General features: G+C 60.3%; 116 protein-coding genes, 1 tRNA gene and 1 other RNA gene. 64 read left to right on the top strand and 54 right to left on the bottom strand.

The window, feature by feature from the left end:
- Positions 1-27: 27 nt before the first annotated feature.
- Complete coding sequence (locus FHT84_RS24970) at positions 28-825, bottom strand: N-formylglutamate amidohydrolase (protein WP_145644498.1); 798 nt, start codon at positions 823-825, stop codon at positions 28-30.
- Positions 826-1,029: 204 nt separating this feature from the next.
- Here FHT84_RS24970 and FHT84_RS24965 point away from each other — a divergent pair, with 204 nt between their 5' ends.
- The 4 genes from FHT84_RS24965 to FHT84_RS24950 all read left to right on the top strand — a co-directional run bounded on the left by FHT84_RS24965 (position 1,030) and on the right by FHT84_RS24950 (position 5,152).
- A complete protein-coding gene (locus FHT84_RS24965; RefSeq protein ID WP_112343349.1) occupies positions 1,030-1,518 on the top strand; it encodes a DUF1036 domain-containing protein in 489 nt (162 codons plus the stop codon).
- The gene (gene pyk / locus FHT84_RS24960; protein ID WP_112343350.1) at positions 1,518-2,957 is read left to right on the top strand and encodes a pyruvate kinase; all 1,440 of its coding nucleotides are present in this window, start codon (positions 1,518-1,520) and stop codon (positions 2,955-2,957) included. Before FHT84_RS24965 ends, pyk begins: the two co-directional genes overlap by 1 nt.
- Positions 2,958-3,081: 124 nt before the next feature.
- On the top strand, positions 3,082-3,963 hold the full coding sequence (locus tag FHT84_RS24955) for an NAD(P)-dependent oxidoreductase (protein WP_145644499.1): 882 nt from the start codon (positions 3,082-3,084) through the stop codon (positions 3,961-3,963).
- A 553-nt stretch (positions 3,964-4,516) separates the two neighbouring features.
- On the top strand, positions 4,517-5,152 hold the full coding sequence (locus tag FHT84_RS24950; protein ID WP_145644500.1) for a LysE family translocator: 636 nt from the start codon (positions 4,517-4,519) through the stop codon (positions 5,150-5,152).
- A gap of 2 nt (positions 5,153-5,154) precedes the next feature.
- Here the strand turns inward: FHT84_RS24950 and FHT84_RS24945 are convergent, their stop codons facing one another.
- The 4 genes from FHT84_RS24945 to FHT84_RS24930 form a co-directional block, all read right to left on the bottom strand.
- Positions 5,155-6,126 carry a threonine/serine dehydratase gene (locus tag FHT84_RS24945; protein WP_145644501.1) on the bottom strand — a complete coding sequence of 324 codons (972 nt, stop codon included), beginning with the start codon at positions 6,124-6,126 and terminating at the stop codon, positions 5,155-5,157.
- An 88-nt stretch (positions 6,127-6,214) separates the two neighbouring features.
- The gene (locus FHT84_RS24940) at positions 6,215-6,787 is read right to left on the bottom strand and encodes a DUF4865 family protein (RefSeq protein ID WP_145644502.1); all 573 of its coding nucleotides are present in this window, start codon (positions 6,785-6,787) and stop codon (positions 6,215-6,217) included.
- A gap of 3 nt (positions 6,788-6,790) precedes the next feature.
- Complete coding sequence (locus FHT84_RS24935; RefSeq protein ID WP_145644503.1) at positions 6,791-7,186, bottom strand: cupin domain-containing protein; 396 nt, start codon at positions 7,184-7,186, stop codon at positions 6,791-6,793.
- A gap of 5 nt (positions 7,187-7,191) precedes the next feature.
- The gene (locus tag FHT84_RS24930; protein ID WP_145644504.1) at positions 7,192-7,584 is read right to left on the bottom strand and encodes a tautomerase family protein; all 393 of its coding nucleotides are present in this window, start codon (positions 7,582-7,584) and stop codon (positions 7,192-7,194) included.
- Positions 7,585-7,694: 110 nt separating this feature from the next.
- On the opposite strand from FHT84_RS24930, the gene FHT84_RS24925 reads away from it, so the two are divergent.
- Complete coding sequence (locus FHT84_RS24925; protein ID WP_113249980.1) at positions 7,695-8,636, top strand: LysR substrate-binding domain-containing protein; 942 nt, start codon at positions 7,695-7,697, stop codon at positions 8,634-8,636.
- On the opposite strand, the gene FHT84_RS24920 is transcribed toward FHT84_RS24925, so the two are convergent.
- The 6 genes from FHT84_RS24920 to FHT84_RS24895 form a co-directional block, all read right to left on the bottom strand.
- Positions 8,615-9,664, bottom strand: a complete 1,050-nt coding sequence (locus FHT84_RS24920; protein ID WP_183764858.1) for an alpha/beta hydrolase — start codon at positions 9,662-9,664, stop codon at positions 8,615-8,617. The genes FHT84_RS24925 and FHT84_RS24920 overlap by 22 nt on opposite strands.
- A gap of 100 nt (positions 9,665-9,764) precedes the next feature.
- A complete protein-coding gene (locus FHT84_RS24915) occupies positions 9,765-10,394 on the bottom strand; it encodes a hypothetical protein (RefSeq protein ID WP_113249978.1) in 630 nt (209 codons plus the stop codon).
- A 92-nt stretch (positions 10,395-10,486) separates the two neighbouring features.
- On the bottom strand, positions 10,487-10,612 hold the full coding sequence (ykgO, locus tag FHT84_RS24910; protein WP_003582204.1) for a type B 50S ribosomal protein L36: 126 nt from the start codon (positions 10,610-10,612) through the stop codon (positions 10,487-10,489).
- 153 nt (positions 10,613-10,765) lie between these two features.
- A complete protein-coding gene (locus FHT84_RS24905; protein ID WP_169645311.1) occupies positions 10,766-11,824 on the bottom strand; it encodes a 5-(carboxyamino)imidazole ribonucleotide synthase in 1,059 nt (352 codons plus the stop codon).
- Positions 11,821-12,315, bottom strand: coding sequence for a 5-(carboxyamino)imidazole ribonucleotide mutase (gene purE / locus FHT84_RS24900; RefSeq protein ID WP_069613329.1), 495 nt, complete (start codon positions 12,313-12,315; stop codon positions 11,821-11,823). The genes FHT84_RS24905 and purE overlap by 4 nt, the downstream gene beginning before the upstream one ends.
- A gap of 19 nt (positions 12,316-12,334) precedes the next feature.
- Positions 12,335-12,538 (bottom strand): DUF465 domain-containing protein, encoded by a 204-nt coding sequence (locus tag FHT84_RS24895; RefSeq protein WP_075851912.1) that lies wholly within the window; start codon positions 12,536-12,538, stop codon positions 12,335-12,337.
- Positions 12,539-12,769: 231 nt separating this feature from the next.
- Between FHT84_RS24895 and FHT84_RS24890 the strand changes: the two genes are divergently transcribed.
- Positions 12,770-12,943: a DUF465 domain-containing protein gene (locus FHT84_RS24890; RefSeq protein ID WP_069613224.1), complete on the top strand. Its 174-nt coding sequence runs from the start codon at positions 12,770-12,772 to the stop codon at positions 12,941-12,943.
- 174 nt (positions 12,944-13,117) lie between these two features.
- Here the strand turns inward: FHT84_RS24890 and FHT84_RS24885 are convergent, their stop codons facing one another.
- Positions 13,118-13,378 (bottom strand): metalloregulator ArsR/SmtB family transcription factor, encoded by a 261-nt coding sequence (locus tag FHT84_RS24885; protein WP_034476040.1) that lies wholly within the window; start codon positions 13,376-13,378, stop codon positions 13,118-13,120.
- 222 nt (positions 13,379-13,600) lie between these two features.
- On the opposite strand from FHT84_RS24885, the gene FHT84_RS24880 reads away from it, so the two are divergent.
- The 5 genes from FHT84_RS24880 to FHT84_RS24860 all read left to right on the top strand — a co-directional run bounded on the left by FHT84_RS24880 (position 13,601) and on the right by FHT84_RS24860 (position 18,693).
- Entirely contained in the window at positions 13,601-14,254 is a 654-nt protein-coding gene (locus tag FHT84_RS24880) for a thiamine phosphate synthase (RefSeq protein WP_169645312.1), read from the top strand.
- A 9-nt stretch (positions 14,255-14,263) separates the two neighbouring features.
- Positions 14,264-15,484 carry a tetratricopeptide repeat protein gene (locus tag FHT84_RS24875; protein ID WP_169645313.1) on the top strand — a complete coding sequence of 407 codons (1,221 nt, stop codon included), beginning with the start codon at positions 14,264-14,266 and terminating at the stop codon, positions 15,482-15,484.
- Positions 15,485-15,678: 194 nt separating this feature from the next.
- A complete protein-coding gene (locus FHT84_RS24870; protein WP_113249974.1) occupies positions 15,679-16,479 on the top strand; it encodes an inositol monophosphatase family protein in 801 nt (266 codons plus the stop codon).
- A 135-nt stretch (positions 16,480-16,614) separates the two neighbouring features.
- Positions 16,615-17,658: a MotA/TolQ/ExbB proton channel family protein gene (locus FHT84_RS24865; protein WP_169645314.1), complete on the top strand. Its 1,044-nt coding sequence runs from the start codon at positions 16,615-16,617 to the stop codon at positions 17,656-17,658.
- 3 nt (positions 17,659-17,661) lie between these two features.
- Positions 17,662-18,693, top strand: coding sequence for a peptidoglycan -binding protein (locus FHT84_RS24860; RefSeq protein ID WP_112343364.1), 1,032 nt, complete (start codon positions 17,662-17,664; stop codon positions 18,691-18,693).
- 4 nt (positions 18,694-18,697) lie between these two features.
- Here the strand turns inward: FHT84_RS24860 and FHT84_RS24855 are convergent, their stop codons facing one another.
- The 4 genes from FHT84_RS24855 to FHT84_RS24840 form a co-directional block, all read right to left on the bottom strand.
- Positions 18,698-19,945, bottom strand: coding sequence for a DUF6596 domain-containing protein (locus FHT84_RS24855; protein ID WP_169645315.1), 1,248 nt, complete (start codon positions 19,943-19,945; stop codon positions 18,698-18,700).
- A gap of 5 nt (positions 19,946-19,950) precedes the next feature.
- Positions 19,951-20,289 (bottom strand): YciI family protein, encoded by a 339-nt coding sequence (locus FHT84_RS24850; RefSeq protein WP_145644511.1) that lies wholly within the window; start codon positions 20,287-20,289, stop codon positions 19,951-19,953.
- A gap of 246 nt (positions 20,290-20,535) precedes the next feature.
- The gene (locus FHT84_RS24845; protein WP_015341032.1) at positions 20,536-20,724 is read right to left on the bottom strand and encodes a YegP family protein; all 189 of its coding nucleotides are present in this window, start codon (positions 20,722-20,724) and stop codon (positions 20,536-20,538) included.
- 109 nt (positions 20,725-20,833) lie between these two features.
- A complete protein-coding gene (locus tag FHT84_RS24840; RefSeq protein ID WP_145644512.1) occupies positions 20,834-22,654 on the bottom strand; it encodes an ABC transporter transmembrane domain-containing protein in 1,821 nt (606 codons plus the stop codon).
- A gap of 174 nt (positions 22,655-22,828) precedes the next feature.
- On the opposite strand from FHT84_RS24840, the gene rpmE reads away from it, so the two are divergent.
- Positions 22,829-23,050 carry a 50S ribosomal protein L31 gene (gene rpmE, locus FHT84_RS24835; RefSeq protein WP_034503571.1) on the top strand — a complete coding sequence of 74 codons (222 nt, stop codon included), beginning with the start codon at positions 22,829-22,831 and terminating at the stop codon, positions 23,048-23,050.
- A 75-nt stretch (positions 23,051-23,125) separates the two neighbouring features.
- Here rpmE and FHT84_RS24830 read toward each other — a convergent pair whose 3' ends face one another.
- The 4 genes from FHT84_RS24830 to FHT84_RS24815 all read right to left on the bottom strand — a co-directional run bounded on the left by FHT84_RS24830 (position 23,126) and on the right by FHT84_RS24815 (position 27,737).
- Entirely contained in the window at positions 23,126-25,063 is a 1,938-nt protein-coding gene (locus tag FHT84_RS24830; RefSeq protein ID WP_145644513.1) for a TetM/TetW/TetO/TetS family tetracycline resistance ribosomal protection protein, read from the bottom strand.
- A gap of 279 nt (positions 25,064-25,342) precedes the next feature.
- Positions 25,343-25,858, bottom strand: a complete 516-nt coding sequence (locus FHT84_RS24825; RefSeq protein ID WP_112343370.1) for a DUF1465 family protein — start codon at positions 25,856-25,858, stop codon at positions 25,343-25,345.
- 384 nt (positions 25,859-26,242) lie between these two features.
- Positions 26,243-26,434 carry a DUF1192 domain-containing protein gene (locus FHT84_RS24820; protein WP_112343371.1) on the bottom strand — a complete coding sequence of 64 codons (192 nt, stop codon included), beginning with the start codon at positions 26,432-26,434 and terminating at the stop codon, positions 26,243-26,245.
- Between the two features lie 28 nt (positions 26,435-26,462).
- Entirely contained in the window at positions 26,463-27,737 is a 1,275-nt protein-coding gene (locus FHT84_RS24815) for an MFS transporter (protein ID WP_112343372.1), read from the bottom strand.
- Positions 27,738-27,891: 154 nt separating this feature from the next.
- On the opposite strand from FHT84_RS24815, the gene FHT84_RS24810 reads away from it, so the two are divergent.
- The gene (locus tag FHT84_RS24810) at positions 27,892-28,125 is read left to right on the top strand and encodes a hypothetical protein (protein WP_112343373.1); all 234 of its coding nucleotides are present in this window, start codon (positions 27,892-27,894) and stop codon (positions 28,123-28,125) included.
- A gap of 48 nt (positions 28,126-28,173) precedes the next feature.
- Here FHT84_RS24810 and FHT84_RS24805 read toward each other — a convergent pair whose 3' ends face one another.
- The 8 genes from FHT84_RS24805 to tkt all read right to left on the bottom strand — a co-directional run bounded on the left by FHT84_RS24805 (position 28,174) and on the right by tkt (position 39,488).
- A complete protein-coding gene (locus FHT84_RS24805) occupies positions 28,174-29,091 on the bottom strand; it encodes a PhzF family phenazine biosynthesis protein (RefSeq protein WP_113250486.1) in 918 nt (305 codons plus the stop codon).
- 154 nt (positions 29,092-29,245) lie between these two features.
- Positions 29,246-30,508, bottom strand: coding sequence for a serine hydrolase (locus FHT84_RS24800; RefSeq protein ID WP_145644514.1), 1,263 nt, complete (start codon positions 30,506-30,508; stop codon positions 29,246-29,248).
- Between the two features lie 330 nt (positions 30,509-30,838).
- Entirely contained in the window at positions 30,839-31,864 is a 1,026-nt protein-coding gene (locus FHT84_RS24795) for a class I fructose-bisphosphate aldolase (RefSeq protein ID WP_112343376.1), read from the bottom strand.
- A 213-nt stretch (positions 31,865-32,077) separates the two neighbouring features.
- Positions 32,078-33,280, bottom strand: a complete 1,203-nt coding sequence (locus FHT84_RS24790) for a phosphoglycerate kinase (RefSeq protein ID WP_113250488.1) — start codon at positions 33,278-33,280, stop codon at positions 32,078-32,080.
- 72 nt (positions 33,281-33,352) lie between these two features.
- Positions 33,353-35,203, bottom strand: a complete 1,851-nt coding sequence (locus FHT84_RS24785; RefSeq protein ID WP_113250489.1) for a potassium/proton antiporter — start codon at positions 35,201-35,203, stop codon at positions 33,353-33,355.
- A 640-nt stretch (positions 35,204-35,843) separates the two neighbouring features.
- Positions 35,844-36,428: a putative glycolipid-binding domain-containing protein gene (locus FHT84_RS24780; RefSeq protein ID WP_113250490.1), complete on the bottom strand. Its 585-nt coding sequence runs from the start codon at positions 36,426-36,428 to the stop codon at positions 35,844-35,846.
- A 2-nt stretch (positions 36,429-36,430) separates the two neighbouring features.
- A complete protein-coding gene (gene gap, locus FHT84_RS24775) occupies positions 36,431-37,441 on the bottom strand; it encodes a type I glyceraldehyde-3-phosphate dehydrogenase (protein ID WP_112343380.1) in 1,011 nt (336 codons plus the stop codon).
- 64 nt (positions 37,442-37,505) lie between these two features.
- Positions 37,506-39,488 (bottom strand): transketolase, encoded by a 1,983-nt coding sequence (gene tkt / locus FHT84_RS24770; protein WP_113250491.1) that lies wholly within the window; start codon positions 39,486-39,488, stop codon positions 37,506-37,508.
- Between the two features lie 399 nt (positions 39,489-39,887).
- Between tkt and FHT84_RS24765 the strand changes: the two genes are divergently transcribed.
- From FHT84_RS24765 to ssrS, 3 genes are all read left to right on the top strand, one after another.
- The gene (locus FHT84_RS24765; protein ID WP_015341018.1) at positions 39,888-40,163 is read left to right on the top strand and encodes a DUF4164 domain-containing protein; all 276 of its coding nucleotides are present in this window, start codon (positions 39,888-39,890) and stop codon (positions 40,161-40,163) included.
- Between the two features lie 48 nt (positions 40,164-40,211).
- A complete protein-coding gene (locus FHT84_RS24760) occupies positions 40,212-40,589 on the top strand; it encodes a cell division protein ZapA (RefSeq protein ID WP_112343382.1) in 378 nt (125 codons plus the stop codon).
- Between the two features lie 66 nt (positions 40,590-40,655).
- A non-coding RNA gene (gene ssrS, locus FHT84_RS24755) (6S RNA) lies at positions 40,656-40,814 on the top strand.
- 94 nt (positions 40,815-40,908) lie between these two features.
- On the opposite strand, the gene FHT84_RS24750 is transcribed toward ssrS, so the two are convergent.
- Positions 40,909-42,708: a chloride channel protein gene (locus FHT84_RS24750; protein ID WP_113250492.1), complete on the bottom strand. Its 1,800-nt coding sequence runs from the start codon at positions 42,706-42,708 to the stop codon at positions 40,909-40,911.
- 291 nt (positions 42,709-42,999) lie between these two features.
- Between FHT84_RS24750 and FHT84_RS24745 the strand changes: the two genes are divergently transcribed.
- Positions 43,000-43,437: a helix-turn-helix domain-containing protein gene (locus FHT84_RS24745; protein WP_113250493.1), complete on the top strand. Its 438-nt coding sequence runs from the start codon at positions 43,000-43,002 to the stop codon at positions 43,435-43,437.
- A 40-nt stretch (positions 43,438-43,477) separates the two neighbouring features.
- Here FHT84_RS24745 and FHT84_RS24740 read toward each other — a convergent pair whose 3' ends face one another.
- Together FHT84_RS24740 and FHT84_RS24735 are read right to left on the bottom strand one after the other, a co-directional pair.
- Positions 43,478-44,194, bottom strand: a complete 717-nt coding sequence (locus tag FHT84_RS24740) for an SDR family oxidoreductase (RefSeq protein WP_113250494.1) — start codon at positions 44,192-44,194, stop codon at positions 43,478-43,480.
- Positions 44,195-44,237: 43 nt separating this feature from the next.
- Positions 44,238-45,056 carry an SDR family NAD(P)-dependent oxidoreductase gene (locus FHT84_RS24735; RefSeq protein ID WP_113250495.1) on the bottom strand — a complete coding sequence of 273 codons (819 nt, stop codon included), beginning with the start codon at positions 45,054-45,056 and terminating at the stop codon, positions 44,238-44,240.
- Between the two features lie 101 nt (positions 45,057-45,157).
- Here FHT84_RS24735 and FHT84_RS24730 point away from each other — a divergent pair, with 101 nt between their 5' ends.
- Positions 45,158-46,021 carry a helix-turn-helix transcriptional regulator gene (locus tag FHT84_RS24730; RefSeq protein WP_113250496.1) on the top strand — a complete coding sequence of 288 codons (864 nt, stop codon included), beginning with the start codon at positions 45,158-45,160 and terminating at the stop codon, positions 46,019-46,021.
- Between the two features lie 39 nt (positions 46,022-46,060).
- Here the strand turns inward: FHT84_RS24730 and FHT84_RS24725 are convergent, their stop codons facing one another.
- On the bottom strand, positions 46,061-46,384 hold the full coding sequence (locus FHT84_RS24725) for a helix-turn-helix domain-containing protein (protein ID WP_113250553.1): 324 nt from the start codon (positions 46,382-46,384) through the stop codon (positions 46,061-46,063).
- A gap of 419 nt (positions 46,385-46,803) precedes the next feature.
- Between FHT84_RS24725 and mprF the strand changes: the two genes are divergently transcribed.
- The 8 genes from mprF to FHT84_RS24685 all read left to right on the top strand — a co-directional run bounded on the left by mprF (position 46,804) and on the right by FHT84_RS24685 (position 55,711).
- Positions 46,804-49,413 (top strand): bifunctional lysylphosphatidylglycerol flippase/synthetase MprF, encoded by a 2,610-nt coding sequence (gene mprF, locus FHT84_RS24720; RefSeq protein ID WP_113250497.1) that lies wholly within the window; start codon positions 46,804-46,806, stop codon positions 49,411-49,413.
- A 35-nt stretch (positions 49,414-49,448) separates the two neighbouring features.
- Positions 49,449-50,807 (top strand): AcvB/VirJ family lysyl-phosphatidylglycerol hydrolase, encoded by a 1,359-nt coding sequence (locus FHT84_RS24715; RefSeq protein WP_246698632.1) that lies wholly within the window; start codon positions 49,449-49,451, stop codon positions 50,805-50,807.
- A gap of 195 nt (positions 50,808-51,002) precedes the next feature.
- On the top strand, positions 51,003-51,677 hold the full coding sequence (locus FHT84_RS24710) for an HAD family hydrolase (RefSeq protein WP_145644518.1): 675 nt from the start codon (positions 51,003-51,005) through the stop codon (positions 51,675-51,677).
- Positions 51,678-51,782: 105 nt separating this feature from the next.
- Positions 51,783-52,370: a 5-formyltetrahydrofolate cyclo-ligase gene (locus tag FHT84_RS24705; RefSeq protein ID WP_113250500.1), complete on the top strand. Its 588-nt coding sequence runs from the start codon at positions 51,783-51,785 to the stop codon at positions 52,368-52,370.
- 3 nt (positions 52,371-52,373) lie between these two features.
- Complete coding sequence (locus tag FHT84_RS24700; RefSeq protein ID WP_113250501.1) at positions 52,374-53,198, top strand: YmdB family metallophosphoesterase; 825 nt, start codon at positions 52,374-52,376, stop codon at positions 53,196-53,198.
- Positions 53,199-53,372: 174 nt separating this feature from the next.
- Complete coding sequence (locus FHT84_RS24695) at positions 53,373-54,215, top strand: MBL fold metallo-hydrolase (protein WP_113250502.1); 843 nt, start codon at positions 53,373-53,375, stop codon at positions 54,213-54,215.
- Between the two features lie 85 nt (positions 54,216-54,300).
- Positions 54,301-54,852 (top strand): hypothetical protein, encoded by a 552-nt coding sequence (locus FHT84_RS24690; RefSeq protein WP_145644519.1) that lies wholly within the window; start codon positions 54,301-54,303, stop codon positions 54,850-54,852.
- Positions 54,853-54,964: 112 nt separating this feature from the next.
- Complete coding sequence (locus FHT84_RS24685; protein WP_095435726.1) at positions 54,965-55,711, top strand: YebC/PmpR family DNA-binding transcriptional regulator; 747 nt, start codon at positions 54,965-54,967, stop codon at positions 55,709-55,711.
- Positions 55,712-55,766: 55 nt separating this feature from the next.
- On the opposite strand, the gene FHT84_RS24680 is transcribed toward FHT84_RS24685, so the two are convergent.
- Positions 55,767-56,564: an anti-sigma factor gene (locus FHT84_RS24680; protein WP_113250503.1), complete on the bottom strand. Its 798-nt coding sequence runs from the start codon at positions 56,562-56,564 to the stop codon at positions 55,767-55,769.
- Positions 56,561-57,334, bottom strand: a complete 774-nt coding sequence (locus FHT84_RS24675; RefSeq protein ID WP_246698627.1) for a sigma-70 family RNA polymerase sigma factor — start codon at positions 57,332-57,334, stop codon at positions 56,561-56,563. Before FHT84_RS24675 ends, FHT84_RS24680 begins: the two co-directional genes overlap by 4 nt.
- A 326-nt stretch (positions 57,335-57,660) precedes the next feature.
- On the opposite strand from FHT84_RS24675, the gene FHT84_RS24670 reads away from it, so the two are divergent.
- The 3 genes from FHT84_RS24670 to FHT84_RS24660 all read left to right on the top strand — a co-directional run bounded on the left by FHT84_RS24670 (position 57,661) and on the right by FHT84_RS24660 (position 59,661).
- On the top strand, positions 57,661-58,635 hold the full coding sequence (locus tag FHT84_RS24670; RefSeq protein ID WP_113250505.1) for an MBL fold metallo-hydrolase: 975 nt from the start codon (positions 57,661-57,663) through the stop codon (positions 58,633-58,635).
- A 25-nt stretch (positions 58,636-58,660) separates the two neighbouring features.
- The gene (locus FHT84_RS24665; protein ID WP_113250506.1) at positions 58,661-59,122 is read left to right on the top strand and encodes a tetratricopeptide repeat protein; all 462 of its coding nucleotides are present in this window, start codon (positions 58,661-58,663) and stop codon (positions 59,120-59,122) included.
- Between the two features lie 101 nt (positions 59,123-59,223).
- Complete coding sequence (locus tag FHT84_RS24660) at positions 59,224-59,661, top strand: DoxX family protein (protein ID WP_113250507.1); 438 nt, start codon at positions 59,224-59,226, stop codon at positions 59,659-59,661.
- A gap of 67 nt (positions 59,662-59,728) precedes the next feature.
- Here FHT84_RS24660 and FHT84_RS24655 read toward each other — a convergent pair whose 3' ends face one another.
- The gene (locus FHT84_RS24655) at positions 59,729-60,727 is read right to left on the bottom strand and encodes an LLM class flavin-dependent oxidoreductase (RefSeq protein ID WP_113250554.1); all 999 of its coding nucleotides are present in this window, start codon (positions 60,725-60,727) and stop codon (positions 59,729-59,731) included.
- 192 nt (positions 60,728-60,919) lie between these two features.
- On the opposite strand from FHT84_RS24655, the gene ruvC reads away from it, so the two are divergent.
- The 8 genes from ruvC to FHT84_RS24615 all read left to right on the top strand — a co-directional run bounded on the left by ruvC (position 60,920) and on the right by FHT84_RS24615 (position 65,976).
- On the top strand, positions 60,920-61,432 hold the full coding sequence (gene ruvC / locus FHT84_RS24650) for a crossover junction endodeoxyribonuclease RuvC (RefSeq protein ID WP_095435719.1): 513 nt from the start codon (positions 60,920-60,922) through the stop codon (positions 61,430-61,432).
- 60 nt (positions 61,433-61,492) lie between these two features.
- On the top strand, positions 61,493-61,744 hold the full coding sequence (locus tag FHT84_RS24645) for an AbrB/MazE/SpoVT family DNA-binding domain-containing protein (RefSeq protein ID WP_069611835.1): 252 nt from the start codon (positions 61,493-61,495) through the stop codon (positions 61,742-61,744).
- Positions 61,745-61,746: 2 nt separating this feature from the next.
- Positions 61,747-62,160 (top strand): type II toxin-antitoxin system VapC family toxin, encoded by a 414-nt coding sequence (locus tag FHT84_RS24640; protein WP_112343399.1) that lies wholly within the window; start codon positions 61,747-61,749, stop codon positions 62,158-62,160.
- 12 nt (positions 62,161-62,172) lie between these two features.
- Entirely contained in the window at positions 62,173-62,787 is a 615-nt protein-coding gene (gene ruvA, locus FHT84_RS24635; protein ID WP_113250508.1) for a Holliday junction branch migration protein RuvA, read from the top strand.
- 154 nt (positions 62,788-62,941) lie between these two features.
- On the top strand, positions 62,942-63,982 hold the full coding sequence (gene ruvB, locus FHT84_RS24630; protein WP_113250509.1) for a Holliday junction branch migration DNA helicase RuvB: 1,041 nt from the start codon (positions 62,942-62,944) through the stop codon (positions 63,980-63,982).
- The gene (locus tag FHT84_RS24625) at positions 63,983-64,885 is read left to right on the top strand and encodes a metallophosphoesterase (RefSeq protein WP_145644520.1); all 903 of its coding nucleotides are present in this window, start codon (positions 63,983-63,985) and stop codon (positions 64,883-64,885) included.
- A gap of 6 nt (positions 64,886-64,891) precedes the next feature.
- The gene (locus tag FHT84_RS24620; protein ID WP_183764855.1) at positions 64,892-65,401 is read left to right on the top strand and encodes an NUDIX hydrolase; all 510 of its coding nucleotides are present in this window, start codon (positions 64,892-64,894) and stop codon (positions 65,399-65,401) included.
- Positions 65,402-65,412: 11 nt separating this feature from the next.
- A complete protein-coding gene (locus FHT84_RS24615; RefSeq protein ID WP_113250511.1) occupies positions 65,413-65,976 on the top strand; it encodes a DinB family protein in 564 nt (187 codons plus the stop codon).
- Here the strand turns inward: FHT84_RS24615 and FHT84_RS24610 are convergent.
- From FHT84_RS24610 to FHT84_RS24600, 3 genes are read right to left on the bottom strand one after another with little or no spacing between them, the layout of a single operon-like run.
- Positions 65,921-66,871, bottom strand: a complete 951-nt coding sequence (locus FHT84_RS24610; RefSeq protein WP_113250512.1) for an NAD(P)-dependent oxidoreductase — start codon at positions 66,869-66,871, stop codon at positions 65,921-65,923. The two genes, FHT84_RS24615 and FHT84_RS24610, sit on opposite strands and share 56 nt — an antisense overlap.
- Positions 66,868-67,731: a glycosyltransferase gene (locus FHT84_RS24605; protein ID WP_246698633.1), complete on the bottom strand. Its 864-nt coding sequence runs from the start codon at positions 67,729-67,731 to the stop codon at positions 66,868-66,870. Before FHT84_RS24605 ends, FHT84_RS24610 begins: the two co-directional genes overlap by 4 nt.
- A complete protein-coding gene (locus tag FHT84_RS24600) occupies positions 67,731-68,951 on the bottom strand; it encodes an NAD-dependent epimerase/dehydratase family protein (RefSeq protein ID WP_113250513.1) in 1,221 nt (406 codons plus the stop codon). The genes FHT84_RS24605 and FHT84_RS24600 overlap by 1 nt, the downstream gene beginning before the upstream one ends.
- Positions 68,952-69,087: 136 nt before the next feature.
- Here FHT84_RS24600 and ybgC point away from each other — a divergent pair, with 136 nt between their 5' ends.
- The 10 genes from ybgC to glmM all read left to right on the top strand — a co-directional run bounded on the left by ybgC (position 69,088) and on the right by glmM (position 81,462).
- Entirely contained in the window at positions 69,088-69,543 is a 456-nt protein-coding gene (gene ybgC / locus FHT84_RS24595; protein ID WP_112343431.1) for a tol-pal system-associated acyl-CoA thioesterase, read from the top strand.
- A 427-nt stretch (positions 69,544-69,970) separates the two neighbouring features.
- The gene (tolQ, locus tag FHT84_RS24590) at positions 69,971-70,693 is read left to right on the top strand and encodes a protein TolQ (RefSeq protein ID WP_112343405.1); all 723 of its coding nucleotides are present in this window, start codon (positions 69,971-69,973) and stop codon (positions 70,691-70,693) included.
- A gap of 27 nt (positions 70,694-70,720) precedes the next feature.
- Complete coding sequence (tolR, locus tag FHT84_RS24585; protein WP_069611827.1) at positions 70,721-71,179, top strand: protein TolR; 459 nt, start codon at positions 70,721-70,723, stop codon at positions 71,177-71,179.
- 9 nt (positions 71,180-71,188) lie between these two features.
- Entirely contained in the window at positions 71,189-72,418 is a 1,230-nt protein-coding gene (locus FHT84_RS24580; protein WP_113250514.1) for a hypothetical protein, read from the top strand.
- A 322-nt stretch (positions 72,419-72,740) separates the two neighbouring features.
- On the top strand, positions 72,741-74,045 hold the full coding sequence (gene tolB, locus FHT84_RS24575) for a Tol-Pal system beta propeller repeat protein TolB (protein WP_112343432.1): 1,305 nt from the start codon (positions 72,741-72,743) through the stop codon (positions 74,043-74,045).
- A 152-nt stretch (positions 74,046-74,197) separates the two neighbouring features.
- Positions 74,198-74,731, top strand: coding sequence for a peptidoglycan-associated lipoprotein Pal (gene pal, locus FHT84_RS24570; protein WP_112343408.1), 534 nt, complete (start codon positions 74,198-74,200; stop codon positions 74,729-74,731).
- 159 nt (positions 74,732-74,890) lie between these two features.
- A complete protein-coding gene (gene ybgF, locus FHT84_RS24565; protein ID WP_112343409.1) occupies positions 74,891-75,904 on the top strand; it encodes a tol-pal system protein YbgF in 1,014 nt (337 codons plus the stop codon).
- Between the two features lie 5 nt (positions 75,905-75,909).
- Positions 75,910-77,241 carry a tRNA lysidine(34) synthetase TilS gene (gene tilS / locus FHT84_RS24560; RefSeq protein ID WP_145644522.1) on the top strand — a complete coding sequence of 444 codons (1,332 nt, stop codon included), beginning with the start codon at positions 75,910-75,912 and terminating at the stop codon, positions 77,239-77,241.
- 116 nt (positions 77,242-77,357) lie between these two features.
- Positions 77,358-79,301, top strand: coding sequence for an ATP-dependent zinc metalloprotease FtsH (gene ftsH / locus FHT84_RS24555; RefSeq protein WP_112343411.1), 1,944 nt, complete (start codon positions 77,358-77,360; stop codon positions 79,299-79,301).
- Between the two features lie 808 nt (positions 79,302-80,109).
- The gene (gene glmM, locus FHT84_RS24550; protein WP_112343412.1) at positions 80,110-81,462 is read left to right on the top strand and encodes a phosphoglucosamine mutase; all 1,353 of its coding nucleotides are present in this window, start codon (positions 80,110-80,112) and stop codon (positions 81,460-81,462) included.
- A gap of 81 nt (positions 81,463-81,543) precedes the next feature.
- Here the strand turns inward: glmM and FHT84_RS24545 are convergent, their stop codons facing one another.
- Positions 81,544-82,098, bottom strand: coding sequence for an SH3 domain-containing protein (locus FHT84_RS24545; protein WP_145644523.1), 555 nt, complete (start codon positions 82,096-82,098; stop codon positions 81,544-81,546).
- Positions 82,099-82,418: 320 nt separating this feature from the next.
- On the opposite strand from FHT84_RS24545, the gene FHT84_RS24540 reads away from it, so the two are divergent.
- Both FHT84_RS24540 and FHT84_RS24535 read left to right on the top strand, forming a co-directional pair.
- On the top strand, positions 82,419-83,267 hold the full coding sequence (locus FHT84_RS24540) for an outer membrane protein (RefSeq protein WP_112340560.1): 849 nt from the start codon (positions 82,419-82,421) through the stop codon (positions 83,265-83,267).
- Positions 83,268-83,510: 243 nt separating this feature from the next.
- Positions 83,511-84,356, top strand: a complete 846-nt coding sequence (locus tag FHT84_RS24535) for an outer membrane beta-barrel protein (RefSeq protein ID WP_113250517.1) — start codon at positions 83,511-83,513, stop codon at positions 84,354-84,356.
- Between the two features lie 102 nt (positions 84,357-84,458).
- On the opposite strand, the gene FHT84_RS24530 is transcribed toward FHT84_RS24535, so the two are convergent.
- Positions 84,459-85,244, bottom strand: coding sequence for a glycosyltransferase family 25 protein (locus tag FHT84_RS24530; RefSeq protein WP_246698628.1), 786 nt, complete (start codon positions 85,242-85,244; stop codon positions 84,459-84,461).
- Between the two features lie 264 nt (positions 85,245-85,508).
- Between FHT84_RS24530 and FHT84_RS24525 the strand changes: the two genes are divergently transcribed.
- From FHT84_RS24525 to FHT84_RS24490, 8 genes are all read left to right on the top strand, one after another.
- Positions 85,509-86,687: a phosphoserine transaminase gene (locus FHT84_RS24525; RefSeq protein ID WP_015340971.1), complete on the top strand. Its 1,179-nt coding sequence runs from the start codon at positions 85,509-85,511 to the stop codon at positions 86,685-86,687.
- Positions 86,688-86,826: 139 nt separating this feature from the next.
- A complete protein-coding gene (gene serA, locus FHT84_RS24520) occupies positions 86,827-88,422 on the top strand; it encodes a phosphoglycerate dehydrogenase (protein ID WP_113250518.1) in 1,596 nt (531 codons plus the stop codon).
- A gap of 208 nt (positions 88,423-88,630) precedes the next feature.
- Complete coding sequence (locus FHT84_RS24515) at positions 88,631-89,284, top strand: lysophospholipid acyltransferase family protein (RefSeq protein ID WP_113250558.1); 654 nt, start codon at positions 88,631-88,633, stop codon at positions 89,282-89,284.
- Positions 89,281-90,231: a phosphatidate cytidylyltransferase gene (locus tag FHT84_RS24510; RefSeq protein WP_183764851.1), complete on the top strand. Its 951-nt coding sequence runs from the start codon at positions 89,281-89,283 to the stop codon at positions 90,229-90,231. The genes FHT84_RS24515 and FHT84_RS24510 overlap by 4 nt, the downstream gene beginning before the upstream one ends.
- A complete protein-coding gene (locus tag FHT84_RS24505) occupies positions 90,228-90,629 on the top strand; it encodes a hypothetical protein (protein WP_112340556.1) in 402 nt (133 codons plus the stop codon). The genes FHT84_RS24510 and FHT84_RS24505 overlap by 4 nt, the downstream gene beginning before the upstream one ends.
- A gap of 6 nt (positions 90,630-90,635) precedes the next feature.
- A complete protein-coding gene (locus FHT84_RS24500; protein WP_113250520.1) occupies positions 90,636-91,289 on the top strand; it encodes a CDP-alcohol phosphatidyltransferase family protein in 654 nt (217 codons plus the stop codon).
- 273 nt (positions 91,290-91,562) lie between these two features.
- The gene (mnmA, locus tag FHT84_RS24495; RefSeq protein WP_113250521.1) at positions 91,563-92,762 is read left to right on the top strand and encodes a tRNA 2-thiouridine(34) synthase MnmA; all 1,200 of its coding nucleotides are present in this window, start codon (positions 91,563-91,565) and stop codon (positions 92,760-92,762) included.
- A 161-nt stretch (positions 92,763-92,923) separates the two neighbouring features.
- Positions 92,924-93,000: transfer RNA gene (locus tag FHT84_RS24490), tRNA-Met, on the top strand.
- Between the two features lie 71 nt (positions 93,001-93,071).
- Here the strand turns inward: FHT84_RS24490 and FHT84_RS24485 are convergent.
- Both FHT84_RS24485 and FHT84_RS31545 read right to left on the bottom strand, forming a co-directional pair.
- On the bottom strand, positions 93,072-93,275 hold the full coding sequence (locus FHT84_RS24485; protein WP_113250522.1) for a hypothetical protein: 204 nt from the start codon (positions 93,273-93,275) through the stop codon (positions 93,072-93,074).
- 569 nt (positions 93,276-93,844) lie between these two features.
- On the bottom strand, positions 93,845-94,507 hold the full coding sequence (locus FHT84_RS31545; RefSeq protein ID WP_246698629.1) for a PilZ domain-containing protein: 663 nt from the start codon (positions 94,505-94,507) through the stop codon (positions 93,845-93,847).
- On the opposite strand from FHT84_RS31545, the gene FHT84_RS24475 reads away from it, so the two are divergent.
- Positions 94,497-94,727, top strand: a complete 231-nt coding sequence (locus tag FHT84_RS24475; protein WP_246721544.1) for a hypothetical protein — start codon at positions 94,497-94,499, stop codon at positions 94,725-94,727. The genes FHT84_RS31545 and FHT84_RS24475 overlap by 11 nt on opposite strands.
- A 103-nt stretch (positions 94,728-94,830) precedes the next feature.
- Here FHT84_RS24475 and FHT84_RS24470 read toward each other — a convergent pair whose 3' ends face one another.
- The 4 genes from FHT84_RS24470 to FHT84_RS24455 form a co-directional block, all read right to left on the bottom strand.
- Positions 94,831-95,082: a DUF6074 family protein gene (locus FHT84_RS24470; RefSeq protein ID WP_112340550.1), complete on the bottom strand. Its 252-nt coding sequence runs from the start codon at positions 95,080-95,082 to the stop codon at positions 94,831-94,833.
- 120 nt (positions 95,083-95,202) lie between these two features.
- The gene (locus tag FHT84_RS24465) at positions 95,203-95,460 is read right to left on the bottom strand and encodes a DUF982 domain-containing protein (RefSeq protein WP_245430250.1); all 258 of its coding nucleotides are present in this window, start codon (positions 95,458-95,460) and stop codon (positions 95,203-95,205) included.
- A gap of 318 nt (positions 95,461-95,778) precedes the next feature.
- The gene (locus tag FHT84_RS24460; protein WP_112340548.1) at positions 95,779-96,036 is read right to left on the bottom strand and encodes a DUF982 domain-containing protein; all 258 of its coding nucleotides are present in this window, start codon (positions 96,034-96,036) and stop codon (positions 95,779-95,781) included.
- 220 nt (positions 96,037-96,256) lie between these two features.
- Positions 96,257-96,517 (bottom strand): DUF982 domain-containing protein, encoded by a 261-nt coding sequence (locus tag FHT84_RS24455; protein WP_112340547.1) that lies wholly within the window; start codon positions 96,515-96,517, stop codon positions 96,257-96,259.
- A gap of 258 nt (positions 96,518-96,775) precedes the next feature.
- Between FHT84_RS24455 and FHT84_RS24450 the strand changes: the two genes are divergently transcribed.
- Both FHT84_RS24450 and FHT84_RS24445 read left to right on the top strand, forming a co-directional pair.
- Entirely contained in the window at positions 96,776-97,471 is a 696-nt protein-coding gene (locus FHT84_RS24450; protein WP_183764848.1) for a DNA-3-methyladenine glycosylase I, read from the top strand.
- Between the two features lie 55 nt (positions 97,472-97,526).
- A complete protein-coding gene (locus FHT84_RS24445) occupies positions 97,527-98,558 on the top strand; it encodes a hydroxyacid dehydrogenase (RefSeq protein WP_113250525.1) in 1,032 nt (343 codons plus the stop codon).
- A gap of 61 nt (positions 98,559-98,619) precedes the next feature.
- Here FHT84_RS24445 and FHT84_RS24440 read toward each other — a convergent pair whose 3' ends face one another.
- From FHT84_RS24440 to FHT84_RS24425, 4 genes are all read right to left on the bottom strand, one after another.
- The gene (locus tag FHT84_RS24440) at positions 98,620-99,276 is read right to left on the bottom strand and encodes a methionine ABC transporter permease (protein WP_113250526.1); all 657 of its coding nucleotides are present in this window, start codon (positions 99,274-99,276) and stop codon (positions 98,620-98,622) included.
- Entirely contained in the window at positions 99,266-100,351 is a 1,086-nt protein-coding gene (locus FHT84_RS24435; protein ID WP_113250527.1) for a methionine ABC transporter ATP-binding protein, read from the bottom strand. Before FHT84_RS24435 ends, FHT84_RS24440 begins: the two co-directional genes overlap by 11 nt.
- Before the next feature lie 128 nt (positions 100,352-100,479).
- Positions 100,480-101,328: a MetQ/NlpA family lipoprotein gene (locus FHT84_RS24430; RefSeq protein WP_183764845.1), complete on the bottom strand. Its 849-nt coding sequence runs from the start codon at positions 101,326-101,328 to the stop codon at positions 100,480-100,482.
- Between the two features lie 213 nt (positions 101,329-101,541).
- The gene (locus FHT84_RS24425) at positions 101,542-102,045 is read right to left on the bottom strand and encodes a cupin domain-containing protein (RefSeq protein WP_112340541.1); all 504 of its coding nucleotides are present in this window, start codon (positions 102,043-102,045) and stop codon (positions 101,542-101,544) included.
- Positions 102,046-102,375: 330 nt separating this feature from the next.
- Here FHT84_RS24425 and FHT84_RS24420 point away from each other — a divergent pair, with 330 nt between their 5' ends.
- The gene (locus FHT84_RS24420) at positions 102,376-102,765 is read left to right on the top strand and encodes a hypothetical protein (protein ID WP_112340539.1); all 390 of its coding nucleotides are present in this window, start codon (positions 102,376-102,378) and stop codon (positions 102,763-102,765) included.
- 56 nt (positions 102,766-102,821) lie between these two features.
- On the opposite strand, the gene FHT84_RS24415 is transcribed toward FHT84_RS24420, so the two are convergent.
- A complete protein-coding gene (locus FHT84_RS24415; protein ID WP_112340538.1) occupies positions 102,822-103,235 on the bottom strand; it encodes a carboxymuconolactone decarboxylase family protein in 414 nt (137 codons plus the stop codon).
- A 230-nt stretch (positions 103,236-103,465) separates the two neighbouring features.
- Here FHT84_RS24415 and FHT84_RS24410 point away from each other — a divergent pair, with 230 nt between their 5' ends.
- Both FHT84_RS24410 and FHT84_RS24405 read left to right on the top strand, forming a co-directional pair.
- Positions 103,466-104,626: a CaiB/BaiF CoA-transferase family protein gene (locus FHT84_RS24410; protein WP_112340537.1), complete on the top strand. Its 1,161-nt coding sequence runs from the start codon at positions 103,466-103,468 to the stop codon at positions 104,624-104,626.
- 40 nt (positions 104,627-104,666) lie between these two features.
- Positions 104,667-105,944, top strand: coding sequence for an L-fuconate dehydratase (locus FHT84_RS24405; RefSeq protein ID WP_113250529.1), 1,278 nt, complete (start codon positions 104,667-104,669; stop codon positions 105,942-105,944).
- Positions 105,945-105,997: 53 nt separating this feature from the next.
- Here the strand turns inward: FHT84_RS24405 and FHT84_RS24400 are convergent, their stop codons facing one another.
- Both FHT84_RS24400 and FHT84_RS24395 read right to left on the bottom strand, forming a co-directional pair.
- Entirely contained in the window at positions 105,998-107,551 is a 1,554-nt protein-coding gene (locus tag FHT84_RS24400) for a VOC family protein (protein ID WP_113250530.1), read from the bottom strand.
- A 130-nt stretch (positions 107,552-107,681) separates the two neighbouring features.
- Positions 107,682-107,921, bottom strand: a complete 240-nt coding sequence (locus tag FHT84_RS24395) for a hypothetical protein (protein ID WP_113250559.1) — start codon at positions 107,919-107,921, stop codon at positions 107,682-107,684.
- A 434-nt stretch (positions 107,922-108,355) separates the two neighbouring features.
- On the opposite strand from FHT84_RS24395, the gene FHT84_RS24390 reads away from it, so the two are divergent.
- The gene (locus FHT84_RS24390; RefSeq protein ID WP_034503699.1) at positions 108,356-108,565 is read left to right on the top strand and encodes a cold-shock protein; all 210 of its coding nucleotides are present in this window, start codon (positions 108,356-108,358) and stop codon (positions 108,563-108,565) included.
- Positions 108,566-108,812: 247 nt separating this feature from the next.
- On the opposite strand, the gene FHT84_RS24385 is transcribed toward FHT84_RS24390, so the two are convergent.
- Positions 108,813-110,267, bottom strand: coding sequence for an MFS transporter (locus FHT84_RS24385; RefSeq protein ID WP_113250531.1), 1,455 nt, complete (start codon positions 110,265-110,267; stop codon positions 108,813-108,815).
- Between the last annotated feature and the right edge of the window lie 408 nt (positions 110,268-110,675).

The raw sequence follows: 110,675 nt of genomic DNA, 5'->3' as shown, positions 1-110,675 counted from the left end.
CTGTTACTCCTCTGTTCGCTTGCCGGCCTAGTAGATCTCGTAAGGACCGGTGCGCGAAGGATATTGCTTATATTCATGGAGCGCCGGATCGGCGTTTATCTCCGCGAAAATCGGTGCCAGGCGATCGGCCCATTCGGCAATGCCGGCCTCGTCGCCGATCAGATCCTGCCGGACTTCCAACAGTGCATGCGGAATGCCCTTCATCATGCAATGGCGGAACATCGTGTCGTTGCGCAACGCACCGTCATACGGCTCATTGTCACCAATGACGAGATTGGTATCGGCGCCGAGCTTTGCAAGGAGCGGCGCGACGGCGCGATCGTCGTTATCCCAGAGCACGCTTGCATGCCAGGGCCGAGGAACACCCTTCCACGCCGGCGTGAAGGAGTGCAGCGACAGGATCAGAGGTGCCTTGCCCGTCGTTGTGGCCACCGCTGAAATCGTCTCGTCGACGGCTTGATGGTAGGGCCGGTGGAAGGCTTGGATGCGGTAATTCCACTCTTCATTCGTGATCGGGTGATTGCCTGGGATGATCGCCCCGTCCGAGATCTTCATGATCAGGGTCGGATCGTCCTCGCCGCGGTTCGGATCGATCAGCAGGCGGGAAAAGCCGCCGAGGACGCCAGGCACACCCAACCTCTCGCAGAGATGACGGCACAGGCTTTCGATACCGATGTCGTAGGCAATGTGGCGGGAGAAGGCGGCTTCCGGCAGGCCGAGGCTGCCATAGCGCTCAGGTAGATGCCGCATGGCGTGATCGCCAAGAATGACCATGCCTTTGTCACGATTGCCGGATATGATTTCGAATGGTCTGAAGTCGGTCATGCAGATTGTCGGTTATCGAAATTTTCAACTCTTTGTTTGATTGCATGTGCGGATGGAAGGTGCAAGGTTTGCAGCTTCGACCGGATGAGGAACGGCGCGGGGCGCCGTCACCATCCCGCGAAGAAAATATAATCGATTAGAGTTGCGTTGACATTCATGGGATGGCGGCGCAAGAAGACGCAACAACGAATAACCGGGAGCCAATTGGAAGCCGTGTCCAGCCAAGTCGCGCCACGTTTCGTTAAGCGGTCAGGTCCGCTCGCCCGAATCGCCTTCCTCATTCTCGCCGCGGCAGCGCCGTTCTTCTTCATGCCAAATGCGGCTCATGCCGACTTCCGCGTTTGCAACGGCACGCAGAATCTCGTCGGTGTCGCGATCGGCTACCGTGCGAAGGATGGCTGGGTGACGGAGGGATGGTGGCAGGTTCCGGCGACCACCTGTGCCACGCTGATCGAGGGGCCGCTTCAATCCCGCTATTATTATCTCTACGCAGAAGATGCGGCTCGCGGCGGCCGCTGGACGGGCGACGTCGAAATGTGCGTGGCGGAAAATGAATTCAAAATCCCAGGTGTGAAAGACTGCTACGCTCGTGGCTACCAAAAGATGGGATTCAAGGAATACGACACGGGGCGTCAGGCAAGCTGGATGGTTCAGCTCTCCGATACCTCGGGCAGCCAGGAAAGCCAGAATTGATGAGACGAAACCGCAAAGTCAAAATCCTCGCAACGCTCGGTCCGGCATCCTCTTCGGAGGAAATGATCCAGAAGCTCCATGAGGCCGGGGCAGATCTGTTCCGCATCAACATGAGCCATGCCAGCCATGACCTGATGCGCACGCTGATCCAGCGCATTCGCGCCGTCGAAGCCCGCTGTGGCCGCCCGATCGGAATTCTCGCCGATTTGCAGGGTCCCAAGCTGCGTGTCGGCAAGTTTGCCGAAGGCAAGGTCGATCTCAAGCCCGGCCAGACGTTTACGCTCGACAATCAGGATACGCCCGGCGACAACACGCGCGTGTTCCTGCCGCATCCGGAAATCCTGGAATCGGTTCAGCCCGGCCATCGCCTGCTGATCGATGACGGCAAGCTGGCGCTGCGTGCCGAGAAGTGCGACGGCAAGAGCATCGTCACCACGGTCATTTCGGGCACGAAGATTTCCGACCGCAAGGGCGTCAGCCTGCCCGACACGCTGCTTGGCGTCGGCGCGCTGACCGACAAGGATCGCACCGATCTCGATGCCGTTCTCGCCACCAACGAAGTCGACTGGGTGGCGCTTTCCTTCATCCAGCGTCCGGAAGACCTGACGGAAGTCCGCAAGATCTCCCATGGCCGCGTCGGCCTGATGTCGAAGATCGAGAAGCCGCAGGCCGTCGAGCGCATCGAGGAAATCATCGAGCTTTCCGACGCGCTGATGGTGGCCCGTGGCGACCTCGGCGTGGAAATGCCGCTGGAAGCCGTTCCCGGCATTCAGAAGCAGCTGATCCGCGCCTGCCGCCGCTCCGGCAAGCCGGTGGTCGTTGCCACGCAGATGCTGGAATCGATGATCTCCGCGCCGGTCCCGACCCGCGCTGAAGTGTCCGACGTCGCGACCGCCGTCTTCGAAGGCGCCGATGCCGTCATGCTGTCGGCAGAATCCGCCTCCGGCGACTATCCGGTCGAAGCCGTTTCCATGATGGCTTCGATCGCCGGCACGATCGAGCGCGAGCCGCATTATCCGGGCATCATCTATGCACAGCGTGCGCTTCCGGAAGCGACCGGCGCCGATGCGATCTCGCTCGCCGCCCGTCAGATCGCCGAGACTCTGAAGCTCGCCGCCATCGTCTGCTACACCTCGTCGGGCACGACCGGCCTGCGCGCCTCGCGCGAGCGTCCGCAGGTTCCGATCCTGGCGCTGTCGCCGATCATCCAGACGGCGCGTCGCCTGTCCGTCGTCTGGGGCATGCATTGCGTTGTTACCCACGATGCGACCGACCTCGACGACATGGTCAACAATGCCTGCCGTATCGTTGCCGAGGAAGGCTTCGGCAAGCCGGGTGACCGCATCATCATTTCGGCCGGCGTGCCGCTCGGTACGCCCGGTGCCACCAACATGCTGCGCATTGCCTATATCGGTTCGGACGGTCAGTCCGGCGTGTGATTGCCGACATCTGATTGCGGCAGCGCCTCAAACATCCGAAACCCGCTGTCGAAAGACGGCGGGTTTTTTCTTGAGCCGAAGCGCCTGCAATCCCAGGTAGGCGGATGAAGAAGGAGATATGCCAATGAAAGTCGGATTTATCGGATTGGGCCAGATGGGCAGTGCCATGGCCGTCAATCTTATCAAGGCCGGGCATGAGGTGACCGTCTACAATCGTTCGCGCGACAAGGCCGAGGCTCTGGCCGGCGAGGGCGCCAAGGTTGCGGCGACCGTGGCGGAAGCGTGCGCCGGCGAGGCAGTCTTCACCATGCTCGCACATGACGATGCGCTATCGGCCGTCGTCCATGGCGATGGCGGCGTTCTGGCAAGCCTTGGTAAGGGTGCAGTCCATATCTCTGCAAGCACAATCAGCGTGGCGATGTCCGAGCGGCTCACCAAAGAGCACACCGCGGTGGGCCAGCGCTTCGTTGCCGCGCCCGTCTTCGGCCGTCCGGACGCTGCTGCTGCGGCGAAGCTTTTCGTTGCCGCCGCGGGTGCGCCAGACGCCATCCAGTCGGTTACGCCGCTCTTCGACGCGATCGGTCAGCGGACTTTCGTCCTCGGCGAGGAGCCGAAGGCAGCCAATCTCGTCAAGGTCAGCGGCAATTTCCTCATCGCTTCGGTCATCGAGTCGCTGGGCGAGGCTATGGCGCTGGTCGAGAAGGGCGGTGTCGACCGGCATGCCTATCTCGATCTCTTGACCTCGACGCTCTTCAACGCGCCTGTCTACAAGACCTATGGCGGGCTGATCGCGGATCGCAAGTTCCAACCAGCCGGTTTCGCCGCACCGCTCGGCCAGAAGGATATCCGGCTGGCGCTCGCTGCCGGCGAGGCGCTGAACGTGCCGCTGCCATTGGCGAGCCTGCTGCGTGACCGGTTCCTCAACCTGCTGGCGCATGGCGGCGAGGAGCTGGACTGGTCGGCGATTGGCGCGCTGGCGGCGAAAGATGCGGGGTTGGTGGGGTAGTTCGGCAGCTGGGAGATTTATCCATAGCTGATCGAGTTTGCGGAGGTGCATACCCCCTCTGTCACTGCGTGACATCTCCCCCACAAGGGTAGGGGTATCGCATATGAGCGGAGATCGCCGCTGTCCCCCTTCTCCCCAGCGGGGAGAAGGTGCCGCCAGGCGGATGAGGGGGGTGCCCGCCAAGACCACTAAAATTCATGAATTCAAATAGATAACCCCCTCATCCGACCCTTCGGGCCACCTTCTCCCCGAGGGGAGAGGAGCTTATGGTGCTCGTCCGCCTCCATATGCGATAGCCCTGCCACAAGAGGGGAGATCGTTTGGAGTTTGCAGGCGCCTTTAACGATACAACGCGCTTCAGTCTCTGCGGATACAAAGTTGGTTGGAGGCGTGTCGATGCCGCGGGTCACCAATCTCCCCCCTTGTGGGGGAGATGTCGCGATAGCGACAGAGGGGGTATCATAGGTGCGGTAGACTGAAAGCCTCCGCCAAGCCCCCTTGCTAACCACCTTCCCACATGCAACCCTTGCTCATTCCAAAAGGAGGGGACTCCATGCATCTCACCACGCTGCTTGCCTTCGCCGCCGTTTCCTTCATCGGTATCGCGACGCCGGGGCCGACTGTGCTGCTGGCGCTGACCAATGGTTCGCGTTTCGGCGTCAGGCGCGCCTTGCCGGGCATGATCGGGGCCGTCCTTTCCGATGCCGTTCTGATCAGCGCCGTCGCTATCGGCCTCGGTGCCCTGCTTGCGGCTTCGGAATTCTGGTTCTCGGCGCTGAAGTGCGTGGGTGCGGCTTATCTCGCCTTTCTCGGCATCATGATGCTGCGGTCGAAGGGAAGTATCGAGGGTGCGTTGCAGGCGAGCGCGAGCCAGGCGAAGGGTACGGCCTTTGCCATCGGCCTGAAGAGTTTCATGGTCGCCGTGACCAATCCGAAGGGCTATCTCTTCTTCTCGGCCTTCCTGCCGCAGTTCATAGACCCTTCTGGGCCGCAGCTGCAGCAATATGTCGTGCTGGGCGCCGTCTTCGCCGCACTCGATTTTATGATCATGTTCGGCTACGCGGTCTTCGGTTCGCAGGCGGTCCGCGTCCTGAAGTCGGAAGGGGCTAAATGGCTGGAGCGCGCCTGTGGCGGCGCGCTGCTGGCTCTTGCCGGGTCGCTGGCGCTGTATCGTCGCGCCGTGAATTGAGGTTATTGACGGCTCAATGCCGCCTCAAAAACTTCCCTGTCGACATTGCCGCCCGACGTGACTGCGATCACCGTATCGCCGTCGATGTGCCTGCCGTGGAAGAGCGCTGCCGCGAGTGCGACGGCGCCGCCCGGTTCAACGACGATCTTCAAACGGGTGAAGGCGAGCGCCATGGCTTTCTGCGCTTCCTCGTCCGTGACGACTAGGCCGGGGCCGCAGAGGCGCTTCATGATCGGAAAAGTGATATCGCCCGGCTGGGGGCTGATGATGGCATCGCAGATCGAGCCTTGCAGCGCGGCATTGCGCTCGATCTTACCCGAAACCAGCGAACGGGCGGTGTCGTCGAAATTTTCCGGTTCGCACGGGCGTACCTTGAAACCCGGCGCGCGGGATTCGAGCGCGAGTGCGATACCCGAGGTCAACCCGCCACCGCCACAAGGAACCAGGACGCTGGCTGTCTCGATGCCTTCCTCTGCCGCTTGTTCGGCGATTTCCAGCCCGGTCGTTCCCTGGCCGGCAATCACCTGCGGTTCGTCGAAGGGCTTGATGAGAGTCAGGCCTCGCTCCTTGGAAATACGGGCGCCGATCTCGTCGCGATCTTCCTTCACGCGATCATAGAGCACGACTTCGGCGCCGAAGGCGCGGGTATTGGCGATCTTCAGCTTCGGCGCATCCGCCGGCATGATGATGACAGAGGGAATGCCGTGCAGCTTGGCGGCCAACGCCACGCCCTGGGCATGATTGCCGGAGGAGAAGGCGATGACGCCTCTCGAACGCACGGCCGGCTCCAGCGCCGAAACAGCCGACCAGCCGCCGCGAAACTTGAAGGAGCCGGAGTGCTGCAGGCATTCGGCTTTCACGAACAGGCGGCGCCCGGCGATCTCATCGAGAAAAGGCGAGGAGAGAAGTGGTGTGCGCCGCGCCCGACCGCCGAGGCGAGTGCGAGCGGCTTCGATCATTGCGATATCGACCATGGACGGATCACTCTTCTGATTAGAAAGGCTTTCCCTCCATAAAGCGCGCCGCTTCCCTTTGAAACAAGGAGATTGTCTCCGTGACACTTCAGGCGAGGTTGGGCAGCGAGAGATGCCCGACGTCGTAGATCTGCAGACCAGACCTGGCCGGATCTTTCGGCGGCTCGGCCAGCAGGCGGAAGCGCACCAACGTCCAGTGGGTCGGCTCGAAGGCGGCGACCGAGGCCAGTGCTTCGCTGTTCGAGAGGGCTTGCGCTGCCGCCTCAGTTTCGCTCGCGCGGAGCTCGGCGAGCGAGGTTCCGGCATCGATCGTGACCACCTCGCGTGTCGCGAATTTGGCGCGGCGGATACCCGCAGATATCTCGGCGTGCCAGGCGATCCAGGTGTTGACCTGGGGGCGGCCGAAATTCTCGGTCAGGGCGAGGAAGCCGGGGCCGCAGACGAAGTCGCTCAGGCCTTCTCCCTCCTGCCACACGTAGAAGGGGGAATAGAAATTCTGCTGGCTTCCCGTGACGGCATCGCCCTTTCTCGCCGTCAGGTAGGCCTTGAATTTCAAGCCCGGAAGGTTGTCGAGCAGGGGACCTTTGTCGCGGATACGGCGATCGATGATCGTCATGTCGTAATCCGCGGGGAGGGGGAAGTTATATTGCATGGCGATCATCGGTCATTCCTCCAGCCAGGTCACGGCGCTGCCATCCTGCGCCGCCTGGATGCTGATATAGGAGAAGGCATTCTCCGGCGCCGCACCGTGCCGATGGCGCTCGTTGGGCGCGAAGCTGATACAGTCGCCGGCGCGCAGTTCCTCCGCCGGGCCGCCGAAACGTTCGGCAAGCCCGACGCCGGACAGGACATAGAGGATCTGTCCGTGCGGATGCGTATGCCAGCGTGTCATGACGCCGGGTTCGAGTTCGCAGCGCATGGCTGTGAGGCCGCCGTTCTCGCCATTCTCCACCAGCGACTCCACCAGGAAGGAGGCCGTGGCGATGCCCTCGGGCGATGGCCGCATATTCGTGCCGGCGCGATGGATGGCGGGCGACGGGGTAGATGTGGTCTGAGGCATGGCTCTCAAGCCTGTTCGATCATTTGCGCGATGCCGTCCGAAAAGGACCAATCCTCGCGTGTCGCCGTCGTGATGGTGATCATGATGTCCTCGGGACGGATACCGGGCGAATCGGCAAGAAGTTCGGCGACCCGGCGATAGAAGGTCTTCTTGACCTCGGTACTGCGGGGCTTGCCGATGGTGACGTCGAAGAAGATGTAGTTGTCCGAACGCGGCTTGCTGGCGAAATAGGTCCGATCGAAGATGAGCTCATGTGGCTCCAGCTGATGAATGGACTGGAAGCGATCTGTCGGCGGCACGTCGAAGGCTTCGACCAGAGCGCGGTGGAAATTATCCGAAAGCGCCTTGAGATATTCCGGCGACTTGCCGCGCAGAAGGGTGATGCGGGTGAATGGCATGGGGTGCTCCTGTTTCCGTTTCACTTGACGAGCACTGAATGCCAGCGGATAATCATCCTGAAAATCAGATAATTCTGGATTTATAGTCCCAAAAATATGGATGATTCTCCATGCGAAAAGTCATCTTCGATCTCGATGTACTGCGCAGTTTCGTCACCGGCATGGATCTCGGCAGCTATGCCAAGGCGGCCGACAGGCTCGGGCGTTCGACCTCCGCCATCAGCGCCCAGCTGAAGAAGCTGGAGGAGCAGGCGGGTACGCCAATCTTCCGCAAGGCGGGGCGTGGGCTGGCGCTGACGGAGGCCGGCGAGACGATGCTTGGCTATGCCCGGCGGCTGCTGGATCTGAACGACGAGGCGGCCACGGCGCTGCATGGGACCGAGCTTGAGGGCTGGGTGCGCCTGGGTCTGCAGGAGGATTTCGGGGAAACCCTATTGCCCGAAGTGCTTGGCCGTTTTGCCCGCGCCCATCCAAAGGTGCGCATCGAGGCGCGGGTCGTACGCAATGCGGAACTGATTGAGCGGGTGACCTCAGGCAAGCTCGACTTGGCGCTTGCCTGGAGCGACGGTTTCCGCACTGCTTATACGGACCGTATAGCCGAAGTACCGCTCTGCTGGGTCGGTCCGGCCAATGGCACGATTCAGTGGCGTGCCGATAGCGGTGAGGTCATGCCATTGGCGTCGCTGGAAGCGCCATGCCTGTTGCGTAATATCGCCACGAAGACGCTCGATCGGGCTGGTATCGGCTGGCGGATATCCTTCGTCAGCCCAAGCCTCGGCGGCCTTTGGGCTGCGACGGCAGCGGGCCTCGGTCTGACACTGCGCACGCCGCTCGGCCTGCCGCAGAAGGTGCGGCAATTAACGCCTAATGAAGCGGGTCTGCCGGCTTTGCCGAAGCTTGATCTCGTGCTGCATCGTGCCGAGGCGGAGGCTAGCCCGGCGACGGAACGGCTGGCGTCGATCATGCTGCAGGCGGTGCGGCAGACCATCGAGACCGTGCCGAAGAGCCGGATATTGGAGGATGCGCCGGCTCATGATGTCATCACCGCCTGAGATCCGGCGCTGGATTTGGAAGGTTCTTTCGACAGGTTGGCTATACGGATTTCGGCCTCGGCTGCCAGTATTTCCAGATCGCGCGGCTGGCCCCCCAGATGTTCGATGGCCGCGATCGCAACATCCGTCGTCACATAATCCGGCTTGTGGCCGAGATTGCGGATGGTGATGAGTTTGGCACCGGCGATATCCTGCGCAAGCCCGCGCGAATGCAATTCCTCCAGCACGATATCATCGCTGTCGCCGGTAATGATGACAGTAGGTGCCTTGATCTCGCTGTAGCGCGGCGCATGGGTAGAGACATAGGCAAAGAGATTGACGACATCGATTGCGTTGTTGCGGAAGGTCCGCGGCCGCAATACGAGTTCCGGCGCTGTCTTCATGACGTAGTCCGCCGGCCGGGCATTCGGATGGAAGATGTTGAGCGTGCCGGTATCGACCCGGCGCAGGCCGATCGGGATGACGAAGAGCTGGGTAAAGAGCCAGCCCAGGACGGGCATGGCGGCGAGCGTGTAGTACCAGTCGACGCCGCCGGACCAGGGATGTGTTGCCGGGGCGAGGAAGAGCAATCCCGCCGTTTTTTCGGGATGGCGCATGCCGAAGGCGGCGGCGATGGCGCCGCCGAAGGAGTGACCGATGATGATGGCGCTCTTGATGCCGCGCCCATCCATCAGCCTTGCGATAGCATCGGCCTGGCCGGAGGGAAGGGCATTTTCAGCAGTCCCGCGTTCGGAATAGCCGTGGCCCGGCCGATCGACGAACAGCATCTCGGCCCGGCCGCGCAAAGGTGCCGCAAAGGCTTCGAACTGATCGCGCAGATTGCCGCTGGCGCCATGGATGAAGACCAGAGCCGGCAGGTCCGCCGTCGCCGGGCGCGGCAGATGCACGGCGTTGAGGCGATAGCCGCCGATGTCGGTGAGCTCGCCGATATTCGGATAGGTCTGCTCGATGGCGCGCGTCTTGTAGGCGGAGAAGCCCGCGGCAATGGCAAGAAGCAGGACAATGGCGGCGAGAAGAGAATCGAACATTGCGGCACAGATCAAATATCGTAAGACACTAATCTAGCGCATTCCTGCGGTTTTTCATCCCTTCCAATCAGCCAAGGGATGAGCGTTCGCGGCCACGGTATCAGGTGCGGCTGCCGGCAACCTTTTCCGAGAGCTTGCCGGCTTCTTCCTGCGCTGACCGATTCGCCGGATACACTTCCAGAAAGCGCTCCCAGGCCCTGAGGGCGAGCGCATCATTATCACGTTCGGTCAGGATCGCCGCCATGCCGGCCAGTGCGCCGAAATGGCGCGGCTCTATGCGTAGGACCTGATTGATGTCTTCCATCGACTTGCGATAGTCGCCGATCGCGAAATTCAGAGTCGCGCGGCGATTCCAGCCTTCAACATAGTCTGGTTTCAGCGAGATCACCTGATCCAGATAGTCCATGGCGGCGGCATTGCGCTTCTCTTGGATGGCCTTGTCGGCCCATTGCATCAGGAGATTGATCGTGGCGCTGCCGGAATCGCTGAGTTCGGCATTGATCTGATCTGCGATCAGGCTGGCCTGATCGGGATCGCGCTGGCGCTTCAGCGCCGTAAAGAGATTATCGAGCCGTTGCTTCGGCGACAGGCTGCCGGAGGGATCATCGGGACCCTTCTTCTCCATTATGTTCGGTTCGTCCGCGAACGCCGGATGGGGAGCGGAGGCCGTCAGAGCAAGCAGAATCGGCAGGGCTAGATATGACAAAGCAAAAACGCGCATGGCGGGCATAGTAGCCCGCCAATGTCGAAGATCAAAACCAAATTTGATGCGATCAACTAAAACTGAGCGTCGGATCCATAGGATCCGAGCCGCGCGCTATATCAGCCCTGACGAGCCTTGTAGCGCGGGTTCAGCTTGTTGATGATGTAGATACGGCCCTTGCGGCGAACCAGACGGTTGTCACGGTGACGCGCCTTGAGCGACTTGAGCGAATTCTTGATCTTCATTTTTCTGATCCGCGATCTCTGAGGGGGAATGTCACATTCGCCCGGGTCTTTTAACAATCAAAAGCGCGCTCGGGGCGCGCTCTTTAGGGTGGGGAGCAAATACCCTGTCATACCGGGCCTGTCAACCATGTCAGGGGCTTTTTCCCACGGCTCTCAGCGCAGAAGCTGTGTGACATGCCCCATCTTGCGGCCTGGCCGTGCTTCGGTCTTGCCGTAGAGATGCACCAGCGTGTCGTCAAGGCGCAGCCATTCCGGCAATGCCTTGATGTCATCGCCGATCAGATTGGTCATGACACAGTCCGAATGACGCTGAGGATTTCCGAGCGGCAGGCCGGCGACGGAACGGATATGCTGCTCGAACTGCGAGATGACGCAGGCGGCTTCCGTCCAATGGCCGGAATTATGGACGCGCGGCGCCATTTCATTTGCGATCAGGCTGCCATCGGCCAGCACGAAGAACTCGATGCCGATGACGCCGACATAGCCGAGCGCCGTCAATATCTTTTCCGCAGCTTCGCGCGCGGTGTTCGCCGTCTCCTGCGAAATGCTCGCCGGCAGCGTGGAGGTGTGGAGAATGCCATTGCGATGGACGTTCTCGGCCGGATCGTAGCAGGCAACCTTCCCGTCACTGCCGCGAGCAGCGATGATCGAGATTTCGCGCTCGAAAGAGACGAAACTCTCCAGAATCAGCGGCACGCTGCCCAAGGCCGCATAGCCGCCCTCGGCGCTGTCGGCGGTGGAGCGATAGACGCGCTGGCCCTTGCCGTCGTAACCGAGGCGGCGCGTCTTGAGCACGCCCTGACCGCCGAAATCGGCGAGCGCCTTTTCCAGGTCTTCCTGGCTGTCGACGGCATGGAAGCGGGCCGTCGGAATGCCGCAGCCATTGATGAAGCGCTTCTCGATCAGCCGGTCCTGTGCCATTTCAAGCGCCTTCGGCGGCGGATAGACCGTTACCTGCAAGGCAAGATCCTCGGCGGCGGTCACCGGCACGTTTTCGAACTCATAGGTCACGACATCGCAGCGCTTCGCCAGTTCGGCAAGCGCGGCCGCATCGTCGTAGGCGGCGGCGATCTGCTCATTGGCAACATGGGCTGCCGGACAATCGGCCTGGGGCTCGAGGATGACAGTGCGGAAGTTCAGGCGTGCGGCCGCCATGGCCAGCATGCGGCCAAGCTGGCCGCCGCCGATGATGCCGATCGTCTTCGCGTTCATAGGTCGTCCATCGGATATTCGGCGACCGCGGCACTCTGGCGGGCGCGCCATTCGTCGAGCCGATCGGCGATCTCTTCATCGCCAAGCGCCAGCACGGCGGCTGCAAGCAGGGCGGCGTTGACCGCGCCGGCCTTGCCGATCGCCAGCGTACCTACGGGAATGCCGGCCGGCATCTGCACGATCGAAAGAAGACTGTCCTGCCCGGAGAGCGCACGGGATTGCACCGGCACACCGAAGACTGGGAGCGGCGTCATGGAAGCCGCCATACCCGGCAGATGCGCCGCGCCGCCGGCGCCGGCGATGATGACCTTGAAGCCTTCATCCTTCGCCCCCTTGGCAAAATTCACCAGCCGGTCGGGCGTACGATGAGCCGAGATGATGCGCGCATCATAGGTGATTTCAAGCGCTTCCAAAGTATCCGCGGCATTCTTCATGGTTTCCCAGTCGGACTGGCTTCCCATGATGATGGCGACAGGCGGTCTTTCGGTCATCATCGTTGCTTTGCACTCCTCAGGCTATGATATCGGGGATGATTTGGTCTTCCAGCTTGGTCAGCTTGTCCTTGATGACGAGCTTCTTCTTCTTCATGCGCTGGATTCGAAGGGCATCGCAGCCCGTCTGGATCATGGCATTGATTGCGGCGTCATAATCCTCGTGCTCCTGGCGCAGCCGCGCCACGATCAGCCTGATTTCCGCCTGTTCCTGATCGGCCATGTTCATTTCCCCAGCATATAGCGGAATCGTATTCGTTCCGTCTCGTGAATCCCGCAAGCTCCTATCACCAAATGACGGTAACTGGAAGTTATCCTTCATCACGAATTTGCCGTCTATAGGCCACGTTTTCGCCTTCGACAAAGGCTTGATATTATGGCACAGTGGGAGGGTTGACACCTAGAGCCTTGGCGAATGGATGGTCAGGGCTCTTAAAGAGGAAGGAAGGGTCATATGACTGTTCAAGCTCATCTTGAATCGCTCGAAAAGAAACATGTCGCGCTCGAGGAGGCGCTGCATGCGGCAATGTCATCTCCCTCTAGCAATGATACGGAAATAGCCGACATCAAACGCAGGAAGCTGCGCGTCAAGGACGAAATCCAACGTCTGCGTTCGTCAGTTCACTGACATAACGCCCTAAAGTTCAAGAAGCCATCGATCTTGGGGGCAAGGGAGGCAGATCGAAATTTTTCCAGCCAGGATCGATGAGCATTTCCGCCAAAAAAACGGATGCGCCAACATCATAGTGTCAAGGGTAGAGGTTGGCGCAATTTTCTTGAAGTCGCGAAAGCGAAGATAATTTCAGGACCAGAACTGATCCAGCCATAAATTCAGCTTGTCGAAACCGCGGCTGTTGACGGCGTATATGCGCTTCGTGCCTTCATTGGTGACGGAAACGAGATTGCTGTCGAGGAGCGCCTTCAAGTGCTGCGACACCGCCGGGCGGCTGATCGGCAGGCCCTGCGCCAATTCGTTGACCGTCTTGGGTGCGCGGCGCAATTCCTCCAGCAAATAGCGCCGGTTCGGATCCGCGATGGCTGCGAAAGGGTCCATGGTCGACATGGCCGAAAGCTACGTCAAACACCAAGGGGCGGCAAGTTAATTGTGCGCTGCATGATATATTGCGCGACGGGCTTATCGGCTGCGCCGAGAATGTCCCGGATTTACGCCACAGATCGCCGTTTCAGCCGCTGCCCCTTGTCAGAGAGAGCTAACGGATTTACTCACGACTATCGAACCGGTGCGCCATCGCTGACGATGGAAGCCGAAACCATGGAAGCTCGCATGACCGTGCCCGAAGATCGTTGCCGCCTCGTTCTCATCGTTCCCGACATTGCCGATATCGAGCAGCAGGTAAAGGTCGTGGCCGATGCGCTGAGGGGCGGGGATGTCGCCTCGGTGATCATTCCCCAATACGGGCTGGATGACGGCACGTTTCAGAAACATGCGGAAAGGCTGGTGCCGGTGGTGCAGGCGGCGGGTGCGGCGGCGCTCGTTGCCGGGGACAGCCGCGTAGCCGGCCGGGCCAAAGCCGACGGGCTGCACATTGCCGGCAATATTGCCGAACTTACCGAAGCCGTCGAAAAATTCGTGCCGAAGCTGATCGTTGGCGGCGGCAACGCGGCCGACAGGCATAACGCGCTGGAGATTGGTGAGCTCAGACCGGACTACATCTTCTTCGGCAAGCTGGACGGCGACATCAAGCCGGAGGCGCATCCGAAAAACCTGGCGCTCGGCGAATGGTGGGCCTCCATGATCGAGATTCCCTGCATCGTCATGGGCGGCACCGATCCGAAGTCGGCGCTGGACGTAGCCCTGACGGGTGCCGAGTTCGTCGCACTGCATAAGGCGGTTTTTGCCGATCCTGCGGCGGCTCCGTCCATCGTTGCCGAAGTGAACGCGCTTCTGGACGAAAAAGCGCCACGGTTTGAGGATTGATAGCGGTTCATGTCGTCAAAGCCTCGATTCCGCCATAGACCTTTTCTTGTCGCGCTCACGGCCGGGCTGACGATATTTCCACTGCTGGCTGCAGCGCAATCGGATAGTGGCGCCACGTCGTTGCCGGGCGTCAAGGCGCCGGCAGAGAAAGGCGCGCGGCCTGATGACAAGGTTCAGGCCGATGACGCTTCCTCTGTGCCGGATGCACCGGCAGCCAACGAAAGCGTCGTGACGCGGCCGCTGGGTGCCGATGCCGGCACCTTCAAGACCGAGAAGATCCAGCCGGGCAGCGAGCCGAAGGCCGAGGGCGACATGAAGCCCTCGGAAGGCGTCGGGGTGTTCGAGCGCATGGGTGCCAATCTGCCTGCCCTGCCGCCGGAAAAACCCTTCAAGGGCAAGGTCGACGACGCCTATGGCGCCTTCCAGCGCGGCTACTATCTGACCGCCTTCCAGCGGGCTCTGCCGCGGGCGCAGCTCGGCGATCCGGCCGCGCAGACCCTCATTGCCGAGCTGATGTCGCAGGGATTGGGTGTCAAGCGCGACACCAAGGACGCCGCTTTCTGGTACAGCAAGGCCGCCGAAGGCGGCGATGCCACCTCCATGTTCAAATACGCGCTGATCCTGATGGAAGGCCGCGATGTGCCCCGCGATCAGAAAAAAGCGGATGAATGGATGAAGAAGGCTGCCGAAGCCGGGCAGCCTTCGGCCGAGTTCAACGTGGCGCAGATGCTGACGGCTGAAAATCCCGGCGCGAAGGGCCTGCAAATGGCGCTTCCCTATTATGAGAAATCCGCCGAGCAGGGCATTGCCGACGCGCAATATGCCGTCTCGCAGCTCTATCTCAACCTTCCCGACCTGCCGCCCGAGAAAAAGGCCCGCGCGCGGGAGTGGCTGTCTCGCGCCGCCAATTCAGGCTTCGACACCGCGCAGCTCGACATGGGCCTCTGGTTGATCAACGGCATCGGCGGCAAACAGGATCTCGAAAACGGCTTCAATTGGATGCGGGTCGCCGCCTATCGCGGCAACGTCGTCGCCCAAAACAAACTCGCGCATCTTTACATCAATGCCATCGGCACGAAGCAGGATCCCGTGGCTGCGGCCACCTGGTATGTCATTTCCCGCCGCGCCGGTCTGAAGGATGCAGAGCTCGAGGATTTCTATCAGGGCATCGAGGACTATCAGCAGAAGGCGGCCATCGATGCCGCGAACAAGTATCGTCGCGCGCGGTAGCAGCCGGAGGTGAAACCAGCGTGACGGGCCTGATGTGATGTCAGTTTGCGCGTGCCATAGCCTCGCCACTTGAAATTCTCCCGATTTTATGGTCTTGAGGCCGCCAATCTTTATTTCCGCTGACGCTCCCGCTCCGTCGGGGCCTGCTTTCGGGCCGCCCGGTCAGCGCTTTCTGCATTATCCAAGGAAACCCGATGGCCCGTTCTGCTCTTCTCAATGTCATGGTTCAGGCTGCCCTCAAGGCAGGCAAGTCGCTCAGCCGCGATTTCGGTGAAGTGCAGAACCTGCAGGTTTCGGTGAAGGGACCGGGCGATTTCGTCAGCCAGGCGGATCTGAAGGCGCAGAAGATCATCCGCGACGAGCTGATGAAGGCACGCCCCACCTACGGTTTCCTCGGCGAGGAAAGCGAAGAGGTCAAGGGCACGGACGGCGCTCATCGCTGGATCGTCGATCCGCTCGACGGCACCACCAACTTCCTGCACGGTATTCCGATGTTCGCCGTTTCGATCGCGCTTGAGCGCAATGACGAGATCGTTGCCGGCGTCATCTTCAATCCGGCGACCGATGAACTCTATACAACCGAACGCGGCGGCGGCGCATTCCTCAATGACCGTCGTCTGCGTGTCGCTTCGCGCCGCGTGCTGTCGGACAGCGTCATCGGCTGCGGCGTTCCGCATCTCGGCCGCGGCAATCACGGCAAGTTCCTGGTGGAGCTGCGCCATGTCATGGGCGAAGTCGCCGGTGTGCGCCGCCTCGGCTCCGCATCGCTCGATCTCGCCTATGTGGCGGCCGGTCGTTTCGACGGTTTCTGGGAAACCGGTCTTTCACCCTGGGATATCGCGGCCGGCATTCTGCTGATCCGCGAAGCCGGCGGTTTCGTCTCGGATTTCCACGGCGGTAACGACATGCTCGGCACGAGTTCGATCATCTGCGGCAATGAGCACATCCAGAAGGCGCTCGCCGAAGTGGTTAAGCGTCCGATCCCGACGAAGTAAGCCATTCCCCCATTCGCTTTTTCGAATGACAAAACAGTCTGTTGCCAACGGGCTGTTTTGTGCTTTCCGTCTCTTCAATTCGGCACAATGTTGCTCTAGTCTCCGCCTGCGGAAGATACGGTGGCGGAGCGTGTGATGGAAAATGTGAATCTGTCGGATCTCGGATCGACCGACAACGTATCGGGCAATTACACCTACAAGCTCTCAAGCCCGATGGCCTTCTTCTGGACGATGGTTCTTTTTCTGGTCATCGTCGGCTTCATCGTGGCCATTCTTTTCCGTCAGGCCCAGGTCGCCTTCCTGCACAATCCCGGGCTCAACGGCCTGATCCTCGGCGTTCTGGCCGTCGGCATCCTGCTGGTCTTCAATCACGTGCTGATGCTGAGGCCGGAGGTTCGCTGGTTCAACCATTTCCGTGCCGTCGGCAATGCGGACAAGGTCGGCCGCAATCCACGGCTGCTCGCGCCGATGCGGGCGCTGCTCGGCAACCGCCGCGCGATGCAGCTCTCCACCGCGACGCTGCGCTCCATTCTCGATTCGATCGCCACGCGCCTCGACGAATCGCGCGATACGTCGCGCTATCTCATCGGCCTCTTGGTCTTTCTGGGTCTGCTCGGCACCTTCTGGGGTCTGATCGGCACCATCGGTTCGATCAACGACGTCATCCAGGGCCTCGATGCCGGCACCGGCGACACCGGCGATATTCTGAGCGCCCTGAAGACCGGGCTTTCCGGCCCGCTGGTAGGCATGGGCACGGCCTTCTCGTCGTCGCTGCTCGGCCTTTCCGGCTCGCTGATCCTCGGCTTCCTCGACCTGCAGGCCGGCCGTGCGCAGAACCGCTTCTACACGGAGCTCGAAAACTGGCTGTCGTCGGTCACCGATGTCGGCTCCGATATCGCCCCGGTCATCGAAGGCGCGGCCGGCGCCTCTTCGGAGGACGTGCGGGCGCTGTCGGATTATCTGCGCAAGATTGCCGAGGAGGGCGGCGGCCAGCGCTCGGTGACCGCCATGGCCAATCTTGCCGAAGGTATTCAGGGCCTGGTCAAGAACATGCGCAACGAACAGCAGATGCTGCGTGACTGGATCGAGGCGCAGCAGGAAGAGGCGAAATCGATGCGCCGCACGCTCGATAGGCTCGCCGACCGCATCGGCCACACCGAGAAGACCGGGAGCAAGTAAGCCATGGCGCTCGCCCGCAACCGACGCCACCAGAGAAGCGTCGACTATTGGCCAGGCTTTGTCGACGCGCTCTCCACGCTGCTGATGGCCATCATGTTCCTGCTGACGGTGTTCGTCGTCGGCCAATTCATCCTCAGTCGCGAAATTTCCGGGCGTGACGAGGTCCTCAACCGCCTCAACAGCCGCATCAACGATCTTGTGGAGCAGTTGGCACTCGAAAAGAACGGCAAGCAGGATCTGGAGGATACAGTTGCCAACCTCCAGGCGTCGCTGTCATCGGCGGAAAGCGAACGCTCGCGTCTGCAGTCTCTGCTTGCCGCGGGTTCCGGCAGCAGCCAGGCCGCCGAACAGCGGGCCGGTACGCTGACGCAGCAGCTCGACGAGCAGAAGCAGGTGAGTGCGCGGGCTCTCACCCAGGTCGATCTCCTCAATCAGCAGATTGCCGCACTGCGCAGCCAGATCGCGGCCGTAGAAGCCGCACTCCAGGCTTCCGAGACCAAGGATCAGTCGTCGCAGGTGAAGATCGCCGATCTTGGCCGGCGGCTGAATGTGGCGCTGGCGCAGCGCGTACAGGAGCTGAACCGCTACCGTTCGGATTTCTTCGGCCGCCTGCGCGAAATCCTCTCCGACCGCGATAACATCCGCATCGTCGGCGACCGTTTCGTGTTCCAGTCGGAAGTGCTGTTCCCATCGGGCTCGGCCGATCTCAATCCGGCCGGTCAGACGGAAATGACCAAGCTTGCGGCAGCTCTCATCGACCTTTCCAAGGAAATTCCGCCCGAGATCAATTGGGTGCTGCGTGTCGATGGCCATACCGACAATGTGCCGCTTTCGGGCAGTGGCCGCTATCCGGACAACTGGGCTCTGTCGTCGGCGCGCGCCATCGCTGTCGTCAAGTTCCTGATCTCGCAGGGCGTCCCCGCTGACAGGCTTGTTGCGGCCGGTTTCGGCGAATTCCAACCGATCGCACCGGGCGATACGCCGGATGCTCGCGCCACCAACCGCCGTATCGAACTGAAGCTGACCGAAAAATAATTGGTCATTGCTGGGGCGACGCGATCTTATCGAGGCGTGCCTGCAGGAACTGCCGCACGGCTTCGCTGTCACTGAGGCCGATCGCGGTGCGATACGCGTGGGAGGCGCTTTCCGTATCTTCGGCCTCGGTCAGCAGGTGGGCGCGCACGGCCCAATAGGGCTGATAGTTGACAATGTCGCGCTCGGCTATCCGGTCAAGCAGAGCCAAGCCCGCTGCCGGACCTTCCACTTTGCCGGTAACGGCCGCGTGGCTGACGCGCGCGCCAGCCGTCGGCGTCATGATCACGAGCGCTTCATAGAGCTTGGCCAGAGCGGCCCAGTCGGTCGCGCCGGAGCGTCGCCGGTCGGCATGCACGGACTGGATCGCAGCCTGGCACTGGAACGGACCGAAACGCCCGAACACGCCGGCCTTTCGCAAGAGATCGTCGGCTTCCAGAATCATTTCGGCATCCCAAAGGGCCATGTCCTGTTGATCGAGAGGGATATATCGTCCATTCGCGTCGCGCCGCGCTTCACGTCGGGATTGGCTGTAGAGCATCAGCGACAACAAGCCCGCCGCCTCCGGCTCCTGGGGCAGTGTCGCGAGCAAAGTGCGGCCGAGCCAGATGACCTCCTCCGCGAGGGATCTTTGCTTGCCGATCTCTCCGTCGACCCCATCCCAGCCGAGCCCATAGGCGGCATATATCGCCGAGAGCACGCTTTCCAATCGGTCCGGCAAGACGGACCGTTCCGGAACGATAAAGGGAATATGTGCGTCGCGGATCTTGATTTTTGCCCGCACCAGCCGCTGGCTCATGGCTTGCGGCGAAACGAGGAAGGCCTTGGCTATGGTTGCGGCATCGACGGCCAGCACGGACTGCAGCATCAGCGGCGTGTGGGCCGAGCGATCCAAAGCCGGATGGGCGCAGACGAAGAGGAGCTTCAGGCGCTCGTCCGGAAAGGTGGAATTGTCGGCATTCATGCGTTCCTCCGCTTCTTCGAAGGCCATCATGATCCTGTCGCGCGCTCCGGCCTTGACGTTCTCGTGCCTGACCCCGCGAAGGAGGTTACGCTTGGCTGCAACCAGCAGCCAGGCTTCCGGATTGTCAGGGATGCCGCGTTCCGGCCAGGTGCTCAGCGCTGCTGCGATCGCATCGGACAAAGCATCCTCGGCCGCCGGCACGTCACGGAAGCGCGCGGCGAGAAAAGCAACCAGCTTGCCGTAGGATTGACGCGCCGCTTGCTCGGCAGCGCGTCGGGCATCCGATGCCATGATGGCTACATCTGCAATCGCGGCCGTATCTCGACCGAACCTTGCTGGGAGATCGGTACGCGTAGCGCCCATTCCAGCGCAGCATCGAGATCCGGCACATCGATCAGGTAGAAGCCGCCAAGCTGTTCCTTGCCGTCAGGGAAGGGACCGTCCTTTACCTCATGATCCTCGCCCTGGCGACGGATGACCGTTGCCGTCTCCGGCGCAGTCAATCCCGCGCCTCCGGTCATGATGCCGGCCTGGATCAGCGCCTGTGTGTAGGCGATCCAGCCGTTCTTGTAGGTCGGATCGGCGCGACGCCCAAAATCCTCGGCTGATTCACGGATGATCAAAGCATATTGCATGAGATAAGTCTCCCATTTGCAGTTTTGACGATAGCCGGACGGCGCACACCGGAAAGCTGAATGCCGGAATATACAACACCGCTGGCAAAACGGCTTCCTGCCGCTTCGATATAATGAGCCGCAAGACCGACCGAGTTCGACACTCGCGGAAAGATTTTTTTGAAATTGATAGCCGAAATCAAAACGGCCGGCATGCCCAAGGGCAGTCGGCCGAAATGGCGTTACAACGGATGCTGACGCGAAATCTTAGGCGGTTGCGGTCGTCTGGTCGTCGATGACGGCGCCGCCGACATGCGCCTTGATCGATTCGATGGCATGCAGGGCCGAAGCCTTCGCCTTGTAGCCTTCGGAACCGAACATGGTTTCGCCGTTCGAGGCTTTGAAGCGGAAGCGAAACTCGCCGGCCTTGTCCTTGTAGACTTCAAATTTATACATGGTGCACGTCTCCTAGAATCGCATCAGCGCGGGATAACGCGGAAAATCTAGCTCAACTTCAAAGTTATTTCCATATGGTTGTATTTTCGGCAATGGAGCACCGTACACACTATTCTGTGGCAAGCATGTGTTGCTCTATGCCCGCATCGAACTGCAGGCGCGCAAGCTTGGCATAGATGCCGCCGTGGCGGATCAGGCTCTGATGCGTGCCTTCCTCGACGATACGGCCCTGATCCAACACCAGAATGCGGTCGGCCTTCAGCACGGTTGCCAGGCGGTGGGCGATGACGAGGGTGGTGCGTGTTTCCATGAGGCCTTCCAGGGCCTTTTGCACCAGGGTTTCGCTTTCCGCATCAAGGGCGGACGTCGCCTCGTCGAGTAGCAGGATCGGCGCATTCTTCAGGATGGCGCGGGCGATGGCGATGCGTTGCCGCTGGCCGCCTGAAAGCGTTACGCCGCGCTCGCCGACTTGCGTGTCGTAGCCCTGTTCCAGACGCGAGACGAATTCGTCGGCCTGTGCGGCGATGGCGGCGGCGCGCACTTCCTCGCGAGAGGCATCCGGGCGGCCGAAAGCGATGTTGTCATGGATGGAGGCTGCAAAGATCGTCGTCTCTTGCGGCACGATGGCGATGCGCTCGCGCAAGGCGTCCGGCAAAACATCCCGAGCGTCGATGCCATCTATGGCAACACCGCCCTTCTGCGGATCATAAAAGCGCAGCAGCAGCGAAAAGATCGTGCTCTTGCCGGCTCCGGACGCGCCGACGATCGCGACCGTCTCTCCCGGCTTCACGGAGAAGGAGAGCCCATGCAGCGCCGATCTGTTCGGTCGCGACGGGTAGGAGAAGTGGACGTCGGAAAAATCCACGCGGCCCTGGGGCGGCTGCGGCAAGGGGAGGGGATTGGCCGGAGCTGCGATCGGCGATACCTCTGCAAGGAGCTCGCCCAGGCGATCGGCAGCACCTGCGGCCTGGGACAGCTCGCCCCAGACCTCCGACAGCGAGCCCAGCGAGGAACCAGCGATGACGGAATAAAGGAGGAACTGGCCGAGCGTACCCGCCGACATCGTGCCGGCGAGCACGTTCTGCGCCCCGACCCAGAGAACGGCGACGATGCTGCCGAAAACCATGGCAATGGCGAAGCCCGTCAGCAGCGAACGGGATCTGATCGCCGCGCGTGCCGCCTGATAGGCATCCTCGACCGCGCTGCCATAGCGCCGCGAGGCGGCGATCTCGCCATTATAGGCCTGTATGGTGCGGTTGGCTGCGATGGTCTCGTTGGCATAGGCGGATGCCTGCGCCAGCGTCTCCTGCGCGGCACGCGAGCGCTTGCGCACGGAACGGCCGAAACTGACCAGCGGCAGGACGATGATCGGGATGGCGATCAGGACGATGCTGGAGAGCTTCGGGCTGGTGACGATCATCATGATCACGGCGCCGAGACAGAGGATGAGGTTGCGTAGCGCCACGGAGGCGGTAGCGCCGACCGCGGACTTGATCTGAGTCGTATCGGCCGTCAGGCGCGAGACGATCTCGCCCGACTGGTTGACATCGAAGAAGGAGGGCGACAGTCGCGTGACGTGGTCGAAGACCTCGCGGCGCATGTCGGAGACGATGCGCTCTCCGATGGAGATGACGAAATAATAGCGCAGCGCGCTCGCCGCGGCGAGCACAAGGGCCATGCCCAGGATCGCAATGAAATAGCTGTCGATCAGTCCACGATCGGCCTGATCGAAGCCGTGGTCGATCATGCGGCGCACGGCGACCGGCAGAGCGAGCGAGGTGACGGCTGCAAGGACGAGCGAAACAAGCGCTCCGGCCGCCATGCCGCGATATCGCCTAAGGTATGGCGCCAGTCGTCCAAGGGGACGGATTGTACTGTTTTTCTTTTCCTCTGCCGGGCCAGTCTCTGACAAGTCGTCTCCAATCCCCATATCAGCAAGGGACTCGACGTTTCGCCCCTTGTTATCGCCGCTGCCTTCATGTATAGGCACGCCATCTTAATTGGAAGCCGTGGCCTTTAACGGACTGCGGCTTCATTTATTCAATCGGTTCGGTTGCCGCAATGCCTTGCGACAAATGGACCCTGGCATGACAGGAAGATTGTTATGAAGGCCAACATTCATCCCGACTACCACACGATCAAGGTAGTCATGACCGACGGCACCGAATATGAAACCCGCTCGACCTGGGGTTCTGAAGGCGCTGTCATGAACCTCGAAATCGACAGCAAGTCCCATCCGGCTTGGACCGGCGGTAACCAGCAGATGATGGACCGTGCCGGCCGCGTTTCGAAGTTCAACAAGCGCTTCGGCGGTCTCGGCATCTAATCGCTCTGCGATGTGCCGTTTGAAAAGAGCCCGGTTTTGCCGGGCTTTTTTGCGTTGATACAGAGCCTCGCACCCTCATCGCACGCGCCGCAGGTAATCTGCGCGGTCGAACGGGTTTGCTGCTGCGCGCTCCCGAACGCGGTGCGGACCCGATAGCGGTGCATAATGATCGAAGGCGTGATCCAGGACACCCGCTCCGGCCGACAATCCCGGCAACTGCCTTTGAATGGCTTGGATCATGGATGATGCCACGATGCCTTCCAGCCGTGCCAGCCCACCGTCGATCAACGATTTTTTCACCGATGCCCCGGATTTTGCCAGCAAGCTATGCACGCCGGTCAGCGCCGTCGCTGGTATCTCGATATGAAAGTGCTCGATGGGCTCGCACAGGATCGTGCGCGCGGACGAAAGCGCCGATGCCAGCACCAGCGGCGTCAGCTTGCGGAAGTCCACCGCCGTCGTGGCCGGCGAGCTTTGACGCGCCGCCGTGATGGCGACGTGGCAATCGATTACTTGCCATCCGAAAAGTCCTTCTTTCAATGTTTCGAACGTGGCTTCCTCGACGGCCCGGTAGAAGCTTGCCGGCATCTGGCCGACGTCCACTTCCAGGGCAAAGCTGTTGCCGGTGCCTTCCGGCCGTGGCTCGACGCGCAATCCCACGGTTGCGAGAAACGGATTGGGTTCCCTGAATATATGCTCAACCGCGCTCCCCGTTCCGACCGGCCTTTCGACATAGATGACGGTGCTTTCCTCGAAGGCGATGTCCAGGCTGAACTCGTTCGAGAGCGTCGCCTGGATGACCTCTTTCTGCACCTCGCCATAGAGCGAAACGTATATTTCGCCGGTTTCCTCGTTGGAGCGCAGGTTGATGAGCGGATCCTGTTCCGCGAGTTGACCAAGGGCGAGCCAGAGCGCCGCGGTTTCGGAGGGGCGCATCGGGCGGATGCGTGTTTCCAAAGTAGGCGGCGCAAAGTGGCGAAGACCTCCAAGTGACGTCTCGGTGCCGATCCAATCGCCGATGCGGGCATTCGCGAGCCCGCCAACCTTGGCGATCTGCCCCGCGCTGATCTGCGTGACCTTGTCCGCTCGGCCGCTCCGGAAAAGCTGAAGGCTGCTGATCTTTGCCGGGCCGCGAGAAGTTTCGATGTCATCTCGAAGGTTGATCGTGCCCGATGCCAGATAGAGATAGGCGAGCTTCTCGCCGCCCCATCCGCGTTCGATCTTGAAGATCGTTCCGGAAACCGGACCATCAGGATTCGGACGCCGGCTCGGAAGCAAGGTTTCGATTGCCGAGATCAGGGGGGAGATGCCAAGGCCCCGTGTCGCCGCACCGGCAAATGCCGGGTGAATCAGAGATTTTGCCACCTGATCGACGAGGGCGCGCTTCAGCCTTTGTCTCGTCAGGCGCTCCGGATGAAGCACGCAATCGGCCAGCATGGCGTCGTCGTTGACTGTAAGCGCTTCACATAGGTGCGAGAAATGAGGATTGCTTCCAATATCTGCGGCTTCCACGACAGCGAGCCTGCCGCCGGCATTGCGGACATCCGACATCGTAACCGGGCGAACCGCCAGCTGGGTCGCAAGATCCTTGAGAACGTCATCGTAACGCGCGCCGAGGCGATCGATCTTGTTGATGAAGAACAGGAAGGGGATGCCCAGGCGCCGCAATGCGCGGACGAGCACGCGCGTCTGCGGCTGCACGCCCTCCACCGCCGAAACGACGACCACGGCCGCATCGAGCAATTGTAGGATCCGTTCGATCTCGGCGATGAAGTCCGGATGGCCTGGTGTGTCGATGAGGTTCACCGTCACATCGCCGATGGCAAAGGAAACCACCGCCGCGGCAATGGTGATGCCGCGTTGTTTTTCGAGTTCGAGACTGTCGGTCTGCGTATTGCCGGCATCGACACTGCCGAGTTTGTCGATTATGCCGGTGTCGAAAAGGAGTCGCTCCGTGAGGCTAGTCTTGCCTGCGTCTACATGGGCGAGAATGCCCAGATTCAATGTGCGCATAGTCCATCATCTTCTCAGAATTTCGGATTTGATTTTCGTGAGAAGTGAGTCGGCGCATTGGGTCCTCCACGCACATCGATATCGGCTTGCCAGCCTTTCGTATGAGAAAGACTGGCACTTCTTTTTACAGATGTTTCGCGGAATCCGTCAACCTTTGCCCGGTTTCTACTCTGGGCTTAACTTTGCGTGCAGTTTTTCCGGGTGTGGAATAGCCGCCAAAACGAAACCGGCCGCGCCAGGCGCGACCGGTTCAAACTCATAACCGACAGTTCGAGTAGCTCAGTTGCCGCCGAAGGCAGTCTGCAGCAGGGTCAGCTGTGCTTTGACGCTGTTCTGGTTATCGGGAACCATCGCAGTCTCGGTCGGGCGATAGATCTCGCGGTCGAGCAGGGCGACGCGGTTCTGCAGGCGCAGCGAACGCTCGACCAGATCGCGGAAAGCTTCCGGCAGATCGTTCCAGCCCGGAGCGCTGCGGTCGACATTGAAGCCGTCGAGACGAACCTTGTTCTTTTCGGCCAGCACCTGGTCGCGTGACATTTCGCCATTGTTGACGGCGCGCTGCAGCAGCAGCCAGGAGGCCATCTGCATGAGGCGGGTGGTCAGCCGCATGGATTCGGCGGCATAGAGCACGGAAGCCATGCGCGGCAGAACCTTGGAGGCGGCGCGGCCCTGGCCGTCGAGATAGCCTGCGGTTTCCTCGACCAGCGACATGCCTTCAGAATAAAGTGCCCTGAACTGCGCCGACGATGCGGCATGGCCAGCAAAGCTGATCGTGTTCAACCCAAGTTCCGACATCGAATAAATCCCTGCTTCACGCAACACTTTTGTTCAGGAAAGCCGGTCAAGTCCCTAAGAGCTTTCGGCATCCGCTTTTATGACTTTAGGATGCTGGTTTTAACTGAAATCCGCAAGGCGATTCTTAAGAAAGGGTTAATCTCCACAGTTTCGATGGAAGCGGTGTTACAAGATGAAAAAAGAAGAGCCGCAAAAGCGGCTCTCAAGGTAAAACAGGGAGAAAAATCAGACCAATTCGCCAAGTGGAGGAACTGTCTGAGTCCAGAGCGAATCTGGATGATCATAGTAATATGTCGTAAAGCTTAACATTCGGTTGAGCATGTATTGATTCCGGGCTCGGCCGTACGGATTTCATGCTGTCGCCACGCGCCTGGAACAAGGGCTTCAGAAACGGAAGAGGCTCTCCGCCGCCTTTCGTCCGGATGCCTTGGTTTCGATTTCCTCTTGCAGCCGGGCGATCTCGCCCTCAAGCAATGCTATGCGGTTTTTGAGCTCGTCCACCGATAGCAGCGATAGATCGCTGCCGATTTCATGGGCTGACGGCTGTTGCGGACGATCATCATCGAATAAGCTCATTTCGGCTCCTCCTTTCCCTTTTGGGGGATCAGGTGCCGTAATTTACAGTTATATCGTCCTTTTTTGAAGTCTCGCTCCGCGCGAGCGCCATGCTCTCGGGCGTGATCATCTGCGCATTGGCTGAAGGCATGGTCGTATAGGCGTCGCGATCGCCCGCGGGCTTGGCGGCGCGCATGCGGCTGCGGAAGATCGAATAGGCCGTGATCAGCACATGAGCGATGGCCGTCACGAAGAACAGCGCATAGGGGCCGATGGCGGACATGACCGGTCCGCCGAGCGTCGGGCCGATGATGGTGCCGATGCCGTAAAGCAGCAGCAGGCCACCGGAAACCTTGACGAAATCTTCCGGTGCGGCGAAGTCGTTGGCATGGGCAACCGCGATCGGATAGAGGGTGTTGGCCACCGAGCCATAGATTACCACCATGCCGATGAGGAAGGCGGGACTGCCGGGCTGCACCAGAAAGAGCAGCAGGCCGTCGAGTGCGGCAACGGCGGCCATGCCCGCCAGCACATAGCGTCGGTCGATGCGGTCGGAAAGGCGACCTGCCGGCAGCTGCATGACGGCGCCCGCAAAGATGGTCAAGCTCATCATCAGCGCGATATCGCTTTGGGAAAGGCCGGCATTGGCGCCGAAGACGGCGCCGAGCGTACCATAGGCGCCGTTGGCGATGCCGACGAGGAGGATGCCGATCGAGGCGACGGGCGAATTGCGGTAGAGCGCCTTCAGGTCGAGGCTGACGGCCTTGAGCGGCTGCGGGGAGGCGGCGGTCGACAGCGTCGTCGGCAGCATGGCGACGCAATAGCAGATGCCGCACATCATGAAGAGGATGGGCGTGTGGATGTCGGCAAAGGGCACCATCATCTGGCCGGCAACGGCGCCGATGAGGGTGATGCCGATATAGAGCGAGAAGATCGCGCCGCGGCTCTCATTGGTGGCGCGCTCATTGAGCCAGCTTTCGATGATCATCGAGGTGCCGGCGGTGCAGAAGCCGGTGACGGCGCGCAGCGCCACCCACCAGATCGGGTCGACGATAATGCCGGTCAACAGCGCGATGATGGCGATAACGGAGATGAAGCCCGAAAAGGCGCGAACATGGCCGATGCGCCTTACCAGCTTCGGCGCAGTCAGGCAGCCGAGCACGAAGCCGGTGGCCCAGGTCGTACCGAGCAGACCGAGCGTCGTGGTCGCATAGCCTTCGGCGGTGCCGCGTACGGGCAGCAGCAGGCTGTGCAGGCCGTTTCCCGTGAAGAGGAAGAGCGTGCCGAACAGCAGAGCGAGTACGGGCAAAATATTTCTTTTCATGCTCCCCACCTTCGTGCGGCTCCGCTTAAGGAACCGATAAGACAGGATCCCGCCCTGTCTGTTTTCAGTATTGATTGTGTCCCGGATTGCCGCTATCGGCCTGTAGAAACAGTCTGTTGGCGCGGAAAGATGTCCGTCCTGTGGCGATTACAGCATGAACGCGAAAGCTATGCAGCGGTTTTTGGTCGCGGCGGCTCTCACTCTTGCGAAAATGGGGAAAAAGAGCGTGACAAAAGCCATAGCGGTGCTGCTTCTGCTCGCCATGGCGGTGCACATCATCAAGCCCCTGGGGCTGCCGGGACTGAAGCGCAGGGCTGATTTCTGGAAGATCGCCATCTTCGCCTTTGCCATCTGGACAGTGGCGTTGGTCATCAATGAAGTATTTTAGGGCGCTGCAGGGCTGGATTCGGGCTTTCGGCGGGCCGCTCGTGGCAGCCTAAAGCAGGACCTCGCCGCGCATGACGCGGACGCTGCTGCCGGACAGCAAGACTTCATTTACCGTGCCGGCAGTTTTCTTGACCTCGACGCCGATGAGGCTGCGTCTTCCCATCTCCACGCCCTGCTCGATGGTGATCTTCACGTCCGCATCCCGGGCCGGCAGCAGTGAGGTGAGGTAGGCGCCGAGGGCGGCGGAGGCGCTGCCAGTCGCCGGGTCCTCCGTCACATTGTCGAGCGGCGCAAACATGCGGGCGCGGATTTGCCACGGATTTTCAGCTGAACGCAGGTAGAGAAAGAGCGAGAAGCCGGTCTTGTCTTCTTTGTGCCGCGCGGCCGCTTCGGCAAAAACAGCCGCGTTCGGCCTTGCCTTTCCAAGCGCCTCGAGACTGTCCAGTTCGGCAAAGGCAAAGGGCAGCCCAACGGAGGCGAAGGTCGGGGCATGCGTGGTTTTACGGATCGATCGCGGATCGATCTGGACGCAACGCGCAATCAAGTCATCGGCAATCGTTTCGCCGATCGTCAGGCTCGCCGGCGCGCGTATGCTTGTGCTTGTAACGGCGCCATCGGTGCGCAAGAGCGTCACCTCCACCAGGCCGGCATCCTCCTCGAAGGTCAGCCTGTCACCTGTGGGCTTTCCGAAGATCCCCTGCTGCTGGCCGAGAACGAAGGCGGTGCCTACATTCGGGTGGCCGGCAAAGGGAATCTCAGCCGTCGGGGTGAAGATGCGAACGCGCGCAGTGTGATCGGGCTTTTCGGGCGGCAGCACGAAGGTCGTTTCTGAATAACCGAACTCGGCTGCGATCTTCTGCATGGCCTCGCTGCTGAGACCACGGGCATCGGGGATGACGGCCAGCGGATTGCCGACGAAACGCTCCGATGTGAAGACGTCGACGGTAACATAGGCAACAGTGTTCATGGCAGCCCCCAGAGCTTCGGTAGATCTGTGAGGATTTAGCCGCTGGCCGGCTGGTGCTGGAAGTGCGAACTTGTGCCGGTGACAACTTCACCAGCGGTCACCATTGAAGGTCTGGCTTCCGTATCAGCTTTAAGGCCCCATCACGGCGATTGCTTTAATTGCTCTGGAACTGCTTGAGCACGCTGGACCAGAGCTCGACCAGCTCGGCACTGCCCGTATCGCCGGGCTTCGCACGTACAGCCGTGTGAACGAGAACCAGATGTGTTGTCGGATCGACGAGAATGCGCTGGCCGGCTCGTCCGTCCAGAAAGAACGTTCTGCGCGGGCCGGGCATCAGCCAGGTTTGATAGCCGTAGCCCCATGGGTTCGTCTCATGATTGACTGCGAGGAACGAGCCCTGCTTGACCGGCTGCGTCGCATCGAGCAGCCACTGGCGGGGTATGATCTGCCGGCCGTTCAAGGTGCCGTCATGGGCGAGCAGCATGCCGAAGCGGGCATAGTCGCGAAGTGTCGCGCTGAAACAGCAGTAGCCGACTTCCTGGCCTGTCTTGTCGACCTGCCAGTTCGCGCTGGCTTCCGCACCCATCGGCTGCCAGATGCGGGTCTGCAGATAGTCCGCCATGCTCATGTGAGTGGCGTGGGTGAGGACGAGGCTCAGTCCTTCGGTATCGAGATTGCTGTAGTGCCAGACCGTATCCGGAGGCGCGACCCGCTTGTTGAAGCGGGATATGGCTGTAATGGGGTCGAGCTTTTCCGGGCCAAGTAGTGAATTGCTGAGATGAATATTGTCGTCGGGGTTGCCGAAGTTCTCGGTGAAGGCAATGCCGGAGGCCATGCGCAGCAATGCGCGGATCGGCGTGGCGCCCATCTCCGTGCCTTTCAGCTCCGGCACATAGGTTTCAACCGTATCGTCGATCGAATGAATGGCGCCCTCGGAAATCGCAATCCCGATCATCATGCCTGTCAACGTCTTCGCCAGGGATTGCGAAACGAAGCGGTCGTGATCGTTGCGGCCGTATTGATAATGTTCGAACAGGATCGTGTCGTCGTGTGCAATCAGCAATCCCGTGGTGGGATTGGTGTCCAGATACTTCGACAACGAAGCAACTTCCGTGCCGAAGGTGAACTTGATTGAAAGTTCGGAAGGGGCTCGAAGTAATGGCAACGGGTGCTCGGCGGCTGCGATCGTGTGCGTTGGTGCGAGCTGATCGGCGTGACTGAAGTTGCCGATCATGTTCTTTTGTTCGCTCAGCGGCAGACCGACGGGATAGCCGAGTTTCTCGCCGTAGGCCTCTGCGTCTGGCCCGGTCGGTGAGAAGACGGGAACAGCCGACTGAAATTGCTGGGCGCGAGAAATGTTTATTTGTGCAACTAATACTACAGCAAGAACAGCAACAAAGCTACGCCAAGCAAGCATATGGCAACCCCTCTATTTGGCCCGTTTATTACAAGTGGGACAACCAGTGCCGCGTTTTCGTAACATCCATTTGACATGGTTTGTTTTCCGATATCACGGCAAGCCTATTCTTGTCATTGGGACAGATGTGACTTGCTCTGTTCTGAACGTCCGGCTGGATATTCCTCGAAAGCAAAAAACCCCGATCGCATCGCGATCGGGGTTTTTCGTTCATTCGAATACTCAAGCGGTTCAGCTTTTCACAGCGTCATCGAACTGCTCTATCCCATTGTTTCCACGCAATTCCGGGAAAATTGCAGTGCACTTTCCCCGGAATTGCTCCAGCTGATATCAAGCAGCCTGTTCGCGATCCTTCGTCCAGCTGCCCTTGGCGGCGAGATAGTTCATCTCGGCGCGATGGGTAAAGGCGCGCTGGCCGGCTGCGACGTTCTCGGCCTTGCCGCCCCAGGCCTTCAGCGCGCTGTCCTGCAGGGCGCGGCCGTAGGAGAAGGTCACGTGCCAGGGCAGATCGTAACCGGAGTTGATCGCGGAGAGATGGGCGGTTGCCTCTTCCGTCGACTGGCCGCCGGAGAGGAAGGCGATGCCGGGAACGGCTGACGGAACGGTTTCCTTCAGTACCTTAACAGTGCGTTCGGCGACCTGCTCGACGGAGGCCTTGCGGACCTTCTTGCCGTCGATGACCATGCTCGGCTTCAGGATCATGCCTTCGAGCTTGATGCGGGCTTCTGCGAGCTCCTGGAAGACGATCTGCAGCGTCCAGCGGGTGACTTCCTCGCTGCGGTCGAGGCTCTGCGTGCCGGGTTCGCCATCCATCAGCACTTCCGGCTCGACGATCGGGACGATCTTGGCCTGCTGGCAAAGAGCGGCATAACGGGCGAGCGCGTGGGCGTTGGCCTTGATGGCGCCATAGGTCGGCAGCGTATCGGAAACGGCGATCACGCCGCGCCACTTGGCGAAGCGGGCGCCGGCTTCATAATATTTCGCCAGGCGGTCGGCGAGGCCGTCGAGGCCTTCGGTGACGGTTTCGCCGGGGAAGGCGGCGAGCGGCTTGGCGCCGACATCGACCTTGATACCGGGAATGCTGTCTGCAGCCTTGATGATATCGACGAAGGGGGTGCCGTCCGCTGCCTTCTGGAAGAGGGTTTCCTCATAGAGGATGACGCCGGAGATGTACTTCTTCATGGCGTCGTCGGAGCGGAAGAGCATTTCGCGATAGTCGCGGCGGCTCTCTTCCGTTGATACGAGAGAGATGGCGTCGAAGCGCTTCTTGATCGTGGCGGTGGATTCGTCCGCCGCCAGGAGGCCCTTGCCACCAGCAACCATCTTTACGGCAATGTCTTCAATTCGTTCGCTCATTTTGTTTCTCCAAGGCGATTTCAATCGGCGACAGGATCAATATAGATCGGCGATAACAGAAGTGTAGAAGGAGGGAAATGGCTGGCTAACTAATTGAAACGATTGAAATGATTTCAACCGTTTGAAAGTTTTAGACGCTATCCTAGCACTCATGGAAAAGCCGCGAAAGCTTTAGCTTTCGCGGCTTTGATCAATCATCGCGAAGAGGTTTTCTTACTTGCCGTTCTGCAGAACGGCGACGCCGGGAAGAACCTTGCCTTCCATCCATTCGAGGAAGGCGCCGCCGGCCGTCGAGACATAGGTGAAGTCGTCGGCAACGCCGGCGTGGTTGAGTGCCGAGACGGTGTCACCCCCGCCGGCGACCGAGGTCAGCTTGCCGGCCTTGGTGCACTCGGCAGCATATTTGGCGACCGCGACGGTGGCGGCATCGAAGGGAGCGATTTCGAAGGCGCCGAGCGGGCCGTTCCAGACCAGCGTCGTGGCGCGGCCGATCCAGCCATTGACGGCTTCGACCGACTTCGGGCCGACATCGAGCACCATGGCATCGGCGGGGATGGCGTCGATCGCCACGACATCGTTATCGGCTCCGGCCTTGAATTCGCGCGCGATGACGCCGTCTTCCGGCAGAACGATCGCGCAGCCGGCCGTGGCGGCTTCGATCATGATCTGCTTGGCGGTGTCGGCGAGATCGTGTTCGCAGAGCGACTTGCCGACATTGGTGCCGCGCGCGGCGAGGAAGGTGTTGGCCATGCCGCCGCCGATGACAAGCGCATCGACCTTCTTCACCAGGTTCGTCAGAAGGTCGATCTTGGTGGAAACCTTGGCGCCGCCAACAATGGCGACAACCGGGCGGACCGGATTGCCAAGACCCTTCTCCAGGGCTTCGAGCTCCGCTTGCATCGTGCGGCCCGCATAGGCCGGCAGCAGGTGGGCGAGGCCTTCCGTGGAAGAGTGGGCGCGGTGCGCGGCCGAGAAGGCATCGTTGACATAGATATCGCCATTGGCGGCGAGGGCCTTGGTGAAGGTTGCGTCGTTCTTTTCCTCTTCCTTGTGGAAGCGGGTGTTTTCCAGCAGCAGGATGTCGCCATTGTTCATCTTGGCAACGGCGTCGGCGGCCGGAGCGCCGATGCAGTCGGAGGCGAAGAGAACGGCGTGGTCCAGAACTTCCTCCACGGCGGGCACAATCAGTCCGAGGGACAGATCCGGGGAGGGGCCATCCTTCGGGCGGCCGAAATGGGCAAGCAGAATGACCTTGGCACCCTTTTCCGACAGTTCGAGAATCGTCGGAGCGACACGTTCGATGCGGGTCGCATCGGTGACCTTGCCATCCTTGACCGGCACGTTGAGGTCGACGCGCACGAGCACGCGCTTGCCGGTGATGTCGGTGAGATCGTCGAGAGTTTTGAAGGCTGCCATGGGAGGATCCAATGTTGTTGGTGGCGAAAAGTGCGCCGACCATACTACGGATGATCGGAGACGCAAGGCCATTCAGGCGTCGTTTTTTCCGGCATTTGAATCGTTTGAAACGCTTGCTTCCGGGTGTTCCCGACGCCTCTGCAGGTGAACGCGGATGCTCTTAAAAATATCGTGGAGATTGATGAAGATCGGCATCAGAACAGGCGGCTCCACCGCTTCGAGCGACATGCCGACCGACTGGATGTGGTCGTTCTCGTCGAGATCGCGGACGATCAGAATGATCTCGCCCAGGCGAACGCGATCCGCATAGTCGGCCTTGCCACCCAGGCGATGGCGCATGAGTTCAGCGATGGTAAGCCCCTTCTCCTGTTCGCTCAGCAGGCCCGGCCCATAGGCGGCATCGAGATCGGCGGCGGGGCGCAGCGGCGAGATCGAGAAGGCGCCGAAGAACTCGGCATCGTCGGGATCGACCGGGGCGCGGCTGGCAAAGAGGCGGTCGAGAAGCCGGGAATAATTGGGCGAGATGAAGAGATAGACGATATCGTTTTCGCGCAGGCGACCGGCATATTGATAGCGCATGGATTTGCCGTCGCGCACGACGAGCGAAGGCATGGCCCAGCGCGGTATGCGTTCGCCGCGCAGGACCGGGCTGTCCTTTACGACACGATAGGAGAGGAGTTCGTGGTTGACGGTGCCGGGCAGGTCGACCTCGACCTTGTCGATCGCTCCCATGCGCGGGGGAACGATGAGGCCGAGGCGGCGCGCCATGGGTTTGATGGTCCAGCCCTGTACGAGCAGCGACACCAGCACGACGATGAAGGCGACGTTGAAATAGGTCTGGCCTGATTGCAGGTTGCCGAGGATGGGCATGATGGCCAGCAAGATGGAGACCGCGCCGCGCAAGCCGACCCAGGCGACGAAGCCGGTCTCGCGCTGGGTGTAATCGAAGGGCAGCAGGCAGAGCCACACGGCGATCGGTCGGGCAATGAAGATCAGGAAAAGAGCCAACGCCGCGGCGGGTATGGCAATGGCCGGAAATTGCGACGGCGTGGCGAGCAGGCCGAGAACGAGGAACATGATGATCTGCGCCAGCCAGGTCATGCCGTCCTGGAAGCGCTTGATCGAGGCTGAGGCCGGCATCTTGCGATTGCCGGCGTAAATGCCGGCGACATAGACGGCCAGGAAACCGCTGCCGCCGACAGCGCCGGTGAAGGAGAAGACGAGGAGCGCCAGAGCCAGCACGAAGATCGGCGTCAGGCCGCGATCGGTTTCCAGCCGGCTGACGATGAGCACGATCATCATGCCGCCGAGCAGGCCAAGGACGACGCCAAGCCCCATCTGCTGGATGAAGGTGGCGAGCATGGCGAGATTGATGCCGGCATAGCCTTCGCCGCTTGCGAGCAACTCGACCAGGGCGAGCGTCAGGAAGATCGCCATCGGATCGTTGGTGCCGGATTCGACTTCGAGTGTCGAGCGAACCTTGTCGCGGATATTGATGCCGCCGATGCGGAGCAGGAAGAAGACGGCCGCGGCGTCCGTCGAAGCGACAATAGAGCCGAGCAGCAGCCCCTGCAGCCAGGTAAAGCCGAGCAGCCAGGTGGCGGCAAGGCCGAACAGCGCCGCCGTCGCGATGACGCCGACGGAGGCGATGGTCAGCGCCGGTGCCGCGGCAAGCTTGAAGGCCTGGATCGGCGTGCCGTAGCCGGAATCGAAGAGGATGATGGCAAGAGCCAGCGAGCCGAGAATATAGGCGAGATAATTGTTGGAGAATTCGATGCCGAGCCCGTCGGTGCCGGCGGCAAGCCCGATCATCAGGAAAAGCAGCAGCAAGGGTGCGCCGAAGCGGAAGGCGAGGAGGCTGGAAAAGGCCGCAATGAGAACAAGGACCGTGCCGACCAGCACGATGACGTAAAATGCCTCCACCTTGTCTTCCCCTTTCCCTGCGCCGCTGGGCCAAAAGCCCGGAATGCGGAAGTCCCTTCGTCATCCCATCATGCAGTCTTGCCGGTCATATTGGCAAATATGGCCTCATTCAGAGGAGAGCTTTACGACTGAAGCCCACTCTGACGGTTGCGACGGCGTGGTGTGATGCGCTTTTGCCAGAACGGCGAAGCGGCTTGGAATGCCTGGGAGACGTCCTGTCCAAAATTTATTGGTAAATCTGGACCATAGCAGGGCAGGGAGAACAAAGATTGAGGCGTTTTGAAGGGCAATTGCGGTTGGGGTTGCTGAAACCCCGAGAATGCATTTCGAAAGCGACCACAGGTGGCGAGTGAAGTGCTCACGGTGCCTTATGACTACCGAAAGGCTTGTGCGTGGATCCTCGGGTCAAGCCCGAGGATGACGATGCTTGAGAATAGGCCAAAGACACCGCGACTTTGGAGATGTATTTCGCTGATTAACTGCGTGGTGACAGGTGAATTCTTGTCTAAGAAAACTATCGTTTGCCCGGGCCCATCCCCAAAGCCCCGTCATCCTCGGGCTTGACCCGAGGATCCACGCACAAGCGAGCATGATTTCATGCAAGACATGAATGGGTAAGAGCTGTCAGGATGGGCGCAGCTCAAACATCCACGCGCCTGAAATAGATCGGATAATCGATCACCAGCCCATCCTCGTCCACTGGGAGGTCGACGCTGAAATCCCTGTCTTCGGCGGCGTAGCGATAAAGTTTCTCCGGCACGATGCAGGTATAATGCTGGCCGTCGCGCACCGGCTCGAACGTGTCGAATGGGATATAGAGCATGGAAAGCTTGGCGGTTCCGCTTTCCGGCGTCATCTCCAGCCGGCGAATCGGCAGGCTGTTGGTGAAGGGCGAGCCGTAGAGATCGATATCGATGCAGCCGTCGAATTGCGGCAGGGCCACGCCATCCTCGGTACGCCAATGTCCCTTGCCGTCGGAGACCAGCGCGAGACGGCGTCCATCGGTGGCTTCGACGGAGAAGGAAAGAACCGCCCAATGGGTGGAGCAATCGATGCGGTAGTAAACGCCGTAGGGCGTGCCGCCGCGGGCACCAATGATAATGCCGGCGGCGCGGATGGCCGCGGCGCCGGCATGATCGAGAGGGGTGATCGTCAGGTGTTCCAGCCCGTCTCCTTCCATGGGACGCCAGCGGACTGTCGTCGGAAGGAGCGGGCGGAAGGCCATGATCAGATCGTCTTGGCGAAGGCGACGGCCGTGTCGGACATGCGGCTCGAGAAGCCCCATTCGTTGTCATACCAGGACAGGACGCGCACGAAGTTGCCTTCCATGACCTTGGTCTGGTCGGTCGCGAAGATCGACGAGTGGCTGTCATGGTTGAAGTCGCGGGAAACCAGCGGCTCGTCGGTGTAGCCGAGGATGCCCTTGAGCTTGCCGTTCGATGCAGCCTTGATGGCTTCGTTGATTTCACCGACCGTCGTTGCCTTCTTGGCCACGAACTTGAAGTCGACGACCGAGACGTTCGGCGTGGGAACGCGAATCGACGTGCCGTCGAGCTTGCCCTTGAGGTGCGGCAGAACGAGACCGACAGCCTTTGCGGCGCCCGTCGACGTCGGGATCATGGACAGGGCTGCGGCGCGGGCGCGGTACAGGTCCTTGTGCATGGTGTCGAGCGTCGGCTGGTCGCCGGTGTAGGAGTGGATTGTCGTCATGAAGCCATGGTCGATGCCGACGGCGTCATCGAGAACCTTGACCACCGGCACCAGGCAGTTCGTGGTGCAGGACGCATTGGAGATGACCAGGTGCTCCTTGGTGAGCTGGTCATGGTTGACGCCGAAAACGACGGTCAGGTCAGCGCCGTCGGCAGGAGCCGAAACGATGACGCGCTTGGCGCCGGCCGTCAGGTGAGCGGCGGCCTTGTCGCGGGCGGTGAAGATGCCTGTGCATTCCATCGCGATGTCGACGCCGAGATCGCGGTGCGGCAGGGTTGCCGGGTCCTTGATCGCCGTGACCTTGATCGGCTTGCCGCCGCCAACGATGATCGTATCGCCTTCGACCTTCACTTCGGCGGGGAACTTGCCGTGGATGGAATCGTAACGCAGCAGGTGGGCGTTGGTCTCGACCGGGCCGAGATCGTTGATGGCAACGATCTCGATGTCGGTGCGGCCGGATTCGACGATCGCACGCAGGACGTTACGGCCGATGCGGCCAAAGCCGTTGATAGCAACTTTTACAGTCATTGAATGTCACTCCCGTTCACTCAGGGTGTTTATCTATTGGATTTGAGAGCGCTTGTCAGCGCCCTCAGGAAAGCTTTGCCTCAGCGGCGGCGACAACGGCCTCCGTCGTGATGCCGAAGTGCTTGTAGACGTCCTTGTAAGGAGCGGAAGCGCCGAAGCCCTTCATGCCGATAAATGCGCCTTCAGGTCCGATGAAGGCATCCCAGCCTTCGCGAACACCGGCTTCGACGGCAACCTTGACCGGCGAGGTGCCGATGACGTCCTTGCGGTAGGCGTCCGGCTGCTCGAAGAAGAGTTCGGTGCAGGGAACGGAAACGACGCGCGTGGACACGCCCTTGCCTTCGAGCACGGCGCGGGCGGCAACGGCGAGTTCGACTTCGGAGCCCGAAGCGAAGATCGTCACCTTGGCGTCGGCATTGCCGGCCAGCGTGTAGGCGCCGAGTTCGCAGAGGTTCTTCTCGCTATATTCCGTACGGGCGGCCTGCAGGTTCTGGCGGGTCAGCGCGAGACCGGACGGACGGTTCGTCGTCTTGATAGCGATCTGCCAGCATTCGGCCGTTTCAGTTGCGTCCGCCGGGCGGAAGAGCTGGAAGTTCGGGATGGCGCGCAGGCTGGCGACCTGCTCGACCGGCTGGTGGGTCGGGCCGTCTTCGCCGACGCCGATGGAATCATGCGTCAGCACGTGGATGGCGCGGATACCCATCAGGGCAGCGAGGCGGAGCGGCGGACGGCAATAATCCGAGAAGATCAGGAAGCCGCCGCTATAGGGGATGAGACCGCCGTGCAAGGCGATGCCGTTCATGGCAGCGGCCATGCCGTGTTCGCGGATGCCCCAGTGCATGTAACGGCCGGAGAAATCGGTCGGGGTGATCGACTTCATCTGGCTGGTCTTGGTGTTGTTCGACGGCGTCAGGTCGGCCGAACCGCCGAGCGTTTCCGGAATGAAGCCGTTGATGACTTCGAGCGCGTCTTCCGAAGCCTTGCGGGTTGCGACCGTGGGCTTGGTTTCCGCGAGCTTCTTCTTGTAGTCGCTGATGGCGGCGTCGAATCCGGCAGGCAGCTTGTGATCGAAGCGGCGGGTGAATTCGGCCTTCTTGGCCGGGTCGGCTGCGGCAAGGCGGCCTTCCCAGGCTTCGCGGGTGCCGATGGAGCGTTCGCCGGCAGCGCGCCATTCACCGAGGACGTCATTCGGGATGACGAAGGGCTCGTAGGGCCAGTTGAGCGCGACGCGGGTTGCGGCAATTTCCTCGGCGCCGAGCGGCGAGCCATGGACCTTATGGGTACCCTGCTTGTTCGGAGCGCCGAAGCCGATGATCGTCTTGCAGGCGATCAGCGTCGGGCGGTCGGACTGGTGGGCGGCTTCGATGGCGGCGCTGATGGCAGCCTGGTCGTGACCGTCGATTTCGATCGTGTTCCAGTGAACGGCCTTGAAGCGGGCGACCTGGTCGGTGGAGTCCGAAAGCGAGACGGCGCCGTCGATGGTGATGGAGTTGTTGTCCCAGAACAGGATCAGCTTGTTGAGCTTGAGGTGGCCGGCCAGCGCGATCGCCTCATGGCTGATGCCTTCCATCAGGCAGCCGTCGCCGCACATGGCATAGGTGTAGTGATCCTGAAGTTCCGAGCCGAATTCCTCGCGCAGCTTACGCTCTGCGATCGCCATGCCGACCGCATTGGCAATGCCCTGGCCGAGCGGGCCGGTGGTGGTTTCGATGCCGGTGGCGTGACCATATTCCGGATGGCCGGCGGTCTTGGAGCCGAGCTGGCGGAAGCGCTGGAGCTCTTCGACCGTCATGTCGGGATAGCCGGTCAGATAGAGGACCGAATACAGCAGCATCGAACCGTGTCCGGCCGAGAGCACGAAGCGGTCACGGTCAGGCCAAAGCGGGTTCTTCGGATCGAAGCGCAGATATTTGCCAAAGAGAACGGTGGCAACATCAGCCATCCCCATCGGCAAACCGGGGTGACCGGAATTGGCCTTCTCGACAGCATCCATGGCAAGGAAACGGATCGCATTCGCCATCCGGTCGTGTTGTTCGCGAGAGTTCATGGGTTTTTCCGCAGTGTTCCGGGTTCGGGGGATGGCCGCACGCTTGGGAGGGAGGCCATCGGTTGAAAGGCGGATGAAAGCGACACTCTTCCGAACGTCATTTCCAACGTCGCCTCAGGCGGCTGAGACATAGCAGTTAGGGCGAGCAAGTCAACAAATCGAGGGCTCAATCCGACCCTCCAACGGCAATTTTTTAACATTTGCCCGTTCACTTTTACAAAAGACGACAATGATGCGACAAGGCCTGTGCAGCCGGAAAAGGCGGCATTCATCCACAGAATAGGGGGCCTGCCACATGGCAGCCTTTATTGACGTGCTGTTGCCGAGTTGAATATTGTTGCGAAATCAGACAAGTGGCCGGATGTTTTGATTCGGGCCTTGCGCGGAGAAGCGAAGGGTATGACACCTTCAGGCAAAACGGTGGACGCGGCGCTCGCTCAATTGCGCCAGGCACTCTCGACTTTGGAGAGCGCCGTCGACGGGCGGTTCGAGCGGGAACGGGCGCAAAGCGATATAGAAGGCGAGGTCCGCAGGGTTCACGCCGATCGTTCCCGCCTTGCCCAGGAATTGGACCAGGCCGAGTTCCGTGCGAACCGGCTCGAGGAGGTCAATCGGGAAGTGTCGCGCCGGCTGGTTACGGCGATGGAAACCATAAGAGCCGTGCTGGACCGCTGATCCCCTCGGGAGGCAGCCGTCGCAGCGCGGCAGTGATCGGAAAGTCGAATGGCGCAAGTAACGGTAACGATCGACGGCAAAGCCTACCGGATGGCCTGCGAAGAAGGTCAGGAAGATCATCTGACGGATCTCGCCAATCGCTTCGATCGCTATGTCATGCATTTGAAAAGCCAGTTCGGCGAAATCGGCGATCTCCGGGTCACCGTCATGGCCGGCATCATGATCATGGACGAAGTATCGGAATTGACCCGGCGTGTGTCTTCGCTGGAGGCCGAGCTGGAAACCCTGACCAGCAGCCGGGATACGACCGTGGCGGCCAACGCGCGCGCCGAGGAAACGCTGGCAAGCGTCATCGATGAGGTGACGGCGCGCATTCACGGCATTACGGAGAAGCTCCTCGCCCGGCCGGGCGCCGAACAGGCTTGAGTTTATTTCTGCGGATGCCAGCTGCGGCCCTCTGGTGCGACGACATAATCCGCTCTATATAGTTTTGGCGGTCTGCGCTTCCCGACAGGAACCACAATCCCTGGGGCCATACTCGATCCAAAGGGAGCTGTCCCTGACCAGGCCCGTGGGCCTGGCCACACGGTGCCCACCTACGTTTGTAGGCACCCAGGATCGTAAACATCCATCGGTCGTCGTGGATCGCTCTTCAATTTTCCGGCTCAGGGCCAATTTTCCCAGCTGATTGCAAAGGAAGGCGCCGCGCAGTTCTGCTGCCGCGCTGACGCCACTCCTCCTCCCCTTAACTTTTCGACCGCAGATAGGCGCCACGCTCCAGTTCTGCCCGGTTCGTCGCGCTGCGCAGCCGCAGCAGGTCCTTGCGGGCGATCAGGCCGACGAGGCGGCCGGTCTGCGGCTCGACGACGGGAACGCGTCCCGTGTCGGCCTGGATCATGATATCGGCGACGCGTCCCACAGTATCGTCAGCATAGGCGACCGGGAGCGATGTATCCGAGATAACGTCATAGAGCGATTGATCCATGAGGTCCGGCTCGCTGTGCCAACGCAGAGCATCGGCGCGCGAGATCATGCCGACCAGGCGGTCATTGTCGCCGACGACGGGATAGAAGCGGTGCGCATCCGACTGCTCTGTCATCCGGTGCAGCGCTTCCGACAGGCGCATGGCGGCAGGCAGGGTGTCCACCTTTGCGATCATGATGTCGCGGGCGCGGGTGAGCTCGAACGGGTCTATGCCGTATTCGCGGGTGATGTGCTGGCCGCGCCGTGCGATCTTTTCCGTCAGAATCGATCGTTTCAGCAGAAGGACGGTGACGGCATAGGCCGAGACCGTTGCCGCGAGCAAAGGCACCAGCGCGCCCATGTCTCCGGTCAGCTCGACGGCGAAGAATGTACCGGTGAGCGGAGCGCGCATGGTGCCGCCCATCATGGCCGCCATGCCGAGCATCGCCCAGAAGCCGGGATCGCCGGGCAGGGCAAGGCCGACGAGCCAGCCGAGCGCGCCGCCGAGGATCAGCAGCGGTGCTAGAACGCCGCCCGACGTGCCCGAGGAGAGCGCCACCAGCCAGATGCCCGCCTTGACAAGCAGGATCGCCAGCACTGCACCGACGGCGATATGGCTGTGCAAGAGATCGGCGATGATGTCGTAGCCGACGCCCAGCGCACGTGGTTCGATCAAGCCGCCGAGCCCGACGACGAGGCCGCCGAGGGCTGGCCACCACATCCAGTGGATCGGCAGCTTTTCGAAGGCATCCTCGATCTTATAAAGCAGGGTGGTCAGCAGGCCGGATTGCAGGCCCGAGACGATGCCGAGGCCGGCGGCGAGCGCGATGCCCCACCAGGAGAGCGACATCTCGAAATGCGCGGGGAAGAGCGGGCCGCTGCTGAGCAACAATGGACGCCAGATGACCGAAACGCAGGCGGCGACAGCCACTGGAATGAAGCTGCGCGGCTTCCATTCGAACAGCAGCAGTTCGACGGCGAGCATGACGGCCGCGATCGGCGTGCCGAACACCGCGGTCATGCCGGCGGCCGCGCCGGCAACCAGCAGGGTCTTTCTCTCGGCCGCACTCATATGAAAGAGCTGCGCGAAGAGCGAGCCGATGGCGCCGCCAGTCATGATGATAGGGCCTTCCGCACCGAAGGGGCCGCCGGAACCGATCGAGATTGCCGATGACAGCGGCTTCAGCACCGCCACCTTCGGCGACATGCGGCTGCCGCCGATCAGGATCGCCTCGATGGCTTCGGGAATGCCGTGGCCGCGGATCTTTTCGGAACCGTAGCGTGCCATGAGGCCGATGACGATGCCTCCGAGAATGGGAGCGGCGATCATCCAGGGCGAGCGTGCCACCATGGCGAAGGAGAGCGGCGCGGTGCTGATCTTGAACAGCCAGAGGGCGTTGCTGACGAGCGCGATGAGATTGATAAGCCCCCAGGCGGCGAATGCGCCGCCGGTGCCGACGACAAGCGCCATGGCAATCAGCACCAGGACACGCTTGTCCGTGGTGAAATCGCCATTGTCCTTGCGGGAAGCTCCGCCGGAGAAATCGCGACTGTGACTTTGTAAGGTTACAGTGTCCTGCATTTGCGCCTTCTGTTCCAGAGCATTTTCCTGTTCTCACGCATTCCGGACGGAAAACCGCTGCGTACTTTTCCCGGAATGTTCCAAGCGCGCGGCCGTCCTTCAGCCACTCCCCGCTTTGAGATGGCAAATATATCGTAATGCGATATAAATCAACTGAGGCGCGGTGCGATCTGCAAGATTCGTTTTCGGCACTATAGTTCCTTGATCTGGAGCACGGTGTTGCCGCAAAACCGCTGAAGATTTTGCGCGACATGCTTTAGGACCGCGGGCGGCGGCAATGAGGACGATTTGATGGTGCGACGTTTGGATGAAGCTCTTTCACAGGCGGATTACGAGGCGCTGGCGACGCTGCGCTATACCCTGCGCAAGTTCATGGATTTCAGCACCTCGGCTGCCCATGAGGCGGGTCTGCCGCCGCAGCAGCATCAGGCGCTGCTGGCCATCAAAGGGAATGGCGCCGCCGAAGCGATGACGATCGGCATGCTCGCGGAAAAGCTGCTGATCGCGCCGCATACGGCGACGGAACTGGTTGGGCGCCTGATTGAGGGTGGCTATGTCACCCGCCATCCCGATCTCACGGACAAGCGCCGGCAGATCCTGCACTTGACGGAAAAGTCCGAAGAGGTTCTCCAAATGCTCAGTTCGATCCATCTGGTCGAAATCCGTGAGATGGCGCCGCGACTGATCGAGGTTCTGACCCAGCTTCAGGCTGAGGTCCACAATGATTGAGGGCGCCATTGCCTGGTGATACCGGCAATGGCGCGAGGGATCATTGGCCCAAGCGGATACCGCCGTCGCAGATCAGCGTGTGACCGCTGGTGAAGCCGTTGCCGATCAGGAAGGCGATGGCTTCGGCGATCTCCCGTGGTTTGCCGACGCGGCCAACCGGCGTGCGCGCAGCGAAGCCGGCAAAGGTCGGCTCCTTCTGTTCTTCGCTTAGGAAATCCCACCAGGGGGTATCGACGACGCCAGGAGAAACGCAGTTCACCCGGATGGGCTTGAGTTCGACGGCGAGGATCGGCGCCAAAGCGGCGATGGCGGCATTGATGGCTCCGAGCCCGGCGGTTCCGGGCATAGCCGCCTGCGCCGACACGGCGGAGACGAAGGTGATGCTGCCCTGTTTCGACAGATAGGGCAGGCAGGCCTGAGCGCAGGCGAAATGCGCCAAAGTCTTCTGCTCGAAGCCTTTCCTGACATCGGCAAGGTCGACCGTGGCGAAAGGGCCGGCGCCATTGCCGCCACCCAATGCCAGCACGAGATGATCGACCGGTCCGATTGTCTGGAAGGCCTCGCCAAGGCGGCCAAAGGCGGCCGCATCCATGGTGACGGTGGCAATATCGTTGTTGAGGTTTTGCCGAGCTGCCTGGAGTTTGGCGGCATCGCGCCCGGTAATGGTGACGCGATAGCCTTTTTCGAGAAGATGGGTGGCGGTCGCAAGGCCGATACCGGAGGAGCCGCCGATAATAGCGATGTGTTGAGACGACATGCATGTCTCCTTTTGAGGACAGAGAGTGATGGAAGGGTGTGGTTCAGGCGGTGCGGGTAAGGCTTTGGCTGAGTGTTCGCAGGTTCCGGCGCGCGGTTGGGTCATAGGCCTGGGCAATGGCGCGGGATGGGCGCAGTCCGTCGTAATAGAGGCCCGTATGGCCTTCCAAGCCGCTGCCGACAGCCAGATTGAGTATGGCATCGGCACCCTGATCGACGGAGCTCAGCGGTGCGACACCCGCCTGACGCACCATGGTCGTGTCCATATAGGTTGCCGGATGCAGGCAGTTGACGGAAACGGCGGAGCCGGCGAGCTCCTCTGCCAGATCGAAGGTGAAGATGATCTGCGCCAGCTTGCTCTGGCAATAGGCGCGCACGCCGCTGTAGCCGCGGGTCAGCATGACATCGGAGAAGTCTATGGCTTGCTGACCGACCGAGGAAACATTGACGATGCGGGCGGGAGCGCTTGCCTTCAAGAGCGGCAGGAGCCGGCGCGTCAGCAGAAAGCCGGCGAGATAGTTCACGGCAAAGCGCAGTTCATGTCCATCGCGGCTCTCCTGGCGTCCACCGCCGCCGCCACTGGTGCCGATACCGGCATTGTTGATCAGGACATCCAGGCGCTCATGGTCGCGTTCGACGGCATCGGCAAGCGCGCGGACCTCGTCCAGCGAGGAGAAGTCGGCGACATAGAAGACTGCATTGCCGCCCTTATCGCGAATGCCGGAGACCACTTCTTCCGCCCGCGCCCGGCTGCGGCCGTGGACCAGCACCTTGGCACCGGTCTCCGCCAATCTTTCGGCAACCCGCCGACCGACGCCATCGGTCGAGCCCGTGATCAGGATCGTCTTACCGCTCATATCCATCGCAACAGCCTCCATGTAGCTTACGCCAAATACTTTGGCAGCTTGCTAAGGCGACAAACAGTTTCGACTTTATCCTAGTATTAATCCTGCTATGCTGAGGCATGACCATCAATCAAAACCAGACCATCCTCGAGGCCCGGCGTCGTGAATTCGGTGCCTTCCTGCGCTCTCGCCGAGAAAAATTGACCCCGGCAAGTGTCGGGCTTCCGGCAGGGTTTCGCCGCCGCACGCCTGGGCTCAGGCGCGAGGAGGTGGCGCTGCTCGCCGGCGTCGGCGCCACCTGGTACACATGGCTGGAGCAGGGCCGCGACGTGCGCGCCTCGGCGGAGGTTCTTTCGGCGCTGGCCGACGCGCTGCGCCTTGATCCCGCCGAACGGCGGCATCTCTTTACGCTGAGCGACCGGCCGTCGGCGGAGGTTCCCTCGCACGGACCCGAGGATGTGCCGGCCGCGTTGTTGCACATGCTTGCGAGCCTTAAAGGTCAGCCTGCCTATGTTCTCGGCCGGCGCTGGGATGTGCTGGCCTGGAATGCTGCGGCCGTTGCAATATTCGGCGATTACAGCCGGCTGCAGGGCGATGCGCGCAACAGCATCCATCGGGTTTTCACCGATCCCGCCCATCGGCAGCTATTGGTCGATTGGGAGATCGTGGCGGCGAATTCGCTGGCGATGTTTCGTGCCGACAGTGCCCGTTATGCCGGCGATCCGGATTTCGAGCGGCTGATCGCCGCCTTGACGCAGGCAAGCCCGGAATTTCGTGTTTGGTGGCCGAGGCAGGATGTGCTGCGGCCGCTGACCGGTCACAAGCGTCTGCGCCATCCCGAAGGTGGCCTTATGACATTCGAATATACCGCGCTTGCCGTCATGGATCGGGCCGATATGAAGTTGGTAGTCTATACGCCACTCGACGAGGATGGATCGAGCGACAGGCTGGAGCAACTGTTGGGCCGAGTTGGTATGGCATAACCCTTCGGCTTCCATCGAGCGCAGCCATTACTCCGCTTTTCAACCTTCCAAATCGCTTTTCAGCCGATCGAGGATAGTGAGCGCATGGCCGGCATAAGCGCTGATCCAGCGATCGTGGATCTGCTTGATCGGCAAGCTGTTCAGATGGTTCCAACGCTCGCGTCCTTCCTTTTTGGCGATCACGAGGTCTGCATCTTCAAGCACCTTCAGATGCTGCATTACGGTGCAGCGGTCCATATCCGTAAAAGCCTCGCAGAGCATGCCCGTCGTTCGCGGCGCATCCTTGAGCATATCCAGAATTTCGCGCCGGCGACGATGCGCAAGGGCCTTGAAGATGAGGTCGCTATGCTTCCGGCTTGCCAGCACCAATCCGAGCCGGCGGCCGGTTTCATTTTTGCCTGGCTGATGCCGCAGACGGGAATTTTGTCGAGCGACCCGGCTCGGACGGTCTGCCGGGTGAGGCAATCCGAGTAGGTGGTACCGCCAGGTGACCGCGTCGCAGATTCCTGATAGGGAGCAGCATGCGGGGGAGTGGGAAGATCACTTTTGTGTGTGGATAAGCTTAAAAGCCGGGTGAATGACAAAATCCTTTAAATAATAACAGATTCATTGGTGGCGGAACGGGGCCTGCGCCAAAATTGCCTAAATTCAGAACGATGGGAGCGCGCGTCATACCGGGCCTGCTGAAAGAAGCGTATGCGGCAACACGAAGACACACTGCCGGTGTTACTGGATGTTCCCGATAATCAGGACCGGCAAAGGTCATTATAAACAGGTAGAAGATGTCGAGCCCAATCGATCTGGAAAATGCCGATGAGGAATTGGAAGAGCGTGGCGGTTTCGTCGGTCTGTTGAACCGCTATCGCGCGCTGATCGTCGCCCTTCTCACCGTCGCCGTCTTCTGCATCGCCGCCTATGCGATCTACGATCTGACCAATGAAGTGCGCTATGACGACGTCGTTCACGCCCTGACGACGACCAAGATCTCTTCGGTGCTGCTCGCACTGCTGTTCACCGGCCTGAGTTTCGCTTCCCTGATCTTCTACGACCAGAACGCGCTTGAATATATCGGCAAGCGGCTGCCGTTCCCGCATGTGGCGCTGACCTCCTTCAGCGCCTATGCGGTCGGCAATACCGCCGGTTTCGGCGCGCTCAGCGCCGGTGCGATCCGCTATCGCGCCTATACCCGGCTCGGCCTCTCGCCAGATGACATCACCCGCGTCATCGCCTTCGTCACGCTTGCCTTCGGTCTCGGACTGGCCGCCGTCGGTTCGATCGCGTTGCTTGTCATCGCCGATGAGATCGGCCCGTTGATCAATGTCAATGGATTGTGGCTGCGGCTGGTCGCCATTGCCATCCTCGCTGCACTTGCTTTCGTCGTCTATGCCGGCCGCAACGGTCGCGAGGTGCGCATCGGGCCGATCGCCGTCCGCCTGCCGGATTCGCGGACCTGGTCGCGGCAATTCCTCGTCACCGCTTTCGATATCGCCGCATCGGCCTCCGTGCTCTACGTGCTGCTGCCGGAATCCTCGATCGGTTGGCCCGGCTTCTTCGCCATCTATGCCATTGCCGTCGGACTTGGCGTGCTCAGCCATGTCCCGGCCGGCTTCGGTATTTTCGAAACGATCATCATCGCCTGGCTCGGCAGCTCGGTGAACGAAGATGCGGTGCTGGGTTCACTGGTCCTCTATCGCGTCATCTACAACGTCATACCGCTCGTCATCGCGATTGCCGCGATCTCCGTGGCGGAGCTGCGCCGCTTCGTCGATCATCCCGTCGCGTCGAGCATGCGCCGCATCGGTGCCCGTCTCATGCCGCAGCTGCTGTCTGCTTTTGCACTGCTGCTCGGCATGATGCTGGTCTTTTCGAGCGTGACGCCGACGCCGGACCAGAACCTGATCGTGCTTTCCGACTATCTGCCGCTATCGCTCGTCGAAAGCGCGCATTTCCTCTCGAGCCTTCTCGGGCTTGCGATCATCGTCGCGGCGCGCGGCCTCAGCCAGCGTCTCGACGGCGCCTGGTGGGTCGCGATCTTTTCGGCGCTGCTGGCGCTGTTCTTCTCGCTGTTGAAGGCGATCGCCATCGTCGAGGCCGGGCTGCTCGCCTTCTTCGTTTTCAGCCTCATGGTCAGCCGCCGCCTGTTCAGCCGGCCCGCTTCGTTGCTCAACCAGACGCTTACCGCCGGATGGCTGACGGCGATTGCCGTCATCTGCATCGGCGCCATTGTGGTGCTGTTCTTCGTCTATCGCGATGTCGGATACAGCAACGAGCTCTGGTGGCAGTTCGAATTTGCCGACGAGGCGCCTCGCGGCCTTCGCGCAGCGCTCGGCATTTCCATCCTCTCCTCGGCGATCGCGATCTTCAGCCTGCTGCGTCCCGCGACAAAGCGGCTGGAGCCTGTAACCGACGACGCGGTGACGCGCGCCGTCGAAATCGTTCGCAAGCAAGGCGTGGCCGACGCCAATCTGGTGCGCATGGGCGACAAGAGCATCATGTTCTCTGAAAAGGGCGATGCCTTCATCATGTATGGCAAGCAGGGCCGCTCCTGGATCGCACTGTTCGATCCGGTCGGTCCGCGCCAGGCGCTGCCCGATCTCATCTGGCGCTTCGTCGAGGCTGCGCGAGCCGCAGGATGCCGTTCGGTATTCTACCAGATTTCGCCGGCGCTTCTGTCCTATTGTGCGGATGCCGGTTTGCGTGCCTTCAAGCTCGGCGAACTGGCCGTGGTCAACCTTGCCAATTTCGAACTGAAAGGCGGCAAATGGGCCAACCTCAGGCAAACCGCGAGCCGCGCGGTCCGCGACGGACTAGAATTTGCCGTTATCGAGCCTCAGGATATACCTGCAGTCATGGATGAGCTTGCCCATGTGTCGGACACATGGCTTGCCGATCACAATGCCAAGGAAAAGAGCTTTTCGCTTGGCGCGTTCGACCCGGATTATGTGTGCTCGCAGCCGATCGGCGTGTTGAAGAAGGATGGTAAGATCGTCGCTTTTGCGAATATCCTGATGACGGAGACCAAGGAAGAGGGATCCGTCGACCTGATGCGTTTTTCGCCCGATGCCCCGAAGGGTTCGATGGACTTTCTGTTCGTGCAGATTCTCGAATATCTCAAGGAGCAGGGCTTTCAGCGTTTCAACCTCGGCATGGCGCCGCTGTCGGGCATGTCGAGACGGGAATCGGCGCCGGTTTGGGACAGGGTCGGAGGGACTGTCTTCGAGCATGGCGAGCGTTTCTACAACTTCAAGGGGCTTCGTGCCTTCAAATCCAAGTTCCATCCTGAATGGCAGCCGCGCTACCTGGCTGTTTCGGGAGGTGTCAGTCCAATGATCGCGTTGATGGATGCCACATTCCTCATCGGAGGCGGACTTAAGGGGGTCGTGAGGAAATGATCTTGAAATACGCAATGTCGTTGGCTTTCGCCGGCATGGTGTCGCTGAGCCTTCTGGTATCGGGGCCGGCGCGCGCTGAGGCCGACGATGCCAAATATGATCTGGGCATGATCCCCGCGCCGCACATCATGCGTCCGCAAGGTAAGGTGACGAGCGAAGTCGTTCTGATTTCCGACCTTGCTGGCTGGAGCGACAAGGAAAAGGCGGTCGCCGACAAGCTCGTTGCCAACGGCACGCTGGTCATCGGCATCGATTATCCGTCCTTTCTGGCTTCGCTCAACAAATACGACGTCAGCCAGAACGACGGCTGCATCTACATCGTCGCGGATCTGGAATCGCTGAGCCAGCAGGTGCAGCGCTCCTTTGCCGACAGTACCTATCAGCTGCCCATCATTGCCGGCGTCGGCGCAGGCGGCGCCATGGCGCTGACCATTGCCGCCCAGACGCCGGATGCGACGATCGCCGGCACGCTGGCCGTCGATCCGACCGCCGGCATCGGTCTGAAGCAGGAGCTCTGCACGCCGGCCGAGAAGAAGACCGATGGCGACATGGTGTCCTTCGGCCTGCAGGAAGGTGCGCTGCCCAACCCGATCCTCGTGACTTTCACGCCGAATGCACCGAAGGATGGACGCGACCATGTCGAGGAGATCCAGAAGGAACATCCCGACGTTCAGTCGACGGATTCGGGCAATGGCGATACCTATGCGACGCTCGAGGCTTCGCTTGCCGATCTGATGAAATCGATCGACAGCTCCAAGTCGCCGCTTGGCCTTCCCCTCGATGTCATGGAAACGACGCCGACCGAAGATACGCTTGCGATCGTCTATTCGGGCGATGGCGGCTGGCGCGATATCGACAAGGAGGTCGGCAGCTATCTGCAGGATCAGGGCATCCCCGTCGTGGGCGTCGACTCGCTGCACTACTTCTGGTCGGAGCGGGATCCGCAACAGACGGCCGATGATCTTGCCCGCATCATCGATTTCTACACCAAGCGCTTCAAGGTCAAGCACGTGGTGCTGGTGGGCTATTCCTTCGGCGCCGATGTATTGCCGGCGAGCTATAATCGCCTGAAACAGGCCGAAAAGAACAAGATCGTCCAGATGTCGCTGCTTTCTCTGTCACAGAAGGTCGACTATGTGATCTCGGTCATGGGTTGGCTCGGCGCTTCGAGCCAGGGCAAGGGCGGCGATCCCGTCAACGACCTCAAGTCCGTCAATCCGAAGATGGTACAGTGCGTCTACGGCAAGGACGACGACGAGGATGTCGCATGCCCGCTGTTGAAGGGCACCGGCGCCGAAGTCATCGCCATGGATGGCGGTCATCATTTCGATGACGACTACGAGGCCCTGGCGAACCATATCATCAACGGCCTGAAGAGCCGCCTCGGCGAGTAGCATTCATGACGCGCGGCATGCTTGCTTGCCGCGCGTCCCATCCTGTTCCTTCCCGTTACCGCAGGCAGATGCCTTTTCCTGGATGCTCGGCGCAGCATTTGTTTGCTTCTTGCCGCGGCTGCCGCTAGTCGGAAGGATACATAGCATGAGCGCCGGTTTCACGCCGCTCGCCGTCACATCCAGAAAGGTCCATCCTTGTCCGCTGCATCGTCCTCCGCCTTCACCAAGACCTATTCCGGTTTCCTGTTCGACATGGACGGCACGATCATCAATTCGATTGCTGCTGCAGAGCGTGTCTGGGGCAATTGGGCACGCGCTCAGGGTCTTGATGTCGAGAAGTTCATGCCGACCATGCATGGCAAGCGCGGGGTCGATACCATCGGCCAATTGAATCTGCCTGATGTCGATCCGATCGCGGAGGCGCTGAAGATCACCGAAGCCGAGATCGCCGATGTCGAGGGTGTCATCGCGCTGCCGGGCGCCGTCGATTTCCTTGCATCACTGCCGCCGGAGCGCTGGGCGATCGTTACCTCGTCGCCCTATCGGCTGGCGCTGGCGCGGCTGGACGCGGCCGGGATCCCGGTTCCGCGCTTCATGGTTACCGCCGAAGACGTGAAGGTCGGCAAGCCTGATCCGCAGGGCTATATTCTCGGCGCGCAGCGCCTCGGCCTCAGCCCATCGGAGTGCCTGGTGTTTGAAGACGTCTTGGCCGGCGTCAAGGCGGGCGAAGCGGCCGGTGCCGATGTGGTGGTCATCACCGCCACGCATTCGCATCCGATCGAGACCGGTCATACGACGCTGCAGAACTATGAGAATGTTCGCGCGCATGTGGATGGCGACGGAAAATTGTCGATCACCCGCAAGGACTGAAAGAGCTGACTTCCTTCTGCGACGGCTGGATGTCGCTTTCGCGCTTTGCAACGGGCGCCCGGCTCATTATGTTTTCGCGATATCATAGATACTTGCGAAGATCCGATGAGCCCCAAAGAGCTGAAAGCCCGATACCGTAACGAATGCCTGGCGGCGCGCGATGCCATTCCGGCCGATGAGCGCATCGAAAAAGGCCTTGCCATGCTTGCCCATGGCGGCGATGTCATCGATGTCGAACCGGGGACGGTTGTCTCCGGCTTTCTGCCAATCCGCTCCGAAGTGGATATAAGGCCGCTGATGGCGCGGCTGCGGGAACGTGGTGCACGGCTTTGCGTGCCCGTCATCCTCGACCGCAACACGATCGTCTTTCGGGAGCTTGTTGCGGGTGCGCCGCTGGTTCCCGTCGGATTCGGAACTTTCGGCCCGGGTCCCGATGCGGCGGTGTTCGATCCCGATGTCATGCTCGTGCCGCTTTCGGCCTTTGACAGAAGCGGGCATCGTATTGGTTATGGGGCGGGCCATTACGATCGCGCTATCGAGCGTTTGCATCAAAAAGGCTTGAATCCCCAGCTGATCGGCATTGCATTCGATTGCCAAGAAGTGCGATCAGTACCGGCTGAGCCGCATGATGTCCGTCTTGACGCGATTTTGACCGAGAGCGGACTCAATTTCGTTTCGGAAGTGATTGGATAGCGAATGCGGCTGCTTTTTCTGGGAGATATGGTCGGCAAGACGGGACGAACCGCGGTGTGGGAACGCCTGCCGGGGCTCGTATCCGACCTGAAGCTCGATTTCGTCGTCGTCAATGGCGAAAACGCCGCCGGCGGATTCGGCATCACCGAGGACATCTTCCTTGAGACGATCAATGCCGGCGCCGATGTCGTGACAACGGGCAACCATGTCTGGGACCAGAAGGAAGCCGTTGTATTCTGCGAGCGCCACGACCAGTTCCTGCGCCCCGCCAACTATCCGGCCGGCACGCCCGGCCGCGGCTCCGGCCTCTATTATGCCCGCAACGGCGCCCGCGTCCTCGTCGCCAACATCATGGGCCGCGTCTTCATGCATCCTGAGCTGGACGATCCCTTCAAGTCGGCAGAAGCCATTCTTGACGCCTGCCCGCTGAAGGAACAGGCCGATGCGATCGTCTTCGATTTTCATGCAGAGGCGACGAGCGAGAAACAGTGTTTCGGCCATTTCGTCGATGGCCGTGCGAGCTTCGTCGTCGGCACCCATACGCATGTGCCGACCGCGGACGCGCAGATCCTCAATGGCGGCACCGCCTATATGTCGGATGCCGGCATGTGCGGCGATTACGATTCTTCGCTCGGCATGGACAAAGAGGAACCGTTGAACCGCTTCATTTCGAAGATGCCGAAGGGACGTTTCGAGGCGGCTTCGGGGCCTGCCACCATCTGTGGCGTCGGCGTCGAGATTTCCGACACGACGGGATTGGCCGAAAAAATCGCGCCGCTGCGGCTCGGACCGCGTCTTGCGGAAACCATTCCGGACTTCTGGCGCTGATCGCTGCACTAGAGCCGGATGATTTTAGGTCAGGTCGACCTAAAATCTGAATCCGCTCTATAATTCATCATCGGCATATGATGACGCGATTGTGAGCAATCCCATCTGATTGCCGCTGGACCCGTTTCCGATCATGTCGCATCCTTCGGCCACTATCTGGCTTGAGGGGATGGCATGTTACAGCGATTTCCTGTCCTTGCCGTGTTTTTCCTGGCGATCATCCTCAGCTGGAACGTCGCGGACGCCCAGCAGAATCCGGTTCGTCCGCAACCCAGCCAATGCCAGGCGATCGCGCAGTCCCTGCCCAAGGCGACATTCGTCAGCTTTTCTCCTCCCGGTCCGACGCTCGCCAATGATCCGGTTAATGGTGATGTGAAGATCACCTTCCTCGACCATGCCACGCTTTTCATCGAAACGCCGGGCGGCGTTTCCATCGCCACGGATTATAGCGGCGCCTATCCACCGCCCTATACGCCTGAGGTCGTGACGATGAACAAGGCGCATCCGAGCCACTACACGCTCACGCCGGACCCGGCGATCAAATATGTGCTGCATGGATGGAGCGACGTGCCCGGAGAGCCGGCAAAGATCCGCATGACCGTCGGTGATACGCTGATCCGCAATGTCGTCACCGATATTCGTCCCTGGGGTGGCGGCATCGAAGCCAACGGCAATTCGATCTTCATCTTCGAGGTGGCGGGCCTCTGTATCGGCCACCTCGGGCATCTGCATTTCGAACTCACCGACCAGCAATATGCCGAAATCGGCCGGCTCGATGTCGTGATGGTGCCGGTCGACGGCGGCTTGACCATGGGGGCCGACAGCATGAGCCGCGTGGTGAAAAGGCTGCGCTCGTCGCTCATCCTGCCCATGCATCGCTGGGGTCCACCGGTCGATCAGTTCCTGGCCCTGTTCGGTCCCGACTTCGATGTCGGCTATGCGCCGACCGCGAGCGTCACGGTGTCGGTGAAGACCCTGCCGCGCAAGCCGCTGATCTATGTGCTCAAGGGGCTATGACGATTTTCGTTGAGATATATATCCCGTCCATCTATGCAACTTCTGCTAGGCATGATCGATTGTGCTGTACCATTGGGGGAAGCGCATGAATCGGGTTCTTTTCACTGCATTAGTAGCTGCGGCGTTGTCGGAATGCGTCTCATCAAACCCGGTCAACACGACGCCCGATGGCTATCGCATCGAAAAATTCAGCCAGGGAACGGTTTCTATTGGCAAGAGCGCAAATCTGTTGGCCGCTGGCAGTTGGAGCGTGTCATGCCCAGCCGATGCAATGACCGACAAACGCAATTGTAGCATTACGTCCCTGTCGGGGGCTTTGTTCATTGACTACGGCAGTTCGCCGACACCCCAACGCGTCTGCCTCTTGTCACATGATGCGCCGGGCATGACTGCATTGATCAGAGTTGATAACCATCCGGCGGTAGCTACCGATACATATGGTTGCGTTCCGGCAAGCCGGATCATTCAACAGATGAGAAGCGGCAGTACTTTTCTGGCGCGCGTCGGCGCCATCAATGACTGGTCGCCCGATCTACGACCCGTAATCAAGGACGAACGCGCGTCACTCGAGGGATTGAACAAGGCCATGGAAACCGTCGGCGATATTCGGGCAGGCAAGCTTGTCGTCAAGCCATAGGAATGTGGCGGAAGGCCCCGACCGACACCATTATCCGGCTTTTCACTTGAATGAAGGCCGCTTCGCTCTTATAAGGCGGCCATTCCCAACAAAAGACGTGAACAGGGGTGCCATGGCTGGCCATTCACAGTTTAAAAACATCATGCACCGCAAGGGCCGTCAGGACGCGGTGCGGTCGAAAATGTTCTCCAAGCTGGCGCGCGAAATCACGGTCGCTGCCAAGATGGGTCTGCCCGACCCGGCCATGAACGCAAGCCTGCGTCTGGCGATCCAGAACGCCAAGGCGCAGTCGATGCCGAAGGACAATATCGATCGCGCCATCAAGAAGGCTTCCGGTGCCGACACCGAGAATTACGATGCGATCCGTTACGAGGGCTACGGTCCGGGCGGCACGGCGATCATCGTCGAAGCACTGACCGACAATCGCAACCGCACGGCGTCCAACGTCCGTTCGATTTTCACCAAGGCCGGCGGTGCGCTTGGCGAAACCGGTTCGGTGTCCTTCTCCTTCGATCACGTCGGGGAAATCACCTACAAGCCTTCCGCCGGTGATGCCGACAAGGTCATGGAAGCGGCGATCGAGGCCGGCGCCGATGACGTCGAAAGCGACGAAGAAGGCCATGTGATCATCTGTGCCTTCGAATCCCTCGGCGAAGTCGCCAAGGCGCTCGAAGCGACGCTCGGCGAAGCCGAAACTGTCAAGGCGATCTGGCGCGCGCAGAACAACGTGCCGGTCGACGAAGAAAAGGCCCAGTCGCTGATGAAGCTCATCGAAAACCTGGAAGACGATGACGACGTCCAGAACGTCTATTCGAACTTCGAAGTTTCTGACGAAGTTCTGGCCAAGCTCTCGGCCTGATCCTTTGCAGTTATTCAAGAAAAGCCGGCTGTAGAAACGCAGCCGGCTTTTCGCGTTATGGGGCTGTCGCGCGGATAAAATCGTCGCGGAAGGTGGAGAGATCCGGTGCGGCGACATCGGAGACTGCCCAGAAGACCAGTCCATCCGCATGCCATTCGACGAAATTGTAGCCCTCCTTCTCGGCATTGTTTTTGGCTCGCGCAGCGCCCGGCCAGATGAAGAGATTGATGACATGGCCGTGCCGGCGATAGATCAGCGCCGCCACCACCCGCCCGTCGAGATAATCCACCCTGCCACCGACGAGAGGGAAGCCCTGTGTCGCCAGATCGACCACGGGCGGGGAGAAATCGATCTTGCCGTTGAACCATGGTTTGACCGTGTGCTGGTCTGAGGTCAGCACGTCGGTCAGATGGTCGGCGAGCATCGAGCGCACATGGCTTGCGAGAAGCTGATCCTCGATCGTCTGGCTCTGCTGCTGCACGTTCAGCACCAGCATTAGGCTGGCGGCGAGAACGGCAAGCGAGGGCACGAAGCTCCATTCGCGCACGAGCCGCCAGACATGCTGCCACGGGCTGTCCATGTGGCTCACGGCTGCGCGCCTCATCATGGATTGCTCCAGCGTGAGTGCCGCCTGCACGCGGGCATGGACGGTATCAGGCGCCTGCCATTTCACACCCTCGCGTGCGGAAAGACGCTTGACCATCAGGGCATTCTCCATCTCGCCGGCGCAGTCCCGGCAGGTGGCCAGATGTGCCTCGAAGCGCGCGGCATTGGCTGCGTCAAGTTCGCCGTCGATGAAGCCGTGCAGCAGGTCGTTCCATTCGCCGTGATCATTATGGTCTCCGCCGTTCATCGTGCCGCCCCTTTTCCTTCGAGGCTGCGCCAGACTTCGCCGAAATCGCGGCGGGCACGGGCGAGCCGCGACATGACGGTGCCGATCGGCGCATCGATGATCTCGGCGATTTCCTTGTAGGAGAGATCCTCGAGTTCGCGCAGGACCAGAACCTCGCGCATGGCATCAGGCAGCCTTTTGATGACCTCGCGCACGCGCTGCGTTTCCGACTTGCGGATGAAGGCCGCCTCGGGCGTATCCTCCTCGGAGGCGGGATCAGGGGAAGGCGAGCCTTCATCCGAATCCCGTTCGTCCGACATCGGCTGCTCATAGCGGGTCTTGCGCCGGCCCTCCTGCAGCCAGGCGTGATAGCAGTTGCGGACGATGGTGAAGGTCCATGCGCGGGCATCGCCATCGCGAAAGCCGCCGAAGCCGCGATAGGCGCGAAGATAGGCCTCCTGCACGATATCCTGCGCGGCATCGGCATCGCGGCTCAGGAAACGCGCGAAATTATAAGCGGCGTCGAGATGCGGGATGATCGTTTGCTGGAAGCGGCGCATGCTCTCGTCGGGCAGCGCGGTCGCGTGCTTCAATGGCTCCGCGCTGGCAGCGGATTGAGCGACCGCCATCTGGACGGCGTGATTGCCGGGCTTCGCCTCGGCAATGAAACGACGCAGGCGAGCCAGAAATCGGGCAAACCTGCCGATCGCGGTGTTTTGCGGCGAGTGCCATGTCCATGGGCGGGGCTGGCCGCCAAGTATCATCGAACTCATAGGTCGGGCGTCTGTCATCGTGATCCCCGCAAAACGCCGCTGCTGACTGTAAGCTTCAGCTAAGGCGCTTGCAATGTTGCCTGAGAGGCTAGATCGCGCTTGCGCGGGTTTTATTCCCGGTCGGATGAAAAAATCAAAGGCGAGGGAATGCGGAATGTCCGTCATCCCATCCGCCAATCCCTCGCCGCTAAAATAATCAAATGGATTTCAATGGCTTGCAAGAAATCTTCGGTCGAGGGGGGAATAAGCGCTCATTACCATCGATCTTCTTCCTCAGTGGACGGCCGCGATCGCTTGCGACCTCCGCCTGGCCCGAAAAGCCATAACCACGAGGAGATACTGCGATGTTTGATATGACCCGCCGCGCCGTGCTCGGCACGGCTGCAGCTGCGGCAGCCTTCGGGCTGTCGTCGAAGCTCGAATTCATACCGCAAGCCTTTGCCGCCACGCCGCTGGAGCCGACGGTCGGCTTCTACAAATACAAGGTCGGTTCGATCGAGGTCACGGCCATCTATGACGGCATCTGGCGCAAGCCGCACGATCCGGCCTTCATCAAGAACGCCTCCGTCGAAGACACCAAGGAAGCGCTTTCAAAGGCCGGTCTGACCACCGACTTCATGCCCATTCCGCTGACCGTCGTCGTCCTTGATATCGGCGGCCGCAAGATCATGATGGATGCCGGCTCCGGTGTCGGGCAATGGCAGACCAACGCCACGCATCTGCCGGCCAACATGGCCGCCGCCGGCATCGACTACAAGAAGATCGATACCATCATGATCTCGCATTTCCATCCCGACCACGTCTGGGGCCTGATGGAAAAGGGAACGAACGCGGCCGTCTTCCCGAATGCCGAGCTGGTCGTCAACGCGACCGAATACAAGTGGTGGACCGATCCCGGCCGTGTCGACAAGCTGGCGGAGGGCCGCAAGGAAGCCGGCCGGCGCATCGCCTCAGTCTTTCCGACATGGAAGAACTGGAAGCTGGTCGATGACAATGCCGAAGTGGCGCTCGGCGTTCACATGCTGGCCGCTTACGGCCATACGCCGGGGCACTCGGTCTTCTTCATAGATGGCGGTAGCGAACAGCTGATGGTCTCGGCCGACATCATGTATGTGCCGGCGCTGCTTGCACCCCATCCCGAATGGGAGGGTGCCTACGACCAGGACGGCCCGATGGCCGTCGCCACCCGCCGCAGGCTGATCGACCGCGTCATTGCCGACAAGATCAGGATCTGCGGCTCGCACTTCCCATTCCCGGGCTCCGGCACCTTCGTCAAGGACGGCAATGCCTACGGATTTACCCCCACCATCCAGGCCTGAGTGGCCAGAAAGAGGAGCAACTACCATGTTCAGACATGCCATTTTCGGGATCGCCGGCCTGTGCGCTGTCGCCATCCTTCCGGCCGCAACGGCAGGCGTTGCCTTTGCCGTCGATAATATGGAATCGACCGATGCGCCGGACCTGACCTCCGTGCGTGCCAAGATCGACGCCAAGGACTATGCCGGAGCACTCGCCGAGCTTCGCGATATCGCCGAGGAGCACCAGCAGGCCGATGTCTACAATCTGATGGGCTTCACCCTGCGCAAGACCGGCGACTTCAAGACATCGCTGACCTACTACACCAAGGCCCTGGAACTGCAGCCGGATCATAAGGGCGCGCATGAATATCTCGGCGAACTCTATGTCGAGACCGGCGATATGCCCAAAGCCCGCGAGCAGCTGGCAACGCTGACCAAGCTTTGCCCTAGTGGATGCGAGGAGCTTGAGGATCTGACCAAGGCGATCTCCGCCAAGGCAACCAACTGACGCTGTGTTTCAATCGATCCGGTGGCCTTCCATTTGATCATGTCGTGGGATGCCGCCGGACAGGATCGGAAATCTATGAATCTGACGGGAAGGAGATGGTCATGGAATTCGAAGAGGGGAGTGCAGTTCTCGTGAACATGACCGATATGGCATTGCTGTTCGGTCGCATACTGCTGTCGCTGCTCTTCCTGGAAGAGGGCATCGAACTTGCCAGCAATTTGGACAATGCCTTGGATGCCATGGCCAGGCTTGGCGTCACGGCTCCCATCGCGGTTGCAACCATCGTGCTGCAGCTTGGCGCGGGTCTCGCCATTGCGCTTGGCCTGATGACCCGGTTGGCCGCATTTGGCCTCGGCCTGTTCTGCTTGCTGACGGCGATGCTTTTTCACACGAACTTCGCCAGCCACAACGAGCTGCTGCATTTCGAAAAGGATTTGGCGATCGCCGGCGGCATGTTTGCGCTGATCGTCGCCGGCGCCGGCAAGCTGTCGCTCGACATGCTCATCCGGCGCCACTGGAAGACGAGGCTCGTGGCTTGAGCCGTCGATCGTCCGGTGAGCCGCACAAAGGGCTTCTGCTCACCGGTTGAGCTGCTTTCCCCGAGAATCAGGAGACCTTCTTGAAGCTCGGAAGCGTTGCGAAGAGTTCCACCGACTTCAGCCGCGCCTCGATGTCATGGATCGGCATCGAAATGATCACTTCATCAGCCTCCGTATCCCGGATGAACTGCGAAATCTTCTTTTCGGCCGTCTCAGGTGAGCCAACGATGGCATAGCGCAGCGTGTTTTCCACATTCAGCTTTTCCATCGGCGTCCAGAAATCGTCCATGTCGCTGCGCGGGCGCGGGAAGGGGCCACGCACGTTGCGGCGGAGGTTGACGAATTGCTGTTGTGCGGAGGTGAAGTGATACTGCGCTTCTTCGTCCGTATCGGCCACAGCGCCCATGGCGCCGACCATCACATAGGGCTTATCGAGCGTGGCCGAGGGCGTGAAGCGCTCACGGTAGATGGCGATGGCATCCATCAGGGCTTCCGGCGCGAAATGCGAGGCGAAGGCATAGGGCAGGCCGAGCATGGCGGCGAGATGGGCGCTGTAAAGGCTGGAGCCGAGCAGCCAGATGGGGATGTTGGCGCCATGGCCGGGAACGGCAAGGATGATCTGGTTGTCGTCGGCCGGGCTGAAGAGGTGCTGCAGTTCGACGATATCCTGCGGGAAACTCTGCGCACCGGCATCGATATTGCGCCGCAGGGCTTGCGCCGTGCGCATGTCCGTGCCCGGCGCGCGCCCAAGGCCGAGATCGACGCGGCCGGGAAACAATGCTTCCAGCGTGCCGAATTGCTCGGCAATCACCAGCGGTGAGTGGTTCGGCAGCATGACGCCGCCCGAACCGATGCGGATGCGCGAGGTTGCCGCGCCGACATGGCCGATGACGACCGACGTCGCGGCGCTGGCGACACCCGGCATGCCGTGATGCTCGGCAAGCCAGAATCGGTTGTAGCCCAGCTCTTCCGCCTTCTGCGCCATGCGCTTCGAACTCTCGAAGGACTGGCTGATGGTGCTGCCTTCGGCAACGGGCGAAAGATCGAGGATGGAAAAGGGAACCATGGCAAGAACCTGCGTGGTGGAAAGGAGGGGTTGCTTGCACATGTAGGAGCGCTGCATGCCTATTCCAAACCCTGTCGCCGCAATTTCGTCACGATGTTTTCAGCGCGGCTCCGGCAATCGCAATCTGTCCCTTGTTTTTGTTTTGTTCACATTTTGCTGGCACATGTCGGGCCTGAAAGATAGGTTTGACCCATGCAAAATACGATTCGCATCATCGGCATCGATCCGGGCTTACGCCGCACCGGCTGGGGTATCATCGATACCCTAGGCAACTCCCTGCGTTTCGTCGCGTCGGGGACCGTGACGTCGGACGGCGACATGGATCTCGCATCCCGCCTTTGCCAGCTTCATGATGGTCTTGCCGATATCGTGCACAGCTACAAACCGGATGAGGCCGCGGTCGAACAGACCTTCGTCAACAAGGATGCCGTGGCGACGCTGAAGCTCGGCCAGGCGCGTGGCGTCGTCATGCTGGTGCCGGCACGCGCCGGCCTGCCGGTGTCGGAATATGCGCCGAATGCCGTCAAGAAGGCCGTCATCGGCGTCGGCCACGGCGAGAAGCAGCAGATCCACATGATGTTGAAGATCCTGATGCCCAAGGTCGAGTTCAAGGGCAATGACGCCGCCGACGCGCTGGCTATCGCCATATGCCATGCCCATAACCGCGGCACCAGCAGACTGCGGCAGGCAGCACTGGCCGGATAGTTTGTTCTTGACTTGTTCCTATGGTAATGATAATTCTTACTTTGTAATTGGAGAGTAAGAATGCGTGTGACATCCAAGGGACAGGTGACTATCCCCCGCGACTTGCGTCAGTTGGCTGGCATAGAGCTCAACAGCGAGGTCATATTCTCCATCGAGGATGGAAAGCTGGTTGTTTCGCCCAAGAACGGCAAGCGGGAGATTGAGGATCGGCAGCGGCTCGATCGGTTCATGGCTACCCTCAAGCGCCTGGAAGGCACCGGTGATCAGGATATCGACGCCGAAGCGCTAATGTCGATGACGCGTGACCGGTAGGCATGGTCACCATCGTCGACACGAATGTGTTGGTTGATCTGGCGATATCTGGTTCAGCCTGGCACGGCTGGTCCAGTGGGCAGGTTCTTTCAGCTTTCAAGCGAGGACCGGTGGTTATCAACCCCATTATCTACGCGGAATTCTCTGTGCGTTATAGCAGCATGGATCAAGTGGACGAGCTGCTGCCGCAAAGCGAATTTCGCCGTGAAAGCCTTCCCTGGCCAGCAGCATTTGCCGCAGCAGCGGCTTTTAGGGTTTATCGGCAGGCTGGCGGTGGAAGAGACCGCATTCTTCCAGACTTTCTGATCGGAGCACACGCTGCAGTGCGCGGCTACTCCATATTGACGCGTGATCCCAAGGGCTATCGCTCCTACTTTCCCTCGCTCGACCTCATCACCCCCGAAACCCATCCCTGACGGACATCATCCATGATCGGCAAGCTGAAAGGCACAATCGAAGAGATCCGCGAGGACTATGTGCTCGTGGACGTGCACGGCGTCTGCTACGTCGCCTATTGCTCGGCCCGGACGCTGTCGAAACTCGGTTCGGTCGGCGAGGCCTGCATTCTCTTCATCGAGACCTATGTACGCGAAGACCAGATCCGCCTTTTCGGCTTCATGACGGCGCTGGAACGCGAATGGTTCAACATCGTGCAGACGGTTCAGGGTGTCGGTGCGAAAGTGGCGCTGGCGCTGCTGTCGACCCTGACGCCGGCCGAGCTTGCCAATGCTATCGCCTTGCAGGATCGTGCTGCCGTTTCGCGGGCGCCCGGTGTTGGCCCGAAGGTCGCCATGCGTATCGTGACGGAACTGAAGAACAAGGCACCGGCCTTTGCCGGCGATGCTGCCAATATCGGGCTCAAGCAGGAGCTTGGGGAAGGTGTTGCCGCAGCGCCCGTTGCCGACGCCGTCTCGGCGCTGACCAACCTCGGCTATTCCCGCGATCAGGCCGCCAACGCCATCGCCGCGGCAATGAAGGCAGCTGGCGAGGGTGCCGACAGCGCCAAGCTGATCCGCCTCGGCTTGAAGGAACTGTCGCGGTGAGGCTTTGCACCTTCCGCAATCCTTACTATTGTCGCAAAGTCGAGAGATCGACATGGGGTGCTCCGTCGTCAAAGACTATTTTTGAGTGCGGCAGAATAAATGCTGCCTTCGGCGCGGGAGCCGCAAAACGCATACCGGAAATGGAACCTCTGACATGAGTGAAGCCGCACGTCTGATATCGCCGGAAAAGCGGGGCGAAGACATCGATGCGACGCTCAGACCGCAATCGCTGGACGAGTTTACCGGCCAGGCGGAAGCGCGCGCCAATCTGAAGGTCTTCATCGAGGCGGCCAAGGGGCGTGGCGAGGCGCTGGATCATGTGCTGTTCGTCGGCCCACCTGGCCTCGGCAAGACGACCTTGGCGCAGATCATGGCCAAGGAACTCGGCGTCAACTTTCGCTCGACGTCCGGTCCGGTCATCGCCAAGGCGGGCGATCTGGCGGCGCTGCTCACCAATCTCGAAGAGCGCGACGTACTCTTCATCGACGAGATCCATCGGCTCAATCCGGCCGTCGAAGAAATCCTCTATCCTGCGATGGAAGATTTCCAGCTCGATCTCATTATCGGCGAAGGCCCGGCGGCGCGTTCGGTGAAAATCGATCTCGCCAAGTTCACGCTGGTTGCTGCCACCACCCGCCTCGGCTTGCTGACGACGCCGCTGCGCGACCGTTTCGGCATTCCGGTACGTCTGAGTTTCTATACGGTCGAAGAGCTGGAGCTGATCGTTCGGCGCGGTGCGAGGCTGATGGGCCTCGGTATGACCGACGAGGGTGCGCGCGAGATTGCAAGACGCGCCCGCGGCACGCCGCGCATCGCCGGCCGCTTGCTGCGCCGCGTGCGCGATTTCGCCGAGGTCGCCAAGGTCGAAGCGGTGACGCGCGAGATTGCCGACGAGGCGCTGACACGGCTTCTCGTTGACAATGTCGGCTTCGACCAGCTCGACAAGCGCTACCTCAATATGATCGCGGTCAATTTCGGCGGCGGGCCGGTCGGCATCGAAACCATAGCCGCCGGGCTTTCCGAGCCGCGGGATGCGATCGAGGATATTATCGAGCCCTACATGATCCAGCAGGGCTTTATCCAACGCACGCCGCGCGGCCGTGTTTTGACCGCGATTGCCTGGAAACATCTCGGCATGCAGCCGCCCAAGGATCTGGAGGCCGCGCAGTTCGGGTTGTTCCGGGAGGAAGATTGAATGCTCGGCCGTCGTGCCTTCCTGAAGCTTTTCGGCGGCAGCATATTGGGATTGATGGCACTCGGGGGATATGCCTTCGGCTATGAGCCGGTCGTTCGTCTCAATGTCACCCGCTACGCCTTGGTCCCGCCGGGATGGGCGCCTGGGCTGAAGCTCAGGATCGTGGCGCTTGCCGATTTTCATGCCTGCGAGCCATGGATGAATGCCGAGCGCATCGCTTCGATCTGTGACCGCGCAAACCAGCTCGGCGGCGACATTATTTTGCTGCTCGGCGATTATACGTCGGGAACGGACCTTATTACCTCACGCGTCGATCATCGTATCTGGGCGGCGGAACTGGCAAAGCTGCAGGCGCCGCTCGGGGTTCATGCCATTCTCGGCAATCATGATTGGTGGCATGATTCGAGCGCGCAAAGAACCGGCCATGGGCCGACATTCAGCCATCGGGCATTGGAAGCTGTTGGCATCGAAGTCTATTCCAACCGCGCGGCACGCCTGGAGAAGAACGGACAAGGCTTCTGGCTTGCCGGCGTCGAGGATCAGCTCGCGCTGCGCCGGAGCTTGCGCTGGAAGCGTCCCTTCACCAAGGGACTGGACGATCTCGGCGGCACGCTGGCGCAGGTCGGCGATGATGCGCCCGTGATCCTTCTCGCCCATGAGCCCGATATCTTTCCCGCCGTTCCCCAGCGTGTCTCGCTCACTTTGTCGGGGCATACGCATGGCGGGCAGGTGAGGATTTTCGGCTGGTCGCCCTATTCGCCTTCGCGCTATGGCGACCGGTATGTCTATGGCCATATCGTCGAGGAGGAGCGCCATATCATCGTATCCGGCGGCCTCGGTTGCTCCATCGCGCCGGTCCGCTTCGGCGTTCCGCCTGAAATCGTCGTGATCGACGTGGGATAGGGGATCATGTCGAAACGCAAACTCATCAGATTGAATGCCGGTCCCCAGCGCTTCCAGATGCGCGTTGCGGGCCTTGGATTTCGGGACGGCCATGTCCTGGTGCATCGCGCCGTGCACGAGCATTTCTGGACTTTTCCCGGCGGCCGTGCGGAGATCGGCGAGACCTCGCAAGAGACGTTGCGGCGGGAGATGATGGAGGAGATCGGCGTTAACGTTACGGTCGGGCGTCTGCTCTGGTCGGTCGAGAATTTCTTCCATTACGAAGAGATGGATTGGCATGAGCTCGGCCTCTATTATCTGATGGAGATTCCTGCCGACTTTCCCTTCGATCCGAAGGAAATCGTACATCGCATTCAAGATGGCGACAACGATCTGGAGTTCAAATGGGTGCGGGCGACGCGCGATGCGCTGGTTGCGCTCGACATCCCGCCCTATTTCATCGCCGAAGAAATCGAGGCCTTGCCGCTGACGTCTCGCCATCTCGTCTGGCGGGATGGTGATCTCGACAAGGCTTGAGGAGGAGGCTTATGTCCGCTTTCGATCCGGTTCGCAGCTTTCGCAAGCTTGCCTATAACAACGCATTGGCGAATGTCCGGCTGCATCGTGCCTGTGCGGCCCTGCGGCCCAGCGAATTCGAGGCCAAGCGCGTCAGCTTCTTTCCGTCGATCAAGGCAACCCTCAATCATATCCTGACGGTCGACTGGTTCTACGTCGACGCACTTGAAGGCGGCACTCTGGGCCTCAAAGCTTTTGATATCGAGGAGCCGTATGACCGGCTGGACGAGTTGAGCCAGGAGCAGGCCGACGTCGATCGCCGGCTGGTTGCTCTATGCGAGGCGCTGACGCCGGAGATCGCGATGCGGATCATCGATATCCAACGCGACGGCCGCATCCAGCGGGAGAGGGCGGACGATGTGCTGAACCATCTGTTCCAGCATCAGACGCATCATCGCGGGCAGGCCCATGCCATGCTGGCCGGAACCAGCGTCGCGCCGCCGCAGCTCGATGAGTTCATCGTTTCCGACGATGCGCGCTTCAGGGGCGAGGAATTGGCAGCGCTTGGTTGGGACGAAACGAAGCTGATGCGCTGAGATCGACTCGAGGCGATATCGTCTTCGCCAGCGTTTCGATCGTCCGCTGTAGCAACGCCTTTCCGCCGCCCTTCCATCCGAGCGCGCGGATCTTCGACGTATTCATGGCATTGGTTTCGTATGCTGCAGGCGCTGGCAGCGCGTGCGGACAGCCGGTTGCGCTTTGAAGATACCCCAGGATTTCGCGCGTGTCGGTGAGTATATCGGAGAGATTGAAGGCTTTGCCGTCAATGCGGGCAGCTTCCGTCTCCAGCAAAAGACGGATAGCGCGGCCTAGATCGCGGCCATGAACCTCGGTTCCGGCCCGCGCGGGAACCGGCTTGCCGCTCAGATAGTCGTCGAACAACGCGCCCCATTTGTTCGGTCGCAGGTCGCCATAGACGCCTGTCGCTCTCAGGCTCGTGGTCGCAAAGCCAGGCGTGGACAGAGAAAAAAGTGCGTGTTCGGCGTCGCGCTTCACCTCGCCGTAGAGCGTGTTTGGCATCAGCTTGATCGCCTCGGTCAGCTCCTCTCCGGAAATCCTGTCTCCATAGACGGCACGGGAGGAGAGAAAGATGCAGCGACGAATGCCGGCCTTCCGCGCCGTCTCGAAAAGCCTGACCGAGCCGTCGAGATTGAGCCGGCGAAAGCCTTCCGGATCGTCCCCTTCGCCGCCGCGATATTTGCCGGCGACATGGCTGAAGGCGGCGTGCACGAAGAAATAGGCATCGTCGAAAGCGCCGCTCTGATTCTCCATCGGGTCAAGGCTTAAGGGGACGAAAGAGACGGGCTGTGAAAAGAGGCCCGATGGAGGCGGATTGCGTCCGCCGATCGCAACCTTGTATCCGGCTGATAGCAGCTCTTCGGCGATGTATCGGCCGACGAGGCCTGTTCCGCCCGAGATCAGGACCTTCATGCCGCCGCCCGGGGATTTGCGAGCGCGGCGATGTCGGGCATATTTCCGCCGGTATGGAAGCTATGCCATAGCTCGATCAGTGGTTTCAACTGTTCCGCCTTGGGGTGGTTTTCCTCCCAAGGTTTTTCATACTGGTAGTGCAGGATCGAGACACTGTTCCAATCCCAGAGCGCGGGCATGCTGAACCAGACATATTGCAGCATGTTCATGAAGATCGGCAGGCCGTGCCAATCCGGGAAGAAGGTCTCGAGAAAGGTCTGGTCCGTGCGCCGCCAGAAGACGTCGGGACGGTCGAGGCTCTCCAGCATATGCCGGAAGGTCGCAAGCGACGGCTTGGCGACGAAGACGCCCGAATTCAGCCGGTGGAAATCGGCAAGGCTTTCATAGACGTTCGGGGCGGCCGAAAATTCCGGATAGTCGAAGAGCCTATCGACGTTTCTCAACACGAGCGCGTCCGCATCGATGAAGACGCAGGTGCCGTATTCGATCAGCTGCCAGAGTCGCAGCTTGCAGAAATTGTCGAGCGGCGTGTGGAAGGAGGGCTTGCGGCCCTTGGTGAATGGGGCGGCGGCGTGAAGATTGCCGCGGGCATGCCGCTCGTTGAAGGCATCCGACAAGGGAAGATGCTCGACTTCCACCAGCCGGCAGTCGAGTGCTGCCAATGGGACGAGGTCGTTTTCGCCGACCCCTTCCGTATGCAACACGACGATATCGGCTTTCGTGCCGCTGCGCACGATCGAGCGGGCAAGCGCCAGCGCACCCATGGCATAATCGGCATTCGTGACGAGCGTCACGAATGCCTGCCCGGCACGAGGGCGGCTGTGAGGCCGCAAGCCTTGCAGCATTTCGCTTCCAAGCATCATGATACGGACTTCAGCCTCTTGCCCTCGGGATCATGGTTGACCGTCGCGGCGAGATCCCTGGTCCAGGCGGAGATGGCCGGCACGCGCGAGCGATCGACGCGATAGGCATATTTCCTGGCGACGTCGACGATTTCGCTGAGAAGGCCGGCTTCAAGCGTGATCGGCGCCAGCCCGAGATCGAGGAATTTTTCGTTCTTGACGATCAGGTCGTTTTCGGGCGCTTCCTTGCGCGGATTGGGCAGACGGACGACTTCCGCGCCGCTCATCTTGGCGATCATCTCGGCGAGATCGCGCACGCGATGCGTTTCCGTCATCTGGTTGAAGATCTCGACGCGGGCGCCGCGAGCCGGCGGATTCTTTAGCGCGAGTTCGATGCAGCGCACCGAATCCTGAATATGGATGAAGGCGCGGGTCTGGCCGCCGGTGCCGTGTACGGTCAGGGGATAGCCGATGGCGGCCTGGATGAGGAAGCGATTGAGCACCGTGCCATAATCGCCGTCGTAATCGAAACGGTTGATCAACTGCTCATGCCGGCGCGTCTGTTCGGTGTGGGTACCCCAGACGATGCCCTGATGCAGGTCAGTGATCCTCAGCCCGTCATTCTTGGCATAGAATTGGAAAAGCAGCTGATCGAGGCACTTCGTCATGTGGTAGATCGAGCCGGGATTGGCGGGGTAAAGGATCTCCTGGCTGACGGTACGACCGTCGGCCGTATCGATGCCGACGGGCAGATAGCCCTCCGGAATAGCGGCACCCACCGTGGAATAGCCATAGACGCCCATCGTGCCGAGATGCACGAGATGCGCGTCGAGATTGAGTTCGACGAGCGCGTTCAGGAGATTATGCGTGGCATTGACGTTGTTGTTGACCGTGTAGTTCTTGTGGCGGTCGCTCTTCATCGAATAGGGCGCGGCGCGCTGCTCGGCGAAATGCACGATGGCATCGGGGCGATGCTCGGCCAGCCATTTTTTGAGGAGCTCATAGTCCTTGGCCAGATCAATCAGGTGGAAATGGATGCGGCGGCCGGTTTCGGCGTGCCATATACGGGTGCGTTCCTGAATCGAATCCATCGGCGTCAGCGACTGGACGCCGAGTTCGGTATCGATCCATCGGCGGGAAAGATTGTCGAGGATGTGGATCTCATGACCGGCGTCGGAGAGGTGAAGCGAGGTTGGCCAACCGATGAATCCGTCACCGCCCATAACCGCTATTTTCATGAGATTTTTCCTTCTGCGCCGATCCGCTAGCCGGCACCATTCCGGATAGTCGGAGTTTATGACAATTGTTCAAAGCTTGCTTGATGGCAGAACTTCGGCCAAAGAGATGCCGGACATTCAAGGAGATGCGGCAACGATGAACAGCCCCTTTCTGATTGCTGGGGAACTGGAAGCCGGAAGCCACCGGCTGGTGCAGCGAGTCTACTATGAGGATACGGATTTTTCCGGCCTCGTCTATCACGCGCGCTACCTGCATTTCCTCGAGCGCGGACGCACGGACTATCTGCGTTGTCTCGGCGTGGAACAGCGTGAACTCCTGAATGCCGATGAAGAGGGGCTGGTTTTCGTCGTCCATCGCATGGAGATCGATTTCAAGGGACCGGCGCGCATGGATGACGTGCTGACGATCCGAACGGTCACGGAAAAGGCCGGCGGCGCCAAGATGGTGCTGTCCCAGGAGATACGGCGCGGCGATACATTGCTGATCGCCGCCAAGGTCATCATCGCTGTGATCAACGCGAAAGGACGCCCGCGCCGTCTGCCGGAAAAGCTTGCGGCGCAGATGCTGGCGGCATCGGAGAATGCTGGCTAGCAAAGGATTTGGCGTCTTCACGTTCGCCGCGCGGCGGGAGCAAAGACCGCATGTTGAAAACAGGCTGCTTGCAATAACTTGAGTTTTATGTGAAGGAATTCGCCGCGCAAGCTTTGTCTGCGTTTGCCGCCGGTTTCGTCCGGTCAGTTCTTCCCTGGAGCTCCCTGGAGCTAGAATAACCTTCGCTGCCGTTAAATCCTTCATGTTTCGACGCTAACATTCTTTTAACCATAATAGTGTCTTACTGGTCATGTCGGAGTTTGTGCGGTGCACGCCTTCCTTTGACCAAATTTGACGGCAAGAAGGCAGTTGTAAGCTTGGAAGGCTTGACCAGGGCGTTCAGCGGCGGCTGCCAAACAATTCTTGTGAGATCACTTTTAGCCGCCCGGTCTAGCGCCGGGCGTTTGGATTCGGGGATTTTGGATCAATGGAACAAGTAGCATTGGCGGCGGCCACCACACCGGACATCACCCTCTGGTCGCTCTTCATGCAGGCGGGCCTGGTAGTCAAGCTCGTGATGATCGGCCTGCTGGCAGCGTCCGTATGGACCTGGGCGATCGTCATCGACAAATATCTGAGCTATGCGCGAGCGCGCCGGCAGTTCGATCATTTCGAGCAGGTCTTCTGGTCTGGCCAGTCGCTCGAAGAACTGTACCGCACGCTTTCGGAGCGCAACAATACGGGCCTCAGCGCCATCTTCGTCGCTGCCATGCGCGAATGGAAGAAGTCCTTCGAGCGCGGCGCCCGCTCGCCGATCGGCCTGCAGATGCGTATCGACCGCGCCATGGACGTGACGCTGGCGCGTGAATCGGAACATTTGACGGCGCGCCTCGGATCGCTCGCGACCATCGGTTCTGCCGGTCCGTTCATCGGTCTTTTCGGTACGGTTGTCGGTATCATGACCTCGTTTCAGGCGATCGCCGGTTCGAAGTCGACCAACCTTGCGGTTGTTGCGCCTGGTATCGCCGAAGCGCTGCTGGCAACCGCCATCGGCCTGGTCGCCGCTATCCCCGCCGTTATCGCTTACAACAAGTTTTCTGGCGATGCCGGCAAGCTCTCGGGCCGCATGGAAGGTTTCGCGGACGAATTCTCCGCCATCCTTTCGCGCCAGATCGATGAGAAGCTGCAGCCGCGTCAGGCAGCGCAGTAAGTAGCGGACAGAACCGGAGTATTTCACATGGCAATGTCTGTTGGAGGCAAGGGTGGCGGCGGAGGCCGCCGGGGTGGTCGTCGCGGCGGAGGCCGGGGCGGCCCGATCGCCGATATCAACGTGACGCCGCTGGTTGACGTCATGCTCGTGCTGCTGATCATCTTCATGGTGGCGGCACCGATGATGACATCGGGCGTGCCGATCGACCTGCCACAGACCCAGGCAGGCGCACTGAACGCCCAGACCCAGCCGATCACCATTTCGATCAAGGCTGATGGCCAGGTGTTCCTGCAAGAAACGCAGATCGATGTCGCTGAAATCGCCGCCAAGCTGCAGGCGATCGCGACCACGGGCTACAACGAGCGCATTTTCGTGCGTGGCGACGGCAAGGCGCCTTACGGTGTGATCGCCGACGTCATGTCACGTATCCAGGAAGCCGGTTACAAGAATATCGGCCTGGTTACGCAGCAGATAACGGACCACTGACGAACCGACATGAAGCGCAGTCTCGCCACTTCTGCTGTCATTCACGTCCTGGTGCTGATCGGCGCCATGGTGTCGCTGAGTGCGCCGGCGCCGCTGGAGACGCCGGAAAGCACGGCAATGGATGTCGATATCGTGACGGCGGATCAACTGCAGCAGGGCGAGAAGAAGGCGCCGGTGACGGATCACGCCGCGCGCAAGCCGACGACCAAGCAGGATCAGGTCGCCAACGCCCAGAATACCGGCGAGAACAAAGTCGACATCAAGAACCCTGTCGTGCCGACGCAAAGGCCGGAGAGCGACACGGCGGCCCTGGCGCCGAAGAAGGTGGATGCGCCAGTACCGCAGGACGATCCGAGGCCGAACGACGTCAAGACGATCGAGCAGAAGGAAACGGAAGCCGCCCCGAAGGAAGTGGCCGCTATTCCGCAGCAGAAACCGGACGTAACGCCCACTCCGACACCGAAGACGGACCCCACGCCGCCGACGCCAAAAGCCGATGCGACGCCGACCCCGCCGACGCCACAGCCGACCGAGCAGGCGGAAATCCAGCTGCCGAACAATGTTCCCGTGCCGGATATCAAGCCGCAGCCGACGCCGCCGAAGACCGCCGAGCAGAAGCCGGAGGTCAAGCCGACGCCGAAGCCGGACGTGAAGGTGGCCGAGGCCAAGCCGACCGACAAGACGACGACGCAGAGCACCAGCAAGACCACATCGGCTGACGACGGCAAGAAGGACGCTGACAAGAAGCGTCAGACCCCGAAGGCCTCCAGCAAGGGCCTTGACGATGGTCTCGCCGATCAGATCAACGACCTTCTAAACAACACTTCGTCGAAGGGTGGCGCGAAACGCTCGTCGCAGCAGGCTTCCGCAGGCGCCGATACCCAGGTCGCTTCGCTTGGCGGCAAGAAGTCGCTTGGCGCCGGAAAGCTCAGCCAGAGCCAACAGGACGGTTTGCGTGATCTGATCCAGAAATACTGGAACCTCCCACCTGGTCTTGAAGGCGGTGGCGACGTGCGAATCAAGGTGCACTTCAAGCTCGACAAATCCGGGCAGATCGTCGGTGAGCCGGAAGCGACGACGAACGGTGGACCGGCTTCGACACAAAGTGCCATGCAGTCCGCCGCTATACGAGCGGTCCTTCGCGCGCAATCGGAGTTCATGACGATTCTTCCGGCGGACAAATATGAGGACTGGCAGGAAGTCGTCGTCAATTTCAGCGCAGCGGACCTGGGAATGTGATGCGGAAAGTGCGGCTTTTGACGAATCACTGTCCATGCATCGGCACTCCGGATATTCCCGGCCCGAAGGACGTTCATATTCGGACCTACCTGAAGCTTGATAGCAATGGACGGATCGCGGGAGAATCCGATGTCGTCCCGCGGGGCGGTCCAGGGAAGACTCAAAAAATCGTGGTGGCAAATGCGATGCGTACCGTCCTTCGGGCGGCATCCTTCAAGAACCTGCCGCAAGCTCAATTCGATAATGAAACTAGCCGGGTCGACGTCCTACAGGACTTCGATCCCGGCCACATGGCGCTTTAATGCTGAAAGGCTTGGCACATATGATCAGAAAATCCCTCGTTCGTCTCCTGCTGGTGCTGGCAGGCCTGACCGCAGTCCTTGCCACTCCGGCCTATGCCGTGGTCGAGCTCAACATCAACAAGGGCAACGTCCAGCCGATGCCGATCGCTATCACCGACCTTCTGTCGAATGATAGCCTTGGCCCGCAGATCTCGGGTGTGATCGCAGCCGATCTGCAGCGCTCCGGATTGTTCGCGCCGATCAACAAGCAGGCCTTCATCGAGAAGATCACCAATCCGGATTCGACCCCGCGCTTCCAGGACTGGACATCGATCAATGCGCAGGCGCTGGTCACCGGCCGCGTGACGCAGGAAGGCGGCCGCCTTCGTGCAGAGTTCCGCCTGTGGGACACGTTCGGCAACAGCCAGATGATCGGTCAGCAGTTCTTCGCCCAGCCGGACAACTGGCGCCGTGTCGCGCACATCATTGCCGATGCGATCTACCAGAAGATCACCGGCGAGAAGGGTTACTTCGACACGCGTGTCGTTTTCGTTGCCGAAAGCGGCCCGAAGACGGCCCGCAAGACGCAGCTGGGCATCATGGACCAGGACGGCGCCAACGTCCGCATGCTGACCGACGGCAGCGATCTCGTGCTGACGCCGCGCTTCTCGCCGAACCGGCAGGAGGTGACCTATATGTCCTTCGCCAATCAGCAGCCGCGCGTCTATCTGCTGCAGCTGCAGACAGGCCAGCGCGAACTGGTCGGCAACTTCCCCGGCATGACCTTCTCGCCGCGCTTCTCGCCGGATGGCCAGCGCGTGATCATGAGCCTGCAGCAGGAAGGCAATGCCAATATCTATACGATGGATCTGCGCTCGCGCACGACGACACGCCTGACCTCGACGGCCGCCATCGACACTTCGCCGTCCTATTCGCCCGACGGCTCGCAGATCGCCTTCGAAAGCGACCGCGGCGGAAAGCCGCAGATCTATGTGATGGGTGCGGACGGTTCCAACCAGCGCCGCATTTCCTTCGGTGACGGTTCGTACTCCACGCCGGTCTGGTCGCCGCGCGGCGATCTCATCGCCTTCACCAAGCAGTCCGGCGGAAGCTTCTCCATCGGCGTCATGAAAACCGACGGTTCGGGCGAGCGACTGCTGACCACGGGCTTCCACAACGAAGGTCCGACCTGGGCACCGAACGGCCGCGTCATCATGTTCTTCCGCCAGCCGGCCGGTTCAGGCGGCCCGCAGCTCTATTCGATCGACCTGACCGGCTATAACGAACAGAAGATCCCGACTCCCGGCTTTGCTTCCGACCCGGCATGGTCGCCGCTTCTCGAGTAGTGAAGGACCTGCCACGTTATCGCCGCAAAGTCCTGTGAGTGGACCTTTTCGGGACGATTTTAGGACATCATTAACCATATTTGTTGGAATCGGATTAACCGAACCCGGTTACAGTCTGGCAACCCTGATAGAGACTTAAGGAGAGACCGGCTATGAGCCGCATCGCAACCCCGGCCGTTGGCCACATGCAAAACCTCGCCCGCAACCCGATCATGATCGCGCTTTTCGTCGGCCTTTCTCTGGCTGGCTGCGCTTCCAAGAAGGGTCTGCCGAACGATGCCAACGGTCTCGGCCTGAACGGTGCCGGCAATGCTACTCCGGGTTCGCCGCAAGACTTCACGGTCAATGTCGGCGATCGCATCTTCTTCGATACCGACAGCACCTCGATCCGCTCCGACGCCGCTCAGACGCTCGACCGTCAGGCTCAGTGGCTCGCCCGCTATCCGAACTATGCGATCACCGTCGAAGGCCATGCCGATGAGCGCGGCACGCGCGAATACAACCTGGCGCTCGGCGCTCGCCGCGCAGCTGCCACCCGTGACTATCTCGCTTCACGCGGTGTCCCGGCCAAGCGCATGAAGACGATCTCTTACGGCAAGGAACGTCCGGTCGCGACCTGCGACGATATTTCCTGCTGGTCGCAGAACCGCCGCGCCGTCACCGTGCTCAACGGCGCCGGTTCCTGATAGGTCAAAAGCCAGTCGAGAATGTATAAAGGCGGCCTCCCAGCCGCCTTTACTTTTTTGACCACACTTTGGCCGAACTCCGTTGCTTTTTGAGAGCAATTGTAAAAATCTCCTGTTCGAGCCCTTGGCCCGAAGAATCAATGAGACAGGACGATCCATATGAGAAAACTTGTCGTGGCGAGCATGCTTTGTCTCGCTGCCTTCGCAGGTAGTGAGCGCGATGCTTCTGCCTTGTCGCTGTTCGGAATCCACCTCGGAGGCCGTGATGCCTCCACGCAGTCGGCTTCCAGCAACGTGTATCAGAGACAAGCGCAATACGGCCAGGCACCGGTCGTCAATGTTCAAAGCAGCGATGCCGAGATCCGACTGCAGCAGCTGGAAGATCAGATGCGCCAGCTGAACGGCCGTGTCGAGGAAATGAGCTATCAGCTGCTGCAGATGCAGGAACAGATCCGCAAGACGCAGGAAGACAATGAATTTCGTTTCCAGCAGCTGGAAAAGCGCGGTGGCGCGCCGGCTGCAGGCAGCACGATGAAGAAGAGCGAAGCCGATGTTCCGGCATCGGGCTCCGGCGGCCAGCGGCAGGATGATATTGCCGGCGTCATCGGCGATTCGCAGAACAATGACGTCGCTTCCCAACAGGGAAGCGGCTCGGGCAAGCCGCCGAGCCAGCTTGGTTCGATCCAGTTCGACCAGGGCGGCAAGCAGGTCGGCTCCTCTATTTCGGGGGCCAACAATGGCTCGGGCGCGCCGCCGAGCGCCGGCTCCGGGACACAGACCGCCTCGCTTGGCAATGAAAACGATCAGTACAAGGCCGCTTATGGCCACGTCCTGTCGGGTGACTATAGTGTCGCCGAACAGGAGTTCCGCCAGTATCTCGACAGCTATCCGAGCAGCACGCGGGCCGCGGATGCGAATTTCTGGCTCGGAGAGGCGCTATACTCGCAGGGCAAGTACAACGACGCCGCCAAGACCTTCCTCAATGCGCATCAGAAATATAGCGGCTCGGAAAAGGCACCTGAAATGCTCCTGAAGCTCGGGATGTCGCTCGCCGCGCTTGACAACAAGGATACGGCCTGTGCCACGCTTCGCGAAGTGACCAAGCGCTACCCGAAGGCCTCGAAAGCCGTGACCGGCAAGGTCGCCAGCGAAGAGAAGCGGCTTGCCTGCTGAGCGCCATGTCCATTGACGCTGTGACCGGCGGTGCCACAGCCCTCATGCCAGAAGCCGCCGCGACTGTATTCCTGCAATCCCTATCGACGCCTGCTCATATTCTGGTTGCCGTTTCCGGCGGCAGCGATTCCATCGGGCTCTTGATTGCCCTTGACGAGCAGCTGAAATCCCATTCCCGCAGAGATATCACCCTTAGCGCCGCGACCATCGACCATAGGCTGCGCGCTGCCGCGGCAGACGAAGCGCGAGAGGTCGCAGCACTCTGCGCTTTGCGCGGCATTCCCCATTTTACCCGTCGCTGGGAGGGCGAGAAGCCGGCAACCGGCCTCATGGCCGCGGCGCGCGAGGCTCGCTATGAATTGCTCGCCGATCTTGCCGAGGAGATTTCGGGCAATCTCATCGTCACCGCGCACACCATGGATGATCAGCGTGAGACCATGGTCATGCGCGGCAAGCGCCGGCTGGCAGAGGTAGACGGCCTTGGTACCGGCATCGCCGACGCGATGCTGTTTGACCGGCGCATCTGGATTGTCAGGCCGTTTCTGGCCTGCCGGCGGATGGATATCAGAGCTTGGCTCAAGATGCGCGGCATATCCTGGCTCGATGACCCCAGCAACGCAGATATGAGATATGAGCGCGTGCGTACGCGCATGGAACTTGAAGCGGATGCGTCGGGATCGCTTTCGGGCGATGGCGGTGCCGGCCGCGCCGCGCTATCCGGGAAGGCGGCCGCATGGCTGGACGACCATGTCACCATCCATGCGAATGCGCTTTGCGTCATCGATCGATCCGGCCTTTCGGCGGATAAAGCGGTTGTCGCCTATGCCTTGTCTTACCTTGCCGCCGTCTTCGGTGGCAGGACTTATGCGCTGGGGCGCGTGCAAATGCAGCGTGTTCTCGAATTTGTGAACGGCGCGGATCCCGGCCGGCGTACGGCCGGTGGCGTGGTCTTCGACCTGCGCCGCGATGGGCTCTACCTCATGCGGGAAAGCCGCAATATCGCCCCACTGTCGCTCGCACCAGGCAAAAAGGGCAATTGGGACGGCCGCTTCGAAATAAGCAATTCGGGCCGTGTGCCCCTCGTCGTGCGCCCCGCCGGAACGGAGAATGCGGCGATTTTCCCGTCGAATCTGCCGAAAGGAGCCGCGCGGCGCGCCGGGGCAGCGCTGCCGATGATGACGACGGACGTGGGGACAAAGACGGCGTCGGTTGCGGTCGTGCCCTATCTTGCGCCTTTCGACCGCTTTTTGACACGATTCGACCTCACATTCGCGGATCGGCTTTCAATCGCTTTTGGACGTGAGGCCTATATGCGGCCGCCGGTTTCGGTCCTATAGACGGAAAAAACATGTGGCGGCGCGGTTTGCCTTGGCAAGGGCTTGGCGCAACCCTATGTTAGAGGTCAAGTAATGCCGCCGCTCAAGCGGCGGAAGTTTCAGTGCTGGGGAGTTCGATGAACCCTAATTTTCGTAATTTCGCTCTGTGGGCAATCATAGCCTTGCTGTTGATTGCTCTGTTCAGCATGTTTCAGAACGCGCCGGCACAAACAGGCTCCAGGGAAATTCCGTATTCGCAGTTCCTTCGGGAAGTTGATTCCGGCCGCGTCCGTGACGTGACCGTAACGGGCAACCGTATCATCGGTAGCTATTCCGAAAACAGTACGGCCTTCCAGACCTACGCTCCGGTCATAGATGACAGCCTGCTTGAACGCCTGCAGTCCAAGAACGTTACTGTTGCCGCCCGCCCGGAATCGGATGGTTCCTCGAGCTTCCTGAGCTATCTCGGCACGCTGCTGCCGATGCTCCTGATCCTCGGCGTCTGGCTGTTCTTCATGCGGCAGATGCAGGGCGGCTCGCGCGGAGCCATGGGCTTCGGCAAGTCGAAGGCCAAGCTTCTGACGGAGGCGCATGGCCGCGTCACCTTCGATGACGTCGCCGGTGTCGATGAAGCCAAGCAGGATCTTGAAGAAATCGTCGAATTCCTGCGTGATCCGCAGAAGTTCCAGCGTCTGGGCGGCCGTATTCCGCGCGGCGTTCTGCTTGTCGGACCTCCCGGTACCGGTAAGACGCTTCTGGCGCGCGCCATCGCCGGCGAAGCCAATGTGCCGTTCTTCACCATTTCCGGTTCAGACTTCGTCGAAATGTTCGTCGGTGTCGGTGCAAGCCGCGTCCGCGACATGTTCGAGCAGGCGAAGAAGAATGCACCCTGCATCATCTTCATCGACGAAATCGACGCCGTCGGCCGCCATCGCGGCGCCGGTCTCGGCGGTGGTAACGACGAACGCGAACAGACGCTCAACCAGCTGCTGGTCGAGATGGACGGCTTCGAGGCCAATGAAGGCATCATCCTGATCGCCGCTACCAACCGTCCTGACGTGCTCGACCCCGCGCTGCTGCGTCCGGGCCGTTTCGACCGTCAGGTCGTCGTGCCGAACCCGGATATCGTTGGCCGCGAGCGCATCCTCAAGGTTCATGCACGCAACGTGCCGCTGGCTCCGAACGTCGATTTGAAGACGCTTGCCCGCGGTACGCCCGGTTTCTCCGGTGCGGACCTTATGAACCTCGTCAACGAAGCCGCCCTGATGGCTGCCCGCCGCAACAAGCGCCTGGTCACCATGCAGGAATTCGAAGACGCCAAGGACAAGATCATGATGGGCGCGGAGCGCCGCTCTTCGGCGATGACCGAGGCGGAAAAGAAGCTCACCGCCTATCACGAGGCCGGTCACGCCATTACCGCACTCAACGTCGCCGTCGCCGATCCGCTGCATAAGGCAACCATCATTCCGCGCGGCCGTGCCTTGGGCATGGTCATGCAGCTCCCCGAGGGCGATCGCTACTCGATGAGCTATAAGTGGATGGTTTCGCGCCTCTGCATCATGATGGGCGGCCGTGTCGCGGAAGAGCTGACCTTTGGCAAGGAAAACATCACCTCGGGTGCGTCTTCCGACATCGAGCAGGCAACCAAGCTTGCCCGTGCGATGGTCACCCAGTGGGGCTTCTCCGATGAACTCGGCCAGGTCGCCTATGGCGAGAACCAACAGGAAGTCTTCCTCGGTCACTCCGTTTCGCAGTCGAAAAATGTGTCGGAAGCAACGGCGCAGAAGATCGATAACGAAGTGCGTCGTCTGATCGATGAAGCCTATCGCGAAGCCAAGGATATCCTCACTTCGAAGCATGACGAGTTCGTGGCCCTAGCCGAAGGCCTCCTCGAATACGAGACGCTGACCGGCGAGGAGATCAAGGCGCTCATCCGCGGTGAAAAACCGGCACGCGACCTTGGCGATGACACGCCGCCGAGCCGTGGCTCGGCCGTGCCGAAGACCGGTGCCAAGAAGGATGGTTCGCTCGGTGCCAAGGGCGACGAGCCGGAAGGCGGTTTCGAACCGCAGCCGCGCTGACGCACGGAGCCGATTGACCATGTAGACGAAGCGGCCAGTTCTCCTTTGACTAGGGAACTGGCCTTTTTCTTGATGGCCGCAGGTGACGGACGGAAGCTGAGTGAGGGTCGGCACCGATGATGGTCCGAACATCGGAGTTGGGCTGAGAGTGGCCGCAATTCGTAAAACGACATTCGGCCGGGCTCTTTACCGGAGTTGCCTTATCGAAGATCGGATATCTCCATGCGTGAAGCTACCGTGATCCTCAAGGCTATCGCACATGGGGCGGATGAAAACTCCTTCTCCCCGAGGGGGAGAAGGGACGCGGCAGCGACTTCTCAGCTCCACGATTGCTTGGCGACCTGCGGTTTCAAGGCGGCGGAACCAATGCCAACCACGCCTGCCAGTATTCCTATGAACAAAGGCCGCGGCGTCATGCTCCAGAGGATGGCCGGCGATGTTGTGAGTTCTGCTCGTTCGGAACCTTTGCTTGCCCGCGATCCGCGATCATGGCGGACGGGCCGTTGCTATTGGCCGGCTGACGACGCGGCAAGGGTAGCCCGACGATGCACAATCGTCGTAGCCGGGGGAAGTAATATGGGTAGTTTATGTTGTGAATTGGAATATTGTCCGCCTCCACCGGATGCGGTTTTTTAGTGCTTATTAATGGTAACGCGTTGTAATAGGCGGTCTCGGTAATTTAAGTGCCGAGTTTTACAATCTGTGGCATGAGCCACAGGCATCGATGCTCGAAGCGTCTCTGGATTCGGAGTAGTGCTTTCGATGCCGCTGCATGTTTCGCGAAAATGCAGCAACGACAGGAGTGCATATGAAACGTCGCTATTTCGGAACTGACGGAATTCGCGGTCAATCCAACATCTATCCGATGACGCCGGATCTTGCCATGCGCGTGGGTATCGCCGCCGGCACGATCTTCCATCGTGGTAGTCATCGTCACCGGGTCGTCATCGGCAAGGACACGCGTCTTTCCGGCTATATGCTGGAAAACGCCATGGTGGCGGGCTTCACTGCGGCCGGCGTCGATGCCTTCGTTCTCGGCCCCATTCCGACGCCTGCCGTCGCCATGCTGACGCGTTCGCTGCGTGCCGACATCGGCGTCATGATTTCCGCTTCGCACAACCCTTACGAAGACAACGGCATCAAGCTTTTCGGGCCGGACGGCTACAAGCTGTCCGACGATCTTGAAATGAAGATCGAGGATCTGCTCGACAAGGACATGACCGAGCATCTTGCCAAGGCTGAGAATATCGGCCGCGCCAAGCGCATCGACGGCGTGCACGACCGCTATATCGAGCATGCCAAGCGCACGCTACCGCGTGACGTCACGTTGCAAGGCCTGCGCATCGCCATCGATTGCGCCAATGGTGCTGCCTACAAGGTTGCCCCGGCTGCTCTATGGGAACTCGGCGCCGACGTCGTGACCATCGGCAACGAGCCGAATGGCACGAACATCAATCTGAACTGCGGCTCCACCAGCCCCGTTGCCCTGCAGAAGAAGGTGGACGAAGTGCGCGCCGATATCGGCATTGCGCTGGATGGCGATGCCGACCGCGTCATCATCGTCGACGAGACCGGCACGATCATCGATGGCGATCAGCTGATGGCTGTCATCGCGGAGAGCTGGGCCGAGAGCCAGACGCTGCGCGGCAACGGCATCGTGGCGACCGTCATGTCCAATCTCGGCCTCGAGCGTTTCCTCGAAGAGCGCGGCATGTCGCTTGCACGCACTGCCGTCGGCGACCGCTATGTCGTCGAGCATATGCGTCAGCACAATTACAATGTCGGCGGTGAGCAATCGGGTCATATCGTGCTGTCCGACTATGGCACGACGGGCGATGGGCTGGTGGCCGCGCTGCAGATCCTTGCCTCGGTGAAACGCACCGGCAAGCCGGTCAGCGAAGTTTGTCGGCGTTTCGAGCCCGTGCCGCAGCTGCTGCGCAATGTCCGCATTGCCGGCGGCAAGCCGCTGGAGGACATTCAGGTGCGGCAGGCGATTGCCGATGCGGAAAGCGAACTTGCCCGCAATGGCCGTCTGGTCATCCGCCCTTCCGGTACCGAGCCCCTGATCCGGGTCATGGCGGAAGGCGACGATCGCGGCCAGATCGAACGTATCGTCGGCGGATTGATCGACGTGATTTCGAGCGTCCGCTCGGCAGCCTGAGCCTGGAAATATCGGATATCCAAAATTGCGGCCGTCTCGTCGAGGCGGCCGTTTTGTTTGCGCCGGTGTGGCCGAGACGGCTTACTGGAACATTTCGCCGGGGTAGGCGCCCCAGAGCTTGTCCTGCCTGACATAGCCTCTCGCCGAATGCTCCCTTACGGAGACGCGGCACCATCTTCCCGTGCAGGACTGCAGCGAAACCAGAACACGGGGCTGCAGCTCCGCGACCGCCCGAGCGGCTGGACTGGGATCTGCGCGCAGCATTGCATTCTTGGTCAGCCAAGGTGCGATCAGTGCAGTGCGAGTGCCGGAGAGCAGGGCGCTATGCATCCAGCCAGTCACGCCAGTGTCGTCGCGGACCTGCCGCCAATGGCCATATTCGTCGATGATCTCCAGGGGCAGGCCGGGTTTCACGTAGATCCATCTGGTCGCGTACATCGTCGATGGACCCACGCGCATCCGCGCTTTTTGGGCTCTCAGCGAAACATAACGCGGGATCGGCAGTCCCGTCTCGCGCCCCTTGTTCCATGCGGTGGCCGCAACGGGCTTTACCGGCATCGCCCCGGCCAATGCAGCAGGGCTCAGGAAGAGGATGAGGAGCCCCAGACAGGCCCATATTTTTCGATGGCAAGTCAAAGACTTCCTCCTGATTTAGCTTCCCGGCTATGACACTGTAAGGGCGCTATTCTTGCCAATTCGTTTAGAAATCCAGGCTTCCACAGGACTCGATGGCGCATGCGCTCGCGAAGAAGGGAGGAGGTGAAACGGCCGCATCCCCTTCTCTTTGTTGTAAGATCACCAATCTCTAATATATTAAATAAAGTATAGTCTCTGAATAAACACGGTAAATATTCGTAGTTAATCAGGTTTTAACTCATTTTCATCATTATCCCTGTCATGTCATTTCGATTGGCAAGCATCTGCTGTGCCAAGGCAAGAAATTTGGAGCCAAAGCCATGATGAAATCCCTAATAGGAGCACTTGCCACTTTGCTTGTCGGCACGTCGGCCTTTTCCGCTGATCTCTATACACCGGAGCCGGTCCAGCCGGCGCCGGAGGTGACTGTCGCCCAATCCAGCGGCTGGTACCTGCGCGGCGATGTCGGCTATGCCTTCACGAACTTGCGCGGCGCCAACTATTTCCAGGGCTCCAACGCCAGCCTGGTCGATTTCGATAGGGCATCGCTCGACGACAACTTCACCATCGGCGGCGGTGTCGGTTATCAGATCAACAATTATCTGCGCACGGACGTGACGCTCGATTATCTCTTTAAGTCCGACTTCAAGGGTTCGACGAGCGGCAATTGCGGCGGCTGCGGTCCCGGCTTCTCGTCCGTTCCCGCAACGTCCCGCGATCTGGCGTCCTTGACGGCCTACAGTTTGCTTGCCAACGCTTATGTCGATCTCGGCACCTACGGCATCTTCACGCCTTATGTCGGCGGCGGCCTCGGTGGTACCTACGTCAAATGGAGCAACCTGAAGAACACGTCCTGCTCGGATGCAAATCCGGACTCCTGCGATGGCACGGTCACACATAATGGCCGCGGCAGCTGGCGCTTCACCTATGCGCTCATGGCCGGTACGTCGATCGACCTGAGCTGCAATCTCAAGGCCGATGTTGGTTACCGCTACCGTCACGTCCAGGGCGGCGACATGTTCGGCTACAATGAAAATGGCGGTCCGGGCTATGACAAGGGCCTGAACCTGCACGAAGCCCGCATCGGTGCCCGTTATACCTTCGGCGGCTGCCAGACGGCAAGCTACATGCCGCCGGCCGATATTCCGCCCCAGCCGGTCTACAAATAAGCGTAGCTCACGCAACCCATTGAAAAGCCGTCCGGTTTCCTCCGGGCGGCTTTTGTCTTTTCTCTCTCCCCGTTAAGCAATTCTTCCGTGCTTTAAAGCTTCATTAACCATGAATTCCCTATGGTTAATGAAATCAGAATGGCGGCTTTTCCGCAGAGTTTCTTCTCTGACGGGCTCGCAGGGAAGCAAAGGCCGACCGATTCGACGCGCGGGCATTCGCCCGAGGATGGAAGGCGAGGGGTAATGATCCGTTTTGACGCTTTGGCGCTGGCCGCAGCGATGGCAGGCGTATCGACGGGCGTTGCTCTTGCGGGCGATACGCCGCCGGAAATCAAGGTGCCTGAAGTCAGCGTCCCCGAGGTCAGCGTCAAGGATGCGAAGGGATGGTATGTCCGCGGTGATATCGGCTATGCAGTCAATGCCAGCCGCAACGACACGACGTTCCATGCTTATGATCCGGCCGGTGGCGATTACAGTTCGAGCCGTTTCGATTCCAGCCGCTTCGGCGGCGACTTTTCCGGCGGCCTGGGTGTCGGCTATCAATTCAACGACCTGTTTCGCGCCGATGTCACGGGGGATTTCTTCAGCGGCGATTTCAACGGCCGCGTCTCCAGCAATTCGCCCTGTTCCGGCGGATCGGCCGGTACCGGTTGCTCCACAAAGGCACATTCCTCCTTCAGGGCCGGCAGCCTGATGGTCAATGGCTATGTCGATCTCGGAACACTTGCGGGCTTTACACCCTATGTCGGCGCGGGTCTGGGCGCGACGCGCGTCTCGTGGAGCAGCGTCAATGGCATCGGTTCCTGCGTGGATGGTGCTTCCGGCTGTGGTGGCGCAGCTTCGGTCAGCACACGTTATCCGGGCGATAGCGACTGGCGCATGACCTATGCGCTGATGGCAGGCGTCGCCTATGAGGTTGCGCCGAACATCAAGGTCGATCTTGGCTATCGCTTCTCCCACGTCGCCGGCGGAGACATGTTCGGCTATTCCGCCGCCGATTCGGTCGCGGGTGCCGGCGGCACCATGGGCCGCGACGGCGTGCTTTCGCGCCACGAAATCCGCATCGGCCTCAGGATCACCACCTGGTAGGTTCGAGGCGCAGCGGTTTGGTTTTCAAGGAAGCTCTGAGCCGCTCCAGTTTTTCTCGCAATTCCACACGGAAAGCCGCTACGCACTCTTCCTGGCGTTGCCCTATGGCATCGTCAACACGTAGTTGATGCGGCGAAAGAAGTCCAAGGTTCGGAAGATATGGGCGGGTATGCGCCGCCACGCCGAGGCCTTGGCGGCGCGATAATCGCGGCGCCAGCCGATCATGGTGGTGCGCTGCAACCGGCTGAAGCCGGCGATATTGGTGCGCGTGCTGAAGATCGAGATCTGCATGTCCCAGCCACGCTCCACCGCCACATCCCAAGGCAGTGACATGACCGCCAGCGATTTGACGATTTTTTCGGCACCGTGGCGCGTGACGAGATAGCAAGCCGTCGAACCCTGCGGGCCGAAAAGACAACGGCCGACGATGTCTCCCTTCCTGCTGCGCATCATGGCACAGAAGCCATTCCAGCGGTGGTTCACAAGCTTGATGAGGTCGGCCGTCGGCGCTGCATCCTTGGCGGCCATGGCGCGCGCCAGGAAATCGGCATCCAGCGCGACATCGTCCTCGATGATGACGGCCATCGAGTCATCGCTCGCAAGAAACTGGCGTAGTGCCTGCAAATGGCTGCGATAGCAGCCATATTCACCTGGAAGGATGGTCCGGCCGTGCCGGCGCTGGAAGCGATCGTGATCCACGTCGACCCATTGGTCACGTGGGATGAGGGCGCCGTCGATGCCGTCGATGCGTTCGAAGCGGAAACCGAATTCATCGCTCTGTCGCCGGATCTCCGCCAATCTCTCCGCCGCTCGGTCTATATTGATCAGATAGACCGGCACGATCTGTGCGGGTATGGGAGAGCTTTCAATAAGCGCAGTTAGAGACATTGGACACATTTGTCATTTCTACCGGCGCGACCAGGGACGCCAAACCCTATATGATTGTGCTTCGGCGAAAAAACCAGTTTTTGTGTGGCCAAATTTGGCTGAATTTCATTGTGCGTAACTTACGCACCTTCAAACTTTTCGCACGACTTTGTGATCGAGCGCCATCCGCAAATTTTACTATTGCGCCGGCGCTGGGCTTTCAATATACCCGGCGGCGGGACACTCCTCCCCAACGAGGAGCTTTCTATCTGAGAGGATAGCATCATGACTAAGCTCGCCAAGCCGGACATCCGTCCGAATAATACCCATTTTTCTTCTGGTCCATGCTCGAAGCGTCCCGGTTGGACGCTTAACGCTCTTTCCGACGCGGCTCTCGGCCGTTCGCACCGCGCGAAGGTCGGCAAGGCAAAGCTGAAGCAGGCCATTGATCTTACCCGCGAAATTCTGGAAGTGCCCGCGGATTACCGCATCGGCATCGTTCCGGCTTCCGACACCGGCGCCGTCGAGATGGCGCTCTGGTCGCTGCTCGGCGAACGCGGTGTCGACATGCTCGCCTGGGAAAGCTTCGGCGCCGGCTGGGTTACCGACGTCGTCAAGCAGCTGAAGCTCAAGGACGTCCGCAAGCTCGAAGCCGGCTACGGCGAGCTGCCCGATCTTTCCGCTGTCGATTTCGATCGCGATGTGGTCTTCACCTGGAACGGCACCACCTCGGGCGTCCGCGTTCCGAACGGCGATTTCATCCCGGCCGACCGCAAGGGCCTGACGATCTGCGACGCCACCTCGGCGGCCTTTGCCCAGAACCTCGATTTTGCCAAGCTCGACGTCGTCACCTTCTCCTGGCAGAAGGTTCTCGGCGGCGAGGGCGCACATGGCGTCATCATCCTGTCGCCGCGCGCTGTCGAGCGCCTGACGACCTATCAGCCGGCTTGGCCGCTGCCTAAGATCTTCCGCATGACCAGCGGCGGCAAGCTGATCGAAGGCATCTTCACCGGCGAGACGATCAATACGCCTTCGATGCTCTGCGTCGAAGACTATATCGACGCTCTCCTCTGGGCTAAGGATCTCGGCGGCTTGAAAGCACTGATCGGTCGCGCCGATGCCAATGCCAAGGTCATCCACGACTTCGTTGCCGCCAACGACTGGATCGCCAATCTCGCCGTCAAGGCCGAGACGGCATCCAACACCTCCGTCTGCCTGAAGATCGTCGACAAGGATGTCGTCGCTCTCGATGCCGATGGTCAGGCGAATTTTGCCAAGGGCCTGGTTGCGCTCCTTGAGAAGGAAGGCGTCGCCTATGACGTCGGCCATTACCGCGACGCGCCCTCGGGCCTGCGCATCTGGGCCGGTGCAACGATTGAGGCTTCCGACATGCAGAAGCTGATGCCCTGGCTCGCCTGGGCTTTCGAAACGCAGAAAGCGACGCTCTCCCAGGCTGCTGCCTGAGGTTTGAAGCGTTTATGGCTCCGCCCCGACAGGCGGAGCCCAGCATTCCGAATTCTCATTGTTTTCATGCAATTCCGACCGGAAAACCGTTCGCATTTCGTGGGATTGCTCGTCTTAGCTGACTTTTCAGGAGGCCTCCATGGCACCTCGCGTTCTCGTATCCGATGAATTGTCGGAAACCGCCGTTCAGATCTTCCGCGATCGCGGCGTCGAAGTCGATTTCCAGCCGCAACTTGGCAAGGACAAGGACCGGCTGTTCGAAATCATCGGCAATTACGATGGTCTTGCCATCCGTTCTGCCACCAAGGTGACGGAGAAGATCATCGAAGCGGCGAAGAACCTCAAGGTCGTCGGCCGCGCCGGCATCGGCGTCGACAATGTCGATATTCCGGCCGCCTCGCGCCGCGGTATCATCGTCATGAACACGCCGTTCGGCAATTCGATCACGACCGCCGAACACGCCATCGCGCTGATGTTTGCCGTTGCCCGCCAGCTTCCGGCTGCCGATGCCTCGACCCAGGCCGGCAAGTGGGAAAAGTCGAAGTTCATGGGTGTCGAAATCACCGGCAAGACGCTCGGCATCATCGGCGCCGGCAACATCGGTTCCATCGTGATTGCCCGCGCCCTTGGCCTGAAGATGCATGTCCTGGCCTACGACCCCTTCCTGTCGAAGGAGCGCGCCGAGGAAATGGGCGTTACCAAGGTCGAGCTCGATGAACTCTTCGCCGGCGCCGACTTCATCACGCTGCATGTGCCGCTGACCGACAAGACCCGCAACATCATCGACGCCTCCGCGATTGCCAAGATGAAGCGGGGCGTGCGCATCATCAATTGCGCTCGCGGCGGTCTCGTTGATGAAGCGGCTCTTGCTGCCGCCATCAAATCAGGCCATGTCGCCGGCGCCGCCTTCGACGTGTTCGAAGTCGAGCCCGCCAAGGAAAGCCCGCTCTTCGGCCTGCCGAACGTCGTCTGCACGCCGCATCTCGGTGCCTCCACGACGGAAGCCCAGGAAAACGTCGCTCTTCAGGTCGCCGAGCAGATGGCGGACTACCTCGTCAAGGGCGCCGTCTCGAACGCCATCAACATGCCCTCGATCACCGCTGAGGAAGCGCCGATCCTGAAACCGTTCATCAAGCTTGCCGATGTTCTCGGCGCCTTTGTCGGTCAGGTCACGGAAGATCCGATCAAGGAAATCGAGATCCTCTATGATGGCGTCACGGCCAACATGAACACCAAGGCCCTGACCAGCGCGCTGCTCGCCGGCCTGATCCGCAATCAGGTTGCTGACGTCAACATGGTTTCGGCCCCGATCATGATCAAGGAAAAGGGTATCGTGCTTGCAGAAGTCAAGCGCGACAAGACCGGCGTCTATGACGGTTACATCAAGCTGACGGTTACCACCAACAGCATGACGCGTTCCGTCGCCGGCACCGTCTTCTCGGACGGCAAGCCGCGCTTCATCCAGATCAAGGGTATCAATCTCGATGCCGATGTCGGCAATCACATGGTCTATATCGCCAATACCGACGTTCCCGGCATGATCGGCTTCATCGGCACGACGCTCGGCTCCGCCGGCGTCAATATCGCCAACTTCCAGCTCGGCCGCGACAAGCAGGGCGGTGATGCCATCGCGCTTCTCTATGTCGACGGTCCGATCAGTGATGAGGTGCTTGGCAAGTTGACGGCGCATCAGGCGATCCGTCAGGCAAAGCCGCTGGTGTTCAACGCCGACTGAGCCTGCCCGCCCTGAAGAGGGGCGGCAGCTATAGAATTCGCTCCTCCCAAGAGCCAATCCGAAAGCTCGGCGCGACATAAGTTGCGCCGGGCTTTCTTTATGGTTGTGAGGGTTGTGGATAAGCCCGGTGCGTAGACTATCGGGGGCGAGGAAACGCGCCTATCTCTATGTCATGGAGGCTTTGCGGAAGAACATTCTCGGGGAAGGAATGGGCACGCCGATCGAGTGGCTGGCGAAGCCGGCCTCGGTGGCGATCGTGCTCTTTGCACGGGCCATCACCGCCGTCCGGGCCATCTGGCCTGAGAGCGGCATGCAAACCCGCCGCTGCGTCTATTTCGCCAACCATTCCAGCCATGGCGATTTCATCCTGATCTGGACTGTCCTGCCGCCACGATTGCGCCGACGCGTCCGCCCGGTGGCAGGCGCGGATTATTGGCTGAAATCGCCGCTCAACAGTTTCATCGGCCGGGATGTCTTCAATGCCGTGCTGATCGAGCGGGATCGCGAGGCACGTAAGGAAGATCCGGTCACGCAGATGACGCAGGCGCTCGATGCAGGCTCTTCATTGATCCTCTTTCCGGAAGGCACCCGCAATCTGACTGATCAGCCGCTGCAGCCTTTCAAGAGCGGGCTTTTCCATCTTGCTCAGGCCCGCCCCGATATCGATCTCGTGCCCGTCTGGATCGATAACCTCAATCGCGTCATGCCCAAGGGCGAGTTCGTGCCTATTCCGCTGATCTGCACCGTCAGCTTCGGCGAGGCGCTGCATATCGGCGACACCGAGGAGAAGGCGGAGTTCCTGGCAAGAGCCGAAGCGGCGCTACTGGCGCTGGCGCCCAAGCGGGCGGGAGACAGAACATGAGTGCGGCAAGTGCCGATCTGATCCACCTTGTTCTTGGCATTTTCGGCGTCCTGATCGTCGCCTCCGTCATCGGCTACGTACTGGAACGGCGCCTTTCGCCCGACGGATCGAATGCGGCGATCGAAAACCTGAATGCGCGCATCAAGGCCTGGTGGGTGATGGTGGTGCTGATCGGCATTGCCTTCATCGCCGGGCGTGCCGGCGTCATCCTGCTGTTCGCCTTCTGCTCCTTTGCGGCACTGCGCGAATTCGTGACGCTGATCAACACGAAGCGGGCGGATCATTGGGCGCTTGCCGCCGCCTTCTTCGTCGCCTTGCCGGTGCAATATTACCTGCTCTGGGCCGAGCAATACGGCATCTATTCGATCTTCATTCCCCTCTACGCCTTCCTCTTGATGCCGATTATCGCGGTGCTGCGCGGCGATACCGAGCGGTTTCTGGTGCGCATCGCCGAAGTGCAATGGGCGCTGATGATCTGCGTCTTCTGCGCCTCGCATGTGCCGGCGCTGCTGACGCTGCATATTCCCGGCTACGAGGGCCGCAACGTGCTGCTGATCGCCTTCCTGGTGATCGTCGTGCAGCTCAGCGACGTCCTGCAATATGTCTGGGGCAAGTTGTTCGGGAAAACGAAGATCGCGCCACGGCTGTCTCCATCGAAGACGGTGGAAGGCTTCGTGGGCGGTGTCATCAGCGCTTCCTTGATCGGCGCGGCGCTCTGGTGGGTGACGCCGTTCACGCCGCTGCAGGCCGGGCTGCTCGCCTTCATCATCACCATCATGGGCTTCTTCGGTGGTCTCGTGATGTCGGCGATCAAACGGGATCGCGGCGTCAAGGATTGGGGGCATCTGATCGAAGGGCATGGTGGGCTGATCGACCGGCTGGACTCGGTCGTCTTCTCCGCGCCGATCTTCTTCCACCTCGTGCGCTTCTGGTGGTCGCTGTCATGAGCGAGAAGCTGAAAGCGCTTGCCGGCAGCACCATCGTGCATGTGCTTTTCGCCTTTCTCGCCATGGGCGGCTGGGCGGTCTTCGCCAATCGCATGCACCCGATGCCGCGGCCACTGATTGCGGGCCTCGTGCAGGGCGTGCTTTCCGGCTGCCTGACACTGTTCCTGAAATCCGTGGTCGAGGCTTTGTCGCGGCGATTCAGTGGCCTTCTGCGCCTTTGGGCGCCGCCGCTGATTGCCTGCCTGGGCTCGGCGACCATCCTGGTTCTCATCCATGCGCTGAGCGGCACGCCGGAGATCCTGAAGACCATCGCCGTGCCTCTGCTGGTCTCCTCCAGCTATGCGGCGATCTATAATTACTCGATCTCGGGCGGAAGGCTGCGAAGTCATGGAAGGTGAGGGGCGATGACAGGCGAGGGGATGGGCGACAGACGACCGCTGGCGAGCCGAAATACGCGGTGGGCTCAGATGCTGGCGCGGCGCATGACGGCGCTTTCGGTAACGCCGAACCGGATCTCACAGGCGAGCATGCTCATGGCAGCGCTGGCGGGAGCCTCGTTCTGGCTCTCCGGCGCCGCCGATAGTCTCGGTATGCGAGTGGTCCTGCTGATCCTTGCCGCCTTGTTCTGCCAGTTGCGTCTGCTCTGCAATCTGCTTGACGGCATGGTGGCAGTCGAAGGCGGAAAGGGGGAGGCCGACGGGCCGTTCTGGAACGAATTTCCGGATCGGATCGCCGATATCCTCATTTTCGCCGGTATCGGTTATGGCATTGCGATACCAGGCCTCGGCTGGGCGGCTGGCGCCTTTGCTGTGTTGACCGCCTATGCGCGCGAGCTTGGCCGCGCCACCGGCAATCCCAGCAATTTCGGCGGTCCGATGGCCAAGCAGCATCGCATGGCGGTCACTACGGCGGCGGCTTTGCTTTCGATTGTCGAGGCTCTATGGACCGGCGGCAGCTGGGTTTTGACGATCACGCTCTGGATCATTGCCATCGGTTCGGCGGTCACGGTATGGAGGCGCAGCCGCAATCTGATCCGGCAATTGAAGGCAAAGGGTTGATCGGCACTTTTGCCGCCCCCTTGCGCCGGATAGCGATCCTTTCTATATCCCTCCAGAATTAGGCAGGTTGCGAATGGTGCAGCCCATTGCCCGCATGAAAATTCGCCGCTTTTGCATGGCATCCGGCGGCAGGAAGCATGATCCCGAAAAGTGTGCAGCGGTTTTTGGATCAGATCGTGCGAAATGAAATCGTGAGAGCGTGACGACGTTTCGAAGGAAGGTCATCCCGCTACGGACAGCATCGAAGATCGTTCAAGACTGGCGGCAACGACCGTGAATACACTGGATTTTGACAAGAGGCCGGAAGATACCCGCGTCGTCGTCGCCATGTCGGGCGGTGTCGACAGCTCCGTCGTTGCCGGCATTTTGAAGCGGCAGGGCTATGATGTGCTCGGCATCACGCTGCAGCTCTATGACCATGGCGCGGCCGTGCATCGCGCCGGCTCCTGTTGCGCCGGCCAGGATATCGACGATGCGCGCCGCGTCTGCGAAACGCTCGGCATCCCGCACTATGTGCTCGACTATGAAAAGCGCTTCCGCGAGACGGTGATCAATCCCTTCGCCGAGAGCTATGTCGCCGGCGAAACGCCGATCCCCTGCGTTGCCTGCAACCAGACAGTCAAGTTCGCCGATCTGCTGCTGACCGCCAAGGAACTCGGCGCCGATGCGCTGGCGACCGGCCATTACATCCGCTCGCGCCCGAATCCCTCTTTTGAACATCCGCATCGTCGCGCGCTCTATCGCCCGGCCGACGCCGATCGCGACCAGAGCTACTTCCTTTTCGCGACGACGCAGGAACAGATCGACTATCTGCGCTTTCCGCTCGGCGGCATGCCGAAGGCGGAGACTCGTGCGCTTGCTGAAGAGATGGGCCTCGTCGTTGCCAAGAAGGCCGACAGCCAGGACATCTGTTTCGTGCCGCAGGGCAAATATTCCGACGTCATCGCCAAGCTGAAGCCGAATGCGGCGCTTGCCGGCGAGATCGTTCATCTTGACGGCCGTGTGCTCGGCCAGCACGAAGGCATCCTGCATTACACGATCGGCCAGCGCCGCGGCATCGGTGTTGCCACAGGCGAGCCGCTCTACGTCGTCTATCTCGACGCCCGCTCGCGGCGCGTCATCGTCGGCCCGAAGGAGGCGCTGGAAACGCATCGCGTCTATCTGCGAGATGTCAACTGGCTGGGTGACGAACCGCTCTCGCAGGCCGCTTCCGGTGAAGGCTTTGCCTGTTTCGCCAAGGTCCGCTCCACCCGCGCGCCGTCGCCTGCCGTGCTGCATGCCGATGCCAGCGGCATCTATGTCGATCTTACCGTCGGCGAGGCCGGCGTGGCTCCAGGGCAGGCCTGCGCGCTCTATTCGGCACCGGGCGACGACGCCCGCGTCTATGGCGGCGGCTTCATCGAACGCTCGGAACGCGAGCCGATGGCGGAGGCTTCGTTGAAGGCGCTACTGGCAGGCCCGGTGGCTGCTTGAGGGCGGATGTATCGGCGTCAAGAGAAAGCACTGATTTTTCCAAATCATCCGCTTGACACCAAGCCGAACCGCACCTTATAAGCCGCTCAACCGACGAGCTAGCGCTTTCGAGCGACGGTTCGTTTGACCTTTGCATTTGATTTCAACATCAAATGTGGCGTGGCGGAGTAGCTCAGTAGGTCAGAGCAGAGGAATCATAATCCTTGTGTCGGGGGTTCAAATCCCTCCTCCGCTACCAAAATTCTAATTTAAATCAATGGCTTATTGATTTCCCGAGGCGCTGCCCGCTCCAGATGGACAGAACTGGGCTCACGAGCCCGCCGAGCCGATTCCCTTCGGGCCATCGAGACGGGTCATGTTCTCGTCCAAAGATCGCACGACCTCTATCATGGCGCTCAATGCCGACATCATGAGCGCGTGGTCATGACCTTCCTGGGATTGGGATAGAGCAAGAGCGCGCGTGTGAAGCTGTTGGTTAATCGAGTCCAACCGGTCGATCGTGTCCTGGTTCATAGCCATCTCCTTTGCGAACAAATTGAACAGAGTGCCATATGTTCGGGAATGCTCCGAGCGCGACATTTGTTCCGGTGGTGGGCTTCCGCCAAATTGCGGTAAGTTCCAAGGGATGGGGGTATCCTGGTTGCGAAGGTCGCGGTGTTCCCCACGCGACGATATGGCGGCATCGAAAATTCTTGCTGCGCTTCCGAATGATGTCGGAACCAAGAGTGGCTGCCTGCGTAAAGATAGGTAACGAGCTTTACTCGATCCTCATGTGGAACCGAGCGCCTTGAGCCGCGCGAGTTCCGGATGAGGCGCGGCTTTCCATGACGACACCAAGAGCAACTTCGAAGGGAGGCCCTGATGTCGAGCTATAAACTTCTTCTTATGTTCTTTCTGTCCGCCGGCCTGCTGACCTGCATGATCCTGGTCGGCCTGCTTTCGCTGCATCAGTGAAATCGATCAGGCAAATTGATGCTGAACGGCGGCAGGAGTTCGTGACTGGAGCCCAGGTGTGTTGTGAAGGCATGCAGTTCGGCGACATCGTCCGCGGCTGCGACACCTGCTTGCGGTGAGAGACAGTCTCACACGAACTCAACGCCTATGCTGTTGATTTTTCGCCAGCGCACCTCGCAGGCGAGCAGCCTGTCGTCCGGAAATCGCAGACTGAAGGTGTTTGGTACCGCGAGCGGGTTTTCGATTTGGATCATGGCGCCGGTATCCGACAGGTTTCTGACAGTGCAATCAAAAACCGAATGGCCGCCGTTGAATATGATCTTGCCGCCGAGAAGCGTACGTTTTCGGAGGGATGCTCGACCTTCGGGTGACAGTGCCGTCATCGCGTTGGCTTCCTCATTTCTACATTTTGCTAATATGCCATGTTCCAATATCGAAGATATTAACGGCAGGCTGTGAATTGCGTGCTTTTCACGGGTCGACCGATGAGGCGGCCAGTAAGGGCTTCCTGAAGGTTGACGTTCCTCGATTGCGGCGGAAGATCTCCGGTAAACCAATTCTCCGGCGAACAAGTTATCGTCATTGATGTTGTATTTCCAAACAGTCACCGCAAATCCGTGCAACATGTCTTGCAAGAAGAAACATGCTCTGGCACCGTGCCGCCATAGGGGATCGGGGTTTTCAATGAGACTGTTTTTGGCGGTGACCACTGCATTGGTGGTCGCCAATTCTGCAATGGCTGCCGATGAAGCCGCGAACAACGCGCTCCGGGTTTGCAAAATGATCGACAATACCGGCTTGTTTACTGCGCCGTGTCAGGTTGCCGGCAGGAAGAACGCTGTCGTAGCGACGATAGATCTGCCGAGTGCCGACGCCAGGAAGGCATGCATGCAGATTGCCGGCGTGGCTTCCTCCAAGGGATTTCATTTTCCCGGCGGCGAATGGACGGTGCAGATCAGGTCGCCGACCAGCGGCGACAAATCGATCGCATTCTGCAGGCTGCCTAAATAGAGCAATTCCAGGAAAAGTGCGTAGGGGTTTTCCGTCCGGAATTGCATGAACAAAGGATAGAGCGTTTTCGCGATTCGAGGAAAAGCGGAAGGCTCTATCCCCGTCAGGCCGACGCGTTCAGCTCTTCCTCGGCAAAGGCAAGCTGCAGCTCCATCTGGACTGCGTGCATATAGAGGCCGGCCTGCCGCGAGATTTCGTCGTCTTCCACTCCCTGTTCCCGCAGGACGGCGGCAAAGCTCGCCATTTCCGAACGCCAGAAGCGGTTTGCCGCCTCTCCGTGAAGCTGCTGCAGGGCTTTGGCACACCGCCTGACATCACTGGTACGCCTGTCGGCCGGGAATGGTAGAAGCGACATATTCTCTCCGTCATTGGCAGAGCGAATCGCCTGCCTCTATTGGCAACATCGCCGGCACTCCTTCATAAAAAGTGAATTATCTCAGGGAGATCCCGCCTGACGCGGGATGGCGGCGCGTTTTTACTGCAATACGGATATGCCAGCCTCGCGGGCAGCCTTGATCAAGGCCTCCCTCACGGCCTCGGGCGGGACGGCGCCAAGCATCGCTTCAAGGCAGATACGCACCGCGGCGACATACTCCTCGCCATGCTCGACCGGCCAATGCTCCAGCAGCAGTTCAGCGACCTGATGTACTGAATTGACGCGGCGCTGCCTGCCGTTTTCTCCGATCACCAGCGTGATAGCCGGAAATGGTCGTAAAGTGTCTCGTTTCAACACGCATTACCTCCGAAACGTACTTGCTTCGGTAACGTTGCAAAAAGCATTCCGGATCGAATAGCTTTCGGCTGGCGTTTATCGAGCTGGTTTCGTTTGTCCACGTAGAGCGGCGTGAACGCCGGCTGTCGGCGAGGGTTTTCGCATCGGCCGGCTCCTGCCGCGATACTTGTAGGCCCCGCGACAGCCCTCCACCGCCGCAGCATGGTCGAGGGTCCCGTCTATTGACGCTAGCCTGAACGGATCGGAATGGAGGCCGCTGAGAACTAAGGCTGGCTTGAGCGCCTTGCTTCCCGAGCCGGCGACGGGCTCTAGATGGCCTTAATCCAATACGTCCGCTTCAACGCAGGCCTCGATGAAAATTTTCCTGGCCTTGTCGCAGAGAAGGGGATCGTCGTTGGCGGCGAGGCAAAGGCTCCTGGCCGACTTGTATTTCTCGCCCCTGAGAGCCGGCCAACGGAAAAGGAGGTAATCGTGGGCTTCTTTCGGACTTCGAATTGCTTCCGGTATGCCATAGCCGATACGCAGATAAACGGGCTCGGGCCAGCGGACCTCGCCCCCATTAAATATCATGGTCATTTTCGATGGTGCTCCGACATTGTGATCGAAACTCCTGTCGCGACAAAAAGTTTCGCAATTTACGAAAAATCGATCGTGGCTGTCTTACAGCCTGGCGCGGGGCGGACGGCCGGGCGGAGCAAGGCCGGCTTGAGGGCGCACAGACCGATTGATGTCGCAATCATATGGAGAGACAGGCGGCCGTTTGGCGCACGGATGCATGTGGAAGATTGGGTGAATTCTATTGAGTCACGGGAATTTCGAGCGGGACGCCGGCCTCCGCCGCCGCTATGACAAAGCTGCTGCGAGCCTCCAGCGGCTGTCCCTGACCCCTTTCGACGTCGGCGCAGATTTGCAGAGCCATCATGAATGCCTTGCCCTCCGCCACCGGCCAGGCATTCAGCAACATGTCCAGTGCTTCCTTCGTGCTGGTGACGGCGTAAACTTTTCCAGTCCGCTTGCAGATGACCATGATGGGATAATTCCAGTCTTTACTATTCATGGTACGAGGCTCCGATCCGATGCCGCCGAAACTAACGCTGTGCTGCCTGAAAACTCAAGTTAATTTCAAGACGATATGTGGAGCAGCTGGGAGCCGTTTCAATCACCGCGGAAATCAATTCATGCGGAAGCGCGATCAACTTTCGAGTCATATCTTTCGATGCCGTGTTTTCACAGGCGATCATTCTATGAAGATTACTTGCGCGGCGGCGGAAGATCATAAAAGACTTGGACGCACCGCGCAGGCATGGAGAAAGCGATGGCGAGTTTTGTGGAGATCAAGGAACGGGCCGAGAAGCGCAAGGGCGGCGCCGAGGGCCTGAAGGCATTGATGCCGAAGGTGCCGAACCATGATGCCCTGCGTGCCCTGCCTGATGACCGCATCCTGTCGGAAATGACGCGTTACATCTTCTATGCGGGTTTCGTCCGCAACGTGATCGATGCCAAATGGGCGGGATTCGAGACTGCTTTTTCCGGTTTCGATCCGGCTTTTCTCAATCTAACACCGGATGATTATTGGCATGACCTGACCTCCGACACGCGTGTCATCCGCAATGGCGCCAAAATCATGTCGGTGCGGGCCAATGCGCAATTCGTTCGCAAGCTTGCAGACCAGCATGGCGGCGCGGGCCGCTTCTTCGCCGATTGGCCGCTGGAGGATCAGATCGGCCTGCTTGCCATCCTGGACAAGCAGGCGAACCGGCTCGGCGGCATGACCGGCCAGTATCTCCTGCGGGCGATCAGCCGCGACAGCTTCGTCATGAGCCATGACGTTCTCGTCTGTTTACGGCTTTCCGGTGTGCCGATTTCCGAAAGCAAACCGACGAAGAAGGACCTGCGTCTGATCCAGGATCAGTTCAATGTCTGGCATGCCGAGACGGGTCTGCCACTCACCCATCTCTCGCGCATCTGCGCCTTCTCCGTCGGAATGCCTGCCGAAGAGGACGAGACCTGATTGATCTGATCCGTCGAATGCTATTGGATCGCCTCGTCAGACAAGGAGGAATAGAATGACCACCGACAGCAGGCCCTTGGCCATCAGCGCGCCGGAGCCGCGCTCGCTCGAGCTTATCTTCACCAAGGACGCACTGTCGCTCCTTCAGTCGAAATATCGCATCGTCGAAGTGGGTGCGGATGATATCGGCGGGTTGGGTGACGATGTGCTCGGCGAGGCGCGCTATATCATTGGCCAGCCGCCCTTGTCGAAGGAGACGCTCGACCGCATGCCGCAACTGCGCTGCATTTTGAATGTCGAGAGCAATCTCATCAACAACATGCCTTATGAAGTGCTTTTCGCGCGCGGCATCCATGTCGTCACCACAGGTCTCGTCTTCGCCGAACCAGTTGCCGAAATCGGCCTTGGGTTTGCGCTAAGCCTGGCGCGCGGCATCGCTGATGCCGATTTTGATTTCCGCGAGGGCAGGGAACTCTGGGGCGGCGACGGCAATGCCGGCGCCAGGCTGATTTCAGGCAGCGATATCGGCATTGTCGGCTTCGGTGATCTCGGCAAGGCGCTGAATCGGGTTCTCTCCGGCTTCCGCGCCAATATCAAAGTATTCGATCCCTGGATGCCGCCATCGATCCTCCGCGAACATGGCGTACAGCCTGCCGGGCTGGACGAGGTGTTGTCCAGCAGCGATTTCGTCTTCGTGGTCGCATCGGTCACCAGCGAGAACAAGGGTTTTCTCGGTGCCGAAGCTTTTGCGAAAATGCGCACGGGGGCAGCCTTCATACTGCTCAGCCGCGCTGATGTGGTGGATTTCGAGGCGCTGATGGCGGCGGTCGCATCCGGCCATATCGTGGCGGCGAGCGACGTCTATCCTGAGGAGCCGCTCAGCCTTGATCATCCGGTGCGCAGGCTCAAGGGCTTTCTGCGCTCAGCCCATCGCGCCGGCGCTCTCGACAGCGCCTTCAAGAAGATGGGCGACATGGTACTGGAGGATATGGATCTGATGGATCGCGGCCTGCCGCCGATGCGCTGCAAGCGCGCCGAGCGGGAAACGGTGTCGCGCATGCGTTCGAAACCGGTGACGCGCAACTGACAGCAGGTCCCCATTCCCGGCGGTGTCTCTCTGCGTCGGGAATGGGTTTGCATTGACGGGACTAACGGCGGTCGAGCCGGTTGGCGAGACGATCGCCCAGCCACTGCATGCCGCAGACCAGAATGATCAGTACGATGACGACGGCGATCATGACACCGGTTTCGAAACGCTGGTAGCCGTAGCGGATCGCAAGGTCGCCGAGGCCACCGCCGCCGATCGTGCCCGCCATGGCCGAAGCACCGATCAGCGTCACCAGCGTCACCGTGAAGCCGGCGACGATGCCGGGCATGGCCTCGGGCACCAGCACTTCGCGGATGATCGTCCAGCGATTACCTCCCATGGCGCGCACCGCATCGATCAGGCTGCGATCGACTTCACGCAGCGAGACCTCGGCGATACGGGCATAATAGGGGATCGCGGCAATGGTCAGCGGCACGATCGCCGCCGTTGTCCCAAGCGCGGTGCCGACGATCAGCCGCGTCAGCGGGATGAGGGCAATCAGCAGGATCACGAAAGGCACGGCGCGGAAGCCGTTGACGAGCGCGGCAAGGATGCTGTTGATCGCAGGCTGCTCGGCAATGCCGCCGCGACCAGTGACGACGAGGGCTAGGCCGAGCGGCAGGCCGATGACCAGGGAGAGGAGGCCGGACGCAGTCGTCATCCAAATCGTCTCCCAGAAGGAGCGCCAAAGCAGGCCGAGGATCACATCAGTTGTCATAGCCTAAAACCTCTAACCGGGCGGAGCGGGCTTTCAGAAAATCGCTGACCTGCGCCGGCAGGTCCGGATCGCGCGTCGGGACGGCGACGAAGAAACGGGCAACGGGTTGGTTCTGGATGTGGTCGATGCCGCCGTGAACCAGGCGGAAAGAACGCGGCAGGGCAGCGGAAAGCTCCGCAAAGAGCGCGCCCTGCGCGGCCGGACCGGCGAGATCGACGCTGAGAATGGCCTCGATGCCGGAAGTCGGGGAGAGGCGCGCGGCGATATGTTCCGGCAATTGCGGCCGGATGCCGCCAAGCAGGCTTGCCGTGATTTCCGTTTGTGGATTGGCGAAGACCGACCAGACCGAACCCTCCTCGACGATCCGGCCCGCATCGATGACGGCGACGCGATCGGCGATGGAGCGCACCACCTCCATCTCGTGCGTGATGAGCAGGATGGTCAGGCCGAGTTTGCGGTTGATATCCTTCAGCAGCGCCAGGATCGATCGGGTGGTTTCCGGGTCTAGCGCCGACGTCGCCTCGTCCGACAGGAGCAATGCGGGCCGGGCGGCAAGGGCGCGGGCGATGCCGACGCGCTGCTTCTGGCCGCCGGAAAGGGCGGCTGGATAGGCTTTGGCCTTGTCGGCGAGGCCGACGAGTTCGAGCAGTTCGCGTGCGCGCTGCAGCCGTTCGGCCTTGGCCACGCCCTCGATCTTCAGCGGCAGGGCGATGTTCTCTTCGACGGTTTTTGCCGACAGCAGGTTGAAATGCTGGAAGACCATGCCGATGCGGCGGCGCAGCGGCTGCAGTTCTTGTTCCGAAAGGCGGGCAATGTCGCGGCCTTCGATATGGATCTCGCCGCTATCGACGCGCTCCAGCCCGTTCAGGCAACGGATCAGCGTCGATTTACCGGCGCCACTGCGGCCGATGATGCCGACGATCTCGCCACGGCGCGCGGTCAGAGATATGCCGTCCAGTGCCGGCGTGCCGCCGAACCGGCGACGGACATCAACCAGGCGGACGACTTCGTCGCTCGCCGCTCGTTCGGGCGGCGCCTGTCCGTCGATTGATGTGCCTGGGATGAAGGAATTCATATCTGCTTCCCAATCTTCTTTTTTACGTTCGGCGCGGGTTGAGCATGGGCTTTAAACATCGAAGGCGGCCCGGGCAAGATACCCCGGCCGCCTTACCGCTCAGCGCTGTCCCCCGCGCCGTACTGATATCAATAGGCGCTCTGGCCGGTACCCTTGTAGACCTTGTCGAACTCGGCCTTGACGGTGTCGTTCTGGTAAGCTGCAACCAGCGTCTTCACCCAGGCCTCGTTCTCGCTGCCCTTCTTGACGGCGATGAAGTTGCGGTACGGGTTGCCGTCGATCGGCTCCTGCGCAATGCGATCCTTCGGGGTCAAGCCGCTCTTCAGCGCCCAGTCGGTATTGACGACGGCTGCGTCCAGGTCGTCGATCGAGCGGCCGACGATGCCGGCGTCCAGTTCCTTGATCTCGACGTTCTTTGGGTTTTCAGAAATGTCGGCCGTGGTGGCGAGGATGCCGGTGCCGTCCTTGAGCTTGATCACGCCTTCATGCTGCAGAACACGCAGGGCGCGGCCTTCATTGGACGGATCGTTCGGCACGCCGATAGTGGCACCCTTCGGAAGGTCGGCGACAGCCTTGTACTTCTTGGTATAGAGCCCGATCGGCCAGACGCCCGTATAGCCGACGTTGACGATGTGATAGCCGTGCTGCTTGATCTGGTTGTCCAGATAGGGCTGATGCTGGAAGGCATTGGCCTCGACTTCGCCGCGCTCCAGGGCTTCGTTCGGCTGGGTGTAATCGTTGAAGACGACCGGCTCGACCTTCAGGCCCTTCTTGGCAGCTTCAGCGACCACGACGCGCCAGACATCCTCGTCCTCACCACTCATGATGCCGACCTTGATCGTCTTGTCTGCGGCGAAGGAGGGCGTAGCGGTCGCCGTCAAGCCGAACACGACGACAGCGGAGGCAAGGAGGGCAGCAAGGCCGGCGCGGCGAGAAAGGCGCGGCGCGTCGAAACCTTTAGAAAGCTTTTCAGTCATGGGAAATCCTGTTCCAGATGATCGAGATCGTTTTTCTCGGTGACATCAGGATCATCTCAGACGTGCGTTCTGTCCGCGAAGCAGGATCATGCGTTGTGCGGCGCAGTTCTGAAAAACTCTTTTCAGTGCAACGCGAAAGAGCAAACTAATTTTCCATAAATATTGTAGATTATTAATGCGGCAAAATGAGCATTTGCCTAAAAATTGAGCGCATCACCGGTGAATCGGGTCCTTCCAGAGGACTTCCTCCGGTTTTTCGACGGGTTCTATGTCGAGATTGACAACCACCGGCTCCTGACCGGAGCGGACGAGGACGCATTCCAGCGTTTCGTCGCGGCTGGCATTGATCTCCTGATGCGGCACGTAAGGCGGCACGAAGATGAAGTCGCCAGGACCGGCTTCGGCAACGAATTCCAGATTGTCACCCCAGCGCATCCGCGCCTTGCCTTTGACGACATAGATGATGCTTTCGAGATCGCCGTGATGATGGGCGCCGGTCTTGGCGTTGGCGTGGATCGTCACGGTTCCCGCCCAGATCTTTTCCGCGCCGGCGCGCGCATGGTTGATCGCGGTTGCGCGGTTCATGCCCGGTGTCTGCGCGGTATTCGGGTCGAGGGCATTGCCGGGGATGATTTTGACGCCATGTTCACGCCAGTCGACCGGTTGATGGCTGTGATCGTGCCCGTCTTGATGCCCATGCTCATGATCGCCGCACATGGTCGTCCTTTCGGCTTTGGAGGGAGATTCGCATGCCCTCCACGGGAACGCTGTTGTTTCACTCTACGCGAAGCCATTCAAAAATAAAGGGAATTACAAAAAGTTATCAATAAGGCTTTTCAAGTCGGGATTAATCTATAAACTTGATCAAGTTACATGACCGGTGGGAACATTTCGTGTGCATCCCGCGTTGCGCCGGTCACGAAATGGTTTGCCGCGCCGTTCCCCTCAATAAGGCGCGCCAAATTGAAGAAGCAGCGCTTGGGTCTCGGAGGAGAGACCATCAACTTTACATATATGCGCCGGACTTCCAATTGAAAGGAGACAGACATGTCGAATGCCTTGCCGCCCCTTCATGAGGGTCATGCCCCCATCACTCTGCAGCAGCTCTTCCGCGAAGCGCTCTACGCCTTCGAGGAATGGGACAGCGAAGTCACCGAACCGATCGTGACGTTCGAAGGGCGTATCCATCCCATCAGTGTCGTGTTCGAAGCCATGCGCGAATGCACTGATATCGTGCCCAACAACATCGTCTCGGCCGTGACCGAGCGGCTGACCAAGCCCTGGGAGGGCGAGGGTCCGCTTGATACGATGACTTTTTCGACGGCTGCCCGCGTTATGGGCGTTCTTGTTCGTAAAAGGCTGCTGGCTGTGAACAACGGCGTCAACGTCGCTGCCATTGCGGCAGATAGCCAGGCGGCGGAAACGTCGGATCGCTAATAGGCGAAGATTGTTTATGGAAGGCCCGCTGGCTATATCAGCGGGCCTTCTGCATTTCATCGGCCGCTCACATCGAATTCCGGATCGACGGGGATCTGCATTGCCGTAACCAGATGATTGGTCTGCCCGGCAAGCCCGATGACAGCGAGCAACTCCCCATGCTGTGCATCGGTCATGCCCTTTGCCCTGGCAGCTGCCGTATGGGAATGGACGCAATAGGTGCAGCCGTTGGCGGTGGAGACGGCGATGTAGATCATCTCGCGCACCAGCGGGTCGAGCGCCCCTTCCGCCATCATGACCGCTTTCAGGCCCTCCCACGTCCGTTTCAGCAAGGCGGGATCATTTGCCAAGCCGCGCCAGAAATTATTGACGAAATCGGATTTCCTCACCGCGCGAATGTCATCGAACACAGCCTTGACCGCCGGGATTGCGTCTGCTTCCGCATCATCGAGCAATTTCACCGTCGTCATTCTCTATCTCCTTCAGCAATCCTGACTGTGCCGGAACATAGCGCATTTTTCCGCCGTGTCGGCGGGGAGCGCGGTCGAATTTTCCTCCTCTTTTCATTTGCAAAATTCATCCATATGTGAAAATACTATTCACATAAGAAAATTGGGCCGATGCGAAAACCAGCTGCGAGGATATTCCTCAAGGCGGCGGAGCGCCTTGAGCCGGGCGATGTCAGGGAGTGGGAATATCGATGGTCTTGAAGAAGGACTTGCCTCTGGCCGGACTTGTCGTCGTCGACATGAGCCAGTTTCTGTCAGGTCCTTATTGTTCGCTGCGGCTGATGGATCTCGGCGCCAGGGTCATCAAGATCGAACGGCCAGGTGGGGGCGATCTCTCGCGCAGGCTTTATCTCAGCGACCGTGAGAGCGGCGATTCGACGATCTTCCATGCTATCAACCGCTCCAAGGAGAGTCTCGCGATCGACTTGAAGAGCGAGCGCGATATGAGCGCGCTGCGCAAGCTGATCTCCAAGGCCGATGTGCTTATACAGAATTTTCGCCCCGGCGTGCTCGAGCGGCTGGGGCTGGATCATGAGGCCGCAAGCAAGCTCAATCCGCGTCTCGTCTATTGCTCGATCAGCGGCTACGGCGAAGAGGGGCCGTGGGTCTCGCGCCCGGGGCAGGATCTTCTGGCGCAATCGCGCTCCGGCGTCATGTGGCTGAACGGCGATGAGGGGCAGGGACCGGTGCCCTTTGGTCTCGCGGTCGGCGATATGCTGGCGGGTGCGGCAGCGGCGCAGGGCATTCTTGCGGCGCTGGTGCGGCGCGGCGTGACGGGCGAGGGCGGGCTGGTGGAGACCAGCCTGCTGGAAGCCCTGATCGATCTGCAGGTCGAGGTGCTGAGCGTGCACATGAACAGCGGCAACAAGCTGCCGGAGCGCTCCCATGTTCGCAGTGCCCACGCCTATCTTTCGGCTCCCTATGGCGTCTATCGCGCCGCAGACGGTTATCTCGCTATCGCCATGACGCCGATTTCCAAGCTTGCCGATCTGCTCGGCATGGACGAGCTTGCGCCCTATCGCGATCATGAGAAAAGCTGGTTTACGGCACGTGATGAGATCAAGGCGCTGATCGCGGCGCGCATCGCCAGCCGCAACGTTGACGACTGGCTGGCGATCCTCGAACCTGCCGACATCTGGTGCGCAAAAGTGCTGAGCTGGCCAGAGCTGCTAGGTAGCGAAGGTTTTCGCGTTCTCGACATGCTGCAGACGGTCGGGCGCGAAGATGGCGTCAGCCTGCAGACAACCCGCTCGCCCATCCGCATCGATGGGCAGCGGCCGAAATTCGAGCGTGCGGCCCCGCACGTTGGCGAGCATAATGCGGCACTCTGGGAGGAGTTCGGCCTCGGTTAACGGGTCGAGAGGCCGCGATGGATATAGAAGGAGTTTTCCAATGACGCGCATCACCAATCTTCGCGTTTTCGACTTGCGCTTCCCGACATCGCAAAGCCTCGACGGGTCTGACGCGATGAATCCGGATCCGGACTATTCAGCAGCCTATGTCATCCTCGAGACCGACAGACCGGGGCTTGCCGGCCACGGCCTGACCTTCACCATCGGCCGCGGCAATGACATCTGCTGCATGGCGATCGAGGCGATGCGGCATCTGGTCGTCGGTACCGAGCTTGCGACGGTTCTGGAAAACCCCGGCAAATACTGGCGGCATCTGACCAGCGACAGCCAGTTGCGCTGGATCGGCCCGGAGAAGGGCGCGATGCACCTTGCCACCGGCGCGGTCGTCAATGCCGTCTGGGATCTACTCGCCAAGGAGGCCGGCAAGCCGGTCTGGCGGCTGGTTTCGGAGATGGATGCCGAGCAGATTGCCGATATCGTCGACTATCGTTACCTGACAGATGTCCTGACCCGCGACGAGGCCGTCGCTATCCTGAAGAAGGCGGAAGCCGGCAAGGCCGACCGTATCGCAACGCTCGAGCGCGAGGGCTATGCCTGCTACACGACCTCTGCCGGTTGGCTCGGTTATGACGATGCCAAGCTGCGCCGCCTGTGCCAGGAGGCGATCGACGCCGGCTTCAACCATGTGAAGATGAAGGTCGGCCGCGATCTCGAAGACGATATCCGCCGCCTCACGATTGCCCGCGAAGTGATCGGCCCCGACCGCTATCTGATGATCGATGCCAACCAGGTTTGGGAAGTCAATCAGGCGATCGACTGGGTGAAGAAGCTCGCCTTCGCCAAGCCCTTCTTCATCGAAGAACCCACAAGCCCGGACGATGTCGCCGGACACCGCAAGATCCGCCAAGCCATCGGTCCCGTGAAGGTCGCGACCGGCGAGATGTGTCAGAACCGCATCATGTTCAAGCAGTTCATCGCCGAGGGCGCCATCGATGTCGTGCAGATCGATTCCTGCCGCATGGGCGGTCTCAACGAAGTGCTGGCTGTGCTGCTGATCGCCGCCAAATATGGTTTGCCGGTCTGGCCGCATGCCGGCGGTGTCGGCCTCTGCGAATATGTGCAGCACCTGTCGATGATCGACTACATCGCCATATCAGGCACCAAGGACGGCCGCGTCATCGAATATGTCGATCATCTGCACGAGCATTTCATCGACCCCTGCATCATCCGCGACGCGGCCTACATGCCGCCGAGCCTTCCGGGGTTCTCGATCGAGATGAAGCCGGAATCGATCGCGGAATATACGTTTAAGGGGTGAGCTGCAGCCGACCTCCTTCTCTCCGAGGGGAGAAGGAGGTCGGCATATCGGCCTTACACGTTCCGCTTCAACCAGTCCCGAATGACCGACACGTCTGCATCATCAAATTCGTGACCGGCGGGCACCGTCGCGAGTTCGACCTTGGCGCCGCCATCCCGCAGGCGTTCCGCGAGAGGCTGGGCGTATGGGCCATACAGATCCTTCTCGCCCGCGATCACCAGGACTTCGGCATCCGACATATCAGCTGCCGGCGGATTTTCGAGGGCGGCCATCGAGCGCAGCAGCACGGCGCGGCGGATCAGATGCGGGTGCAGCGACAGCATGGCGTTCAGCAGATTGGCGCCGTTCGAGTAGCCGATATAGACGATGCGATCCGGATCGAGTCCGTAAACATGGATCGCGCCATCGATGAAGGCGGCGAAGGCTTCGGCTTCGCTCACGATATCGGCCTGATCGAGGGACATCGGGCCGGTCCGGCGAAACCAGCGCGGTGCACCTTCCTCGAGCGCACGGCCGCGCACGCTGAGCAATGTCGCGGCAGGATCGATCTTGTGGCCGAGCGGCAGCATGGTCGTTTCGTTGGCGCCGGAGCCGTGCAGCAGAACGAAGACATTGCCGTTCGGCTTGTCAGGCGTGAAGAAGCGATGGATGAAGGGCAGATCGCGATAGATGACGCGTGGCTCGCCGGGCATGGAGAACTGCGGCAGGACCACGTTCAGCTCGGCCAGAAGCTTCGGACTGTCGCCGGGAGCGAAGAGACGCGTGCCGAGCGTTGCCTCGTCCTCGTCGACCAGCATGCCGGGCGCGTCGGTTGCGAGTTCGAACAGGATGCGCCCGGGCTCGCGGACGTAGAGCGAGCGGAAATACTTGCGGTCATGCATCGCTGTCGGCCCGGAATCGATCGCCTGCAGGGCGGTACGGATTGACTGCAATTCGATGTCGTCGCTAGCGCGAAAGGCGACATGATCGACCGTGCCCGTGCCCGGAGCACTGGCCCAGAAGCCGCGCGCATCACGAATGTCGAGGATATCGCCCGATAGCGAGATGAGCCGGCCGATCGCCCCGCTGGTGGCGAGCGGCTGGTAGTCGAAGTGATCGACAAGGATGGCCCGGGTCTCCTCGGGCGTTTCGCTGAACAGCGTCGCGCCGCGGATACGCCGGATCACGTGCTCTTGCGGAATGGTGTCGCTTGTCCATGGAGCTGCCGCTTGCAGAGTATTGGTTCCCACCAGTTTGACGATGACGCCGTCCGGGTCCTTTAGCCGTAAGACGGGTTCGCCGAACTCCTCGGAGGGACCTTCCGGCTTCAGGCCGGCGCTCAGGGCGCGCGTCAGCCAGAAGCCGATGCTGGCTGGATCGATCGCAAGCGAGATCTCGCCGACCTGGCCGACGCCGGCGCGGCCGGGCGAGCCATCCTCCCAAACGAGAAAGGTGATCAGCGAGCCCGGCGAGCCTGTGGCATCGCCATAGATGAGATGAAGCTGCGTTGCGTCCTCGAAACCACCGGTGCGCTTGACGAGGCGCAGGCCGAGGAAGCCGACGTAGAAATCGACATTCGCCTGGACCTTTCGGGTGATCAGCGTGATGTGATGGATGCCGGCGACCATGGGATGCTCCAGACTGTTATTCGTTCTGGTCGCTATTTAGGCCGGGGCCATTGTTCAATGCAATGTGCGGTCTGTAGAAGGCAGTGTTCACAAAAACGCAACTTTTTATCGCGCTGCATCGGCTGTCAGATCAGGTTTCAGCCGCCCCCGATTTTTTCGGAGTCTTCCGTTTGGACTTTGTCTTTGGCTCCGGCTGTGGTTGCAGAGCTTCCTTTTCAAGCCGGAGCTCGCGCAGACGGGCCGTTTTTCGCTCACGGATTGCATGCTCGCTGGCGAGAATTTCTTTAACCGCCGAATCGAGCTGATTGGCTTTATCTGCCGGCGCCTGTCTCTTTGAGCCGAATAGGTTCTCTTTATTCGGTGGTGTCACATCAGCCTCCAGGGGTTGTATCGTGTTGACGCTGGTCGCAAATAGCCCAAGCTGATCGACTGTAGGCACAATGGAGATGGTATCATGCTGTAGCAGAAGATGCCCGCATCAACGACACAATTCCGCAGTCCTTTGCAGAAGCAGACGAGCGGAGTCCAAAGGAGAGGGTCTTTCGACTCTATTCAAAAGCAGCTGTATCAGCGCCATCACGTATGTCATCTTTTGATGCGCTATCCAACATTAGTTAATTTAGATGTTTCTGCTTGTGGAGAATATACCTATCCGATACAAGATGCGTCATCGATATTTGTGACCGACGCTTTGCCTCGACGCACTCTGCGCGACAACGACGAACTTCCCTCTCAAAATCGGTCCACTGCCAACCAGTGTTTCCTGGTTGACGTCTTTATGTGAGTGATTGAAAGGTCATCGTTATGAGCACAGGTACTGTAAAGTGGTTCAATGCTGCCAAGGGTTTCGGTTTCATTCAGCCTGATGATGGGGCGACGGATGTTTTCGTGCATATTTCAGCCGTTGAGCGCGCTGGAATGAGCACGCTGCGCGACGGCCAGAAAATCTCCTACGAGCTTGTCAAGGACAAGCGTTCGGGCAAGATGTCGGCCGACCAGCTCGAAGCTATGTAAGCCATTTGTTTTCCGGTCTTGGACCATGGATGAGATGGTATAGATCGTTAGGCAATGAAGGAAGAGGTCGGGTTGGTCCGGCCTCTTTTTTATTCACCCCTGTTTCCGCAAGGCGGACAAAACCCATCAAGGTCGAAGCACCGATGCATGATCGATGCGCGTTGCGACTTTGCACTCCCAAGCTGAGCGCCGGATGATTATTTCGTCCTGGGGCCGCTTACACTTTCGGCATCATGCCCTGGCCAACTCAATGCTCGCCGAGGCCATCTTCCGGCGATTTGCGGCGATGGCCGCTGATTTCGGAGCCGGCGGTGCGCGAGAAGCTGGCGTTCCAGATCACCGCGAGTAGTGCAATGGCCGTCACGACGATGAAGGCGACCGAGAAGTCGATCATCTCGGCTTTCGTCTCTCCACGCAGTTGCATCGAGCCATGCAGGGCAAGGGCGGCGACGCAGATGCCGAGAGACAGCATCAGCTGCTGGAAGGTCGAGTAGAAACTCGTCGCGATGCTCATGCGATCGCGCTCGATCTCGTCATAGGCGATGGTGTTGTAGGCCGTGAACTGGAACGACATGAAGAAGCCGCAGAAGAACAGGATCACGAAGATGACGGGCAGCGGCCAATCCGGCTGGAAGATGGCGCACATGCCGTAGCCGAGCGTGCCGATCAGGCCGAAGATGATAAGGGCCGTGCGGAAACCGAGCGTCCTCAGAATGCGGACTTGCAAGGGCTTCATGGCCATGGAGCCGAGCGCGGTCGCAATGGCGATCTGGCCGGCCGCAGCGGCCGAAAGGCCGAAGCCGAGCTGCAGCATCAGCGGGATCAGGAAGGGATGGGCACCCTGGCTGATGCGCGTCAGCGAACCGGCGATCACCGAGGTGCGGAAGGTCGGCACCTTCATCAGCGAAAAATCCATGATCGGCGAGGGGTGCCTGCGGGCGTGGCGCAGATAGGCAATGCCGAACAAGAGGCCGATGGAGATCAGAAAGACGGCAAGATAGCCTTCGCCCTCACGGCTCGACATTTCGAAGCCGAAGAGCAGAGAGCCGAGAGAGATGCCTGAGAGGATGAAACCCGAGAGGTCGAAACGGCCGGTGCGCGGGCCTTTCACCTCCTCGATGAACATGGTCACCAGGATGAAGCCGATGACGCCGATCGGCACGTTGATGTAGAAGATCCAGCGCCAGTCGAGATAGGTGACGAACATGCCGCCGACGGGCGGCCCGAGAATGGGGCCGACCAGCGCCGGGATCAGCAGCCAGGACATGGCGTTGACCATATCCTTGCGGGCGACGCTGCGCATCAGCACGAGACGCCCGACGGGCAGCATCATAGCGCCGCCGAGGCCCTGCAGCAGCCGCGCGATCACGAGGAAGAACAGGTTCGGCGCCTGCGCGCAGAGAAGCGAGCCGACAACGAAAACCGCAATGGCGGATCGGAAGACGGTGCGCGACCCGAAGCGGTCTGCAATGGCGCCGCTGGCGGGAATGAAGATCGCGAGGCTGAGGAGGTAGGATGTCAGCGAGATACTCATGGCCGGCGCACTGACGCCGAAGTCTCTTGCCATGGTCGGAAGGGCAGTCGCGAGCACGGTCGCGTCAAGCTGTTCCATGAACATCGCGCTTGCTACGATAAGCGCTACTACACGAAAATTCGGTGCGGCCCGCCTGGTGGGGGCGGCCTGGAATATCTGATCCGACATTGTCGGGGATCGCTCTCGATGGTGCGGTGGGGTCCGAGGACAGAACCGCAAATCTGGTCATGGCGCGAAGGCCTATTTGAACGGCGGTTTGTATACTCCTGCTTGCACGCGATTGCTATATCAGAAATCGCAAATCCCATTCATGGGATGAAAAAAATAACCCACGTGCAAGGGCAAACGGCTTCAAATGAATGTGAGGTGAATGAATAGGCGCGATATCGCGCCGAAATGCTCACGCTTGGTTTTTTCGCGTAAGATAATGTGCTGGTTTGGCCGGATGCCATAGGCAAAAACGTATGGCCCGCCCGTCTGCAAGAGGATTTTACGGTGTTCTGATCAGTTTGCGTCAACGTATACGGTCTCATGGGAAGTCCCCATGGCCAAGATGGACATCCGCGCGTTCAGAGC

Source organism: Rhizobium sp. BK289 (assembly GCF_014193575.1).
In the GTDB taxonomy this organism is placed as follows: domain Bacteria; phylum Pseudomonadota; class Alphaproteobacteria; order Rhizobiales; family Rhizobiaceae; genus Rhizobium; species Rhizobium tropici_C.
This window is presented reverse-complemented; position numbering and strand designations above follow the sequence as displayed.

Coding starts and splice junctions, on each gene's coding strand:
- FHT84_RS24970 (WP_145644498.1), bottom strand. CDS start 825: ATGACCGACTTCAGACCATTCGAAATCATATCCGGCAATCGTGACAAA.
- pyk (WP_112343350.1), top strand. CDS start 1,518: ATGAGACGAAACCGCAAAGTCAAAATCCTCGCAACGCTCGGTCCGGCA.
- FHT84_RS24955 (WP_145644499.1), top strand. CDS start 3,082: ATGAAAGTCGGATTTATCGGATTGGGCCAGATGGGCAGTGCCATGGCC.
- FHT84_RS24950 (WP_145644500.1), top strand. CDS start 4,517: ATGCATCTCACCACGCTGCTTGCCTTCGCCGCCGTTTCCTTCATCGGT.
- FHT84_RS24945 (WP_145644501.1), bottom strand. CDS start 6,126: ATGGTCGATATCGCAATGATCGAAGCCGCTCGCACTCGCCTCGGCGGT.
- FHT84_RS24940 (WP_145644502.1), bottom strand. CDS start 6,787: ATGATCGCCATGCAATATAACTTCCCCCTCCCCGCGGATTACGACATG.
- FHT84_RS24935 (WP_145644503.1), bottom strand. CDS start 7,186: ATGCCTCAGACCACATCTACCCCGTCGCCCGCCATCCATCGCGCCGGC.
- FHT84_RS24930 (WP_145644504.1), bottom strand. CDS start 7,584: ATGCCATTCACCCGCATCACCCTTCTGCGCGGCAAGTCGCCGGAATAT.
- FHT84_RS24925 (WP_113249980.1), top strand. CDS start 7,695: ATGCGAAAAGTCATCTTCGATCTCGATGTACTGCGCAGTTTCGTCACC.
- FHT84_RS24920 (WP_183764858.1), bottom strand. CDS start 9,664: ATGTTCGATTCTCTTCTCGCCGCCATTGTCCTGCTTCTTGCCATTGCC.
- FHT84_RS24915 (WP_113249978.1), bottom strand. CDS start 10,394: ATGCCCGCCATGCGCGTTTTTGCTTTGTCATATCTAGCCCTGCCGATT.
- ykgO (WP_003582204.1), bottom strand. CDS start 10,612: ATGAAGATCAAGAATTCGCTCAAGTCGCTCAAGGCGCGTCACCGTGAC.
- FHT84_RS24905 (WP_169645311.1), bottom strand. CDS start 11,824: ATGAACGCGAAGACGATCGGCATCATCGGCGGCGGCCAGCTTGGCCGC.
- purE (WP_069613329.1), bottom strand. CDS start 12,315: ATGACCGAAAGACCGCCTGTCGCCATCATCATGGGAAGCCAGTCCGAC.
- FHT84_RS24895 (WP_075851912.1), bottom strand. CDS start 12,538: ATGGCCGATCAGGAACAGGCGGAAATCAGGCTGATCGTGGCGCGGCTG.
- FHT84_RS24890 (WP_069613224.1), top strand. CDS start 12,770: ATGACTGTTCAAGCTCATCTTGAATCGCTCGAAAAGAAACATGTCGCG.
- FHT84_RS24885 (WP_034476040.1), bottom strand. CDS start 13,378: ATGTCGACCATGGACCCTTTCGCAGCCATCGCGGATCCGAACCGGCGC.
- FHT84_RS24880 (WP_169645312.1), top strand. CDS start 13,601: ATGACCGTGCCCGAAGATCGTTGCCGCCTCGTTCTCATCGTTCCCGAC.
- FHT84_RS24875 (WP_169645313.1), top strand. CDS start 14,264: ATGTCGTCAAAGCCTCGATTCCGCCATAGACCTTTTCTTGTCGCGCTC.
- FHT84_RS24870 (WP_113249974.1), top strand. CDS start 15,679: ATGGCCCGTTCTGCTCTTCTCAATGTCATGGTTCAGGCTGCCCTCAAG.
- FHT84_RS24865 (WP_169645314.1), top strand. CDS start 16,615: ATGGAAAATGTGAATCTGTCGGATCTCGGATCGACCGACAACGTATCG.
- FHT84_RS24860 (WP_112343364.1), top strand. CDS start 17,662: ATGGCGCTCGCCCGCAACCGACGCCACCAGAGAAGCGTCGACTATTGG.
- FHT84_RS24855 (WP_169645315.1), bottom strand. CDS start 19,945: ATGGCATCGGATGCCCGACGCGCTGCCGAGCAAGCGGCGCGTCAATCC.
- FHT84_RS24850 (WP_145644511.1), bottom strand. CDS start 20,289: ATGCAATATGCTTTGATCATCCGTGAATCAGCCGAGGATTTTGGGCGT.
- FHT84_RS24845 (WP_015341032.1), bottom strand. CDS start 20,724: ATGTATAAATTTGAAGTCTACAAGGACAAGGCCGGCGAGTTTCGCTTC.
- FHT84_RS24840 (WP_145644512.1), bottom strand. CDS start 22,654: ATGGGGATTGGAGACGACTTGTCAGAGACTGGCCCGGCAGAGGAAAAG.
- rpmE (WP_034503571.1), top strand. CDS start 22,829: ATGAAGGCCAACATTCATCCCGACTACCACACGATCAAGGTAGTCATG.
- FHT84_RS24830 (WP_145644513.1), bottom strand. CDS start 25,063: ATGCGCACATTGAATCTGGGCATTCTCGCCCATGTAGACGCAGGCAAG.
- FHT84_RS24825 (WP_112343370.1), bottom strand. CDS start 25,858: ATGTCGGAACTTGGGTTGAACACGATCAGCTTTGCTGGCCATGCCGCA.
- FHT84_RS24820 (WP_112343371.1), bottom strand. CDS start 26,434: ATGAGCTTATTCGATGATGATCGTCCGCAACAGCCGTCAGCCCATGAA.
- FHT84_RS24815 (WP_112343372.1), bottom strand. CDS start 27,737: ATGAAAAGAAATATTTTGCCCGTACTCGCTCTGCTGTTCGGCACGCTC.
- FHT84_RS24810 (WP_112343373.1), top strand. CDS start 27,892: ATGAACGCGAAAGCTATGCAGCGGTTTTTGGTCGCGGCGGCTCTCACT.
- FHT84_RS24805 (WP_113250486.1), bottom strand. CDS start 29,091: ATGAACACTGTTGCCTATGTTACCGTCGACGTCTTCACATCGGAGCGT.
- FHT84_RS24800 (WP_145644514.1), bottom strand. CDS start 30,508: ATGCTTGCTTGGCGTAGCTTTGTTGCTGTTCTTGCTGTAGTATTAGTT.
- FHT84_RS24795 (WP_112343376.1), bottom strand. CDS start 31,864: ATGAGCGAACGAATTGAAGACATTGCCGTAAAGATGGTTGCTGGTGGC.
- FHT84_RS24790 (WP_113250488.1), bottom strand. CDS start 33,280: ATGGCAGCCTTCAAAACTCTCGACGATCTCACCGACATCACCGGCAAG.
- FHT84_RS24780 (WP_113250490.1), bottom strand. CDS start 36,428: ATGGCCTTCCGCCCGCTCCTTCCGACGACAGTCCGCTGGCGTCCCATG.
- gap (WP_112343380.1), bottom strand. CDS start 37,441: ATGACTGTAAAAGTTGCTATCAACGGCTTTGGCCGCATCGGCCGTAAC.
- tkt (WP_113250491.1), bottom strand. CDS start 39,488: ATGAACTCTCGCGAACAACACGACCGGATGGCGAATGCGATCCGTTTC.
- FHT84_RS24765 (WP_015341018.1), top strand. CDS start 39,888: ATGACACCTTCAGGCAAAACGGTGGACGCGGCGCTCGCTCAATTGCGC.
- FHT84_RS24760 (WP_112343382.1), top strand. CDS start 40,212: ATGGCGCAAGTAACGGTAACGATCGACGGCAAAGCCTACCGGATGGCC.
- FHT84_RS24750 (WP_113250492.1), bottom strand. CDS start 42,708: ATGCAGGACACTGTAACCTTACAAAGTCACAGTCGCGATTTCTCCGGC.
- FHT84_RS24745 (WP_113250493.1), top strand. CDS start 43,000: ATGGTGCGACGTTTGGATGAAGCTCTTTCACAGGCGGATTACGAGGCG.
- FHT84_RS24740 (WP_113250494.1), bottom strand. CDS start 44,194: ATGTCGTCTCAACACATCGCTATTATCGGCGGCTCCTCCGGTATCGGC.
- FHT84_RS24735 (WP_113250495.1), bottom strand. CDS start 45,056: ATGGATATGAGCGGTAAGACGATCCTGATCACGGGCTCGACCGATGGC.
- FHT84_RS24730 (WP_113250496.1), top strand. CDS start 45,158: ATGACCATCAATCAAAACCAGACCATCCTCGAGGCCCGGCGTCGTGAA.
- mprF (WP_113250497.1), top strand. CDS start 46,804: ATGTCGAGCCCAATCGATCTGGAAAATGCCGATGAGGAATTGGAAGAG.
- FHT84_RS24715 (WP_246698632.1), top strand. CDS start 49,449: ATGGTGTCGCTGAGCCTTCTGGTATCGGGGCCGGCGCGCGCTGAGGCC.
- FHT84_RS24705 (WP_113250500.1), top strand. CDS start 51,783: ATGAGCCCCAAAGAGCTGAAAGCCCGATACCGTAACGAATGCCTGGCG.
- FHT84_RS24700 (WP_113250501.1), top strand. CDS start 52,374: ATGCGGCTGCTTTTTCTGGGAGATATGGTCGGCAAGACGGGACGAACC.
- FHT84_RS24695 (WP_113250502.1), top strand. CDS start 53,373: ATGTTACAGCGATTTCCTGTCCTTGCCGTGTTTTTCCTGGCGATCATC.
- FHT84_RS24690 (WP_145644519.1), top strand. CDS start 54,301: ATGAATCGGGTTCTTTTCACTGCATTAGTAGCTGCGGCGTTGTCGGAA.
- FHT84_RS24685 (WP_095435726.1), top strand. CDS start 54,965: ATGGCTGGCCATTCACAGTTTAAAAACATCATGCACCGCAAGGGCCGT.
- FHT84_RS24680 (WP_113250503.1), bottom strand. CDS start 56,564: ATGAACGGCGGAGACCATAATGATCACGGCGAATGGAACGACCTGCTG.
- FHT84_RS24675 (WP_246698627.1), bottom strand. CDS start 57,334: ATGACAGACGCCCGACCTATGAGTTCGATGATACTTGGCGGCCAGCCC.
- FHT84_RS24670 (WP_113250505.1), top strand. CDS start 57,661: ATGTTTGATATGACCCGCCGCGCCGTGCTCGGCACGGCTGCAGCTGCG.
- FHT84_RS24665 (WP_113250506.1), top strand. CDS start 58,661: ATGTTCAGACATGCCATTTTCGGGATCGCCGGCCTGTGCGCTGTCGCC.
- FHT84_RS24660 (WP_113250507.1), top strand. CDS start 59,224: ATGGAATTCGAAGAGGGGAGTGCAGTTCTCGTGAACATGACCGATATG.
- FHT84_RS24655 (WP_113250554.1), bottom strand. CDS start 60,727: ATGGTTCCCTTTTCCATCCTCGATCTTTCGCCCGTTGCCGAAGGCAGC.
- ruvC (WP_095435719.1), top strand. CDS start 60,920: ATGCAAAATACGATTCGCATCATCGGCATCGATCCGGGCTTACGCCGC.
- FHT84_RS24645 (WP_069611835.1), top strand. CDS start 61,493: ATGCGTGTGACATCCAAGGGACAGGTGACTATCCCCCGCGACTTGCGT.
- FHT84_RS24640 (WP_112343399.1), top strand. CDS start 61,747: ATGGTCACCATCGTCGACACGAATGTGTTGGTTGATCTGGCGATATCT.
- ruvA (WP_113250508.1), top strand. CDS start 62,173: ATGATCGGCAAGCTGAAAGGCACAATCGAAGAGATCCGCGAGGACTAT.
- ruvB (WP_113250509.1), top strand. CDS start 62,942: ATGAGTGAAGCCGCACGTCTGATATCGCCGGAAAAGCGGGGCGAAGAC.
- FHT84_RS24625 (WP_145644520.1), top strand. CDS start 63,983: ATGCTCGGCCGTCGTGCCTTCCTGAAGCTTTTCGGCGGCAGCATATTG.
- FHT84_RS24620 (WP_183764855.1), top strand. CDS start 64,892: ATGTCGAAACGCAAACTCATCAGATTGAATGCCGGTCCCCAGCGCTTC.
- FHT84_RS24615 (WP_113250511.1), top strand. CDS start 65,413: ATGTCCGCTTTCGATCCGGTTCGCAGCTTTCGCAAGCTTGCCTATAAC.
- FHT84_RS24610 (WP_113250512.1), bottom strand. CDS start 66,871: ATGAAGGTCCTGATCTCGGGCGGAACAGGCCTCGTCGGCCGATACATC.
- FHT84_RS24605 (WP_246698633.1), bottom strand. CDS start 67,731: ATGCTTGGAAGCGAAATGCTGCAAGGCTTGCGGCCTCACAGCCGCCCT.
- FHT84_RS24600 (WP_113250513.1), bottom strand. CDS start 68,951: ATGAAAATAGCGGTTATGGGCGGTGACGGATTCATCGGTTGGCCAACC.
- ybgC (WP_112343431.1), top strand. CDS start 69,088: ATGAACAGCCCCTTTCTGATTGCTGGGGAACTGGAAGCCGGAAGCCAC.
- tolQ (WP_112343405.1), top strand. CDS start 69,971: ATGGAACAAGTAGCATTGGCGGCGGCCACCACACCGGACATCACCCTC.
- tolR (WP_069611827.1), top strand. CDS start 70,721: ATGGCAATGTCTGTTGGAGGCAAGGGTGGCGGCGGAGGCCGCCGGGGT.
- FHT84_RS24580 (WP_113250514.1), top strand. CDS start 71,189: ATGAAGCGCAGTCTCGCCACTTCTGCTGTCATTCACGTCCTGGTGCTG.
- tolB (WP_112343432.1), top strand. CDS start 72,741: ATGATCAGAAAATCCCTCGTTCGTCTCCTGCTGGTGCTGGCAGGCCTG.
- pal (WP_112343408.1), top strand. CDS start 74,198: ATGAGCCGCATCGCAACCCCGGCCGTTGGCCACATGCAAAACCTCGCC.
- ybgF (WP_112343409.1), top strand. CDS start 74,891: ATGAGAAAACTTGTCGTGGCGAGCATGCTTTGTCTCGCTGCCTTCGCA.
- tilS (WP_145644522.1), top strand. CDS start 75,910: ATGTCCATTGACGCTGTGACCGGCGGTGCCACAGCCCTCATGCCAGAA.
- ftsH (WP_112343411.1), top strand. CDS start 77,358: ATGAACCCTAATTTTCGTAATTTCGCTCTGTGGGCAATCATAGCCTTG.
- glmM (WP_112343412.1), top strand. CDS start 80,110: ATGAAACGTCGCTATTTCGGAACTGACGGAATTCGCGGTCAATCCAAC.
- FHT84_RS24540 (WP_112340560.1), top strand. CDS start 82,419: ATGATGAAATCCCTAATAGGAGCACTTGCCACTTTGCTTGTCGGCACG.
- FHT84_RS24535 (WP_113250517.1), top strand. CDS start 83,511: ATGATCCGTTTTGACGCTTTGGCGCTGGCCGCAGCGATGGCAGGCGTA.
- FHT84_RS24530 (WP_246698628.1), bottom strand. CDS start 85,244: ATGTCTCTAACTGCGCTTATTGAAAGCTCTCCCATACCCGCACAGATC.
- FHT84_RS24525 (WP_015340971.1), top strand. CDS start 85,509: ATGACTAAGCTCGCCAAGCCGGACATCCGTCCGAATAATACCCATTTT.
- serA (WP_113250518.1), top strand. CDS start 86,827: ATGGCACCTCGCGTTCTCGTATCCGATGAATTGTCGGAAACCGCCGTT.
- FHT84_RS24515 (WP_113250558.1), top strand. CDS start 88,631: ATGGGCACGCCGATCGAGTGGCTGGCGAAGCCGGCCTCGGTGGCGATC.
- FHT84_RS24510 (WP_183764851.1), top strand. CDS start 89,281: ATGAGTGCGGCAAGTGCCGATCTGATCCACCTTGTTCTTGGCATTTTC.
- FHT84_RS24505 (WP_112340556.1), top strand. CDS start 90,228: ATGAGCGAGAAGCTGAAAGCGCTTGCCGGCAGCACCATCGTGCATGTG.
- FHT84_RS24500 (WP_113250520.1), top strand. CDS start 90,636: ATGACAGGCGAGGGGATGGGCGACAGACGACCGCTGGCGAGCCGAAAT.
- FHT84_RS24485 (WP_113250522.1), bottom strand. CDS start 93,275: ATGAACCAGGACACGATCGACCGGTTGGACTCGATTAACCAACAGCTT.
- FHT84_RS24475 (WP_246721544.1), top strand. CDS start 94,497: ATGATCGACAATACCGGCTTGTTTACTGCGCCGTGTCAGGTTGCCGGC.
- FHT84_RS24470 (WP_112340550.1), bottom strand. CDS start 95,082: ATGTCGCTTCTACCATTCCCGGCCGACAGGCGTACCAGTGATGTCAGG.
- FHT84_RS24460 (WP_112340548.1), bottom strand. CDS start 96,036: ATGACCATGATATTTAATGGGGGCGAGGTCCGCTGGCCCGAGCCCGTT.
- FHT84_RS24455 (WP_112340547.1), bottom strand. CDS start 96,517: ATGAATAGTAAAGACTGGAATTATCCCATCATGGTCATCTGCAAGCGG.
- FHT84_RS24450 (WP_183764848.1), top strand. CDS start 96,776: ATGGCGAGTTTTGTGGAGATCAAGGAACGGGCCGAGAAGCGCAAGGGC.
- FHT84_RS24445 (WP_113250525.1), top strand. CDS start 97,527: ATGACCACCGACAGCAGGCCCTTGGCCATCAGCGCGCCGGAGCCGCGC.
- FHT84_RS24440 (WP_113250526.1), bottom strand. CDS start 99,276: ATGACAACTGATGTGATCCTCGGCCTGCTTTGGCGCTCCTTCTGGGAG.
- FHT84_RS24435 (WP_113250527.1), bottom strand. CDS start 100,351: ATGAATTCCTTCATCCCAGGCACATCAATCGACGGACAGGCGCCGCCC.
- FHT84_RS24430 (WP_183764845.1), bottom strand. CDS start 101,328: ATGACTGAAAAGCTTTCTAAAGGTTTCGACGCGCCGCGCCTTTCTCGC.
- FHT84_RS24425 (WP_112340541.1), bottom strand. CDS start 102,045: ATGTGCGGCGATCATGAGCATGGGCATCAAGACGGGCACGATCACAGC.
- FHT84_RS24420 (WP_112340539.1), top strand. CDS start 102,376: ATGTCGAATGCCTTGCCGCCCCTTCATGAGGGTCATGCCCCCATCACT.
- FHT84_RS24415 (WP_112340538.1), bottom strand. CDS start 103,235: ATGACGACGGTGAAATTGCTCGATGATGCGGAAGCAGACGCAATCCCG.
- FHT84_RS24410 (WP_112340537.1), top strand. CDS start 103,466: ATGGTCTTGAAGAAGGACTTGCCTCTGGCCGGACTTGTCGTCGTCGAC.
- FHT84_RS24405 (WP_113250529.1), top strand. CDS start 104,667: ATGACGCGCATCACCAATCTTCGCGTTTTCGACTTGCGCTTCCCGACA.
- FHT84_RS24400 (WP_113250530.1), bottom strand. CDS start 107,551: ATGGTCGCCGGCATCCATCACATCACGCTGATCACCCGAAAGGTCCAG.
- FHT84_RS24390 (WP_034503699.1), top strand. CDS start 108,356: ATGAGCACAGGTACTGTAAAGTGGTTCAATGCTGCCAAGGGTTTCGGT.
- FHT84_RS24385 (WP_113250531.1), bottom strand. CDS start 110,267: ATGTCGGATCAGATATTCCAGGCCGCCCCCACCAGGCGGGCCGCACCG.